The sequence below is a fragment of the Flavobacterium sp. genome (assembly GCF_040402895.1).
In the GTDB taxonomy this organism is placed as follows: domain Bacteria; phylum Bacteroidota; class Bacteroidia; order Flavobacteriales; family Flavobacteriaceae; genus Flavobacterium.
This window is the reverse complement of record NZ_JBBALR010000008.1, coordinates 1-115343: the sequence shown is the minus strand read 5'-3', so window position 1 is coordinate 115343 and position 115343 is coordinate 1. Positions and strand designations below refer to the sequence as shown.

Sequence of the window (115343 nt, the reverse complement as noted above, 5' to 3'; positions counted from 1 at the left end):
GGCGTCAAATTGGGCTGGTATCATTTATATTGTATTAATTGTAAGTAATTGCGTCTTTTGGTATACTTTTTGAAATCTATCTGCAAAAGTAATTATATAAAACAGAATAAAAAAAATGTATTTACTTTTTGTTAGTTAGTTTAAATAACATATTTTTACAATTCTCAAATTAATATAAAAATGAAGAAATTAGTATTTATTTTAGGTTTAATGGTAACCAGTTTATCAACTTATGCACAAAGTGGTGCAAAAATTGAATTTAAAGAAGAAACCATTAATTATGGTGATGTTTATAAAGGAGTAGACTCAGGAAAAAGAACTTTTGAATTTACCAACACGGGTGATAAGCCTTTAATTATTAAAGATGCAAAAAGTAGTTGTGGATGTACGGTTCCGAGTTTTCCTAAAGATCCAATTGCGCCCGGAGCTTCTGAAAAGATTGAAGTGCAATACAACATGAATCCAGGGCCTATTAGCAAAACAATTACGGTTGATACCAATGCGATTAACAAAGAAAACGGAATGGTTGCTTTACGAATTAAAGGAACTGTTTTAGTAAAAGAAGAGAAAAGTATTTTAGAAAAAAAATCTGCAGGACCGCTTTCTAAATAATAATACATTTTAAAATGAAAAAGCCAGAATACTTAAATATTCTGGCTTTTTTTTATTTTTATAGGTTGATAATTACCAAGCTAAATTAACTTTTAATTCAAATTCATCGCTAATTGTTTTGTCTCCTAAATCTGAGAAAAACGAACCAGAACCATATTTGATATCGTATTTAGTTCTGTCAACTTTTAATGTAGTAGTTGCTGTGTTTCCTTTGACTGTAATTTCAAAAGTAATTGGTTTTGTAATTCCTTTGATAGTTAAATCAGCCGTTACACTATACAAACCTTTTCCTTTAGCGCTGATAGTTTTAAATACTAAGTTAGCTGTTTTATGCTTTTCAACACCAAAAAAGTCTTCGGCTTTTAAATGTCCGTCTAAACTTTCTTTTCCTTGACCTGGTTTTAAATCTGTTGTGCTAATTGTAGTCATGTCAACCGTGAACGTACCACCTTTTAAAACCTTTCCAGTAAATACTAAAGCACCACTTTGTATAGCAATAGTTCCTGTGTGTGAACCTGTTACTTTTTTACCCGTCCAAACGATTCCGCTTTTTGCTGCATCGATTTTTTTTGTTTGTTGTGCATTTACTGTAAATGTTACCAACGTTACTAATGCTACTGCAATTGTTTTTAAATTTCTCATGTTTGTTAAATATTTAGTTATTAAATTGTTTCAAATAATTCTGATTTTGGTTTTCTTACTTTTGCATAATATTGCGTGTCATCCTCATCATGTCTGTAACCGATTGTTGCTACTAATGTAGCATATAAACCTTTTTTTGTTAGGCCTAAAATTTCGTTATATTGTTCCGGAAGAAATCCTTCCATTGGTGTCACATCAATTTTTAATTCTGCAGCCGCATTTAATAAATTCCCTAATGCTAAATAAGCTTGCTTTTGCGCCCAAATCAATTGTTTTTCTGGAGTTAAACTGGTAATATTTCCTATCATAAAATCGGCATACCCTTTTACGCTATCAAATGAAATATTTCTTGTCTTCGCCATGTTTTCTGCATATCTAGTAATGTACTCTGCATCTACTTTGGTTTCACTAGCAAAAACAAATAGGTGAGAGGCATCTGTAATTTGACTTTGTCCCCAAGAAGCAGGTTGTAATTGTTTTCTAATTTCTTCGTTCTCAATAATTAAAACTCTATAAGGCTGCAAACCATATGAAGAAGAAGATAATTGAATAGCCTCTTTTAAAATTTCTAAATCTGAATTAGAGATTTTCTTTTCGCTGTTAAATTTTTTGGTAGCGTAACGCCAATTCTGATTTTCAATAAATGTGCTCATAATTAATTTCTGTATTTTTCTAATAAATTATTTAATAATGTTAATTCTTCGGTAGTTAAATTGCTTGCTAAGCTATTTTCATGTGCAATTACTATTGGATCTAATTTTTTTAAAACCTCTATTCCTTTTTCTGTAATTGTTATTTCCATTTTTCTTTTATTGGATGGACAAATATTTCGAATTACCAATTCCTTTATGATTAATTTGTCTACCAATCTCGTAGTATTGCTGTTTTTAGAAATCATACGTTCTTGAATTACAGACATATTGGCTGGTTTTCCTTTCTGACCTCTCAAAATACGTAACACATTATATTGTTCGCTTGATAAATCAAATGGTTTTAATATTTCTAAAAAACGATCCGCAACAATACTTCTTGAAAAATATAAATTCAAAATTACCTTTTTAGCCAAAGATAATTCTACGGTACTTTTTATTTCATCTTCTATTTTCAATATTACTTTATTTGTAGGTACAAATGTATAATAAATATTTTATTTGTATATACAAACGTTATTAAATTAATGTTAAATTTAAAAATTTAAACTAAATTATGATATTTAGAGGTTTGTGCTTGAAAATAAATTTTTATATCTAAATTCTTGTTGTAAATTTGAGAAAAATTATACGTATATGAATTTAGAGCAAAAAGAGTGGTGGGAAGGTTTTTTAACCACTGAAAACGCTGTTATTTTAGATGTTAGAACAGAAGAAGAAGTAGCAAACGGTTACATTCCTGAGTCCATTAATATTGATATTTATAAAGGACAAGGTTTTATTTACCAATTGGAAGAATTAGATAAAGATAAAGTGTATTTTGTATATTGCTTAGCTGGAGGTAGAAGTGCCCAAGCATGTGGTATTATGAAACAATTAGGTTTTGAAAAAGTATATAACCTAGTTGGTGGAATTTCACAATGGGAAGGTCCTGTTGAGAATTAAATTTTGTAACATTTCTAAATGAAGAATTATAAAAACAGCTTCTTTTATTTACTTGTTGTAGGTGTATTTTCGGCTTTAATTTATTGGACAATTAAAAACGGAAAATTATTAGAAAAATCTGATGTATTGAAAGTTGTTACTACTGGAAAATCGGACTATCAGGATTTTCTTACTTCCCTGCATCATAACGTTACACATCCTTTAGCTATTTTGTTGGCGCAAATTGTAACGATAATTTTAGTAGCTAGATTTTTTGGATTGGTTTGTAAAAAAATTGGTCAGCCAGCTGTTATTGGAGAAATAATTGCAGGTATAGTTTTAGGACCCTCTTTTTTTGGAAGTTATTTACCCGAATTTTCAAGTGTGTTATTTCCAAGTTCATCTTTAGACAATTTAAAATTTTTAAGTCAAATTGGCTTGATATTTTTTATGTTCGTTGTAGGAATGGAATTGGATTTAAGAGTATTACGAAATAAAGCCAAAGAAGCCGTAATTATAAGTCATGCCAGTATTATTATACCGTTTACGTTAGGATTGGTTTTAGCCTATACTATTTACACCGATTTTGCGCCAAAAGGAATTGAATTTATATCTTTCGGATTGTTTTTAGGTATTGCAATGAGTATAACTGCTTTTCCAGTTTTAGCTCGAATTGTACAAGAACGCGGGTTGCAAAAAACAAGAATTGGCGCTATGGTAATTACTTGTGCAGCAGCAGATGATATTACCGCTTGGTGTTTATTAGCTGGTGTTATTGCAATTGTTAAAGCAGGATCAATAACAAGTTCGTTATATATTATAGTGCTTTCTTTTATTTATGTTGTAGCTATGATAAAGCTAGTTCGTCCATTTTTAAGACGAATTGGAAACTTGTACGATACCGCTGAAAAAATCACAAAACCTGTTGTAGCTATTTTCTTTTTAACCTTATTGATTTCTTCGTATTTAACCGAAATAATTGGAATTCACGCTTTATTTGGTGCTTTTGTAGCGGGCGTTATTATGCCAGATAATATGAAGTTTAGAAAAATGTTCATTGAAAAAATTGAAGATGTTTCTTTGGTAGTATTATTACCATTATTCTTTGTATTTACAGGTTTAAGAACAGAAATTGGATTGCTAAACAGTCCAGAATTATGGAAAGTTTGTGGGTTAATTATTGTTGTTGCCGTAGTAGGTAAATTTATTGGAAGTGCTTTGGCTGCAAAATTTGTGGGTCAAAATTGGCGCGATAGTTTAACCATAGGAGCATTAATGAATACACGTGGTTTAATGGAACTTGTCGTGCTTAATATTGGGTATGATTTAGGCGTATTAACCAAAGAAGTTTTTGCAATGATGGTGATTATGGCATTGGCAACGACTTTTATGACAGGACCCGCATTAAATTTAATTGACTTAATTTTTAAACCAAGAAAAAATAGTGTTCCGTCAAATTCAGATAATTTAGAATATAAAGTATTGGTATCTTTTGAAAATCCTGAAGATGGAAAACCATTATTAAAAGTAGCAAATAATTTTATTAGTTTAGATAAAGAAAAACAATCGCTTACCGCCATGTACATTTCTTCCACTAATGAGGTAAATCCGTATAAGATTGAAGAATATGAACGTGAAAGTTTTAAACCAATTCTTAAGGAAGCTACCAAACTAAATCGTAAAGTAGAAACACTTTTTAAAGCTTCTCGAGATATAGATTCTGATATTGTAGAAGTCAGTAATAAAGGGGAATTTAATTTATTACTTATTAATATTGGTGCCTCAATTTTTGAAGGGACTCTTTTAGGAAAAGTATTAGGAATTACTTCTAAAATTATAAATCCTGAAAATTTATTAAACACATTTACGGGAAAAGAAAAGTTGTTTGAAATCAATTATTTTGATGACAAAACCCAAGCCATTATTAATAAAACAGAAGTGCCATTAGGAATTTTTGTAGATAAAGATTTGACTAAAACAGAAAATATCTCTGTGATTTTATTTAATAAAGAAGACCAATTTTTATTGGATTATGTAAAATTATTGAAGAAGAATTCTCAAGCTAAGATTTCCATTTTTGATACCTATGATATCGTAAATGATAACAACAAAATTACTCACGAAAATGTAAAAGTGATTCATTCTTCTAAATTAGAGAAAGATTTCTTGAAAGAACAAGATTTATTAATCATGAGTATTGATAGTTGGAAAAAACTAATAGATACAAGAAGTGTGTGGCTTAACAATACGCCATCGCTTTTAATAATAAAATCATAATATGTTACAAATAGGTGTGTATCACACATTAAAAATAGATAGAGAAACAAAAGTTGGTTTGTTCCTTACTAATGGAAAAGACGATGTTTTATTACCAAATAAATATGTTCCAAATGATTTTACTATAGGCGAAGATTTAACGGTTTTTGTATATTTAGATCACGAAGAACGTCCAGTTGCAACGACTTTAAAGCCTTTTATTTCCTTAAATTCGTTCTCTGTTTTAAAAGTAAATTACATAAATAAATTTGGTGCCTTTTTAAATTGGGGAATGGAGAAAGATTTATTTGCTCCGTTTAAAGAACAAGCCCGCCCAATGGAAAAAGACAAGCGTTATATAGTAACGATGTATTTAGACAAACAAACGGGTAGGTTAGCGGCATCAAGTAAAATCAATCAGTTTTTAGATAAAGAACCTTTAGATATTGAGGTAGGACAGGAAGTGGATTTAATGGTTTCTCACATTACAGAAATTGGAATTAATGTAATTATCAACGGGAAATTTAGAGGATTGGCCTATCAAAATGAAGTTTTTGAAACCGTTTCTCCAGGATATAAAACCAAAGGTTACATTAAAACCATTCGCCCGGATGGAAAAATAGACGTTTCCTTCCAAAAACAAGGTTTTGAAGCCATTGACGATTCCGCACAACAAGTGTTAGAAGCTTTAAAACAAAATGATGGTGTTTTACGATTGAATGACAACAGCCATCCAGAAGAAATTAAATCGGTTTTAAAAATGAGTAAAAAAACATTTAAAAAAGCCATTGGAAGTTTATACAAACAAAAATTGATTGATATCAATAACGAAGGCATTCAGTTGTTTTAATAATTCGTTAAATCTAAATTCGTAAAACGTAAATTTAAACTATTTTCCCCATTCACTCGGATTACTATTCCAAGATTTAAGCGTTTCTAATTCTTCTTCCGAAACATACTTTTTCTCAACGGCTTTTTTAATTAAGTTTTCGTAATTACTTAAGGTATAAACGTCTAATTTTGCTGCTGCAATTTTTTCTTCAGAAATAGGAAATCCGTAGGTAAAAATAGCGGCCATTCCTTTAACATTAGCGCCTTCATTACGTAATGCTTCAACTGCCATCAAACTACTTCCGCCAGTTGAAATTAAATCTTCAACTACAATTACAGTCTGACCTTTTTGTAAAAAACCTTCCACTTGATTTTGTCTTCCGTGCTTTTTTGCTTCCGGTCTAACGTATACAAAAGGCAATCCCATAGCTTCTGCTACCAAGATTCCGATACCAATTGCACCAGTTGCTACACCTGCAATGACATCTGGACGACCAAATTTGGCTTCAATTTGCTTTACAAATTCCTCTTTAATATAATTTCTAACCGCTGGAAATGAAAGAATTACGCGGTTATCGCAATAAATTGGACTTTTCCAGCCAGAAGCCCATGTAAAATGATTTTTTGTTTCTAATTTAATTGCGTTTATTTGTAAAAGCAATTCGGCTGTTTGTTGTGCTGTGTTGTTATTAAATATCATATTGCAAATGTATAAAGTTTTTGTAAACGAGAAACCACTTTTTTTAACAAATAAAATTGAAAAGGAAACAAATTTCAAAATTTACCTGTTAGAAACAGTAAATATTCCAAAAGTAATCTCAGAATTATTTTTGAATAAAATACAAAGTGCCTACTTATATCACTCAGATGAAAAGTTAATTATGAAGACTTTGAAATCTAAAATCCCTGTAGCTAAAGCGGGTGGTGGTTTAGTTTTTAATGCCAAAGGCGAGGTGTTGTTTATTTTTAGAAACGGAAAATGGGACTTACCAAAAGGCGGAATTGAAAAAGAAGAAACCATAGAAGACGCTGCCATGCGTGAAGTAGAGGAAGAAACCGGTGTTTCAGGTTTAAAAATTACAGAAAAATTACAAAAAACCTATCACGTATTTAAACGTAACGGCGTTTTTAAATTGAAAATTACGTATTGGTTTAAAATGCAGACCAATTTTACTGGAGCAACTTGCCCACAAGAAAAAGAAGGCATCTCCAAAGCCGTTTGGATAAAACCTTCAGAAATTGAAGCTGCTTTAGGAAATTCCTATGAAAATATTAAATTGTTGTTTGAATCTGAGAAGGTGGTATAGTTTTTTTTTATTATTCCAAAACTCTAAAAACAGGGTAACGCATAAACTCTTTTTCAAAGTATTTCGAATGCTTGTATACCCAATATAATTGATCTCCGCCATTTTCTGCGAAAGCTTTGTCGGTTTGTTTTTTAGTTTCGAATTCTTTTTTTAATGTTGGATGTTCCTCTAAAATTTGTTTCGCTACATCTTCAAAAACATAACTGGAATAGCCTTCTTTTTGTTGTAAAATTGTATCGAAAAAATTCCAATTAAAATACGAATCTACGGCTTCTGGTTCTAAGGTTTCTAATAAATATTTCACCCCAAACTGATTCGTTGAAATTATATAATCACCGGCTCTAAATTCTATTTTCTCTACATTTTTTGTTACGGTAGTATTGTAATGTCCGTAATGCCCTTCATAAGCATTTTTCCCAGTTTGATAGGTGTCAATCTTATAAATTTCTACCTCTATAGTTTCATTTTGAGAAATTTGTGTCATTTCTATGTTATTCAATTTCAGTAATTCTATAATTTGCCACTGACTTTGAGGCACTACATAATACTTCGGAATGGTAACAAATTTAGTTGGTTTGTAATTTCCGTAAAAAGGTATTTTTTTTGTAAAAGGTTTACTTTTATCATAAAATAATCTGTCTTTTCCAGAGATTTCACTTGGTTTGTAGCCGCCTTCATATCCTTTAAAATCCATATAAGATACTTTTGCAGAATCAATTACCCAACTTATTGGATATGGTTTTCCAGCTTTAAAATCTTCCAAATTGGCTCTTCTTACTTGTTTGATTTTTTCCCAATTCGTATCAGTATAATTAATTGCTGTCACCATAAATTCATACGTTGTTTTTACACGGTCTTTGTAGGGTTTCAACATATGCGTTTCAGGCACAAATCCTAATGTATTAAATAACGTAGTGTAACCAGTTGCATAACGTGGCGTATCGGTAAATTGTTCGTAACCTAAATCAGGTTTTGCACCGTGAATATTCACATACGGAATTACGTCAATTTTCTTTTTTTGCATATCGTTTACCATTTCAGGATACATTTCATTTTTGAAAAAGTTACCCAATTTCTCCCCTAAACGTTCGTGTTGTGTGGCAATGCAAGTAAATGTGTATTGATAATCGGCGCCATTTGAAACGTGATTATCTAAAAAAACATCCGGATGTACCATATGAAAAAGTTCTTGAAAACTTCTTGAATTTCGAGTATCCGATTTTATAAAATCTCTATTTAAATCGTAATTTCTACCATTTCCTCTAAAGCCGTAAGCTTCAGGTCCGTTTTGATTGGCTCGAGAAAAGGAATTTCTATTCAACATACCATCAATATTATACACTGGAATAGCAACGACTATCGTATTTTTTGGAACTTTTATTTTTGCATTTGCCAAATCTCGCAACAACATCATGGTTGCATCAATTCCGTCTGGTTCGCCAGGGTGAATTCCGTTATTGATTAATAAAACGGCTTTGCTTTGGTTAAAACTAAAATTTTTATTTTCAGAAAATACTAAAATATGCAAAGGTTTTCCACTATCTGTTAAACCCATGGTTTTCATTTCAATTTTATCTGAATTGGCAGCTAACAATTGATAAAAAGTAATACACTCTTCATACGTGGTAGATTGGTTTTTATTTCCTTTTTCGTAAGGAGTTAACAAGTTATTTTGAGCAGTTACTGATAAGCAAGTAAATAATAACAGTAGAATAAATCGCATAATTGAATTTTTGAATTTCAAAAGTAAGAATTATTAATGGCAATTTCAATAGTCCTTACATCGTATAATTGAATATTGGCAAATTAAAAACTATCTTTGTAGTATGAATAAAAATTTACATTCCAACAATATACTTTTGAATTTAGGTATCGAAAGTTTAAATAAAATGCAGGTAGCTGCAGAAACATCAATTTTAATTGATTCTGATGTGGTGCTGCTTTCACCAACAGGTTCAGGTAAAACGTTAGCTTTTTTATTGCCGATTTTTCAACTTTTAGAAGAAGACAACAATAAAGTACAATGTATGATTATTGTGCCTTCTCGCGAATTAGGATTACAAATTGAACAAGTTTGGAAAAAAATGGCGACTACATTTAAAGTCAATATTTGTTACGGTGGGCATTCTATTGAAACCGAAATTAAAAATTTGAGTAACCCGCCAGCCCTTTTAATTGGTACGCCAGGTAGATTAGCAGACCATTTAGAACGAGAAACCTTTGATCCAAAATACATAAAAACCTTAGTTTTAGATGAATTTGATAAATCATTACAATTAGGGTTTCACGAAGAAATGCGATTCATCATTGGAAAATTAAATAATTTAGAAAAGCGAATTTTAGTTTCGGCCACAGATGGAGTAGAAGTGCCAAAATATACCAGAATTGAAAGTCCAAACGTTTTAAATTATATTGATAAGAAAAAAACAGAAACTAATTTAGATTTTAAATTGGTGATTTCTAAAGAGAAAGATAAGGTTAATTCTTTATTTCATTTAATATGTTCGTTGAAATCTCAGAATGCTATTATCTTTTGTAATCATAGAGAAGCAGTAGAGCGAATTAGCGATTATTTAAATGACAAAGGCATTTTCTCTGTATTTTATCATGGTGGATTAGAACAAGAAGAACGTGAAAGAGCGTTAATTCAGTTTAGAAATGGAAGTATTTCGTATTTAATTACAACCGATTTAGGAGCTCGTGGATTGGATATTCCAGAAATGAAAAATGTAATTCATTATCATTTGCCTTCAAAAGTGGATGAGTTTACCCATAGAAATGGGCGTACTGCACGTATGATGGCATCTGGAACCGCATACATTATTATTCACGAAAGTGAGAAAAAAGTAGATTACATTGATTATGACATGAATAAAATTGAAGTATCTAATTACAGTGTTATTCCGAAACCACCAGAGTTTAAAACCATTTACATTAGTGGAGGCAAGAAAAACAAATTAAATAAAGTGGATATTTTAGGTTTCTTTTCTCAAAAAGGAAAGCTGGAAAAAGGCGATTTAGGTTTAATTGAAGTCAAAGATTTTGTATCATTTGCTGCAGTAAAATATGCTAAAGTGTTGCCATTACTACAAAATATTAAGGATGAAAAAATGAAAGGCAAAAAATATAAAATTGAAGTAGCCCGAGACGTTGTTAAAAACGCATTAGAGAATCAATAAAAATATAAAAACCTTCAAGAAAAGAAACTGGAAGGTTTTTTTATGCTTTATATTTAAAAAATTACCGAATCGGGAACAAAAGCCGAAACATCGCCACCATTTCGTAACACATCACGCACAATACTCGACGAAATATAAGACGTTTTAGCAGCAGTTAATAAAAACACTGTTTCTATTTTAGACAATCGTCTGTTGGTATGTGCAATGGCTTTTTCAAATTCAAAATCAGCTGGATTACGTAAACCACGTAAAATAAATTCCGCTTTTTCTTCTTTGCACAAATCGATAGTTAAACCAGAATACGTGATAACTTTTACTTTTGGTTGGTCTTTAAAAGCGTCTTCAATAAAACGTTTTCTATCTTCTAAAGAAAACATATACTTTTTGTCTGCGTTTATACCAATGGCGACAATAACTTCGTCAAATAAAGAAATGCCTCGTTTAATTATATCATAATGTCCGTTTGTAATTGGGTCAAACGAACCTGGGAATATTGCTTTTTTCATTAGTAAATAATTTAAAAATATTTGATTTCGATAAAATCTGATATTGTTAATTTTCTATTTTCTTTATTCTATTCTCTATATTCTAAACTTTATTTTTTCCAAATTGGTTTTCTTTCCAAAGCCAGTTTGATTTCGTTTTCTAATAAATCTGAAAAATTTAAATTAGCATAGGCTGCTTGTTGCGGAAATATACTTTGTGGACTCAATCCGGGATTGGTATTAATTTCAATAAAATATGGAATGTCGTTCATAACAATAAAATCGATACGAGAAAATCCTTGCATTCCAAGTACTTCGTAAATTTTTGCTGCAGATTGTTCTACTAATTCTGAAACTTCTTGAGACAATCGGGCAGGAGTAATTTCTTCTGATTTTCCTAAATATTTGGCTTCATAATCGAAAAAATCATTTCCTGAAACAATTTCGGTGATCCCTAATACTTTTGTATTTCCGTTTAATTTCATTACACCAACCGAAATTTCAACGCCTTTTAACTGAGATTCAATTAAAATATCTTTGTCTTCTGCAAAGGCAAATGCTAAGGCTTTGTCTAATTCTGAAAGTTCTTTTACCATTGAAACTCCTAAACTACTACCAGATTGATTGGGTTTTACAAAAAAAGGAAATCCTAATGTTTTAGCAATTTTTTCTCCATCAATTTCTTGACCTTTAGTAACATAAACTGAATTTGCTTTTGGAATATCAAATTTTCCTAAAACGGAAAGTGTATCTCGCTTACTAAAAGTAAGTGCACTTTGGTAAAATCCGCAACCGGTGTAAGGCAAATCAAGTAACTCCCAATACGATTGCAAATGACCGTCTTCACCTGGCGTTCCGTGAATGGTATTCACAGCCACATCAAATTTTACAGAATTTCCATTATGTTCAAATGAAAAATCAGCTCGGTTTATGGGTAATTTTTTGTCTTCAACTTTCACATACCAACCTTCATTTAAGATGTGAACTTCAAAAACTTGATATTTATCTTTGTTTAAATGGGTTAAAATAAGTTGTCCGCTTCGTAAAGAAATTACAGACTCGTCTGAATATCCGCCCATTACAACTGCTATGTTCATAAAAAAATATTTATTTCTGTTTTATACAAAAATATCATAAAATGTTTTACTTTTCTTATATTTGCGAAAATATATTTCAATGAGTTTAAGAAAGTTTTTAACGAGTTCTACATTTTTCAAAAATTTATTTTTTGCATTAGTGATTGTTATCCTATTTTTAGTAGCATTTGTGAAGTTTTTAGATTTCAGTACCAATCACGGCGAAGAAATTAAGGTACCCAATTTATCTAAAATGAAATTAGAAATTGCGGAAGAGAAACTAGATGAGGAAGGTTTAGAAGTATTTTTATTAGATACAGTAGAATTTCGTCCAGAATTTCCACCATATAGTATTGTCGAGCAAGATCCGATAGCGGGTTCTAAAGTAAAAGATGGCCGAAAAATATATGTAAAGCTTAATGCTGGTGGTTATACTATGGTTACTTTTCCAGATTTAAAAAACAAAACATTTCGTCAAGCTACAAACGCTTTAAGAGCATTAGGTTTAGTAGAAGGCAAATTAAAATATGTGCCAGATTTAGCAAAAGATATTGTTTTAGAAGTTTCTTATAACGGAAAACCAGTAAAAGCTGGAGATAAGCTAATGAAAAATTCTAAAATTGATTTTGTTTTAGGTGATGGAAAAGATATGTTTACAGATGAAGATTTGGATTCATTACAAGATGGCGAACAAAATATAGAAATAGATACTACAAGATAATGCAAGAATTTATAGATGAGAATGAAACGGCTGATGAAGATTTATTTGAACATCATCGGTTTGAGATAGCAAAAGGACAACAACCTTTGCGAATTGATAAATTTTTGATAAACAGCATTGAAAATACCACAAGAAGTAAAATTCAAAAAGCAGCTGATGCGGGAACTATTTTAGTAAATGATGTAGCTGTAAAATCTAATTATAAAGTAAAACCAGACGATGTAATTCGAGTGATGTTGGAACACCCGCCGTATGAACACTTATTAAAAGGGGAAAATATTCCAATTGATATTGTTTATGAAGACAATCAAGTTATTGTTGTAAACAAACCTGCAGGAATGGTAGTGCATCCAGGACACGGAAATTATTCGGGAACGTTAGTTAATGCATTGGCCTATCATTTTGATAATTTACCAATGAATAGCAGCGAAAGACCTGGGTTGGTTCATCGAATTGACAAAGATACTTCAGGACTTTTAGTAGTAGCTAAAACCGAAGAAGCTATGTTGCATTTGACCAAACAATTTGCTGCAAAAACGTCAGAACGTGAATACTTTGCTATAGTTTGGGGAAATATTGAAGAAGATGAAGGTACTATTGAAGGAAATATAGACCGTCATCCAATCAATAGAATGCAAATGCACGTTTATCCTGAAGGTGAGCAAGGAAAACCAGCGATTACTCATTTTAAAGTTTTAGAGCGTTTCGGTTATGTTACTGTGGTTTCTTGCCAATTAGAAACAGGAAGAACGCATCAAATCCGTGTACATATGAAATATATTGGACACACGCTTTTTAATGATGAACGTTATGGAGGAGATAAAATTTTAAAAGGAACTACGTTTACGAAATACAAACAATTTATTGATAATTGTTTTAAAACATTACCTAGACAGGCACTTCACGCACGAACTTTAGGTTTTGAACATCCTACAACTGGTGAATTTTTACGTTTTACAAGTGAAATCCCTGAAGAAATTATGTCATGTATTGAAAAATGGCGCGTGTACAGTAAAGCAGTACAAGTAGAAGAAGATTAATTTAATCGAAATTATCAGGTATAAAAAAAGCAATTAGATGTCTAATTGCTTTTTTTATGAGTATTTAAGTAAATTATACTTTAACCGTCCAACCAAACGTGTCGTCTGCTAATTTGTATTGTATATTATTTAATTTTTCTTTTAAACTTAATGCAAATGAATTTTCTAATTTAGGCAATTCAAAATATTCTTCTTTATATGAGAAACCTACAATTGGATTAATAACAGCAGCGGTTCCTGCGCCGAAAATTTCTTTCAACGTACCATTTTTTGCAGCAGCAACTAATTCTTCTACTAAAACAGGGCGAACTTCTGTAGTAATATTATCTCTTTTTGCAATATCTAAAACAGATTTTCTGGTTACACCATCTAAAATTCTTTCAGAAGTAGGTGCTGTTAATAAGGTATCTCCAATTCTGAAGAATACATTCATCGTTCCTGCTTCTTCTAATTTTGTATGTGTAGCGTCGTCCGTCCAAATAATTTGTTGATAGCCTAAATCATTGGCTAATTTTGTTGGATAAAATTGTGCGGAATAATTTCCAGCGGCTTTTGCAGCACCAATCCCTCCGTTAGCAGCACGACTAAAGTGTTCTGCAATAATTACTTTAACTTCACCAGAATAATATGATTTAGCAGGTGATAAAATTATCATAAAACGATATTGAGATGACGGTTGCGCAATTACACCGCTACCAATAGCTATCATAAATGGTCTAATGTATAAGGAATTCCCATTTCCAAACTTCACCCAATCTCTTTCTAAATTCAATAACGATTTTAATCCGTCAATAAAAATTTCTTCAGGAACTTCAGGCATTGCCATACGAATAGCACTTTTATTAAATCGCACATGATTTTCATCAGGACGAAACATCCATACATCGTCATTAGCATCTTTATAAGCCTTCATACCTTCAAAAATAGCTTGTCCATAATGAAAAACTTTTGCTGACGGATCTATTGTAAATGGTTCGTATGCCTTAATAATTGGTTGTCCCCAAGCTCCATTTCTAAAATCACAAATTAACATATGATCTGTAAATGTGTTTCCGAACGTTAAGTTTTCAAAGTCAACTTCATTAATTTTTGAAGTTTCATTTTTAATGATTTTAATATCGTTTGTAATGCTACTCATTATATTTACTATATGTGTTGGTTTCCCAAATTTTTTACAAATTTATTAAATTAATTATTGTTGAAGATTCATTATTTGAATAATTATTAACAAAGTTTCATATTATTGATTAATTTTGTTTTTTATTTCACCTAATAAATCTATAATTATGAAGCATATACTATTAATTTTACCATTATTTATACTAGCAATTTCCTGTACTAAAAAGGAAACAAAAATAGAATCTAAGCCTACATATGCATCTTTTGGTGAAAAAATTACCGAAGAAAATGCCGTTTCGAAAGAGGTCTTATTAGAAAAATATAAAACGTTAAAAATAGGAGATACTTTAGCCATTAAAGTCACTTCAAAAATTAATGAAATTTGCCAAAACAAAGGATGTTGGATGACCTTAGATTTAGGAAATAATGAAACTGCCTTTGTGAAATTTAAAGAGTATGGATTTTTTGTACCTATGAACGCACAAAAAAGAAATACAATTATTGAAGGAAAAGCCTTTATTGAAGTAACTTCTGTAGCAGAATTAAAACATTATGCTGAAGACGAAGGAAAATCGGAAAAGGAAATAGCTGAAATTACAGCACCTAAAACAGAATACAAATTCTTAGCCCATGGCGTTTTAATTTCTAAATAATGAAGTATTTTTTTGCTATATTTTCCGTTTTATTTTTGAGTTGTAATCAAAATAAATCAGAAGAAGAAAATTCCACTATTGAAAAACCAAAGGAAGAATTAAAAATGTACGAAGCTTCTGAAATGGCTGTATTAATGGAACAAATGTATGTGCATAACAAACAACTTCGTGAAAAAATAATCAAAAAAGATGCATTAGGTGAATTGCCAAAATATTTTCTGAATATTTCAGAAGCTACAATGACTAAAGGCAAAGAAAGAGACAACTTTTTTAATAATAAAGCTGGGTTTTTCTTAAAAACACAGTCGGAAATTTATGGTTCTAAAAACACAAAAGAAAGTTTTAATACTATGGTAGATGCTTGTATCAGTTGTCATGAAGTGAAATGCGGCGGACCTATTGAAAGAATAAAAACATTATACATAAAGTAAAATCTAATCAAAATCTAAAACCAGAATACAGTTCTGGTTTTTTTATCTCTTAGAATCTGCATTTAGATTGACAAAAGTTATAAATTCCTTAAATTTTATTATTTTTAAATCTCGAGTATAACTTTTTTGTAATTTTATAAAAATATAAAAATCATGAAAAATATATTTATTATTTTAATGACATTCAGTTTTATTTCTTGTAATAGTCAAACTAAGAATGCTGAAGTTAAAAAAGAAGTTACAAAACAAACGCAAACTAAAAAAGACACCATGGATTTTAAAATTGTAAAAACTGATGCAGAATGGAAAGCGCAACTTACGCCAGAAGAATATGCAGTTTTAAGAGAAAAAGGAACCGAAAGACCTTACACAGGTGAATACGACAAACATTTTGAAAAAGGAATGTATGTATGTGCAGCCTGTGAAAATCCGTTATTTACATCAGATACTAAATTTGATTCGCATTGTGGATGGCCTTCTTTTGATGAAGCGATAAAAGGTGCGACTATTTACCATAAAGATACCTCATATGGTATGATTCGTACAGAAGTCATGTGTGCTAAATGTGGTGGACATTTAGGTCATGTTTTTGATGATGGTCCTAAAGAAACCACAGGTCAGCGTTATTGTACTAATTCGGTTTCAATAAAGTTTTTACCCGCTAAATAAGTCTTTAGATAATTAGGCAAAAACAAATAAAACTAAATTTTCTCATTCAAATTTATAATTTTATCTTCGCATCTGCGTTATTACAGAATAACAGAAACATGCTAAGAAAACTTTTACCGATATTTATTGCCTTTGTTTCGCCTATTTATGCGCAAGTAGGAGGTCAGTCGGTATATCAGTTTTTAAATTTAGTCCAATCACCAAGACAAGCGTCATTAGGTGGAAAAACAGTAACTATTGTAGATTACGACGTAAACCAAGCCATTTTCAACCCAGCTACAATTAACCCAAAAATGCACAATCAATTAGCTACTAGTTATAGTAATTATTTTGGTGAAGTTACCTATGGTACTGCAAACTACGCATATACATGGGACAGACACGTGCAAACTTTTCATATTGGTGCGAATTATGTTAATTACGGAAATTTTGATGGATATGATGAACTTGGTAATTCTACAAATAGTTTTACCGGTTCAGAAGGCGCTTTATCATTTGGGTATTCTTATAATTTACCATGGACAAATTTTTATGCAGGAACTAATGTTAAATTAATTACATCAGCATTAGAATCATACAATTCATTTGGAGTAGCCACAGATATTGGATTTTTATATATTGACGACAAAAACGATATTAATTACGGAATATCTTTTAGAAATATTGGTTATCAAATTACGCCATACGAAACTACAAGAGAAAAATTACCCTTTGAAATTACAGCTGGAATTTCTCAATTAGTTGAGAATGTTCCAATCAGATGGCACCTAACTTTTGAGAATTTACAACAATGGAATATTGCAATTTCAAATCCGAATAGAGCAAAAAATGGTTTGGATGGTTCTTCGGAAGCAGAGAAAATATCTTTTTTTAATAATGCTTTGCGACATGTAATTATGGGTGCAGAGTTGTTTCCAGAAAAAGCATTTAACATTCGTTTGGGATATAATTTTAGAAGAGGACAAGAATTAAATATTATCGATCAAAGAAATTTTTCTGGAATTTCAGCTGGTTTTAGCTTACGATTTAATAAAGTACGATTTGATTTTTCACATTCTCGCTATACAATTGCAGCCAATTCAAGTATTTTTGGATTAATTATTAATTTAGATTAATAGGTTTAAAGGTTTTGGGTAAAAGTTAAAGGGAAAATCAAATGTTTAAAATATGAATAAAATCACCATAGCCATAGACGGATTTTCGTCCACAGGTAAAAGTACATTAGCCAAACAGATTGCTAATCAATTGGGCTATATTTATGTTGATACTGGTGCTATGTATCGGGCTGTAACGTATTTTGCTATGCAGCATAATTTTGTTTCTGAAACGCATTTAGATACTGAAGGATTAATAGAGAATTTATCTAATGTTTCATTACAATTTCGTTTTAACGAAACATTAGGCTTTGCAGAAATGTATTTAAATAATGAAAACATCGAACAAGCCATTCGTACCATTGTAGTGTCACGTTTAGTAAGTAAAATTGCGGAAATATCCGAGGTTCGAGCTAAATTAGTGGAGCAACAACAACAAATGGGACAAAATAAAGGCATAGTTATGGATGGTCGTGATATTGGAACCGTGGTTTTCCCTAATGCGGATTTAAAATTATTTATGACTGCAAGTCCACAAACCAAAGCCCAACGCCGCTTCGATGAACTACTTGAAAAAGGGCAACGTGTTACTTTTGAAGAAGTGCTACAAAACGTACAAGAACGTGATTATATTGATACCCACAGAGAAGATTCTCCTCTTCTTAAAGCTGATGACGCTATTGAAATTGACAATTCTAATTTATCTAAAAAAGAACAATTTGAATTAGTAATGGAGTTGGTGAATGAGAAATTGAAATAATATATTTAATTTTCTAATAACTAACCTCTATTTTCTTTACTATTTATTTGTATTTATCAAAAAAGTACTATCTTTGCACACCTTTTGGCAGAGTAGAGTTTTCAATTGGTAATCAAATATTTATGTAAATCACTGTTGTTGTTTTAACCTGCGCAATAAAACTCAAAACAAACACAACATACAAATTAAACACGCATGTCTGAATTAAACAAAGACCAAGAGTCGTTTTTAGTAGATTTCAACTGGCATAATTATGCTGAAGGAATTGACCCTATTGACGCAAGTAACCTTCAAGAATTTGAAGATTTAGTATCAAAAACATTCATCTCAACTTCTGACGAAGAAGTAGTAGAAGGAGTAGTTGTAAGAATCACTGACAGAGATGTTATTGTGGATATCAACGCTAAATCTGAGGGCGTTATCTCTTTAAACGAATTCCGTTACAATCCATCTTTAAAAGTGGGTGACAAAGTAGAAGTATTAATTGATATCCGTGAGGATAAAACAGGTCAATTAGTATTATCTCACAAAAAAGCAAGAACAATCAAAGCATGGGATAGAGTTATTTCTGCTAACGAAACTGGAGAAATTGTTAACGGTTTTGTGAAATGTAGAACTAAAGGTGGAATGATTGTTGACGTATTTGGTATTGAAGCTTTCTTACCAGGTTCTCAAATTGATGTGAAACCAATCCGTGATTACGATCAATACGTAAATAAAACTATGGAATTTAAAGTTGTGAAAATTAATCACGAATTTAAAAACGTAGTAGTTTCTCATAAAGCGCTTATCGAAGCAGATATTGAAGTTCAGAAAAAAGAAATCATCGGTCAATTAGAAAAAGGACAAGTATTAGAAGGTGTGGTTAAAAACATTACTTCTTATGGTGTGTTTATCGACTTAGGTGGTGTAGATGGATTAATTCATATTACAGATTTATCTTGGTCTCGTATCAATCATCCAAGCGAAGTATTAGAATTAGATCAAAAATTAAATGTTGTAATTTTAGATTTCGATGACGAGAAAACAAGAATTCAATTAGGTTTAAAACAATTAAATGCTCATCCATGGGATGCTTTATCAGCTGAATTAAATGTTGGTGATAAAGTAAAAGGTAAAGTAGTTGTTTTAGCTGATTATGGTGCTTTCATTGAAGTAGCTGAAGGAGTTGAAGGATTAATTCACGTTTCTGAAATGTCTTGGTCTACACATTTACGTTCAGCTCAAGATTTCGTTAAAGTGGGTGATACTGTAGATGCAGTGATCTTAACTTTAGATAGAGATGATAGAAAAATGTCATTAGGTATTAAACAAATGACGCAAGATCCATGGACAGGAATTACTGATAAATATCCATTAGGTTCTAAACATACAGGAATTGTAAGAAACTTTACTAACTTCGGAATTTTCGTAGAATTAGAAGAAGGAATTGACGGTTTAGTTTACATTTCTGATTTATCTTGGACTAAAAAAATCAAACATCCATCAGAATTTGTTAACGTTGGTGACAAATTAGAGGTTGTAGTTTTAGAATTAGATGTTGAAGCTCGTAAATTATCTTTAGGTCACAAACAAACTTTAGATAATCCTTGGGACAAACATGAAGCTTCTTATGCAGTAGGTACAGTTCACACGGGTACTGTTTCTGAAATTGTTGACAAAGGTGCTACTGTAGAATTTTCTGAAGACGTTCAAGGATTTGTTCCAACTCGTCACTTAGAAAAAGAAGATGGTAAAAAATTGAAAAAAGGGGATTCAATTGAATTTAAAGTTATCGAATTTAACAAAGAATTCAAAAGAATCGTTGCTTCACATACTGCTACTTTCAGAGAAGAAGAAGAGAAAAACTTCAAAGCGGCTTCTAACGAATCTAGCAATAATAATGTAGCTTCATCTTCAAACAATGCTGAAAAATCTACTTTAGGAGATATCGATGCATTAATGGAATTGAAAGCAAAAATGGAAAAATCAGAGAAAAAATAATTTTCTCATTTTATACTAAAAGTAATCCCAATCAGAAATGGTTGGGATTTTTTTATAAATACAAACAAACATTATGTTTAAAGATATTGATTTCAAAATAGCACTCCAAGAATTACCAGAAAAAGAGAAAGACAAACTTATTTTAAGATTGTTACGAAGAGATTTGGATTTAGCAGAAAAATTATATTTTGAATTAGTTGACACCGATACTGTAGAGGACAAACGAAGAGTAATGGAAATAAATATTTCTAAACAAATTCATCGATTTTCTGAAAATTTTCATTCATTAGATTATATCGCAATTGAAATGCGAAGTATCAGCGGAAAAATTTCGCATCACGTGAAAATTACAAAAGATAAGTTTGGAGAAATTAGCTTGAATTTGCTAATGCTAAATGAAGTTATTGAGCAAAATGCCTTTTCTTTAACACATTCTAAACCTCAAAAGTCAACAAAATTTTATAATTATGTAATCATACGTACTTTTAAAATTTTACTTTTAATTCAGGTACTTCACGAAGATTTTTTGTTAGATTTCAAAGAAGATTTAAATAGGCTAGGAGCCAATATTTCTAAGAATACGATGCTTTTGAAAACTGCAAACTATAACAGTTTAGATATCAACTGGATTTTAGATGCTGAAATACCAGAAAATATTCTTCAAATTCATAAAGAAATAAAAGCAGCAGGATTTTTAAAATAAGATTAGATAAACAAAAAAATCCTTTTAAGTTTTATATTAAAAGGATTCATTTATTTTATTATAATTTATCTTAAAACCGCTTCAAATTTAGTTTCGAAATTGCTTTGTAATTTATTCATAATTTTATCAATTTGAACATCTGTTAGTGTGTTTGAAGTATCTTGAAGAACAAAACTTAAGGCATACGATTTTTTTCCTTCAGGTAAGTTTTTCCCTTGGTACACATCAAATAAGTTAATATTTTTTAATAAAGATTTTTCTGTTTGTTTTGCTTCAAGATATAATGCTTCAAAAGTTACAGATTGATTTACTAATAAAGCTAAATCTCTTCTTACTTCTGGAAATTTAGGAATATCAACTAATTTTATTTTATTTGAAACATATTTTTGAATGGCATCCCAATTGATATCTCCATAAAACACCTCTTGTTTGATGTCAAATTGTTTTAAAACAGATTTTTTTATGGTTCCAAATTCAGCAATGACTTCATTACCAATTGAGAACCCAATTCCTTCAGCAAAAATATCCTGCGTTACTGGAACTGTTTTAACTTTTGTATCAATATTTAATTTCGATAAAACACCTGTAATATATCCTTTAAATAAAAAGAAATCGGTAGGTTTTTGAGCTAAATTCCAACTTTCAGATGAAGCATTACCTGACATAGTTATTGTTAGATGCTTTTTTTCTATATAATTTTTTTTAATGGAATGATATGTTTTTCCAAATTCAAATAATTTTAAATCTGAATTTCTTCTGTTAATATTATAAGAAACGGCTTCTAAAGCAGAAAACAACATGGATTGGCGCATTACAGATAAATCATTACTTAATGGATTTAACATGGTAACCGTTTCTTCTGAAAGTATTTGTTCAGAATACGCTAGGTAATTTGAAGTCGTTAAGGAATTCGCCATCATTTCATTAAATCCCAATGCGCACAATTGATTAGCTATTATATTTTGTACTTTAAATTCTTCTGTTCTTGAAGAATTTGAAACGGAGGCGTTAATTTTATTAGGAATTTTAATGTTATTGTAACCGTAAACTCTTAAAATTTCTTCAATAACATCTACTTCTCTTTGCACATCTACACGATATGGCGGAATATTTAAACCTAATCCAGAATCAGAAATACTAATAATTTTAATGTCTAAAGAAGCTAAAATATTTTTTATAGTTTCTTTTTTTAATTCTTCCCCAATTAATTTATTAACTTTTTCAAAAGACAAGAATACATTAAAATCTTCTATCTTTTTAGGATAGTTATCAATTAAATCAGAAGTAATTTCACCGCCTGCAACTTCTTGAATCAACAAAGCAGCACGTTTTAAGGCATAAGCCGTAATTTCAGGATCAATACCTCTTTCAAATCGGAATGATGCATCTGTTGATAAAGTATGTCGCTTTGCTGTTTTTCTAATAGAAACAGGATTAAAATAAGCGCTTTCCAAGAAAATATTTGTGGTGGTTTCCGTTACTCCAGAAGTAGCACCACCAAAAACACCTGCCATACATATTGGTCCAGTTTCGTCACAAATCATTAAATCTTCTTCATGTAATGTACGTTCAATAGCATCTAATGTTGTAAATTTTGTGCCAGCTGCAACGGTTTTAACAATTATTTTATTTCCATTTATTTTATTAGCATCAAAAGCATGTAATGGTTGACCCAGTTCATGTAATACATAATTTGTAACGTCAACAATATTGTTTTTTGGAGTTAGTCCAATTGCTTTTAGTCTATTTTGTAACCAACTTGGTGAAGGTTTTACAGTAATTCCAGAAATCGTAATACCAGCATATCTTGGTGCTAATTTAGTATCTTCAACTTTTACATCTATTTTTAAAGTTCTTTTATCGACTTTAAATTTACTAACAGATGGCGTAATAAATTCAGTAGTTACATTTGATTGAAGTAAACCAGCTTTTAAATCTCGTGCCACTCCCATATGGCTCATGGCGTCTGCACGATTTGGTGTTAAACCAATTTCAAAAACTTCATCGACTTCTATGTTAAAAACTTTACTGGCTGGTGTACCTGGAATTAAATCATCAGCTAGTATCAAAATTCCATCATGACTATTTCCTAAACCAATTTCATCTTCGGCACAAATCATTCCATGGCTTTCTTGACCTCTAATTTTTCCTTTTTTAATTTCAAAAGCGTTTCCGTCTTTGTCATATAATTTTGTTCCAATTGTAGCCACAGGAACTTTTTGTCCAGCGGCAACATTACTGGCCCCACAAACTATTTGTACTGGCGCATTTCCATCACCTAAATCTACAGTTGTAATTTTTAATTTATCGGCATCTGGATGCTTTTCACAAGTCAAAACATGTCCAATAACAATTCCTTTCAGTCCACCAGCAACACTTTCAAAGGCATCAACTACTTCGACTTCTAACCCCAAATCGGTCAGTAAAGCCGCAGTTTCATCTGATTTCCAGTCTATTTTAATAAATTGTTTTAGCCAATTATAAGAAATACGCATAGTATGTTATTTTAATAAGATTGCAAATATAGGTATTTGATTAGAATTTAAAAGTAATTTTTAAAGTTCCTACTTAATTTATTAGTAAAATATTTTTCCATAAAATTCAATTTGAAACATATTGTTTTTGTAATTTTGTATTTCGTTTTATAAAATTCAAAATGGAAAAAGGTCATCATGGCTTGCACAAACTTTCTGCTGCCGGTTTACTAGTTACGCTAGGTATTATTTATGGAGATATTGGAACTTCTCCTTTGTATGTTCTTAATGCAATTATTGGAAAAAATCCTATAGATTCAGATATCATTAAAGGAGCCATTTCTTGTATTTTTTGGACATTAACACTTCAAACTACAGTAAAATACGTTATTCTTACACTTCGAGCGGATAATAATGGGGAAGGTGGAATCTTTTCTTTATACGCTTTAATTAGAAAAGCTAAAATTAAATGGTTATTGTTTCCTGCTATAATTGGAGGTTGTACGTTGTTAGCCGATGGGATCATTACACCACCCATTTCTGTTTCCTCAGCTATAGAAGGTGTGAAAACAATGTATCCAAGTTTTGAGGAAAAATATATTATGTATATTGTAATAATAATCTTAACATTATTATTTGCCATTCAACAATTTGGTACTAAATTTATAGGTAAGTTTTTTGGACCGGTGATGTTCGTATGGTTTGCCATGCTTGGTGGTTTAGGTTTGATCCAAACAATCAATAATGTTGATATTCTTTCTTCGTTAAATCCTTATTATGCTTACAAACTTTTATCTATACATGGGGGCTATTTATATTTAGGTGCTGTATTTTTATGTACAACAGGAGCAGAGGCATTATATTCTGACTTAGGACATTGCGGAAAAGAAAATATTCGAATAAGTTGGATTTTTGTAAAAGCAACTTTGATATTAAACTATTTGGGTCAAGGCGCTTGGCTATTACAACATGATGGTCAAACCTTAACACAAGCAGGAATTACAAATCCTTTTTATGGCGTAATGCCCGCCTGGTTTTTACCTTTCGGAATTGGGATAGCTACATTAGCTGCAATAGTAGCTTCTCAAGCATTAATTAGTGGTTCTTTTACTTTAATTAATGAAGCTATACGTTTGAATTTTTGGCCAAAAGTTAAAATCAAATATCCAACGGAATTACGAGGACAATTATATATTCCGTCTTTAAATTGGTTGCTTTGGGTCGGTTGTATTTTTATTGTTCTATATTTTGAAAAAGCAGCTGCAATGGAAGCAGCATACGGTTTGGCAATTGTTTTAACAATGCTAATGACAACCACATTGCTGAATTTTTATATGATAATTAAAAGATATAACAGAACCTTTATTTGGGTAATCGTAATCACGTATTTAATTATTGAATTGGCCTTTTTATATGCTTGTATGCACAAATTTGGTGAAGGAGGATACATTACTTTAATCATTGCATTTGTATTATTTGTAGTAATGACTTGTTGGTATTTTGCTAGAAAAATTAGAAACAGATTCATTGAATTTGTAAAATTAGACAACTACTTACCTGTTTTAGAAGATTTAAGTAGAGATGAATCTATTGCTAAATATGCCACAAATTTAGTCTATTTAACAAGTGCGGATAATCGATACGAAATTGAATCGAAAATTATTTATTCTATTATTAATAACAATCCTAAACGTGCTGATATTTATTGGTTTGCCCACGTTCATGTTGTTGATGAGCCCTATACGATGGAATATCGTGTTTGCGAATTTATTCATGATGATGTCATTCGCGTTGATTTTAGATTAGGATTTAGAGTAGCTCCGAAATTTAATAAAATGTTTGCTCAAGTAGTAAAAGACATGCAAGAAAGAGGTGAAATAGATTTAATAAGTAGATATACTTCTTTACATAAACATAAAATTATTAGCGATTTTAGATTTGTACTAATTGAAAAATTTATGTCTTATGACAATGCTTTGCCGTTTTATGAAAAACTTATTTTAGATGGTTATAATGTTTTAAAGAAATTGGGCTTGTCCGAAGAAAGAGCCTTTGGTTTAGACCCAGGTTCGGTTACAATAGAAAAGTTTCCATTAAAAATTTCGGAGACAAAAGAGGTGCAGTTAACTAGAATAGATTAATAAAAAAAACCAGAAAGTAAATTTCTGGTTTTTTTATTTTTTTAAATCACTTTCTTAATCACTCGTAGTTTATGAGTATGCCTTCCGGTATCTACATTATAAATACCTAAATGGTCAATTCTGTCAATTCTGACTTTTCCTGAAGCGTGAATGATGTAATTATTTTCCATCATAATTCCAACATGAATAATATTTCCTTCATCGTTATCAAAAAATGCTAAATCTCCTGGTTCACTTTCTTCAATAAAGCTTAGTGCATCCCCTTGAATAGCTTGTTGAGAAGCGTCTCTTGATAATTTATATCCATTTAATTTATAAACCATTTGAGTGAAACCGGAACAATCAATTCCAAAAGGCGATTTTCCACCCCATAAATAAGGTGCATTTAAATATAAGTAAGCTGTTTTTAAAATATTTTCTTTCGGTTTTATACCACATTCTTTTCGTCCTTCAAATTGATAATTAGAAGTATTAATTTCATTAATATCTAAAAAATTTAAGGTACTACCCAATGGAATAGGCATTAATTGGTTGATTTCGTATGAAATGAAATCAATTAATTCACCATTTAAAATAAACTCTGATTTTTCTAATAAAAGAAATTGATTTTCTGTAATTTTTTGAAATTGTTTTGTGTCAATCCATCCTTCATAATCATCGAATGAAGTTTGTATTTTCGTCCACTTAAGTGTAGATTCCATAATCTTGAATGTATCGCCAAATAGCAATTGTGAAACCATTTCGCTTTTATCGCTGGCTTCACTACGTATGGGTACAATTCCTAAATTACAAATTCCAAACATGTAGTCATAATTGATAATCAACTATTGATTATAATGCAATAGTTAATTTTTTAATTATTATTTTATTTATACTCTTTCAATCACAATTGCAGAAGCGCCACCACCACCATTACAAATAGCAGCTGCACCAATTTTTGCATTGTTTTGAGCAAGTACATTAATTAAAGTTACAATAATTCTAGCTCCAGAACAACCCAGTGGATGTCCTAATGAAACTGCGCCACCATTAACATTAACTTTATCATTATCTAAACCTAAAATTTTAGCGTTAGCCAAACCTACTACTGAAAAAGCTTCATTAAACTCAAAATAGTCGACATCTGAAATTGATATTCCAGCTTTGTCTAACGCTTTTGGTAACGCTTTAGCCGGAGCAGTTGTAAACCATTTAGGTTCTTGCGCAGCATCCGCGTATGATTTAATATATGCTAAAGGTTTTAAGCCCAATTCATTTGCTTTTTCTTCACTCATTAATACTAATGCAGCAGCACCATCATTAATTGTGGAAGCATTAGCAGCAGTAACCGTTCCATCTTTAGTGAAAACGGCAGCTAGAGTAGGTATACGATCTAATTTTACATTTGTGTATTCTTCGTCTTTAGAAACGATAATTGGATCTCCTTTTCTTTGTGGCACTTCTACTGAAACAATTTCGGCATCAAATTTACCAGCATCCCAAGCATTTGCGGAACGTGAATAAGATTGTATGGCAAAATTATCTTGTTCTTCACGAGAAATATTATGTTCTGTAGCGCATAAATCTGCAGATACACCCATAGCATTTCCATCGTAAGCATCAATAAGTCCATCTTTTTGCATGCCATCAACAAAAGTTGTTGGTCCAAATTTTACACCATTTCTTAAATGCGCATAATGAGGAATTAAACTCATGTTTTCCATTCCACCAGCTACAATAATTTGTGCATCTCCAGCTATTATAGCTTGAGCGCCTTGCATTACCGCTTTCATTCCAGAAGCACAAACTTTATTTATAGTGGTACATATTACATCATTAGTTAATCCAGCATATAATGCAGCTTGACGCGCTGGTGCTTGTCCATTACCAGCTTGAACTACATTCCCCATTATTACTTCATCAACTAAAGAAGGGTTTAAATGTATTTTATTTAAAGCACCTTTAATTGCTGCTGCTCCTAATTTAGTTGCAGGTACACTTGATAATGCGCCCATGAAACTTCCAATTGGAGTTCTTACAGCGGATACGATAACTACTTTTTTGCTCATTTTTAATCAATTTAGAATTGCGAAAGTAACAAATTTTTGCTAAATTTTTAACTATTTACTGCTTTTTTATGCAGATATAGTTGACTAAATTTGAAATTTTAAAATTTAGATATTGCTATTTTTTTATGTATAATGTTGATATTTAGCAGGTTTGTTTTTAATTTAAAAATTATACGCCTTTTAATTGGAAATAAAAGAATGATATCCTATATTTGCAACCGCAAAAAAGCATAATTCTTTTGCAGAATTAATAGGAGAGGTGCCGGAGTGGTAACGGAGCAGATTGCTAATCTGTCGACGGGTGACTGTCGCCAGGGTTCGAGTCCCTGTCTCTCCGCTTTTTTCGGGGTGTAGCGTAGCCCGGTTATCGCGCCTGCTTTGGGAGCAGGAGGCCGCAGGTTCGAATCCTGCCACCCCGACAACATTTGGTTGTCAAACGAATAAAATTTAGGTTGCGTAGCTCAGCTGGATAGAGCAACTCACTTCTAATGAGTAGGTCCCAGGTTCGAATCCTGGCGCGATCACAAAAAAACCTCGATAGTTATATCGAGGTTTTTTTTATTCAACTTCCGGAAAATCTCTATAGGCATAATAGTGTACTACTTCTTCTAAAGCCATTTGTAACGCTTTGTTTATATGCACATAGACATTTCCAAGACGGAAATCTATTTGAGATAAATTCATATAATAATCTGTAAAAATTGGAACAGGCAATCCATTATTTATAGCTTCGTTTGCAGCATTATAATTTTCAGTTTGTTGCTCTTTTATAATGGAACAAGTTGCCAAACGTAATTGTGTAAATTTATCTTTGGTGGCACCATATCCAAATAACCTGCAAACTAAACCTCGGTATTTATAGGTTGTACAACTTCCTAAATGTAAATTTATTTCTGAAGTTGGATTATAATTAAAACAAATAGGGTTGGAGTGTTTTGCTAATTTTTCAAGTGTGTTTTCTGCTTCGCCAATTTTAAACAAGTGAAACGCCCAAGGTAAAAACTCAAGTGGTGACGCTTCCATCGTAGGATTGGTGCAACATTTTCCACAACCCGCGTTGCAGAATAAATGAGTTTTAGATATAAAAGTTGCTAATTCGGTTTCTATTTTATCGAATAACAATTCAATCTCTTGCACTTTTCTTTCAATTGACATTTTTTTTTCGGCCAATTTACGGTTTAAAATAGAATTGTCAAATGAATATATAGCAATATTAAATTGAATACTAAGCAATATTCTTAAAACCATTTGGCAAAGGGCGATAGGCATAATACTGCAATACTTCCTCAATGGCATATTTTAAAGCTTGATTGATTGGTAAAATAATATTCCCTAAATGAAAATCTATTTGGGATAAATTCATGAAATAGTCCGTAAATATTGGAACTTGAAGTCCTTTATTTATTGATTCTGTTGAATTGTTGAAGTTTTCTACTTGCTCGCTTTTTATTATTTTGCAAGTAGCCAATCGCAATTGTCCATATTTGTCTTTTGTAGCACCATAACCGAATAATCTGCAAATTAATCCACGATAAGGATAATTACTACAACTTCCGTTTACTTTATCTAATAAGGTTAATGGATTGTATATATGGCAAATTGAAGAAGTTTTTAGTTCTAATTCGTCTAAGATTTTTTCTGCATCACCATTTAAAAAAATATGAAATGCCCAAGGTAAAAATTCTAATGGAGAGGCTTCAATGTCTAATTTAGTACAACATTTACCACAACCCAAATTACAATGCAACTTGGTTTCTTTTTGAAAGGTATTTATTTCAACATCTAACTTACTAAACAAATGTTCAACGGCTACAACCTTTATTTCAATGGACATATTTTTTTACGAATGTACGCTTTAATATGACTAAACTTGGTTTATGTAGTATTTATTTCAAAAAACAAAAAATCTCTAACTATAAAATAAGTAGAGATTTAGAATATAATTTTAAAAACTAGATTAGTTAACTATGATTTTTTTAGTTAAACTTCCGTTTTCCGCAGAAATTTGTAAGAAATAAAATCCTTGTGGTAAATTATTTAATTTATAGGTATTTTGATTAAAAATAGGGTTAAAAATTTCTTTAATAATTTGACCATTAATATTTACTAAAGTTAATTTAGTGATTATTTCTTCTGTAGTTATTTCTATTTCATTAGAATTCGTTGGGTTTGGATATAATTGAACTGCTGCATCTGTCAAGAAACTTTGAGAAGATAAAAACACCGTAGGCCATCTGTTTTCTGCCACAGGTCCGCCCCAAATAACGGTAGCTAAGTAAGGATTATCAATAAATGGATTTCTATTTCCTTGCGCATAAGCATTAGCCGTATTTCCGTGGTAGGTATTCCGATTATCTTCATAAAGGGATACAGGATCTTCTGCATTCCATTGCAAAAATAATTGAATCATATTTGTATCTGTAGAAACAGTTGCACCCGTACCAACATTAATTGGTAAACATTGAGTTGGATATCTTAAATACATATACATCATCATTCTAGCTACATCACCTTTCCATTCATCTCCTGGATACCAGCCACCTGAAACTGTTGAAGAATTACCAGAACCTGTGGCGAATTTTGAATTTCCTCTATTTCCATTTCTATCCACATCACAAGATCTCAAATGGTGTGCATCCTCACCAGCATCACTATCAGCCGAAAATATTGCACCGTCAACTAATTGAGGGGTTCCTAATGATTTTGCATAAACATGTTCACGATTCCATTCACAAGAATTTCCACCACCATTACTTAAACTATTTCGCTCTCTATGATCATTATCATCAGAAGATGAAGTTGGACATGTTGTAACGCTGTATCCATATAATAACAAAACATTATTTGAATTTTCAGGGTTGACATCAGTAGCCTGAGTTGCCCCCCAATCTTGTGCATAAGTTAGAAAAATAGTATGTGTAGATGTAATTTTACTAGCTAAAGCATTTTTCAAACTCATACCTGTTAACGTCCAATTCATATCATTATAGTATGGATTTGCTGGATAACCAGCTTGACTAAAACAATTATAAGAAATTAATATTATTAACAGATATTTTTTCATTATTTAGGATTATTTATTTCGGGTTAATAAAGCCATATAAAATCCATCATAGCCAGATTGGTGTGCTAATACTTTTTTGTCTTGAACGAAAGTGAAGTTTTTACCAATAGCAGTAGTTAAGAATTTTTCTACTTGTTCTTGGTTTTCAGAAGGTAAGACACTACATGTAGCATATACTAATTTTCCTCCTGGTTTTACGATAGGAGCATAGCTTTCCAAAACTTCTGCTTGCACTTTACGAATGTTATCTATAAATTCTGGTTTTAATTTCCATTTAGCATCTGGATTTCTTTTTAATACTCCAAGTCCACTACATGGAGCATCAATAAGAACTCTATCTGCTTGACCGTGAAGTTTTTTTATCACCTTAGTAGTATCTATTACGCGGTATTCGATGTTATGAATCCCATTTCGTTTGGCACGTATTTTCAATTGTTTTAATTTGCTTTCATACAAATCCATAGCAATAATTTGCCCTTTGTTTTGCATTAAACAAGCCATATGTAATGTTTTTCCACCGGCACCTGCGCAAGTATCAACTACTCGCATTCCTGGTTGAATATCTAACATATGAGCTACCATTTGAGAAGAGGCATCTTGTACTTCGAACAAACCATTTTTAAATATATCTGTCATAAAAACATTAGCTCTTTCCTCTAACTCTAATGCCTCAGGATAATCAGGAAGTACTTTTGTATGAATATCTAATTGAAGCAATTCTTGTTTTAAAGCTTCTTTAGTTGTTTTAATGGTATTTGTTCGTAAAATAACTTTTGCGGGTTCATTTTGAGCTGTAATTTCTTTAGACCAAATTGTTTCACCTAACTCTTTTACACCCATTTCATCCATCCAATCAGGAATAGATTCTTTAAACTTTCTATCTTTTGATAATTCATCAAATTTTCCTTTAATTCTTCTTACAGGTGTACCTTCAAAATATTTCCAATCTGGTAATGTATATCCTTTTAAAGTAGCCCAAACTGCAAACATTCTCCAAATACTATCTCTATCGAATGGTTCTTTTTTAATTTCAGCTATTTCAGCATAAAGTCGTTTCCATCTAACAATATCATAAATAGTTTCTGCCACAAATTTTCTATCGCTGCTTCCCCATCTTTTATCTAATTTTAAAGCCCTAGCTACAACTTTATCGGCATATTCTCCTTCGTTAAAAATTGCCATTAAGGCATCTATTACTGCAAAACTAATGTTTCTGTGAAATCTCATCTATTATATATAAAAATGCCTACAAATATAGTAATTAAAATCAAAAAAACCTTTGATTTATGGGTTAAATAGCACGTTTTAAAGTAATGAATTTCTAAAAATATGTATTTAAAAAGCGGTTCGTTTTTTGAATAATTGTATTTTAGCCTAAAATAAGTAGCTTATGAGAATTATATCAATGTTGGTTTTTTGTGTTTTTTTATCTTGTAAATCAACATATAAAGTTTCAGAAAGAAAGGATATTTTATTAGATTCTCTCTCTATTCGAGCTATTTACCCAACAATAAACGGCGTTTGGTTTGGAGGCACAAATAGTAAAGCAGGGTTTATAAGTTTTGAAAACGAAACGGAAACTAAAATCGTAAAATTACAGAAAGAAAATACTGATTTTAGAAGTATAGCGTATTCAATTGGCGAAATATATGTTTTAAATGCTGGAACTCCTGCGAATATGTATGAACTAAATACATTTGGTTATAGTTGCACATCAAAATTAATTTATACTGAAATGGGAGAAAAAGTATTTTATGACAGTATGTTTATTAATATAAAAACAGGCTTCGGAGTAGTTGTCGGAGATCCTACAGAAGATTGTTTATCTGTACTTTTAACGGAGAATTCAGGAAAAAACTGGAAAAAAATATCCTGTGATATATTACCAAAAACAGCTGAAGGCGAAGCGGCTTTTGCTGCAAGTAATACGAATGTGAAAATTATTGATGGCGTTATTTATATTATTTCTGGAGGAATGAAATCTAGATTATTTAAAAGTGATGACAAAGGAATTACATGGCATGTTTTTGAAACACCAATTATACAAGGTGAAGCAATGACAGGTGCATTTTCTATGGATTTTTACAATAAAAGAAAAGGAATTATTGTTGGGGGAAATTACGAAAATCAAAAAGACAATTCTGTAAATAAAGCCATTACAAAAAATGGAGGAAAAACGTGGAAAATTGTATCAAAAGACCTTACTTTTGGATATGCATCCTGCGTACAATTTATGCCAAAAAGTCGTGGTAAAGTATTATATACATGTGGTACATCAGGTGTTTATTATTCTACTAATTTTGGGCAAAAGTGGACAAAAATATTAGACGACACAGATTTTTATACGTTACGATTTAGTGAAAAAAACAACATTTATTTAGCTGGAAAAAATAAAGTAACCAAAATAAAAATAAGCCACTGAAAATGGCTTATTAATTATTGATTTATCTTTTAGGTGGAGGCGGTGGTCGATTGCCTTTGCGACTTTTTAATTTCTCTAAAATTTTTCTATGAAATTCATGTTCTAGTCGCTCTAAAGTAACTACTTTTTCAGCAGTGATTATTGGAATTAATTCTGCACGCATTTTCTTTTTTAAAAGCATTACCTCAGATTCTATTGCTTCTGCTTCCTCAATTTTCTTTAAAGCATCTTCATCAGTACCATTTTTCTTACCAACTCGAAGTTTCATTTGCGCTTCTTTTAAAGCCATTATTTTGTCATCATACTTATTGTAAACTGGCCAAAATTTTTCAGCTTCTACTGAAGTAAGTGCTAATTTTTGTGAAATGAAAGCAATTTTTAACGATTTTATTTTATCCTTTCTTTCTTGAATAATTTCTTTTCTTGCAGCAATTAATTCTTCTCTTTTTTCGATTAAATGCGCTCTTCGTTTTTCTATTTCTACTTTTTTTACCTCTAAGTTTTCTTGTGCATGATTGCTCAAGCTGAAAATAAAAGCCACAAGTATTACTAATTTTTTCATTTTACTTTTTATTTAATTAATATTATTTAAATTATTATAAATCAATTCGTTTTCTAACTCAATTATTTCTTTTTCTTCTAACATCGAACCTACTTCATAAACACTTAATTCTTCAGAATGCAATTGTAAATAACTCATCTCAACGAACTCATTATCTTTTGTTTCCGCAGAAAGGTATAATAATGGAGAAACAATAGTAAGTAATAAAACTGCTGCAATTCCGCTTACTTTGTATAAAGTGTATTTTATGCTAACGACTTTAGTTTTTGAATAATTAATTTTTGTTATCAATTTATCTTCATTTTTAACAAAAAAGTTTTCCGGAACAATAAAACCTGATGTTTTAGGAATTAAATCAGTAGCGGCTTCTCCGGTTATTTTCTCAGCTATTTTATCTGATAAATCATCAAAATAATCTAAAGGAGTAGTAAAACCACTTGTAATTATAGTATTTTTTAATTCTGTTTTCATTTTATATTAGACCTAATTTATGGTAAATGGTTTAATTGTTTTTTAAATATTCTTCAATTTTTTTTACTGCATGGTGATAGTTTGCTTTTAAACCTCCAACAGAGGTGTCTAAAATTTCACTCATGCTTTCATATTTCATTTCTTCAAAATATTTCAATTTAAAAACTAATTGTTGTTTTTCAGGCAAAGTAGCAATAGCTTTTTGAAGTTTCAATTGAATTTCATTTCCTTCAAAATAAACATCTGATTCTAAATTTAATATTGCCTTTTGCTGTACTTCTATATTAGAAATTCCTTGTTTTTTGGCTCGCTGCTCAATAAAAGTAAGCGATTCATTTGTTGCGATTCGAAACATCCAAGAATATAATTTACTATCCCCTTTAAATTTTCCGATATTTGAAAACACCTTTATAAATGTATTTTGAAGTACGTCATCCGCATCATCATGATTTAAAACAATATTTCTAATATGAAAATATAATGGCTTTTGAAAGCGTTGCACCAATTGTTTAAACGCTTTATTTTGCGTTTTCGGATTTATTAGAGTTTCAATAAATAATTTTTCTTCTAGCAAAATTAACAATTCGTTTATTATTTGACTAAAGTTACATAAAAAGGTTTAATTACCATTTAATTTTTTAATTTCGCAAGAAAAAAGGATGTTACAAACTGTAATTTTTGATATGGATGGTGTGATTGTGGACACAGAACCCGTACACAATTATGCGTATTATGAGCATTTTAAAGAATTAGAAATAGAAGTTTCTGCAGAAATGTTTGCTACTTTTACAGGAAATTCTACAAAAAATGTGTTTGAAAAAATTAAAAATCATTTCGGAATAGAGGATGATATTGACAGTTTAGTTCAAAAAAAAAGAAGCTTGTTTAATGATGCTTTCGATACTAAAGAAGACTTGTTTTTATTAGAAGGGGTGGAGGAATTAATACAACAATTACATCAAAATGGCATTCAATTAATTTTGGCGTCTTCTTCGTCTAAAGTAACTATAAATCGCGTTTTTAACCGTTTTAAATTGCATACTTATTTTTCGCACATTGTTTCTGGTGAGGATTTTCCGCAATCGAAACCCAATCCGGATATTTTTTTAGAAGCGGTTAGATTATCAAATTCTAACAAAGAAAATTGTATTGTTATTGAAGACAGTACCAATGGAATAAAGGCCGCCCACGCAGCTGGTATTTTTTGTGTAGGATATAGAAGTATAAATTCTAAAAAACAAGATTACAGCTTGGCTAATTTAGTAATAGACAGGTTTGAAGAATTAGATATTAAAACCATTTTAAAATAAATTATCCAACGGCTTCTTTATACACGCGTAAACATTTTTCTCTTGCTTCTTTATGATCAACAATTGGTTTTGGATATTCTAGCGTTTCCAATTCAGGAACCCATTTTTTTATGTATTTTAATTCTTTATCAAATTTTTTAATTTGCTCTGATGGATTAAATATTCTAAAATATGGTGAAGCATCAACACCAGAACCTGCTGCCCATTGCCAATTTCCAACATTGCTAGATTGCTCATAATCTAATAATTTAGAGGCAAAATAAGTTTCGCCCCAACGCCAATCAATTAATAAATGTTTGCATAAAAAACTAGCTACCACCATTCGTACGCGATTGTGCATATGACCAGTAGTATTTAATTCTCTCATACCAGCGTCAACCATTGGATATCCGGTTTTGCCATCACACCAATTTTTAAATAGTTTTTCATTATTTACCCACTTTATTTCATCATATTTAGGTTTGAAACTTTTGGTTTGTGTATGAGGGTAATGCCATAAAATTTGCATGAAAAATTCGCGCCAAATTAATTCTTTTAAAAAAGTATCCTTCTCAAATTTTAAAGCATGTTGTACTAATTTTCTGATACTAATAGTTCCAAATCGTAAATGAATCCCTAATAATGAAGTTCCGTTTTTTATTGCAGGAAAATTTCTTGTAGCTTCGTACTCAGAAATTAATTTTTCAGTAATAGTGTATTCAGGAAGTGAAATTTTAGTTATTTCAAATCCAACATCTTGTAACGATAAAAAAGGGTAGGAATGCGAGGCTAAATTGGCAAGTAAATTTTCGGAAGGATAATTTACAAGTTTAGTTTCTTTTACTTTTGCTTTCCATTTATTAGAATAGGGAGTGTAAACTACATAAGGCAAACCGTCATCTTTAGTAATTTCTGACTTTTCAAAAATTACTTGATCTTTACACGTTTTAAAATCAATTTTATTTTCTTTAAAAAGTTCATATAATGCTAAGTCTCTTTTTCGAGCATATGGTTCATAATCATGATTAGTATAAACTGTTTTAACTTTATTATCCTTAATAAGTTTTTTAAATATTTTAATTGGTTGGCCATGAAAAACAGCTAAAGACTTGTTGGTTTTTGCAAGTTCAATATTCATTTTTTCAAGCCGATTATGAATAAACGTTACACGTGCATCATTTTTTTCTAAATGTTGCAAAATGGTTTCGTCAAAAATAAAAATTGGCAACACATTTTCATTATCATGTAAAGCATGAAATAAAGCGGTATTATCTTCTAAACGTAAATCCCTTCTAAACCAAAAAATTGTCATATTATTTAAATTCTCCAAAAAGTTCAATTAATTTTTTTCTTCTATATTCAAAAATCTCATCTAATTTTGGTTTTACCAAAAAAGGATGTACCAATTGTCCTAAAATTCCCATTGGGACTTTATAATCAATAATATCTTCCATTTCCACGCCACCTGTTATTTCTTTGATAAAATGTTTATGATGCCATAAAGCATAAGGCCCAAATAGTTGTACATCAACAAAATATTCTCCTTCTACCATATGGGTAATCTCGCTAACCCATTTGGTTTTTATTCCTAAAACAGGAGTAACAATATATTGAATAATTTGACCAGCAAACATAGGTCTATCTGCACCGCTCAATATTTCAAAACTCATGTATTCCGGTGTAATTGCTTTTAAATTTTTTGGGCTTGATAAAAAATCCCAAGCTTCTTTTTTTGAAATGGGTAAGTTTTGTTTGGATGCTAATCTGAATATTTTCATTTTTTAAAATTTAATAGTGCAAATATACGTTTGTTTAAGCACACAAATAAAGTAGTTTACAAAATTATTATACTTTTTTATTTTAATTTTTCTTTAACTTTAAAACACAAAATAAAATACTATTTTAGCAAAAAAATAATAACGTTATGAAAAAATACACATTCCTTTATATGCTCTTAATTTCAGGAGTATTAAATGCACAAATTGCTACCCCACAAGCAAGTCCAATATCAAAAGTGGATCAAACTGTTGGTTTGACGCAAATTAGTTTGGAATATCATAGACCAAGTGCAAAAGGCAGAGCGGTTTATGGCGAATTAGTTCCTTATGGAAAAAATTGGCGAACAGGTGCAAACGAAAATACGACTATTACTTTTTCGCAAGATGTGATAATAAATGGAAAATCGTTAGCAAAAGGTAAATACGCATTATATACTACTCCAAAAGCAGATTCGTGGGATATTATTTTTTATAAAGATACTGACAATTGGGGATTACCAGAAAACTGGATTGAGGAAAACGTTGCTTTAAAAACATCTGCAAAGCCTGAAAGTTTAAACCGATTAGTAGAAACATTTACTATTTCTTTTAACAATGTTACAATAGATGCAGCAAATTTAGAATTATCGTGGGAAAAAACACTTGTATCTGTTAAAATTGAAGTGCCAACACAAGAAACCGTTTTAAAATCTATTGAAAATGTTATGAATGGTCCTTCTGCAAAAGACTATTACGCTAGTGCACAATATTTTTATCAATCAAATACAGATTTGAATAAAGCATTACTTTGGATAAATCAATCTATATCTTTATCTGGAGAGAAAGTGCCGTTTTGGTATTACAGATTAAAATCATTAATTCAATTTAAATTAGGTGATAAAAAAGGAGCAATTGAAACCGCAAAATTATCTTTAGCAGGCGCTACTGCCGAAAAAAACGAAGATTATATTAAACAAAATAAAGACAGTATTGAATTATGGTCTAAATAATTTGGACTAAACTATATAAAAAAATACCATTCAATTTGAATGGTATTTTTTTATATAGTTTTTAAACTCTCAATAAGCAAATCAATTTCTTCTTTTGTGTTATAATGACTAAATGAAATTCGCAATGAAGGTTTTTTGATATTTTCTGAAGATAAAAATTCAGCTAACACATGTGAGGGTTTTACGCTACCACTCTGGCAAGCGCTTCCTCTAGATACTGCAATGCCTTTCATATCTAAATTAAATAAAATTAACGCTGTTTTTTCTTCTGAAAAAGGCAATAATACGTTTAAAATATTATAAAAAGTATTTTCGCCATTAACAATAATTCCATCAAAATTTGCTTGTAATTTTTCAATACAATATGATTTTAATTCAGTTATATAATTCGTTTCATCAACTAATTGTTCATTTGCAATCTCAAATGCTTTTGCTAAACCTGCAATTTGATGAACGGCTTCTGTACCAGCTCGTAATCCCTTTTCTTGTTCGCCACCATATAACATAGGTTGTATTGGCGTGTTTTTTCTAATAAAAGCAAAACCAATTCCTTTTGGCCCGTGGAATTTATGAGCGCTCGCTACTAAAAAATCTAATGGAATTTTCTGTAAATCAATAGTAACTTTACCGATTGATTGAACCGTATCACAGTGAAAAATAACGTTATATTTTTGACAAATAGCAGCAACTGAATCTAAATTTATTAGCGTTCCAATTTCGTTATTAACATGCATTAAAGTTACTAAAGTTGGAATTTTGTCATCTAATTTTCGTTCGAAATCAAATAAATCTAAATTTCCGTTAGGCAAAACAGAAATATATTCCACCTCAATACCAAATTCTTTTTGTAAATTTAATACGGTATATAATGTGGCGTGGTGTTCTATTTTACTAGTAATAATTTTTTTAATACCATTACTTTTAACCATTTCTCTTAAAATCCAATTTGTTCCTTCTGTAGCATTTGATGTAAAAATGATTTCTTGAGCAGAACAGTTTAAATATTTTGCAATTGTTTTTCTTGAGGTTTCAATTATGGATTTTGCACTTCTTCCAAAACTATGTGTAGATGATGGATTTCCAAAATCGTTTTGCAAAACGGCTATCATTGTTTGTATAACTTCTTCTCTTAATGGGGTAGTGGCTGCGTTATCTAAATATATTTTTTTCATCAAATTAATTTTGCTTAATGTAAATTTCCATAGCACCTAATCCGTATTTTCCATAATTAGCTTCTTGAATTACTATGTTTTCATATCTTCTCAATAAATATTCTAACTCGCTTTTTAAAACGCCATCACCAACTCCGTGGATTAAAACTACGCGATTGTAACGTTTAGAAATGGCAAAATCCATTGCTCGTTTGGCTTCTTCAAGTTGAATATTTAATTTATCGAAGTTAGTTAAATTTTGGTTTTTTCCCGTAATTATTTTTTCTAAATGTAAATCCACTTCAAAAACCATTGGGTCCTTTTTGCTGAATTTGGTTAAAACCGAACCTGATTTTTTTGGAATTTCTTTTTCTGCTAAAACTTTAGAAAGATTGCCGTCAAAATTAATTTTAGGCGCATCACTTGCGATTTTTATGACTTCTTTTTGATTGTATATTAACTCAAACCCATCTTTAGTTTCAATGACAATTGAATTGTCCGATTGAAATCGTAAAATCACACCTTCTAAATTATCATCTAAAACCTGAACAACATCTCCAATTTTCATTGCGTTTTCCATAAAATAGTATATTTTTACAAAAGTAAAATAATAACTTTAAAAACCATTTAATTTTGAAAATAGTTGTCATAGATAATTACGATAGTTTTACCTACAATTTAGTCCACTATTTGGAAGATTTAGGCGCAACAGTTACCGTTTTTAGAAATGATGAGTTTGAAATAAAAGAGTTAGAAATTTTTGATAAAATAGTTTTGTCTCCAGGTCCCGGTATTCCTAACGAAGCAGGTTTGTTAAAAGAAGTCATACAAACGTACGCCAAAACCAAAAGTATATTAGGAATTTGTCTGGGTTTACAGGCCATTGGTGAAGTATTTGGTGGCACATTAATAAATTTAAAAAAAGTATATCACGGCGTAGCTTCAAAAATTACGATTGTTGAAAATGATACTATTTTTACTAATTTACCAAATGAAATAGAAGTGGGAAGGTATCATTCTTGGGTGATTTCAAATGACAATTTTCCACAAAATTTGATTATAACTTCAGTTGACGAAAACAAACAAATTATGTCAGTTAAGCATAGTGTTTACGATATTCGAGGTGTGCAATTTCACCCAGAAAGTATTCTAACGCCAGACGGAAAAAAAATATTAGAAAATTGGTTGAATAATTAATTATCTCGTAAAAACCAATTTATTTCCTTCCGATAAATTACTATCAAATACATACCCTTCATAGTTGAAACCTTTTAAATCATCTACTGTTTCAGCATTTGTATCTATAATGTATCGAACCATTAAACCTCTGGCTTTTTTCGCAAAAAAAGAAATCATTTTAAGTTTTCCGTCTTTATAATCTTTAAATTCTGGAGTAATTACAGCTGCTTTTAATTTTTTAGCATCAACAGCAGAAAAATATTCATTGCTGGCTAAATTTACAAATAATTCGTCTTTATGTAATTCGTCATTTAAATAATCCGTAACTGATTTTTTCCAAAATTCGTATAGATTTTTTTTAGCACCTATATTTATTGAAGTTCCCATTTCTAAACGGTAGGCTTGTATTAAATCTAAAGGTTTCAATATGCCATATAATCCTGATAAAATGCGTAATTTATCTTGTAAAACGGTTACTTTCTCAACAGCTAACGAATACACATCTAAGCCCGTGTATACTTCACCATCAAAAGTATAAATTGCTGGTCGTGCATTATTTGCAGTAAATGGAAGTTGCCAATCTTGATTTCTTTGCCAATTTAAATCTGCTAATTTCTCAGAAATGTCCATCAATTCCATAAGCTGTTTTGGCTTTTTCTTTTTTAACGTTTTCTGAATGGTTTCAGCTTGTTTTAAAAAAGATGCTTCCGTAACTAATGAAGTAGGAAGTTCTTTATCTAAATTTAAAGATTTTGCTGGAGAAATAACAATTTTCATTTTACAGATTTTTTTCAAAATTAGGCAATAGGATTATTTTTTACAACACAGATTTGAGAAAATATATTAATTTTTTAAAATCGGTACCAAACTAAGTTTTAATTATATTGACTATTTGCAATCAGATTTTAAAATTATAAACTGTAAAATTTCTTAAATCTGTGTTGTAAAAAATTGAAATTTGATATTGTTATTGTGATTGTTTATCTTCGCCACATGATACAAGTAATTCTTTTAGGTTCAGGAAACGTGGCTACTCATTTATTTCAAGCTTTTTCGAAAGTTGATGAAATAGAAGTGGTTCAGGTTTTTTCAAGAACGGTATCAAACGATTTTCCTGAAACACTTCAAACAACTGATTATTCTAAAATTAAAGAAGCGGATGTTTATATTATTTGTGTTTCAGATAGCGCTATTTCAAGCGTATCGTCTCTATTACAATTTGAAAATAGGCTAGTGGTTCATACTTCAGGAAGTTCTGATTTAAATGTACTGGATAGTAAAAACAATAAAGGTGTTTTTTATCCGTTACAAACCTTTACCAAAAACAAAGCTGTTGATTTTTCTGAAATTCCAATTTGTTTAGAAGCAGAAAATGTTTCAGATTATACTGTATTAGAAAAAGTTGCAAAATCAATATCAAAAAATACACATGCCATATCTGGTGAACAACGAAAAGCACTTCATGTCGCTGCCGTTTTTGTTTGTAATTTTACTAATCATTTGTATCAAATTGGAAATGAAATTTGCTGTAAGAATTCTATTCCTTTTGAAATTTTACAACCCTTAATAAAAGAAACGGTTGAAAAGATACAATCACTTTCACCAAGTAAAGCACAAACAGGACCAGCTGTAAGAAATGACCAAAAAACCTTAGAAAAACATATCGATTTTCTTACTAACGAAAATCAAAAAGAAATTTATAAAATTCTGACAAAATCTATACAAAATGGCGAAAAGTTATAAAGAAATAATGAATGATATTAAAGCGTTTATCTTTGATATCGATGGTGTATTAACGGATGGTACGGTACATATTTCAGAAGAGGGACAATTGCTTCGTCAAATGAACATTAAAGATGGTTATGCCATGAAAGCTGCTGTAGATAAAGGTTACCCAGTTTGTATCATCTCAGGTGGAAGTAACGAAGGTGTTCGTATTAGGTTGCAGAAATTAGGAATAAAAGACATCTACTTAGCAGCACCAGATAAAGTAGAAAAATTTCATGAAATTTGTGATGCCTATCAATTAAAACCTGAAGAAATACTATATATGGGCGATGATATCCCAGATTATTTAGTGATGCAAAAAGTAGGTTTACCAACGTGTCCGCAAGATGCTGTTCAGGAAATAAAAGGCGTGAGCAAATATATTTCACACGCAAATGGTGGAAAAGGTGCTGTAAGAGATGTAATTGAACAAGTTTTAAAAGTTCAAGGAAAATGGATGGACGATTTTGACGCTAAGTTTTTTTAATACTATCAATAAATTTATAATGAAACATTTTTTAAAATTAATTCGAATAGAAAGTTTAATACTGGTTGCTTTTATGCAACTCATTATTAAATACGGATTCTTAAATCATATTCATTTTAAAGATGCTTTAGGTGCGCCTCAGTCTTTAGTGCTTTGGCAATCTTTAACTGATTTTCAGTATGTGTTGTTGGTTTTTTCCACGCTGTTTATTTTAGCTGGTGGCTACATAATTAACGCTGTTTTTGATGTAGATACCGACAACATCAACAAAGCCAACCAAGTAGTTATAGGCACTCATATTAATGAAAAAACAGCCTATAATTTGTATTTTATATTTACATGCTTAGGTGTTGGAATAGGGTTTTATTTGAGTCGTATTATTAATAAACCCGCTTTTGCTACGATATTTGTCATTTGTGCGGCTTTATTATATATCTATTCAAATGGATTAAAACAAATTCCAATTTTAGGAAATGCAATTGTAGCGCTTGTAGTCGCGTTATCTATAGTAAATATAAGTTTTTTTAATATTTTACCTGCAATTTATGGTGGTAATGAATTTTTCATGAAAACGTTGGTTTCCATTCTTACAGATTATGCGATTTTTATTTTTCTTTTGCAATTTACTATAGAAATTATCAATACAATTGTAAATGAAAAAGGGGATGCGGCCTATGGAATTTCAACTGTTGCGACATCTTTTGGTATTAAAAACGCCAAAATCATTGGTGCATCTTCGTTAGTACTTTTTATTACTTATCTAACTTATTATTTGGTTGAAAATTTAGCACATAATTTGTATGCTTTAGGATATTTTATTCTATTTATTATTGCGCCTTTGTTATTTGTTGCAATCAAATTATTTCAATACAAATTAAATAATGAGTACCTTTTGGTAATTAGAATATTGAAAATAGTTCAAATTACTACGATTTTGTCTTTGCTAATTATCTTACTATCTATGCAATATGCTTAACGAGAAATTCAAAAATCATAAAATTATTTTAGCTTCGGGTTCGCCAAGAAGACAGCAATTTTTAAAAGAATTAGATATAGATTTCGAAATTAGATTAAAAGAAATTGAAGAAATTTATCCTGATCATTTACAAGCGGAAGAAATAACTAATTTTTTAGCTAAATTAAAAGCCAGTGCTTTTGAAAACGATCTACAAGATAGCGAAGTTTTAATTACTTCAGACACTATTGTTTGGTTGGAAAACCAAGCTTTAGGAAAACCTAACGACGCTTCTCATGCCATAAGAATGCTAACTGAAATGTCAGGAAAAACACATAAAGTGATTACTTCTGTTTGTATAAAAACGACACAAAAAGAACTTGTTTTTCATGATGAAACATTGGTAACTTTTTCCTCATTAAGTTTAGAAGAAATAGAGTATTATTTAAAAAATTATCAGCCATTTGACAAAGCGGGTTCGTATGGCATTCAAGAATGGATTGGGTTGGTAGCTATTGAAAAGATTGAAGGAAGTTATGCTAATGTAGTGGGCTTGCCGACACATAAATTGTATAAAGAATTAATGAATTTTTAATTTTTTAACTATATTTTATTTTTATACACAGATTTTGAAAATTATATAAATTTTTAAAATCTGTGTTTAAAAAAAATGATTTTTGCAATTGCTTTTGATAATGTAATTGAAATATCTTACATTTGTAGCCACAACTTACAAAATATGAGTCAAAAAATATTGCTCAACTCAAAAGAAGTCAACATCATTCTACATCGATTGGCCTGTCAATTAATCGAAAAGCATCTCGATTTCTCCAATACTATTCTTATCGGAATTCAACCAAGAGGCACTTTTTTAGCCAATAGATTGTCACAAATTTTAAAAGACGATTATCAAGTTTCCGATTTAAAATTAGGGTTTTTAGACATTACTTTCTTCAGAGACGATTTTAGAAGAAACGAAAAACCTTTTGAAGCCAATCAAACGCAAATTGATTTTTTAGTAGAAGACAAAAATGTAGTTTTTATAGACGATGTATTGTATACTGGAAGAAGTATTCGTGCCGCATTAACAGCAATACAGTCTTTTGGAAGACCCAAATCAATAGAACTTTTAACCTTAATTGACAGACGCTTTAGTCGTGATTTACCTATTCAACCGGATTATAGAGGTCGACAAGTAGATGCTATCAACAACGAAAGAGTGTTAGTAAAGTGGGCTGAAAATGACAGTGAGGACGCCGTTTATATAGAGGTAAAGGGATAAAGAATAATTAAAGAAAAACAACACATTTAAAATGAAAGAATTAAGCGTCAATCATTTATTAGGAATAAAGTACATCAATACCAATGATATTAATTTAATTCTTGAAACCGCTGATCAGTTTAAAGAAGTAATCAACCGTCCTATAAAAAAAGTACCTTCTTTGCGAGATATTACTATCGCAAATATCTTTTTTGAAAACAGTACTCGTACCAAATTATCTTTCGAATTGGCTCAAAAACGACTTTCAGCTGACGTAATGAGTTTTTCTTCTGCGCAGTCATCAGTTAAAAAAGGGGAAACCTTAATTGATACTGTAAATAATATTTTAGCCATGAAAGTGGATATGGTGGTTATGCGACATAGTTCGCCTGGAGCCGCGCATTTTTTATCGCAACATGTAAAAGCAAGTATAGTAAATGCTGGTGATGGCGCACACGAACACCCAACGCAAGCATTATTAGATAGTTATACCATAAGAGAGAAATTAGGTGAAGTTGCGGGTAAAAAAATAGTTATTGTTGGTGATATTTTACACAGTAGAGTAGCGCTTTCCAATATTTTTGCCTTACAAATGCAAGGGGCTGAAGTAAAAGTATGCGGACCAAAAACATTGATTCCTCAATACATCAATTCTTTAGGAGTAACTTACGAACCAAATTTAATCAAAGCATTAGAATGGTGTGATGTAGCGAATATGTTACGCGTACAGAATGAAAGACTTGACGTGAGTTATTTTCCAAATACACGTGAATACACACAGCAATTTGGACTGACAAATGAAATACTAAATAACCTGAACAAAGAAATTGTAGTGATGCATCCAGGACCTATAAATCGTGGGGTAGAAATTACTTCTGATGTAGCAGATGGAAATCATTCTGTTATTTTAGATCAGGTAGAAAATGGGGTAGCGGTACGAATGGCAGTTATTTATTTATTAGCGAGTAAGATTAAAAATTAGTTCAAATGAAAGTAGAACAGAAAGGAAATACAGTTACTATTAAAGATACTGAAAGTAGTTTCGACGTGTTTTTACAAAAATTAACTGAACAATACAACTCGTTTAAATCAGTTAATTTAATAATTGATATCACACACGATAAATCATTTGAAATAAGTAACTTAAAGCAATTTTCTGATTTAGCAAAAACATATAAAAAAAATAAAAAATCTTTTGTAGTTGTTGCTACTGCTATTGATTTTAATAAAGTTCCAACCTCAATCACTACCGTTCCTTCTTTACTAGAAGCACATGATATTATTGAAATGGAAGAAATTGAACGTGACTTAGGATTTTAATTATGAAACTTTCCAATCAAAACATAATTTATATTTTAACTGGCTTATTATTTGTATTCACATTCTTAAGTACAAAATTTATTATTTCCGAATTGAAATCCATTCCAACAAATTCCTTTTTTGGTGCTTTTTCAATAGGTATATCTATAATTTTAATCATTTTAATTATCAAACTAAGCAAAATAGAAAATAATAAATAATGACAACTAGAGCTAAATTCAACTTGTTTTTTCTACTATTAGCTATTATTTTATTGGTGCTAAATATAATTATTTCATACCAAGAAAATAAAGTAGAGTGGTTTAGGTTAATTTCAAATGTGTTGTTAATTTTCCTTTTTTCTATGAATATTTACAACGAGAATAAGAAACAAAAACAACACTAATTTCATCTTGAAAATTAAAATATTAGGCTGTTACGCCGCCACACCAAGAACAATTAGCAATCCTACATCGCAAGTTTTAGAGATTAAAAGCCATATGTTCTTAATAGATTGTGGGGAAGGTACACAAGTACAATTACGCAAACACAAAATTAAGTTTTCGCAAATTGAGCATATTTTTATTTCCCATTTACACGGTGATCATTTTTTTGGGTTAATTGGCTTAATTTCTACTTTTATGTTATTGGGTAGAGAAAAAGATTTGAATATTTACGGCCCAAAAGGCATTAAAGAAGTCATTTTATTGCTTTTGAAATTAGGAAACGCATACACTTCTTACAATTTATTTTTTCACGAATTAACTTCCATGGAAAGCGAACTTATATACGAAGATGAAAAAGTAAAAGTTACTACCATACCTCTAAAACATAGAGTCTATACCAATGGCTATTTATTTGAAGAAAAAAATACTGAAAGAAAATTGAATATTGATGCCATATTAAATCATAATATTGAAAAACTATATTACAATAAAATAAAGTTAGGCGGTGATATTACTTTAGAGGATGGAAGTATCCTAACCAATTCCGAATTATCTTTTGATCCTGAAGAAGCTAAAAGTTATGCGTTTTGTTCAGATACAGTTTATAATGAAGAAATAATTCCTATAATTAAAAACGCTACTGTTTTATATCACGAAAGCACGTTTTTAGAAAGCGAAAGTCATTTAGCGGAAAAAACTATGCACACTACTGCGAAACAAGCCGCAAAAATTGCTAAATTAGCAGACGTAAAACATTTATTATTAGGACATTATTCCACTCGATACGGAAATATTGAGTTATTTAAAACAGAAGCTCAAGAAATATTTGAAAACGTCTTGCTAGCAGATGATGGATTAGAATTTGAATTTTAAATTTATTACACAGAGATACACAAAGATTGACAGATAAACCTAACACCATTCACCCTTAACCCAAAAAAATGAAAGATTTATCCGATTATAGAAAATCATACGACAAAAGCGAATTGTTAGAGAACACCATTCCTGATGATGCGATTCAATTGTTTCATAATTGGTTTTATGAGGCGGAAGAACAAGAAAATGGAGAAGTTAATGCTATGACGGTTTCTTCTATAGGTTTGGATGGATTTCCAAAAAGTAGGGTAGTGTTGCTTAAAAAATTCAATGAAGAAGGTTTTATATTTTACACCAATTATAATTCAGAAAAAGGAAAAGCCATTTTACAACATCCAAATGTTTGTATTTCTTTCTTTTGGCCAATTTTAGAACGCCAAGTAATAATAAAAGGAATAGCTGAAAAAACAACGGCACAAGTTTCAGATACTTATTTTGATTCTCGTCCAGAAGGCAGTAAATTGGGAGCAATTGTTTCGAATCAAAGTGAAGTAATTCCATCAAGAGCATTTTTAGATGAAAAATTAAAAAACTTAGAAACAGAAATTTCAGGTTCTGAAATTAAACGACCAGAAAATTGGGGTGGCTTTTTGGTTAAACCTGTTGAAGTAGAATTTTGGCAAGGAAGAGCTAATCGTTTACACGATAGAATTCGTTATACATTAGCCGCTGATTTAAGTTGGAAAATAGACCGTTTATCGCCTTAATAACTTTTATTCTGATTCCTCGTTATCCTCATCTTCGTCATCTTCCGTAACAGCATCTAATTCGTCTTCATCACTAATTAGTTCGAAAAAAGTAAATGTAGTTCCTCCGTAGGTTCTAGCAAATGAAAAATTATCTAAATGTTCTAATTTTGTATCTTTAGAATGTTCAATAATTAACATGCCTTCTTCGTCTAAAATATTGTTTTCAAAAATCAAAACCGGAATTTTTTCAAAATCTTTTTGATCAATATGATACGGTGGGTCTGCAAAAATTATATCATAACTTCCTTTGTGTTTTTGTAAAAATGCAAAAACATCACTTTTTATTGGTGTGATATCAAAGTCAAATTCGGTGGCAATTTTTCGTATGTAATTCACACAACCCATATCGGCATCAACCGCTACTAATGGTGTGGCACCACGAGAGGCAAATTCATAAGCAATATTTCCAGTACCAGAAAACAGATCTAATATTTTTAATTCGCCAAAATTAAAATGATTATTTAAAATATTAAATAAGGCCTCTTTGGCCATATCTGTAGTTGGTCGAACCGGTAAGTTTTTAGGGGCTTGTAATCTTCTACCTTTATATTTTCCTGAAATTATTCTCATGAGTGAAATAAAATAAAGTGCTTTAATAGGTCTTTAGTATCCACATCTAAAACAGCTTTTAAATTAGAAACATCTAACAAACTACAGTTTCTTATATATTTATATGCAAGTTTAAACGCAGCACTTTCTTCTGAAATATCGCCTAAAAACTGCACAGGAATTATTTCTGGATTCAGCTGTAATTGCTCGTAAGTAAACAATAAAAAATAGATAAAATCTTCTAAAGAATTATAAATAAACGTATTAAATAATAACAAATTTGTGTTTTTGGTAACCGTAATTTCAAATCTATCGTGTTGAAAATGTACCCAAACTTGCTTTGTATCCTTGTTTTTAGAAAAATCTAAAGCTTTCTTAACAAATATAGAATTGCAATTTTTATAATCAAACGTTTCGTAATGATCTAATAAATAGTTATTTATACTGGTGTACGGAATAAAAACATTATTTAAATCGTACGTATCTAAATAATCGAAAGCAAAATAATCGGTTTCAAATACTTTAGAATTGTATTGTAAATAACTTCCTAAATAATTCGGATCAAATAAAGAAGAAGGTACAAATGTATTTAAATTTGAATTGTGCAATACCACCACATCATCATACTGGGCTTCAAGAATTGGATTTTCAACAAAAACTTTCCATAACTCTTCCTCTAAAACATTTTTTGGGTTTATTGCGTATGATTTATAAGTAACTATTTTGTTTGAAATCATATCAATAACACAAAAAGAAAGATTACTATTCGCAACCTCAAAGCATAATTTTTTATATGTTTTTTGTGTAATATCTTGATTCATATTTTTTATTTGATTTACAAATTTACATTTTTTAAGAGAATTAAAAACCTTCAAATGAAATTATATTTAAAATCCTTGTTATATTTGAAGTTCTTAATTCAAAATTAATGTCGCCAACGCAATTTTATAGTATTTTAATGAATAATTTTCCTTTTCAGCCTACTGCTAATCAGGATATTTTCTTTCAAAAAATTGCTACCTATATCTTACAACCTAAAGATGAACTATTTGTATTAAAAGGATACGCTGGAACAGGTAAAACTACTGTGATTTCCACCTTAGTAAATCAATTAAGCGTTGCTAATAAAAAATCGGTAATGTTGGCACCTACGGGTAGGGCTGCTAAAGTAATGTCAGCTTATTCAGAAAAACCTGCTTTTACTATACACAAACGTATTTATTTTCCTAAAAAAAATAAAAATGGTGGCGTTGGTTTTGTTTTGCAAGCCAATAAATTTAAAGATACAATTTTTATTGTAGATGAATCGTCCATGATTTCTGATCAATCTAATGAAACAAGTTTGTACGAAAACGGTTCTTTATTAGATGATTTGTTGTTTTATGTTGATGCTGGGCAAAATTGCAAACTAATTTTAGTAGGTGATACGGCTCAGTTGCCTCCTTTGAATTCGGATATTAGTCCTGCTTTGGATATTCAATCTTTACACGTAAATTACGATAAAGAAATAGTTCATATTGAATTAGATGAAGTGATGCGACAAGCTGAAAATTCTGGAATATTAAGCAATGCTACTGAATTACGAGCACTTTTAAAATCGCATTTTATTGAAGAATATAAATTTAATTTAAAATCGTTTAAAGACATTATTCGATTAGAAGACGGATTTGATATTGAAGATGCTATTCATCAATCGTATCGAAATTATAGTACGGAAGACACTGCATTCATAGTACGTTCCAATAAAAGAGCCAATCAGTACAACCAACAAATTAGACAACGGATTTTAGAAAAAGAAAGTGATTTGTCGGCTGGCGATTTATTAATGGTAGTAAAAAACAACTATTTTTGGCTTAACGAAACTTCACAAGCTGGCTTTATTGCCAATGGCGATATTATTGAAGTCTTAAAAATTAGAAATATTCAGGAATTATACGGTTTTAAATTTGCCAATGTTACCATCAGAATGGTGGATTATCCTAATGAAGCTTCTTTTGAAACGGTTTTACTTTTAAATACGATTGAAAGTGAAGCGGCATCATTAACATATGAAGAATCGAACCTATTGTATCAAGAAGTTTCTAAAGATTATGAAGACGAAATTCATAAATACAAGAAACTTTTAAAAGTAAAAAACAATCCATATTTTAATGCCTTGCAGGTAAAGTTTTCTTATGCGATTACGTGTCATAAATCGCAAGGAGGACAGTGGAGTAGTGTGTTTGTAGAAAAACCCTACTTGCCCAATGGCGTAGATAGAGATTATATTAGATGGTTGTACACGGCAATTACAAGAGCTAAAGAAAAGTTATATTTAATTGGGTTTAAAGATGAAAATTTTGAGTAGATTTGAAAACACATAGAAATATAGAAAATTATTTATGTATAATTTAGTGCTTAAAGTTAATTTTAGAAATAAAACCAAACCTTTTACCTTTGACCCAAAACCTTTAACCCATTTACAATGAAAATAATTGCTGTCATCCCTGCGCGCTATGCCTCTACACGATTTCCTGCTAAATTAATGCAAGATTTAGGTGGAAAAACAGTTATTTTACGAACGTATGAAGCGGCTGTATCCACTAATTTATTTGATGATGTATTTGTGGTAACCGATTCAGATTTAATTTATAACGAAATTATTTCGCATAATGGAAAGGCAATAATGAGTATCAACGAGCACGAAAGTGGTAGCGACAGAATTGCTGAAGCCGTTGAAAAAATTGATGCTGATATTATAATAAATGTGCAAGGCGACGAACCATTTATTAATAAAACGCCATTAGAACAAATTATTATGGCATTTCAAAATGATACAGAAAAGAAAATTGATTTGGCTTCTTTAATGTTTGAAATTAAAGATAATACTGAAATTGAAAATCCAAATAATGTAAAAGTTATAACAGATCAAGAAGGGTTTGCTTTATATTTTTCTCGTTCGGTAATTCCGTTTTCCCGTGAGGAAAATGTGGGTGTACGATATATGAAGCACATTGGTATTTATGCCTTTAGAAAACAAGCCTTATTGGATTTTGCTAAATTACCGATGCTTTCGCTGGAAGCCTCAGAAAAACTAGAACAATTGCGTTATTTGGAATACGGAAAACGCATTAAAATGATTGAAACGTCGCACGCAAGTATAGGAATTGATACACCAGAAGATTTAGAAAAAGCGAGACGTTTAGTATAATATTCCGATAGTTTCAAAAAAATTCAATACAGATTACACAAATTTAATCGGTGCTAATCCTAAAATCCGTGGCTAAGAATTTCAACACAGATTGCACAAATTTTCACCAATTTATTCGTACTAATTTGTGAAATTTGTGTTTAATAAATTATAATTATTTCACAATAATTTCAGATTCTTTTTTAACTATAATTTCTGGTTTTCCTTTATATAATATAACGGTTCCGGTGATGCAAATGGTTTTTGTATCTAACGTTAGTGGATCGTAGGAAAATGCCTCTCGGTCAAGTTTAAAAATAACTACAGAAAACGCATTGTCTGGATAGGGTTTTCCGAAATTTAATAGTGCATTTCCGCCTTTTGTTTCATAAATTCCGGTTACTTTTTCGCAAATAGTAATAGTTTTTCCTTCAAAAGAAGCAATGTTTTCCAATGTTGGAGTAATTTCTTGTGCAGAGACTAATAGTGTTCCTAATAAAAACAGAACTAAAAATACTTTTTTCATATGCAAATTAATTACCTTTAGTAGCTAATTTATAATTCGCACTTACTTCGTCCCAATTGATGATATTCCAAATAGACGCTAAATAATCGGCACGTTTGTTTTGGTATTTTAAATAATACGCGTGTTCCCAAACATCAATTCCTAAGATAGGGGTTCCTTTGGTTTCTGCAACATCCATTAACGGATTGTCTTGATTAGGCGTAGAAGACACTACCAATTTATTGTTTTTATCAACAGAAAGCCAAGCCCATCCTGAACCAAATCGGGTAGTGGCAGCTGTATTAATTTTTTCTTTTAACGCATCCATATTTCCAAACGTATCCATAATTGCTTTTTCTAAATCTGCAGAGGGTTGGGTGTTTTTGGTTGGTGTTAGTATGGACCAAAATAACTCGTGATTATAATGCCCGCCTGCATTGTTTCTAATGGCTGGACTCAATTTTGAGACATTCGATAAAATTTCTTTTATTGACATTTTAGCAGCATCAGTTCCTACAACAGCAGCATTTAAATTTTTAATATACGCCGCGTGGTGCTTGCTGTAATGAATTTCCATAGTTTGTGCATCTATAAAAGGTTCTAAATCTGTGTATGCATAAGGTAATGGCTTTTGAGCAAACTGCGCCGAAACCGAAACAGCCAAGAAAAGAAAAACAGCTAGTAATTGAAATTTTTTCATAATGATAATTTTGAGTTGTAAAACTTGTTGTAGCAAAGTTAATTGTTTTTTGTAAAGTATATTAGAATTTAACAGGAAGTTGTTAATTATGTAATTCAACTATAAATCGAATGAATTAGCACCTTAGCGCGAATGAGTAAAAAAAGATATTTCATATAGAACCTATATGTTTTAATATCATAATCATCAAAAAGGAGTTTTACTATTACTAAATTTTGTTTAAAAATTTGTTAAATTTTTTAAACAAAATATTTTTTTTTATATTTGCAACTATTATTATAATATTAAACAACTTTATTATGAAAAACATTAAATTTTTACTGCTATTTCTAAGTATTTTGGTCAGTGTTTTTGTATCCTGTTCATCTGGTGATGAAACAACTATCGAAACACAAAAAAGTAGTGCTCTTCGAATTTATCTAAATGAATTTAAAGGAGTAAATAACATTTCTGGAAGAAGTATGTCTACTGATTCTAATTTTTGTTATGAATTTGTTTATCCGATAACGCTTGCTTACAATAACGGAACAGTAGTTAATGTAGCTAATGAAACAGAATTAATTGCAATACTTGAAAGCGAAACAAGTGAATTGTACATTAATGGAATTGCATTCCCGTTTAATTTAATTGCTCCTGGAAGTACCACTCCGATTACTATTTCAAATGAATCAGAATTTTGGAGTGTAATAAACGCATGCGAAATGGATACCTACGACGATTATATTGCTTCAGGATCTTGTTATTCATTTGTTTATCCGTTTTCATTATTAATGAGTAACAATCAGACGGTTACTTTAAATAATGATCAAGATTTATTAAATTTAGTAGCACAACAAGGAAATAGTGATAATTATATTGTCAATTTGGTATATCCTTTTTCTGTAATTAGCAACAATACGATTACTCAAATAGATAATGAGTATGAATTTGCTCAATTAAATAATGATTGTGATGATAATAATTGCAATTGTCCTACTGATGTAAATCCGGTTTGTGTTAATGTGGGTGGAGTAATTATATCATTTCCAAATGCTTGCTTAGCAGAATGTGCAGGATATACATCATCAGATTTTGTAAATTGTAATTAATAAAAATATATTTTACTTATAAACTTCAGCAGTAATGTTGGAGTTTTTTTTGTTTATTAAATTAATTTTTACTTATTTGAATTGAAAAAATTATCAAAAAAAACTACATTAAATCTAGTCCAACAAGTTTAATAATACAATCTAAAATCTAATACTTTACAAAGGGCATAATGGTTTTCAAAAAGCGTTTCAACCACTTCATCTATGTTTTCGTTGTCTTGAAACAGTTTAAAAAATTCTTGGTCTAATGCATAGCTTTTTAAATTATCAAATTTTGCACCATAACCCGAAATGGCTTTCGCACCCGTTACATCTAAAAAAAACTGAGCTTCATCGTTGGTTAATTCCAAGGTTTTGGAATTGGCAAAATGAATAATTTTTCCTTTCATTTTTCCTTCAAAAAGTTCGGCAATTTCATCTAAACTATAATAATAGTCGTAAATACAAATGGTATTGTCTTCGCCTTCCATAACTAAATAAATAATTTCATAATTCTTAAAATTATGATCATCGTAGAGTAGTGCCGACAAACTTTCTTCTACACCTTCAATGGTATCGCACGTTTTATAAATTGTAGAAATACCGTGTTGTAACGCCAAGTTTTCTAATTGCTTTTCTACTTCAGTTGTTGAAAACACTTCAACATCCGAAACGGCTTCTAAACAGAAAATAAATTGGCTATCCATGATATTAATTTAGAGTTTTATACTCGCTTAATTATTATAACATCATTATATTTTTCTACATTCTTAAGCACTTTTTTGCTGTAGCTATTTGAATCAAAATGCATCAAATACTGATCAATAGTATTTTTACTATTTCTATTTAAATGCATTGTATTAAATAAGATATACCCGTTTTTATTAAGTAATTGTTTACTATTACTAATAAAGCTATCTTGAAATAAAAACTCAGGCATTTCGGTATCTTTAAAGATATCAATAATTATCAAATCGTATTGACTTGCATCTGATTGAACAAATTTTTCGGCATCAGCAATAACACATTTAAAGTTAGGGATTTTATCTAAATTAAAATACGAATTTGCAATATGAATAATCTCTGCGTCAAGTTCTACGCCTAAAATATTTTTTGAAAACGAAAAGTCATTAACTAATGTTTGTACTACACTACCGCCTGCCACACCTAATATTAATACCGATTCCATTCTGTTGATTTCAGCAGAACCAATATATAAAAGTCCTTTTTTTAATATTGACTGCAAACTTCCGAAAGAATAATTCGTGTTTTTGGTGTTTAGCAGCATTTTCCCATTGTATAAAGTCACTTCAATTGTCTTGCTAATTGTTGAGGTTTCTTTATAAATTGTGATAGGATAGAAGTAGCTGAGTATTTTTTTAAACATCATCATATATATTAGGTAAATATACTTTATTTTTGCTTTTTCTCAAAATGTAATAGAATGAAACATTCTCTATATAGACTACTGTTTTTTAAATTAATGGGCTGGAAAGTCAAGGGTGATTTTGATTCCTCCATTAAAAAATGTGTACTAATTGTAGTACCTCACACCAGTTGGTTTGATTTTTTTATTGGGGTGTTTTTTAGAGGAACCTATCCTATAGAAATTAATTTTTTAGCTAAACAAGAATTATTTCGTTTTCCGTTGGGTGCCTATTTAAAATGGATGGGAGGCATTCCTTTAAATAGAAATAAAACCGAAAATAAGGTAGAAGCTATTGCTAAGATATTTGAATCAAAAGAAGTAATGCGCTTATCATTATCTCCAGAAGGCACAAGAAAAAAAGTAACACAATGGAAATCAGGTTATTATTATATTGCTCAAAAAGCAAATGTGCCTATAATTCCTATTGGTTTTGATTACGAAAACAAACAAGTAGTTATTTTTGATACCTTTATCGTAACTAACGATTTTGAGAAAGATTCTGCTTACTTGGAATCTTTATTTATAACTATTAAAGGCAAAGTCCCTGCTTTTAGTTATACCCGTTAAGGATTATAATTCTTAAACGTACCGTCAGTATAAAATACCACAATTCGTTCTATTTTAGAATCTGAATGCACTAATTTTTCTTCGGTTTGAATATTCGGTATAGTCGTGCTAATTTCGACATTTGTTGTTGATGGTATAATTTCTTGAGAAAACAGGTTGTTTTCTTGAACTGCTTTTTCATTGGAAGAAATAGCTGTTTTTTCTTCAGAACCATTTTCTCCTTTTGGAAAACTTCCTTTTCCGTTTAGTAACCATAATAATTCTACTTCAGGAAAACATTCTATCACTTTTAATGTAAAATCTAAACTCGGTTTGTTTCTTCCAGAAAGTAGGTGAGAAATACTTGATCGTTGTACATTAATTTTATCCGCAAAAAGAGAAGCCGTTAAACCATAATAATCAAAAATAGTTTCTAATCGTTTTACGAAGTGGTCGGTATTTATCATCCTAATTAAAAATAAAAATGTTGTTTACAAATGTAACAAATTTTTATTAATATACAGAAATAAAACATCTATTTATATATTTATTGTAACTAATTATACAAATTTATAGTTTATATAAAATTATATAAATAACTGAAATTTAATAAGTTAATATAATATATTAAAACATGTTTACACTTGTAAAATTCAACACTCCAATTGTTGCTATTTTTGATTTCATTTGATTGTTTTAGTTGTTTACAAATGTAAAATTAAATATATTTACATTTGTAATATGAAAGATAATTTACAATTAGCAACCAAATATCTGTACGAATCGATTCAAGGAAGATACGTTACAGCTTTTCATTTAGATTCTTTTTTAGAAACATTACCTTCTGCTTTTAAGATTTCTACCGTCGGGTTTTCTGTTAATCAACAACCTATAAAAGCTATTGAATTTGGAGAAGGAAAGGTTAAGATTTTAGTTTGGTCCCAAATGCATGGTAATGAAAGTACCACAACAAAAGGTCTGATTGATTATTTAAACTATTTACAACAAAATGAAAATGAATTTGAGAGACTTTCAAAATTAGTAACCTTTTATATTATACCGATTTTAAATCCAGATGGTGCTGCGGCTTATGCAAGAGAAAATGCTAATAGAGTAGATTTAAACAGAGATGCTTTTGCATGTACGCAACCAGAAAGTAAGATATTACGTACAGTTTTAGAAAATTTCTCTCCTAACTTTTGTTTTAATTTGCATGATCAACGTACTATTTTTGGTTTGTTAGAAAGTCAGCAAACTGCAACGATGTCGTTTTTAACAGCATCCTATAACGAGGAACGAACATTTAATTCGGTTAGAAAACAAGCAGCTGCCGTAATTGTTGGAATTAATAACGAGTTACAGAAATTTATTCCAAATCAAGTGGGGCGATTTGATGATTCTTTTAATATCAATTGTACGGGAGATTATTTTACAAGTAGGGGATATCCCACTATTTTATTTGAAGCCGGACATTTTGCTAATGACTATACTAGAGACGAGGTTAGAAAATTTGTTTTTATCGCTTTAAAAGCTGCAATTTCATTTATTAACGAAAACGATATAGTTAGCAATGATTTGGGAAATTATTTGAATATTTATCAAAATAATAAATGTTTTTATGATTTTATTTTCAAAAATGTAAGAATAAATGATAATAATGTAGAAAAAAATATTAAATTTGCAGTTCAATATAAGGAAGTTTTATTGGATGGAAAAATAGCTTTTATTCCTGAAATTATTCAGATTGATAATTTAGACTCTTTTTTCGCACATCAAACCATTGATTTTGAAAATAAATTATATGCTTTTGAAAATCGAAACTTTCCTAAAATTGGCGACATTATAAAATTTAGTAAATAATACATAAAACAGATTGATTATGAGTAAGTTTAGATTAGATGAAGTAGATCACCAGATTTTAGATATGTTAATTGATAATACTAGAATCCCTTTTACAGATATTGCTAAAAAGTTATTGATTTCTGCTGGCACAGTTCATGTTAGAGTTAAGAAGATGGAAGATGCGGGTATTATTCAAGGCTCTTCTTTATCATTAGATTATGAAAAATTAGGATATTCATTCATAGCTTATGTAGGTATCTTTTTAAATAGTACTTCGCAAACGAAATTTGTTTTGGAACGTATTAATGAAATACCATTTGTAACAGTAGCTTCAGTAACTACCGGGAAATTTAATATTTTCTGTAAAATTAGAGCAAAAGATACTGCAAATGCTAAAGACATTATCTTTCAAATAGATGATATTGATGGGGTTTACAGAACCGAAACCATGATTTCATTAGAAGAAAGTATTAACGACAAAAAACGATTGATGCACACCATTTTTAAAGAATTGTAATAGTTATCATTAAAAAAAATCCCGTTTAGTAATTAAACGGGATTTTTTTATGCTTGTATTTATCTAATCTTCCTCATCATCTTCTTCAAAATCGGATTTAATTTTATTTCCGTCGGCATCTTCTTCATCATCTAATTCAATTTTTTCTTCCTCTTCTTCTTCATCCTCTTCTTCAATCCCAATTTCTTTAATCGCGTCTATACTAACTTCTGGCGCAATAAAGTCTTCATCTTCATCAAAATTTTCAATTCTGTCTGCCAATTTCATGCTTACTTTTACTAAATAAATAGTATCTTCTGTTTTTACTTCAACTGCCTCAATGGTCTCATTTTTAGCATTTTTGAAACGAATAATATCCGAATCATCATATCCATCAGGAAATTTCTCAACCAATAAGTTTAAAATTTCGTTAGTTAATTTTGCATACTCTACAATTACTCTCTTCATTTCTTGTTTGCCTTAATCAATTTTAATTGTCAAATTTAGTATTCTAATTTTAAAATTTAAATTTTTTTAAAACTTTTTTTTTCTTATTACCAACCTAAGATATAAGCAAAGATTAGAGGTGTCACTATAGTTGCGTCTGATTCTACAATAAATTTTGGGGTGTCTACATCTAATTTTCCCCAAGTAATTTTTTCATTTGGAACCGCTCCAGAATACGATCCATAACTTGTAGTTGAGTCTGAAATCTGACAGAAATAACTCCAAAATGGTACGTCATGCATTTCCATATCTTGGTATAACATGGGTACCACACAAATTGGGAAATCTCCTGCAATTCCACCTCCAACTTGGAAAAATCCAATTCCTTTTCCTGAGCAGTTTTTTGAATACCAATTAGCCAACCACATCATGTATTCAATTCCGCTTTTTGTAGTTGCTGCTTTAAAATCACCTTTAATACAATAAGATGCGAAAATATTACCCATCGTACTGTCTTCCCAACCTGGAACAACAATAGGTAAATTCTTTTCTGCTGCGGCAACCATCCAAGAATCTTTAGGATCAATCTCGTAATATTGCTCTAATACTCCTGAATTAATCATTTGATACATAAATTCATGCGGAAAATATCTTTCGTTATTTTTGTCTGCTTTATTCCAAATATCATATAAATGTTGTTGCAAACGACGAAATGCTTCTTCTTCAGGGATACAGGTATCGGTTACTCTATTGAAATGATTATCTAACAACTCTCTTTCATCTTCAGGAGATAAATCTCTGTAATTTGGGACTCTTTTATATGAATTGTGTGCCACTAAATTCATAATATCTTCTTCTAAATTGGCACCTGTACAAGAAATAATATGAATTTTATCCTGACGAATCATTTCTGCTAATGATTTTCCTAACTCAGCCGTACTCATAGCACCCGCTAAGGTTACCATCATTTTTCCGTTCTCTAATAAATGGGTTTCATATCCTTTTGCTGCATCAACTAAAGCAGCTGCGTTAAAATGTAAATAATGTTTTTGTATAAACTGACTAATTGGTCCTTTACTCATGGGGTTATTTATTTTCGTTCTTGTTTTTGTTATATCCTAAAATTTCTAAGACTTGTTCAGCATTTTGTTGTTCAGAAAAGACTTCGGTTGCAAAAATTCCGTTTTTGTCTTTATCAATTAATATGTGTTTGGGTTGTGGTAAAATACAGTGACTTAATCCGCCATAACCACCAATCGTTTCTTGGTAAGCACCTGTATTAAAAAAGCCAATATACAATGGTTTTTCTTTATTGTATTTAGGTAAATATACGGCGTTCATGTGTTGTTCTGAATTGTAATAATCATCACCATCACAAGTTAAACCACCTAAAAGCACCCGCTCATAAATATCATTCCAACGATTGACAGCTAACATTACAAATCGTTTATTTATAGCCCAAGTATCCGGTAAAGTTGTAATAAAAGATGAGTCAATCATGTTCCAATTCTCTCTATCATTTTGTTTCTTTTGATATAAAACTTGGTATAATACGCCACCAGCTTCGCCAACTGTGAAAGAACCAAATTCCGTAAAAATATGAGGAACATCAATTTCCGCGTCATCACAAGCAATTTTTATTTGATTCAATATTTCATCAACCATATATTGATAATCATATTCAAAAGCAAGTGAATTTTTGATAGGAAAACCACCTCCAATATTTAAACTATCCAAAGAAGGACATTCTTTTTTTAGCGCAATATATACTTTTAAACACTTTACCAATTCGTTCCAATAATAGGCTGTATCATTAATACCGGCATTAATGAAAAAGTGAAGCATTTTAAGTTCTACCTTTTTATTATCTGCAATTTGCTTTCTATAAAATGGTAAAATATCTTTGTATCCAATTCCTAAACGTGAAGTATAAAATTCGAATTTTGGTTCTTCCTCGGCAGCAATTCTAATTCCGATTTTAAATTTTCCTTCTATTTGTTCTTGAAGTAAATCTAACTCTTCAAAGTTGTCAATAACAGGAATGGTGTTTTTATGACCATTGTTAATTAAACGAGCAATATTTGTTACATATTGGTCGCGTTTAAAACCATTACAAACTATAAACGAATTTTTGTTTATTTTACCCTGTTCCATTAGGTTCTCAACGATATTAATATCAAAAGCAGAAGACGTTTCAATATGAATATTGTTTTTTAGAGCTTCATTTAAAATGAATTCAAAATGAGAACTTTTAGTACAATAGCAATAAAAATATTTGGCTTCATATCCATGCTTTTCCATAGCATTTCTGAACCACATTTTAGCTCTATTAATGTTTTGAGAAATTTTTGGTAAATACGTAAATTTCAATGGCGTACCATATTGTTCTACTAATTTCATCAAATCAATACCATGAAAATGCAAATTATCTTTATTCAAAGTAAATTCTTCCTGTGGAAAATAGAAAGTTTGATTGATAAGGTCGGAATATTTTGTATTCATTTGACTACTACTAAATTAATTAATTGAAATATGTGCCATTTTTGTTGAGCAAAAGTAAAAATAATATTACTAAAAAAAGAAGTAAATGAAAAAAAAATTAATTCTTCAAATAATCTTCAAAGGCTAATAAAATAAGTGATTCATCAACTATTTGATTGATTTTACTTTCACCAATTTTATTTAACAAAGTATATTGTACGTTTCCAAACTCATTTTTTTTGTCGAAAATCAACAAATTCATAATATTTTGGATGTCGGCTTCATCAAAAACAATTTTTTCAAAAACATCTGTAATAATGTATTTTATCTCTGCGTAACTTTCTTTAGAAATAAAATCTAACTTATAAGATATGAAACTTTCTAAAATCATACCAACAGCAATAGCTTCGCCATGAAGTAATTGTTTTTTATTATCGGATTCTAAGCAATAACTTTCAATAGCATGTCCTAAAGTATGTCCAAAATTCAATGCTTTTCTTATCCCGTTTTCTTTTAAATCTTGAGAAACAATTTCGTTTTTTATTTCAATTGATTGTTTTATTAAAATATCTAAATCATCTGTATTTAAGTCATTTAAGTTTTTTAATTTATTCCAATATAACTTATCGTAAATTAAACCATGCTTTAGCATTTCAGCCAATCCAGAACGCATTTGATTTGACGGCAACGTTTCTAAAAACTTTGAAAGAATCACAACAGATTTAGGTTCGTTTATTACACCAATTTGATTTTTAAGATTTCCTAAATCTACTCCATTTTTTCCACCAATCGAGGCATCTACCATTGCCAAAAGTGTCGTAGGAATATTAATAAAATCAATACCTCTTTTAAACGTGCTGGCCACAAAGCCACCAATATCTGTAATCACGCCACCACCTAAATTTAATAGTATGCTTTTTCTATCCGCATCTAAATCTATTAACGTGTGCCATAAATCTATACAGGTGTACATGTTTTTGTTTTCTTCACCGTCTTCAATTTCAATAATTTCAATCTCAATTTCTGTAGGTAAATTAGACAAAAAGTAAGGCAAACAATGTTCATTTGTATTTTCATCTACTAAAACAAAAATTTTAGAATATACATCGGGTTGCAACAGATTTTCTAAATACAAAAAACTGGTTTCGTTAAAATAAATGGTATATGTATTAGATTGAATAGGTGTCATTGATTTTTTTATAAATTCGTTACAAAATAAATTAAAAAATATGAGAAATCATTCGTTCAATAAGTATATTTGCATTCCTTAATATGTATTTAATAATAATGGATAAAATATTTAACAATACAGAAAAAGCATTTTCGCTTAAATCTAACTCTGAATTAAACAGAGCGCACTTTTTATTTCAAATGATTGGGAAACCAGCATTGGTAAAAATAGGGACTTCCTTAACTAATTTTGCTTTGAAATTTCATTTACCAGTTGAAGGCATCATAAGAAAAACCGTATTTGATCATTTTTGTGGTGGCGTTAGCGAACAAGATTGTTTACAAGTGGTGGCAAAAATGCATACTAAAGGCGTTTCCTCTGTTTTAGATTATTCCGTAGAAGGTAAAGAAGAAGAGGCGCAATTTGACGCCTGTTTAAAAATGACAATAAAAACCATTGATTTTGCTAAAGAAAACAAAGCCATTCCGTTCGCTGTTTTTAAACCTACCGGTTTGGGAAGAATTGATTTGTACGAAAAAGTAGGCGTAAAAGCAACATTAAGTACTAAAGAACAAGAAGAATGGAATAGAGTAGTGGCACGATTTGAAAAAATTTGTCAATACGCCTTTGATAATGACGTTCAACTATTAATAGACGGTGAGGAATCTTGGATGCAAGATGCTGCAGATGAAGTAGTGGAACGCATGATGGAAAAATTCAACACCAAAAAAGCAATTATTTTCAACACCTTACAATTATACCGATGGGACAGGGTGCCCTATTTAAAAGCACTTCATCAAAGAGCAAAAGAAAAAGGGTATCATATTGGCATGAAATTAGTTCGTGGTGCTTACATGGAAAAAGAAGCCAACCGTGCGTTAGAAAAAGGGTATAAAAATCCAATTTGCGAATCGAAACAAGCTACTGACATTAATTTTAATGATGGATTAAACTATATGTTGGATAATATTACTGAAATGGCTGTTTTTTCGGGCACTCACAATGAAGAAAGTTCGTATTTACTAATAAATTTAATGAAAGAAAAAGGCATTTCAAATAACGATTCTCGAATTTGGTTTGGCCAATTATATGGCATGAGCGATAATATTAGTTATAATTTAGCAGCCAATAATTATAATGTTGCTAAATACTTACCCTTTGGACCTGTTAGAGATGTAATGCCATATTTAATAAGACGGGCACAAGAAAACACATCTGTTGCGGGTCAAACAGGTAGAGAACTAACTTTGATAATTTCGGAACGAAATAGAAGAAAATTGAAATAAAAAAGTTAAAAATTTTCTTTTTTATAAAAGAATTCCTAGATTTGAATGAATTTTAAAAATTATTTATATGAAAAAATCTTTACTATTATTATTAATTCCTTTTTTATCAACTGCTCAGATTTTTCAATCTGGATTTGAAACTGTAAATGGTCCACTTTCACAATGGACTCTTTATAATGAGGATAATTTAACTCCAAATGCAGCCGTTAGTTTTGTAAACGGGGCATGGGTTCAATCGTTATCAGAATTTGACAACAATGTAGCGTTAAGTACATCTTGGTATACACCTGCCGGCGCTTCTAATGATTGGATGGTAAGTCCAGCTATCACTTTGCCTTCTGGAAGTTCAACTTTATATTGGCAAGCTAGAGCATATGATGTAACCTACCCTGATTCGTACAAAGTTTATGTTTCTACTACAGGAAATAATCCATCAAATTTTACTACACCATTAGTTACTGTAGGAGATGGTACAATTACTGGAGAATCTATTACTTGGCAAAATAAAAGTTTGGACTTATCGTCATTTGCGGGACAAACCATTTATATTGCTTTTCAAAATTTCTCTAATGACATGTTTTTACTAGAGGTTGATAATGTGTATGTAGTAAGCGGAACTTGCCCTGCACCTGCTAGGTTGATGACAAATTCAAATATTGGATTAACTAGCGGAACTTTTAATTGGACTGCAGCGACTGGTGGAATTACTGAATATGATTATTCTTGGGGTTCACCTGGTCACACACCAACAGTAACAAATACAGTTGCTGCTAACTCTGTTACAATGAGTTCATTAACTGCTAATACACGTTACCAATATTTTGTAAGAAGTAAATCTGGAACAAATAGAAGTGGTTGGATTGGACCATATTCGTTATTTACTGCTGTTGCTGGTGCACCATCATATAATTATGGTTTTGACAATACAAATGGATATTCAACTGATGGTTGGTCTGGTGGATGGTCATCAAATAATACTGCTGGAAATCCTCAAGCTGGAACTCAAATGGTATTCTCAAATTCTAGTACTACAGTTGGCACAGCTACAAATAGATGGCTTTTTTCTAGACCAATATATTTAGAAGCAAATTCAAATAATGTAATTAAATTCTATTTGAGAAGGTTTACAGCAACCACAAACGCTCAAAGTATTAAAATGACAGTTGGAAATCAACCAGTTGTTGCAAGTCAAACTAATACATTATGGTCATCATCAACTTTTGCAAATGCAGCTTGGACTGAATATACCGTTAATTATACACCTACTTCTTCAGGTACTTATTATTTCGGTTTTCATCATTTTACTCCAGGAGTAGCTGGGGCTGTTTCATTAGGTTTAGATACATTTAGTTTAACTTCACTTCTTTCAAATGAAAGTTTTACTATGAATAATTTTGATATCTATCCAAATCCTGCATCTAGCGTATTAAACATTTCAAATACTAATAATATTGAAATCAATAACATTTCTATTACTGATCTTAATGGTCGAGTTATTAAAAATGTAAATGGTAATACTACTATAAATGTTTCAGATTTGAATGCAGGTGTCTATTTTGTTACAATAGAATCAACTGAAGGTAAATCAACTAAGAAATTTGTTAAAGAATAATATTTCATTTATAAGTAAAAAATTAAACGACCAGATTATACTGGTCGTTTTTTTATTTTAAAAAAAAACTGCATGCTTTTTATTTAATTTTAAATACTACTTTAAAAATTTAAAATTTATAGCTTCAGAGGGCAGTAAACAACTCTCTTTTTTTCCATACCATTTATATCTGTTTTTGGCAATGTAATCATAAAGCAGATTCTTAACACCTAACGGAATAAAATTAAAAACCAATAACAATTTAATTGGAAATGATAGACTCTTAACAATCCTAAAAACGGCTTCTGATTTTATAAAATACGCATAACCAGGTTCATAAAGAATGATACTATCCAATGCAGGATCAATACCTAAATAAGTAATTATTTTTTGTCCGGTTTCACTTTGTATGGCCACAAATCTAAAAGTATCGTTTGTATCGTATTTTATTATAAAATTGACCTTGTCGTTACAATAATTACAAACACCATCAAAAAGTATGATTTTTTTATCTTGAGGTAGGTGATTGATGAAATCCATTACTCGTCAACTAGTAATTGAATTTGACTTCTATATCTTTCGATTAATAATGTCATCATCCGTTTATTTAAATTAGAAGAATTTTTTATATATAAAGCGTAATCTTCAATTGTAAATAAACCAATTATTATACCTTTCAAAGCGTTTCTAAATTTTATATCTTTTTGAATTACATTTTCTATGTATTTTTCCTTTTTGTCTGGAGAAAGTGTAAAGAATATTCCTTTTTGTTTGACGGCATAATTAATAAAGACTTGCAAAAGCAACTCGTTTTGAAATTTTAAAATAGGCCGTAAGGTATTGTTCTGAAATGCTTCTTCAGTTAAAGTATCTAAAAAATCAACACCTAATTTTTCGGATTTAATAGCGGATAATAGTTCGTTTCTAGTCGACATTTGAATTGTTTTTAAATTACTTATTAATCTATATTTAATAAATTTAATTTTTCAGATTTAACATGTTGTACTTCAAATAATTCTAAATCAAAATAAGGAATAGAAGCGATAATGTGATCAAAAATATCTGCCATAATATATTCATAATTTTCCCATTTTTTATCTTTACTAAAACAATAAATTTCTAATGGGATACCTTTATCTGTTGGCTGTAAATGTCTGACCAACAAATGCATATCTTTATTAATTCCTGGATGTGTTTCAATATATTTTTGAATGTATTTTCGAAACAAACCTAAGTTTGTCATATTTCTACCATTTACATTTAATGTTTTGTCGATATTATTCGCTAGATTAAATTTATTAATATCTAATTTTTTTTTATCAATATAATTGGTAACAAACTGGATTCTTTTAAACGATTCTAATTCTTCATCTTTAACAAAACGAACAGTAGCGCCTTTAATTAAAATATGTCGTTTAATTCTTCTACCATCAGAATTAATCATACCACGCCAATTTCTAAAACTGTCTGAAATTAAACTATAGGTTGGAATAGTGGAAGTGGTATTGTCAAAATTTCTGACTTTAACCGTTGCTAAATTAATTTCTTCTACTTCGCCATCTGCACCGAATTTATCAACAGTTATCCAATCTCCGATGCGAACCATATCATTAACTGTAACTTGAATACTGGCTACAAAACCTAAAATAGTATCTCTGAAAACTAAAATTATTAACGCCGAAATGGAACCAAAAGCAGTTAATAACGAACTTTTTTTAGTATCAAAAAGCAATAAAATTATAGATAATAAAGCATAAATCCATAATACAATCATAATTACTTGAATGTAGCTATCTATTGGTTTATCATTATATTTTGGTAATGTTTTTAAATAATCTTTCAACGAATTAAAGACACTTCGAACAATGAAAAGCGATAAAATAATAATGAATATTTTCACACTTTTTCCAAATAAATTTTCCCAATACACAAAATCATCTAAAACTATTGGAATTTTTATACTTATAAAATATAGTGGTACTAAGTGGGCAATATATTTAGCTGTTTTATTGGCTACTAAAAAATCATCAAATGTAGATTTTGTGTAGGTTGCCACAATAGCCAAACCAATTATTAATATTTTTTTTGCTAAAAAATCAATAGCATAAGCCAAAATCATTAAAACTAACAAATTGACGAACAAATTTCCATATAAGGTAAAATCTGCACCAAAATCTAGTTGCTTTAAGAATGGCTTTATAAGGTCGAAAACTTTCATAAATGAAAAAAATTATTTTTTATTTTAGAATATGCGAATTTTAAGCGTTTTAATTTAAATATTTTTTATCTACCCAAAATGTTCCAAACGGAATAAAAGAGGCAAGTATAATGATACTAAAATCTTTTAATTTCCAGTTTTTCTCAGCTTTCAATAAAAATGCTAGTATAATGTACAAAATAAATAAAATACCATGAAGCATTCCGAATGGTTTTAAAATCAATTTATATGTATCAAAATAATTTGGTTTTAAAACCAACATATTAAAAATTAAAACTAAAAAAGAAATTCCTTCAAGTAGTGCTATTTTTTTAAACCAGTTTAACATAGTTGCGTTTATTTAATATTTGCTACAAAACTAAATAATGTTTACCAATAAACATCCAATTTAAGATATTTTTAAATATTATTTAATGAATTATAATATACATTATGTAAAATAGAATATTTTAAAAAGGAGAACTAATAATAGAATAATTTGTTTAAATTTGAAATGTATTTACTACTCCAACTCATGAAGAATACTTTTGCAGAAAATATTGTAGATTTTTTAAAACTTTATGAGCCATTTAAAAATGTGGCTTACGAAGACTTATATACTATTGCTTCACAAAGTGAAATTATTTATTTGGAAAAATCCAAACGATTATTTAAAATAAATGATGAATTGCATCCTAATTTTTACATAGTACATTCTGGAATAATTCATTTAACAAAAATTATTGATGCTCAAGAAACTTTAGTATCTAAATGTTATGTGGGATCTATTTTTGGATTAAGACCATTTTTTGCTAAAAATAATTATTCTTTAAATTCTATAGCAAATGAAGATGCTGTAGTTTATGCTATTCCTATTATTTTATTTAAACCACTTTTGGCAAAATACACCAGCGTAATGGATTACTTTTTGGAGAGTTTCTCCGAACAAACCAAATCAAACGGTGAAAATTATCAAAATCTTAAAGCTATTTCTGAAGCCAGTTCTGATAAAGAGTTGACTGATTTTTCTTATTTTCAGGAACTAGATTTTGACAAAAATCCACTTGTAACTCCAACGCATACCAGTATTTCTAATGTGGCGAAGAAAATGATTGACACCAATAAATCCTACGCAATTGTTACAAATAATGCACGAATAATTGGTTTAATTACAGATGCTGATTTTAGAAAAAAAATAGCGTTTGGAAATATAAATTTAGATGCTGATTGCACCACATTAATGCAACAAAACGTTTCGATTGTCGAAGAAACTATATCTGTTGCAGAAGCACAATTATTACTTTTGAAAAATGAAACCAATTATTTGTGTGTTACCGAAGATGGTACAGAAAACACTCGTATAAAAGGTATTATTTCGGAACGAGATATTATAAAATCGCAATCAAACAATCCAGGCGTTTTACTTGATGAAATTAGAAATTCTAAAAATTTTGAGGAATTAAAATATGTGCATTCCAAGTATTTATTTGTAATTCAGAATTCGTTTACCAAAAGCATCCCTATTTTTCATATAAACAACACCGTTGGAGGGGTTTTACATGCCATTATTCAACAATGTATAAAATTATCTATTGAAAAAATGGGCTCACCTCCTGCTCGTTTTGTTTGGCTTTCTCTAGGAAGTCAAGCTCGAAAAGAACAATTAGTTTTAAGTGATCAAGACAATCTAATTGTTTTTGAAAATGTGGCTGCTGAAAAACATCGTGATGTAAAATTTTACTTTGTGCAATTAGCAAAATTAGTCATTTCAAACATGGAAATCTTAGGTTATAAACCTTGCCCTCATGAACATTTAGCTAGTAATATAAATTGGTGCAAATCGTTATCAGATTTTACAACTATTTATACCAATTGTATAAAATCGCCAGGGGAAAACATGTCGAATTTTAATGGGATTTTCTTTGATTTCGAATATATTTATGGTGAAACAAAAATTAAAGATTCGTTAGAAATAGCGATTCATCAGAGTTTATCCAACAATACTTTGTTTTTTGATTACATTGGTAATCAATTACTTAGGCTTCCTCCTGCTTTAACTTTTTTCAAGAAATTTGCTGTTGAAGAAAACGGAAAACATAAAGAACTATTTAATTTAAAAGAAAAAGGGTTGCAATTTTACATTGATGCGGCACGAATTTTTGCATTAAGTCACAACTTAAAGGGTATAAATAATACTTTTTTACGATTTAAGCAAATGGCGATAATTGATACAAAAAACGCTGAAAAGTACCTAGATTTTGCTGAAAACTACATAAAACTGCAAGAATTAAGAGCAAATGAAGGTATAATTAATGATAATGATGGTGCTTTTATTGATCCAAAAAAACTATCTAAAATTGATAAAGAGGAAATGAAAAAAGCCTTACTAGAAATTGAAGATGTTATAGATTTAATTAAGGCAAAATATAAATTAACCCAATTTTCATAAAACATATGTTATCAAAATTATTTCATAAAGAATATCCTGAATTTTGGAAAAAATATTCTGAATCTTTTAAAAATCCAGCTACTAAATACGTTGTTATTAGTATAGAAACATCTGGTTTAGATACAGAAAAAGATGTGATAATGTCTATTGCAGCCACATCTGTAGTTGAAAATAGAATTTTATTAAAAGATTCATTTGAAATATTTGTTCAACATAACAAACCACTAGATTCAAGTTTAGACAATGAATTTATTACGGTTAGTAAAGTGGAAAAAGTAGCTGAAGATATTGCAATTGAAACACTTATTAATTACATTGGAAACTCGATTTTAATTGGACATAGAATAGATTTTGATATCGAAATGCTAAATTATGCTTTAAGTCGTTTGAAATTAGGGAAAGTAAAAAATGAGGTCTATGATATTGAAGCAATGTTTAATAAAATTGCAGATACAAACGAAAAAAAATACGCATTAGAAGAGATGAGCAAATCTTTAAATATGGCTATAAGTAATAGAAATTCTGTAGCCGATGATGCTTATTCAATTGCTATATTATTTTTAAAACTTAAAAGTAAATTAGGAATTAAATAGATTCAATAAAAAAAAAGAGGCACTAACTAGTACCTCTTTTATATTACTTTATGTTAACTATATTTTTTCGTTTTTAATTTCTTCAACGATTTCAGGGTTTAATAACGTAGAAATGTCTCCAAAATTAGAGAAATCACCTTCAGCAATTTTTCTTAAAATACGTCTCATAATTTTTCCAGAACGTGTTTTTGGCAAACCCGAAACAAATTGAATTTTATCTAATTTAGCAATCGGTCCTACTTGGTCTGAAATTAATTGGTTGATTTCTTTTCTTAAGTTATCCTGATTTCTGGTTTCTCCTGTTTCTTTCAAAATTACAAAACCATATAACGCATTTCCTTTAATATCGTGAGGGAATCCTACAATAGCACTTTCTGCCACTGCTGGATGCTCATTAATAGCATCTTCAATTGGTGCTGTACCTAAATTATGTCCTGAAACAATAATTACATCATCTACTCTACCCGTTATTCTGTAATATCCAACTTCATCACGTAAAGCACCGTCTCCAGTGAAATATTTACCTGGGAAGGCTGTAAAATAGGTTTCTTTATAACGTTGGTGATCGCCCCAAATAGTTCTTGCCATTGACGGCCAAGGAAATTTAATACATAAGCTACCTGTTACTTGATTTCCTTCAATTTCGTTTCTTAATTCGTCCATTAAAACCGGTTGAATTCCTGGTAATGGTAAAGACGCATAGGTTGGTTTTGTTGGTGTTACGAAAGGTATTGGCGATATCATAATTCCACCTGTTTCAGTTTGCCACCAAGTGTCTACTAATGGGCAACGCTTCCCTCCTACGTGGTCGTTATACCAATGCCAAGCTTCTTCATTAATTGGTTCTCCAACAGATCCAATCACTTTTAAAGAACGTAATGGAAATTTTTGAACATAGTTTAAATTCTCTTTGGCTAAAGCACGAATGGCAGTTGGTGCCGTGTAAAATTGATTGACTTGATGTTTTTCAATTACTTCCCAAAAGCGACTAAAATCTGGATAAGAAGGTACCCCTTCGAAAAGTACTGTTGTAGCTCCATTTAATAACGGACCATATAATATATAGGAATGCCCTGTAATCCAACCAATATCAGCGGTACACCAAAACACGTCATTTTCTTCATAATTGAAAACATTTTTAAACGTATAAGCGGTGTAAACCATATAACCTGCTGTTGTATGTAACATTCCTTTTGGTTTTCCGGTAGAACCTGAGGTATATAGGATGAATAAAGGATCTTCGGCATCCATAATCTCAGCTACATTATTTCCTAAAGCAGCATCTAAAAGTGGTTGTAACCAAACGTCACGACCTTCTTTCATGTTTACAGAAGTATGTGTTCTTTTTACTACTAAAACAGTTTCAACACATGGACATTTTTCTAATGCTTCATCTACGATTCCTTTTAAATCAATTGATTTATTACCTCTAAATCCACCATCAGCAGTTATTACCATTTTACATTCCGAATCGTTAATTCTTGCCGCTACAGCTGAAGCTGAAAATCCAGCAAATACTACCGAGTGAATGGCTCCAATTCGCGCACAAGCTAAAACAGCAACAGCTAATTCTGGAATCATTGGTAAATATATACAAACTCTATCGCCTTTATTTATGCCTTGTTCCCGTAATACATTTGCCATTTTAGAAACGCGCTCATATAATTCTTTATAAGTTATATGTAATGCAGCTTCTTTTGGATCGTTTGGTTCAAAAATAATGGCTGTTTTATCGCCACGTTTGGCTAAATGTCTGTCGATACAATTTTTAGTAATGTTTACTTTTGCATTTAAAAACCATTTAAAATTGGCTTCTTGCATGTCTACATCAAAAACTTTATCCCATTTTTGATACCAAGTAAAGTTTTCATCAGCAATACGATCCCAAAATTTTCTTGGTTCGCGTACTGATTTTTTGTACATTTTAAAGTAATTTTCTAAATCCGTAATTTTATAATAACTCATAATTTGTTTGTTATTTGGTTTCAACAGCCAAAGTTTAGTATTAAAAAGCTATCAATTCTTTTAAAGTTATTTCAAAACGTGCTTTTGGCAAATATTGATCTTCAATAGCTTTTACAAATGGAATTGGTGTTTCTAAACTTCCAACTCGTCTTACGGGAGCATCTAAATATTCGAAACAATTTTCCATAATTAAAGCTGAAATATCACTTGAAATTCCCCCAAATAAAGTATCTTCTTGCAAAATGATGCATTTACCTGTTTTCTTAACTGAGGCAAAAATAGTATCTATATCCAAAGGTTGTAAGGTTCGTAAATCTAAAACATCTGCAGAAATTTCAGGATTTTTAGCCAATGTTTCTAACGCCCAATGCACGCCTGCTCCAAACGAAATAACAGTAACGTCATTACCTTCTCTTAACAAAGCAGCCTTTCCAAAAGGAATCGTATAATAATCGGTAGGAACATCCTGATTAATAGTTCTATACAATTGTTTGTGTTCAAAAAACAAAACTGGATTTGGATCGTTAATGGCTGTATTTAATAAACCTTTTACATCATACGGAAAAGCCGGATACACCACTTTTAAACCAGGTGTTTTAGTAAACCACGCTTCATTGGTTTGCGAATGAAAAGGACCTGCTTGAGTGCCTCCACCGCAAGGCATTCGTACCACCACATCGGCTTTTTCATTCCAACGGTAATGCTGTTTAGCTAATAAATTTACTATCGGATTAAATCCTGTTGAAACAAAATCTGCAAATTGCATTTCTACAATAGCTTTACACCCGTTTATGGACAATCCCATTCCGGTTGATACTACGGCACTTTCACAAATAGGTGTATTTCGCACACGTTCTTTACCAAATTCAGCTACAAAACCGTCTGTAATTTTAAATGCACCGCCATATTCTGCAATATCTTGACCCATTATTACTAAATCTGGGTGACGTTGCATTGATTCTCGTAACGAATGAGAAATTGCATCTATAAATCGTATATTTTCTGATGCTTCCGATGGGTTTATTTCTTCATGAGTATAAGGCGCGTAGACATCATTTAATTCTTCTGCAAGATTAGCTACCACTTCTTCTGCTGCTTGAGTAATTGCCCAATGTTCCTCTATTTCTGCTTTAATAGCTTCTCGAATTTGAGTATCTTCTGTTTCAGACAAAACATCGGTGGCGATTAAATATTTTCTGTAATTTTCAATTGGATCTTTTTCTGCCCAAATATCCATTAATTCTTGTGGGACATATTTTGTGCCACTCGCCTCTTCGTGTCCTCGCATTCTGAAAGTTAAAAACTCTAACAAAACAGGACGAGGATTGGCAATCATTGATGATTTTAATTCTGAAATTTTATGGTAAACTTCTAAAATATTATTCCCGTCAATAATATGACTTTCCATACCGTAACCGATACCTTTATCCGCTAAGTTTTCACAACGATACTGTTCGTTTGTTGGTGTAGAAAGTCCGTATCCGTTATTTTCAATAACAAACAATACTGGTAAATCCCAAACTGCGGCAATATTTAATGCTTCATGAAAATCACCTTCAGAAGTAGCGCCTTCACCAGTAAAAACAGCAGTTACTTTACCATTTTGTTTTAATTTATTTGCCAAAGCAATTCCGTCTGCCACACCCAATTGCGGACCCAAATGGGAAATCATTCCAATAATTTTATATTCTTGAGTACCGAAATGAAAACTTCTGTCTCTACCTTTTGTAAAACCCGTTTTTTTTCCTTGCCACTGAGAAAATAATCGATGTAAAGGAATGTCACGCGAGGTAAATACACCTAAATTTCTATGCATTGGCAAAATGTACTCATCTGCATCTAAAGCACAAGTAATTCCAACAGAAATGGCTTCTTGTCCGATACCTGAAAACCATTTGGATACTTTTCCTTGACGTAATAAAATTAGCATTTTCTCCTCGATTAATCTCGGTTTAACTAATTTTTTATATAATTGAAGTAGTGTTTCGTTGGATATTTTTTGTCTATCAAAAATCATAATATATTTGAAATGAAATTTTCTTCAAAAGTAACAAAAATAACATTTCAAAAGAATTATGTTAGAATAATAATTTGTGAAAAATTATTTTATTTAATGTGATATCTTACAAACAAAATAAGAAAAAATAGTTTTTTGACAATCCTTTTTATAGTACTATCTTTGCCGTATTAAAATTTAGTATAATGTCTTTACGATACAGATTAGCTTTTTATTTATTCGGATTATTAATTGGGTTTTATTTTGTTGGAGAATTTTTATCTGCAAAAGCAACTTCAAGAGGCGTAGCTTTTTGTTATTTTCCAAATTGTCGTGTGATTAAAGATATTAGAAGTAAGCCCTTTAAAACTTCAGCGGCAGTTGATAGTATCTTTGCTAAAAAAACAACTACTATGAAAGCCATTGATGAAGCAATTTCTAACGGAGATGTAGATTTTTCAAAAAGTAACATTCCCTATAAAAATGGAAAAAAATACATCATTGAATCTCAATTGGCTGAAAATAAAAAAGTTACACTCACTATTATAAACGAAACAAATAAAGTCATTTTAGAGGATATAAAATTTAATTAATTATTTTTTATTTTAACTTGGATATCTATATTTAGAGTGTATATTTGCAGACGCATTGATTAATTATTGCATTTTATTGGGGCAATTAGCTCAGCTGGTTCAGAGCACCTCGTTTACACCGAGGGGGTCGGGGGTTCGAACCCCTCATTGCCCACCATCCCGGACAGATTCAATTTTTTTTGAATCTGTCTTTTTTTTATCCTTTGCGAAGCACTGTTAATACTGGATATTTTTAAAAACAAAGGGTTAATATCTGCGGTTCGAACTTTTTTATTTTCAAATTGGAATTTTTTTGGAAATATCGAACCAATTAGTTTTCGCTTCTCTACTTAAATAATTAATTTTTATTTCTTTTATTTTTAATAAGTTGCGTCAAATCATCTGCATAATCTGTGGCGCTTACCACTAATTTTTCAACATCGGCATCTTTGGCTTCAGGATATAAATTTTTAATTTGAGAAATCGTATTTTGAATTTCTACTAATGCTTTTTGGTTGTCTTTTGCAGCAAATGCTTCAGACATTACTTTTAAAGATTGGTTCAATATCGCAATGGCATACAACTTTTTATGTTGCGATTCCAATAGAATTTCAAAGTTTTGTGTAGCGGGAACCCATTTTAAATAGGCTTTTTCTTCTGTAAACACGCGTTTTTGTTTTCTATAATCAAAATAATTCATTTTCATTATAACGGGTTCTTTTTGTTTTAATATATATAAAACGTCATGCTAGTAAGATTATTGTTAAAAAGTTAGTGATGTGTCAACTAATCTATATAAAAAAATACCTGCAATTACTTACAGGTATTTAAATTATATCTAATGTTTTTTATTTCATTTGTTTTGCAAATACTTTTAATGTATTGAGCAAGACTGGAATGTCATCTACTTTTGATTCTGTCCAAAATTCGATTTGATCACCACCCGGCTTATCACCCAACGGTCCATAATCTGCAATATGAATTGTAATTCTTAAATCCTTTTCATCAATTAAAAAAGAAAAAAACATTTCATTTGATTTAAAAACATATTCCTTTGACTGTTTTTTATATGTTGTCTTCAAGTTTGGCACAATATCTCTTTCTATATAAGCTATCATTCCAATAACATCATCTTTATCAATAAAAATAGTTCTTTTTAGCATTCCTTTTGTAACAGTTGGAGTTGTAGTTATGCTTGACTCCTGAGGTTTAACTTCGGCATCTAATTGCAACCCTTGCAGTACAATTTTTTTATCTGGTGTAGAAAAAACTATTGGATACAATTTAACGGTTTCACCTAAACCCGATTTAAAGGAAGCAATATTAGTCCAATCTCTAAAAAAATTAAATTCTTGATTAACTAAAATATTTTTTCTAATTACCGAACTACCTTCAATAGCCCTCTGAATTTGAGCATTTACCGAAAATGATATAAAGAATGCTATTATATAAATATATTTTTTCATGTTTTTTTTATTTACCACCATCCGTAAACATTATACTGAAGTACATTGGCTTTTGGTCCGTTACCATATGCAACTCCAATATCCCTAATTGCTTTTATTGATGCTTTTTCAATATCAACATTATCTTGTTGTTGTTTCATTTTAAAACTCCACTCACGTTGATCAATTTCTTTAATTCTTTTTGCAATTGCATTTGAAAAATTTTGAGCTTCAGCAAAACAAGATGCATTTGGATCAATTTGCCCTAAATAGTTAGCTGCAGTACTGGCGCCAGAAGCATCTTGACTTTGGTTCCAAGCATTTTTAGCTTCCATTAAATTAGCTTTACATTGACGATCTATTTGTTTTTGATAAATAGGTGCAACAGCAGTCATTGCTTTATCGTAACAAACTTTACAAACTTCTGGAATAGATGTTAAAGTTGCAATTGCAGCATCAAATTCATTTTTACTTGTAAGCATTTCAGCTTCTTTTAAAATAAAGTCGCATTTACTATTGTAATATTCAATAATTTTTGTTTTACCTTTTTCAATAAATGATTGGTATTTTGGATCAGTTGTTTTTAAATTCTTAAGCGCAGATATATAGGCTTTAGTTTCAGATTCTCCAATTCCTTTCACCTCAGTTGAAACACTAGCAAATTTAGTTCCACTTATACCATCTCCAATATACAAAGTAACATCTAAAACATAGGCCTGTAATGGTGGAGCAGTAGCTGTTAATTCTTTAGAGATAATATTAATATTTGCTGTAATTATGAATCTTTCATTAGAAGATTTTCCTCCTAATCCATTTTGTGTAACAATTTGGCTTAATTTATTGGCTAAACTACTACGAGCCGCCTCAGGCATTTGTTCAATTTGATTAGGAACAAAAGTTGCCAAAGTAATTCTGGCAGCGTCGTCGCTTTTACCTAAAGTGTTTTGAGCAAATAAGTTACAATTAATTGCAACTATAAGACTTAAAGTTAGTATTGATTTCATTTTTTTGAAAATTAAAAATTAATATTATTGACTTTTTCCTCCAATAACTACAACCGTTTTACCGGTACCAACTGGATAAGAAGCACAAGGCAACTGATAGGTTTTACGTAGATATTTTCTCAATTTTGTACCGAAACCATCTGCATTAAATGAACTACCATCTTCTCCTCTTAAAGGTATTCTTACCCCGGTAAATCTCATAAGAGTTGATGATTTTGTTTGTAAGGTTGCAGCGCCATTTACTGTATTAGCTTTAACCCATTTTTGAATATCATCTGACAATTCATCTCCGTCATCATTGATTTCTGTATTCATTTTTTTAGGCGAATTTTCAAATACTTGAATTTCAACTGAAATTTCTCTACCTTTATTTACCATCTCGTCAAAATAAGTCATTAACTGAGCGTTAAAATTATCAATGTGCGATAAAACTGCAGTTTCTAACATAACACCTAAAGTAGCACCAATTAATTCGTTTCCTGTTCCATCTGCAGCACCAGCTGGTTTATTTGTACCCGCATCCATTGCTTTCATTGAAAAATAAACTGATTTTTTAGGTCCTACGGTATTAACTGTCCAACTAACATACAAAATTAAATCTGGTCTTGCAGCGTTAAGTAATTTATCTTTAAGACTTACTTGAACATTATTTCCTTCCTCACTAGTTTCCATACTTTTAATAGCTTCTGCATCCTGTATGGATTTTAGTGTTTGAGAAAGATTTTCCAAAGGATAACCTCTGTCCAACATTATTTTTTCAATTTTAGTTATTACCTGACTTAACTCGACGTTCAACAATGCCTTTGAATAATTAGGTACATCAACTTTTACACCTTGATTATCTATTTCAGTTAAAAAACCATTTGTCTTTAACCATACATCATCTGGAAAAACCATGATGGATGGTTTGTTAACAGCTTGAGAAAAAGCTGAAAAGCATATCCCATTTAAAGATATAGCTAAAATTATTATCTTAATTAATTTAGTTTTCATTTTTTAATATTAGTTATTTAAAATTTTGTCTTTAATCATTTGTTTTTTTAATTCTGATCTTAATACACGAATAATAATTCTATATGATTTTTGCGAACCTGATTTACCCCTGTTATTAATTACCTCAAAATGATAATCTGATCCATCTCTAGCAGAAATAAATTTTTGATATTCTCCTCCATCTTCAAAAAATTTATTGAAGTAGTCTTCATTCTTTCTCAAAACATTTACTTCTAGTAATACCGGAGCAGGATTACATTCTAATTTTCCATTTAAAATTCCGTTAAAAAGTACATCTCTAACTCCATTTTTTTTGGCTTGTTCAATAGCGTCTGCTCTATTTCTGCCTACACCACCAACTCTTAATGTTTGAGACCCATCACCTTCAACACCCAAACACTCTGTTTTAAATGTATAATTTGCTGTGATATCAGTACCTGTTTTACAACTTAATAAAAACAAACTACTTAATATTGTAAAAAAAACAATTCGTAACATATAATATAATTATTAGTTAAAACCAGCTCCTAAAGCTTTTATAATTCCCGCTTCTTCTAAGTCTTTTCTTAATGCAGTAACATTAACAACTACCACTACACCAACTTTATATTCCTTACCAATTTTCATTCTATCTTCTGCTGCAACAGCACCATCATTAGTAATGGAAACAAACTTCATGTATTTACCACCATCAGCGAAAAATGGTTTGAAAAAATCTGCTTTTTCTTCTTCCAAATTAACATTATTAGTTAAAGGCTTTTGACCTGATACTGTTGATGTTCCAGTAAAGCCTTTGAAAATAACACCATGAACAGCATTCTTTTTCGCTTGTTCAATTGCAACATCAGGTTTTTTGGAGTAAGACCATACTTTAACTAAATAAGTACCTTGAGTACCAGTTTGTACAACTTCTATTTCATATCGCCAAGCTTCTGTATCTTTATCTGCTTTTCTTTTGGCTTGTGCATTAACACCAATTGAGTAAAACAATATTGATATAAATAGAAAACTAATTTTCTTAAAACTATTATTTATTTTCATAAGTATTTTATTTTAATAAGATTTTTGTTAATTTATTGGTTTAAACTAATATTATATTATATTATATTATTTTATTTGTCTAATTAATAAACCAGAATAAAATTTCTTTCCACCATCAAATGTAGTGCGGTCTATTACTTGCTTTTTATCTTTTCCTTCTTCTGAAGCAGTTTCAACTTGACCTAAACCATCGTTATACGAATTATCCCAAATTAAATCTTTATCAACCTTAATAGTTCCAATATTCTTATAAGTAGCTACTCCTGTTTTCTCGTCAATATTTTGTTCAAGGACTTCAAATTTCTCTCCTCCTTCTAACCCTTCTTTTGTTCCAATTTTGGCTGTTATTGGATAACCTGTGTAAAGTGGAGTTTTGGTTTTAAAAACATCATATTTTTTTTGAAGTTTAGCATAAACATTATCAATAATTCTTTTTGTAGACAATGTAATTACTTGTTCTTCAGTTCTCTTTTCTTTAAAAGAAAAAGTAACTAAACCAGAAGCACTTTCATCTCCTACAAACTCTAATTTAAACAAATCTGTTTTATCAAACGCTTCTTTTTTCTTAGGATCTAAATTATCTTTTTCCATATACATTTCAGTAAAGAAAGTATTTGAAATCGTATCGTTCCAAACCAATTTATAAAGAAATGACGTTGCGAAAATTGAATAACCTTCTTTTGTTTTTTCATAAACTGCATCTAAACCTTTATTTGCTTTATCAATTAAAAATTGAGGTGAACCCGCCATATTGCTGATAATTTGTGCCTTTGCAACATCTCTAATAGCGGCAGCAACTGGCTCATTTGCATAAAATTTAAATTTATTTATAACGATAAAAGTATTACCAATTAATTCAAATCCTGCAGTCTTTAATAATGCCTCACCATCACTAGATTTTTGAGCATTTTTAGTTTCTAAAAATGAGGCATTAAAAACCCCTCTATCTGCAACTAAATTCCAATCAAAACTTCCATCAGATTGTCTATTAAACCATTTAGCAACAAGCTTATTAGCGATTCTTTCTTTAGTTAAATATTTCTGAATTCTTAATGGTAATTCTTTGTTAACTGAATCTATAGAAATTTCAGCAGCAGCAGACAATAATTTTCCCATTTTTGAAGGCTTATAAATTGAAGCTTTCTCTTCAGCTGTTAATGTATATTTTGCAGGGTCAAATGATTTTTCACCAATAGTATGTTCATTGTATTTTTCAGGAAATGGTGATTCGTTAAATGCTTTTAAAACAACCTCCTTTTTTGGAAAATTATCTGATTCAACTACCATTGTATGTAAAGAACTTCTTCGATACTTTACATCCACTGGGGTTTCTTGTGCTTGTGAAAACGATACAGTTCCTAACATCACAAAGCAAATTTGCATAATTTTTTTTCTCATTTTTTTTTTACTATAAAATCCGTTTTTTTTTAAATGGTATCTGACTCCATTGAAACATTTTGGAAATTAAATAAGTATATAATTTTTAGTTGATTTGGGGTATCAATAACGCTAAAAATATTATTTTAAATTTGAAACTGAGAAAATAGAGTAATAAATTAATAACTTTTTCATTCTTATTATTAATCCATTAGTTCATAAACCATTTCACCATCAGAAGCTACAATTACAATTTTATTTCTGTAGGCAAAAATTTTACCAACTCCGCTTCCAGATTCTGGATTCATACAATTAGTAAAAACTGCATAACGATTATCTGAAGATTTTTGTGTAGAGCAATTCATAAAATAGTGTTTGTCACCATATGAGTTTATAAACGTAATTCCGTTAGTGTTGAGTTGGGATATATATCCATATTTCACGACTAAACCTGTTTGCTCATTTTTAAAACTCCTACCCTCTAAGTAATCTGTAATGTCCGTCTGAGAAAAAACAGAAAAAGTGGAAGAAATTACAAACAATATTGACAATAAATTTTTCATTTTTGTATTTTATTTATACAATTTTACGAAAAAAAAAATTACAAAAAACATATTTGCAATCATTAATGTCAATATTTGTCGTTTTATATACTGTGAATTTTAAAAAAAATCAAATAATTTACAATATAAATCAGTAAAATATAGCCCTAAATCAAATATTAAATAATTGTTAATTTTTTAATATTTTTTAAAGTTTTGAGGAAAATAAAAAAGAAAACACAATAATTATAAGAAAAAACTAATCAGTTATCTAAAAATATTTAAAAAAAAGTCATTATTTTTTTGATAAGATTATTTTAACTTTATTAAATTTAGTTCACTTTTTTAAGATTTGTAGGCTTTCCTAAACTCATTTGGCGTTTTTCCTGTGAGCTTTTTAAATATAGTACAAAAATTTCCATGACTCAAAAAACCCAATTGATAACTAATTTGTCGAGTTGGAATAGCGGTTTCAATCAGTAAAGTTTTACATTTTTCAATCTTTCTTTGGTTAATAAATTTTAATGGCGTTTGTCCAACATACTTTGTAAATACCCGCTGAAAATGCTGAGACCCCCATTGTGTTTGCGAAGCTAAAATTTTAATATTTATATGATTGTCAATATTATCATTAATATAATCGATGGATTTCTTTAAAAAAAACGGTACTTCATTAGTAGTATTTTCTAATAAGTAGGGTTCTTCATTTATTCTTTTATAATAATTATGTAGTACTATAGACACATTAATTTTAATGTCAATGGCTTTAAACGGTTTTACTAAATACCCCTGGGGCCTTGTTTTATATGCCCTATCTAAGGTGATTTTATCAGAATATGAAGTAATATAAATAAAAGGAATGATCGTTTTGGCTATTATATAATTTCCTAGATCAATTCCATCTTTGTCTTTTTTGAGATTAATATCAATTATTACTAAACTTATTTTTTTAGTGTTAAGTACTTCTATCGCATGTTCAACACTTTCAACATTATCAATTACATCATAATCTTCTTCTAGTAAAATATTTCTTATGTTTCTTGATATCAGAAATTCGTCTTCAACAATTAAAATAGTATGTTTCATAAAAATTTTCTTATTTTTTGACTAATTCTTTAATGACTAACTAATACTTTTAAGCTAAATATTTCTGAAAACCAAAGTGTATTTAGTGCCTTTTGACCGAACTTTAACAAAATTTCCCTTTAATTGTTTGGCTAACATTTTTACCAAATTCATTCCAAATGATTGAGTAGTTTCTTGATTTTCATGAAAACCAATACCATTGTCAAAATAAGTTAATTTAAACTCGTATTCTGACATTTGCTCAATTGCTATTATTACTTTTCCTTTTTCTTGGTTAGGATATGCATATTTAAATGTATTTGTTAATAATTCATTGACAATAAGAGCCATTGGAATTGCCGTTTCAATATTCAAAAAAATATTTTCTACTTCAATTTGAATAGTAATATTATCCATTTCCGAGCTCAATGCAGCTTTTAAAAAACTTACTAATTGTTCGAGATAAAGATTGAAATTAATTCTATTCAATTGGTCATTCTCATATAAACTTTGATGTATCAAAGCTATTGTTTGAATTCGAGTTTCCGAAACTTCTAAAAACTCAGTAATGTTTTTGGTTTTACCTTCTTTTGCTTCTAGACCTAGCAAACTAATAATAATTTGCAAATTATTTTTAACACGGTGATGAATTTCTTTTAACAATAAACTTTTCTCTATCAATGATTCTTTAATCTGTTCAGAAAATTTTTCAAGTTCGCTATTTTGAAATGTAATAAGCTTGCTTTTAATTTTGTTGCGTCTATAAAAATAAACTAAAATTATTAAAATAATAAGTGTTAGTAATAAAATGGAGGATGTAAAAATCAAATAATTTTGTTGAATATTATAAGCTAATTCTTTATTCTTTTTCTGTAAGGTTAATTCTTTCAATCTCAAATTTTTCTCTTTGCTATCAAATTTAAGTAGTAATGCATTTATATCATTCTTTTTTTCATTCTTAATTACTTTAGTATTTAAGTCTGTATACTTTGAAAGATTTTTGTAGGCATTAGAATAGTCACCAAGCAAATACTGGATAGTTGCTAAATCTTTATAAAAATTTCTGTAAATTTCACTTGAACTTTTATCTGATTTTATTTAATGTATTTACAATATCAACACTTTTGGTTTGATAATACAAAGCTGACTTGTAATTCTCCCTAATTTGATAATTTTTTGCTAACAAATTATAAGCTTCTACTTTATATTTATCTGAAACGGGATATTCTATTATTTTTTTGCAGTATTTAATTGCCAAATCTGTTTCATTTAAAGAAGTATAAATTTCAGTTAAAACATTTAAATTATTAACAATGATTTCAAGGTTGCCTATTTCATAATTAATCTTATTTGCTTTTAAAGCATAATTTAATCCTTTAGTATACAATTTAGCACCATTATATGCAGAAGCTACAGTTGTAAATAATAATGACTTTGTTTGAATATCTAAATTTTCGGTTTTATCTGCTAGTTGTAATATCAAATCAGAATATTCGGAAGCTTTATCCCAATTTTCATTATATATGTACAAAGTAATCAGCTCGTTGTAGCAATTGATTACTCCCAAATTATTTTTTATTTTTCCATAGTAAAAAGCAGCGGTATTTTGAGCTTGTAAAGCTTTATCTAACTGATTTTTTCTAGCATAACTGCAACCGATAAAATACTGTAATGCTGCAATTTGGTCATAAAATTTATATTTTTTTGCAATTACAAGAGCATTTTCTGCCTTTTTCTCAGCAGAAGTAACATTACCAAGGTAGTAATTAGCAATCACGTTATAATATGTTGCATCTAAATATTTCTGCTTATTATTATTCTTTGTAAAAAGTATTGAAGCTCTATTAGAATATACAACAGAACCTTTAAAATCTCCTAAAGCAATCAAATATGAAGCATTTAATAAAGAATATAAGCCTAAGCCATTATTTTTGTTTTTCTTTTGAGCATCTGTTTTTAAAATCTGAACATAGTGTTTGTATTTGGCTATATCCTTTGAAAGGTAAATAACACACAAATCAAACATATGCTCACACCTTAGTGAGTCGTTTTGCTCTTTTTCTATTTTTTTTAAAATTCTATTTATTCTCTTTTCATCTTGAGCGTAAATACAATTACAAGTAAATAAAACAAGGAACAAAAAAAAAATTACTTTTTTCAAAATCTATTCTAAATTTTAGTTAATAATAAAAAAAATGACGCCTTTTTCATTTTTTTTAATTTAAGTGGTTAATTTAATTTGACTTATGTAGTATTAATAAAAGCAAGCGAATTTAGAATTTTTCAATAAAATAAGTGTTCTGAAAAAAGTAATATGTACTTATTTTAGATATTGTTTTACATAATTGAAAAATAATTAATTTAAATGTAACACAATTTTTGTACATTCATAATCTATTAAACATCTTCAAAAATAAAAAAAATAACAAACAAAAAAAATAATAAAACAGCCAAAAACATAATTAACTCAAATAAGACTAATTAACAAAAACATTTTCTGTAATTATTAACTTTAGAAATGAAAATCTAACAAAAGTTAATTTTATAAAACATTTTAACTAGGATTACCACAAAAGATTATTGCAAAAAAATAAATAAGAATACGCTTATAAACTTCTATTTTACATGCTGTATCGGAAACTTAATTTAAATATAATAATAATTAGTATGAATTTGTTAATTTTAAATATACCATGTTAATTATCAATACCATACATTGCTTTTTATATAATAGATTTGTAGAAAGATTACAAGGAGATATTCCAAGTAATAAAATCATCCTTGCTAAGTTTATATATATGATTATTCCTCAGTATTAGAAATTATGAAATAATAAAATAAAACAAATAAATCTGTTGGTTTTGACTTTGTCAGGTTGTTATAAAGTAATTAAAAAAAACATTACAATTATTAGATGTAAAGTATTTGACTAATTTTTCTAAGATAAAAGCAAATTAATAATGAAAAAAAAAATATTAATTATTGAAGATGAGCTAATAATTGCTAATCATTTGCGTATAATTCTTGAAAGCAACGGTTATAATTGTTTAATCGGAATTACTTCCGTTGAAGAGGCAAGAACAGAAATAAATCGAAATGACTTTAGTCTTATATTAATTGATGTGAATTTAAAAAGCGGCTTAGACGGAACTAATTTGGGTAAAGATTTATTAAAGAATGATACTGTTCCGTATATATATATCACAGGTAGTAATGATTTAACTACAATTTATAAGATCAAAGAAACTAGACCTCATGGAATAATAATTAAACCTTTTAAAAATATTGATATTATTTCTACAGTTGAAATTGTATTAAATAATTTTAAATATAAAAAAATTGATATTACAAGAAGTTCAGCGAATCCATTTCTTGATGAAAACCCATATATAATTAAAAGAGTAATAGAATATATATCTGAAAACATTTCAGAGAAAATAGAAATTTCAACTTTGGCAAAAATAGCAAATTGGACGGAGCAACATTTTATAAGAGTATTTACAAAACATTTAAAACATACGCCTTACCAATATGTTTTACAACAGAAAATTGAAAAATCAAAAATATTATTAAAAGAAACAAATATCTCAATAGGTAATATTGCTTTTGATTTAGGATTTAATAGTTACAGTAATTTTTCTGTTGCCTTTAAAAAAGAAACTGGAAAAACACCAAACACATATAGAAATGAAATGAAAGCCAAAAAGTTTTCAAAAATAAAATAATGTCATAATAAAATTTTTATAAATAGTATTATAATTTGTTGCTATTTTTCTAAAGGTATTTAATTAATGTTTTAATTTTCTACAACTTCAATAAACCATATTTAACAATACAATATAGCGCTCTAAATCCATCTTTCCAACCAATTTTTTTTCCTTCTTCATACGTTCTACCATAATAAGATATACCTACTTCATAAATTCTTATTTTTGGTATTCTAGAAATTTTGGCGGTAATTTCAGGTTCAAATCCAAATCTTTTTTCTTTTAAAACAATATTTTGAATACTCTCGGTGCGAAACATTTTATAACAAGTCTCCATATCCGTTAAGTTCAAATTTGTAAAGATATTAGATAGCGAAGTTAAAAATTTATTCCCAAGCGTATGCCAGAAGAATAGAATTCTATGTGGATTACCGCCCATAAATCTAGAGCCGTACACAACATCTGCATAGCCATCAACAATAGGCTTTAATAATAAGTTATACTCATTCGGATCATATTCTAAATCCGCGTCTTGAATTATGGTAAAATCTCCCGTTGCTTCTTTTATACCTGTATGCAGTGCCGCACCCTTCCCTTGATTGAAACTGTGCTTGAAATATTGAATTAGAATGTTTGGATTTTGCTCAATATAATTATATATAGCTTCTTCAGTATTATCATTAGAAAAATCATTAACGATAATAATTTCTTTTTCAATATCTTGTAGTAAATTAACTTGTTTGATTTTATCCAAAATCAAATGGATGGTTTTTCCTTCATTATAAGCAGGAATAATTATGGATAATTTTTTCACAATTATGTTCTTTTTTTTAATTGAATTAAATAAAAATATTTTAAAGATTTTGGTCGTTTATGCTCTAATAAAAAAGATAATTTCAGTCGCGTTATTGGATAGTCTGAAAATTTTATTTTCTTCTCAATACGATATTTTTGTTCTAACATTTGTAGTTTTTCTTCATTTATATAAAACCAACTGAATTGATTAACAGATTCAACTGCATCAATACTTATGGTTTGATTTTTTGTGTTTTTGGTATAAAAATTAAAGGCGTGTGATTTTTCATCAATTAAATAAACTAAAGCTGTTGGATTATTTTTTATTAACCATTTACCAGCCATAGAATCTGCTTGAAACGTTAGTAATTTTGGATAAAAAACAAAACTTAAAAACAAATTCAAAACAATAACATAACTTAATAATTTTATCATTCCATGCCATTTTATTTTATTTCTAAAATAGAGTAATACCAGTTGTATTACTATTAAAAATAAAATAATAATATTAAATTCTTTGAAAAATAATAGTGGATAAATAATTAAAACAACTAATATCAAACAACCAAAAGCAAAATATATTTTGTCCCAAATTTTAAAATGTATGCTAGTAAATTTATCAAAATAACTAGCACAAATTATACTAGCAAATGGCAGTGTAACAAAAATATAATGTGGGAGTTTGTATTTTGATAAGGACAACATAAAAAATAAAAGAATAAAACCACTAACTGTAATTATTTCTGATAATTTTTCAGATTTTTTATTTAGTAAATCTCTAATTTTTACAAATAGGCCAACATACAATACAAAAATCCAAGGGAAAAAATCCCAATTTATAGAACCTATAAAAAAATGCCATGGTAAGCCATTATCCCATACACTTTCACCTGTTATGCGACCAAAACTTTGTAACCAATAATAAAAATACAAACCACTTTGATTTTGTTTTCCATTAATTATTTTTTCTGGATGTAAATCAAATTGAACATACAACCCATAAGACATTGGAAATAATAACAAAGCAATAAACAGTAAAAATAGTATCCATTTAAAATTGAAAATATGTTTCCAATCTTTTTTATAAAGTAGTTGCAACCCAATAGGCATTAAAACAGCAATTAGTCCAATTGGCCCTTTAGACATCATCGCAAATGCTGTAAATAAAGCACCGAGAAATAAATATATTATTTTATTTGTAAAAAAATATTCTACCAAAAACCAAATAGAAATTATGACACTAGATGTTAATAATCCATCTGTTCTAACATCATTTGTCATTTGAAAAAAAGCTTGACACGTTCCAAAAATAAGTGTTGCATTTTTTGCAGTTTCCTGATTATAATATCGGATAGAAATTTTGTAAATAGCAATTAAGGAAAGTAAAAGCATCAAAAATGTTCCAATTTTGTATGCAAAATTACATACTCCAAAAAGCCCCATACTTACACTAGAAATCCAAAATAAAAGCGGTGGTTTGTCTAAATAATCCGCCTGCATGTCTGTGATTTGTAAAAACGAATTATTTGTTAACATTTCAAACGCAATTGAAGCATATTGAGCTGCATCAATTTTCATTATATCAATAAAAAGATTATTGATGTAAATAACTACGATTGTTATAAATAGTAGCTTTTCAATATTAGAAAATTGTTTCAATATGTTTCGCACAAAAAAAAGTTGTTTTTTAATAAATAAATCCAAAAAATTTAATGATTTTTTAGAATTATATTTAAGAATTTTGGCTAAACTAATTAATACTATTGATAATAAATTTACAATTACAAAACATAACAATTTAGTAAAGATTCAAAAACAATAACTTTTCATTAGATGAATAGTTTAAATAATTAATTAAGTAGCAATAACAGTCACTCTTATATTGATGTTTTTTTTCTTGAAATTTTATTCAAACCAAATAAGATAATTTTACTTAAAGTATACTGCATAGGATTTTCAGAAGAAGTGGAAAGACCTTTTTTAATAAAAAAACTAGTAACTAAATTTAAAATATGTAAAAAAAGGTAATGCTCTTGGAAGTACACGAACAAATTAGCAACCTCAAAACTTGTTAGTCTATAAGTTGCCTTGTTACAAAGTCAGGATACTTTGCGTAGCGAAAATGGAAGAATGAAATAAAAATTATTTTTTCTTATTGTTCTTCTCGTCTTTTAGAGTGGGATAATTTTCTTCTCTTTGTTTTTTACCAGAATAAAAAATATTCCACATGGTAAAAAAAACATAAACTATAAAAATGATTCCACCTGTTATAAAAAATCCTATACTCATGATGATCTTCTTTGTCGAATTACTAATGCAAATAATAATATAGTACCTGGCCAATGCGCAGAATATAGGGCTTCATCATGTCTACCTAACAAACCTAATGTAATTGAATATAACATACAAATAAATGCTAATATTACCGGATACCATTTTAGAACAAATTCCTTCATTTTTTTTGATTTAATTTATTTTATAAAATTAATATTTTATTTTGATATTTATGTTAAAAAATTGTGATTCTTTAATAAAAAAAACAAAATCAGTCTTTTTAAGTAAAATCTAAGATGATTTATTTAACAAAGTAAAATCAGCCAATACCATAGCAGCTAAAGCTTCTACAATAGGCACTGCTCTAGGTACTACACAAGCATCATGTCGGCCTTTACCTTGTTGGTCTAAAAGTTTTCCATCTTGGGTTAACACTTCTTGTTGTTGTAAAAGCGTAGCAACAGGTTTAAAAGCTACACGAAAATAAATATCCATACCGTTACTTATACCGCCTTGTATGCCCCCCGATAAATTGGTTTTGGTACTTCCATCTTCATTAAATAAATCATTGTGGGAGCTGCCTTTCATTTCAGCAGCACAAAATCCAGCACCATATTCAAAACCTTTTACAGCATTTATAGACAACATGGCTTTACCCAATTGGGCTTGTAATTTATCAAAAACCGGTTCACCCAAACCAATGGGTACATTTTGTATTACACAAGTAATGGTGCCTCCAACAGTATCGCCTTGTTTTTTTATTTCGGTGATGTAGTTTTCCATTTTAGCAGCTGTGGCTTCATCCGGACAGCGAACGGCATTGCTTTCAATTTTAGTAAAATCTAAATCTTGGTAAGGTTTGTCTATATAAATGGTTCCAACAGATGAAACAAAGGCGTTAATTTTAATCTCCGGTATAATTTGTTTCGCAATAGCGCCAGCCACTACCCAATTTACTGTTTCTCTTGCCGAACTTCTCCCGCCACCTCTGTAATCTCTATTTCCGTATTTTTTATCGTATGTAAAATCAGCATGACTGGGACGGTATGTATCTTTTAACTGATCATAATCTTGCGATTTCTGATTTTCGTTTGCAATCAAAAATCCAATTGGTGTCCCTGTGGTTTTTCCTTCAAATATTCCAGATAAAAATTGTACGGTATCGCTTTCCTTTCTTTGAGAAACCAGTTTAGATTGCCCAGGTTTTCTTCGATCTAATTCTGATTGAACAAAAGCTAAATCAATAGTAATATTAGAAGGGCAGCCATCTATAATTCCTCCATAAGCCAAGCCGTGCGACTCGCCAAAGGTTGTTAATATAAAACGTGTTCCTATTGAATTTGCCATTTCAGATTTTTTAAGCAATTATTAATTTATACAAAAATATTGAATGTTTTTTTTATATTAGCAAAAAATTTATAAAATGAAAAAAATATTATTTGCAATTTTAAGTTTAAGTATAGTGTCTTGTGCTGTAGAAGGTTTAGAAAGTACTATTGACGACAACTCAAATAACCCAAACAACCCAAACAACCCTAATAATACGGCTACTTTTACAGATGCTATACCATTAAATACTGGAAACTACTGGACATATGATGTAGTTGGACTAACGAATACAAGAGATTCTTTATATATTTTTGGTGATGAAACAGTTGGGGTACACACCTATAAAAAATTTAAAAACAGAAATAATATCGCAACTGGCTTTTATTGTTCATCATTAAACAACAATAATGTAAGAAAAGAAGCTGGAAAATTACTTTTAACTGGAAATTTAAGTGTATTACAAGGTATAACATTACCAACTGGAGTTGATTTAAGTGTAACTGATTTTATTATTTTTAAAGAAAATGCTACAAATGGCGAAATTTTATCTGAAAAAACAGGCACGTTTCAGCAAACCATAAGCAATTTACCAATTACAGTTGAATACCGATTAAGATCAATTGGTGGAGAAAGTTTCGCGTCTTATACCTCTCCAAATAATGATGTATATCCGAATGTAAAATCTACTAAAATTGTGGTGAATTTAAAAATAACATCAACACAAACTATTGCAGGATTTCCTATAACTGTGAATATTTTACCGCAACAAGATGTGGTTGTAAGCACACAGTATCTGTCTAAAAACATTGGTGTTGTATACACAAAAACAAATACCAATTTTAGCTTAAACGCTACCATAGCAGCTCAAATTGGATTGCCAGTGACTACTACACAAGTTCAAGAAGAATTTTTAGATACCTATAACGTTAATTAACTAAAATTGTTTTGTTTTTAGGTACTAATACAAAAAGATAAGGTGAAGTAAATGCATTGGTTACGTTTTCATTTTTTTCGGGAGTAATTTCTTTTAAGATAATTTGTGCAGTAGTGTCTGTAAAAAGCACATCTGCAATTTCAATATCATACCCTCCCGTGCTTTTTTCTCCTAAAAAACAAGCCACGAGATCGTGCTTTTCTAAATCAATTGCTAACAACTTACCAAAAGATTCTTCGCCAATATTTAAAGCGGTAATTAATGCATTAAATTCTTCATAATTTTTAATTACTTGTGTAGACTTTTCTTTCTTTCCCCCAATTTGACTTTTAAACACCACTTCATAATGATCTTTTTCTATCACAACAACTTGCTGAGCGGGTTTACAAAACAGAAACAACATACAAATACTAAATAAAGAAATCATTTTTTTAAACTTATTCATAATAATTAAGAATCTAAATTAATAGCTTTGTAATACAAATCTTCATATAAAGGAAGAATATTTTTAATATCGAATTTTTTGGCTACTTCAAAAGCCGCTTTCTTAAACTGAAGTAATTTAGCATCCGATTTTAAAATAGAAATTGCGTTTCTACTCATGCTTTCTACATCGCCAACAGCACTTAAATAACCTGAAACACCTTCTTCGTTTACTTCCGGAATTCCACCAGAATTACTAGATATTACTGGCACACTAAATGCCATGGCTTCTAACGCTGCCAAACCAAAACTTTCGGTTTCAGAAGGCAATAAAAACAAATCGGAATATTTTAAAATTTGATTAATATCGTTACTATTTCCAAAGAAAATTACTTTATCCGAAATGCCTAAATCTTCACATAATTTCTCAGCAATTATCTTCTCAGGTCCTTCTCCAACCATCATTAATTTGGATGGGATTTCTTTCTGAATGTTGAAAAAAACCTTCACAACATCAGGAATATTTTTTACTTTTCTGAAGTTAGATATATGTGTGATTATTTTTTCATTCGTCGAAGCCAAAACAGAACGCTGACAAATCGATTTTTCATCTAAATGTGTTTCTTCAATTTCAATAAAATTGGGTATGACATGAATTTCTTTATTAATATCAAACAAACGATACGTAGCTTCTCGTAAACTATTAGAAACACTAGTTACAAAGTCGGATTTATTAATACTAAAAGTAACCGCACTTTTATAAAACGGATGATTTCCAACCAACGTAATATCAGTACCATGAAGCGTTGTAATCATGGGAAGGAAAATACCCTCTTCGGCTAACATTTGCTTTGCCATATATCCTGCATACGCATGCGGAATGGCGTAATGTACGTGCAATACATCAATCTTATATAATTTTACCATATCTACTAATTTACTAGATAAGGCCAATTCATAAGGCTGATAATGAAATAATGGATAGTTAGGAACATTTACTTCATGAAAATAAATGTTTGGATTTAATAATGATAATCGCACAGGCTGCTTATAGGTAATGAAATGAATTTCATGTCCTTTTTTTGCTAGTTCTAAGCCTAACTCTGTAGCCACTACGCCACTCCCACCAAAGGTAGGATAACAAACCATTGCTATTTTCATTTATTTTTATATTGAAACACCAAATCCATTTTGTATAGAATTGATATTTATTATACTATTATTTTTTGTTAACAAATGCCGATTCATAAATAGCAATCCATTCTGCCACAGAAATTTTTGTAACCAATTCACCCAATAATTCAAACGGAATTTCATCGAATTTATTAAATCGGATACAACTTTTTCCCATATCTAATTTGCGTGTGCTATGTTTTGGATATTCCGCCACAAACCAATCATAAAGATCTTTATTAGCATATATTCCCATATGGTAAAAATTGATGCTGTTTTTTTGGGATGCAAATGTGATGAAAGGTAGTGGATCAGCAGGTTTACAATGATACCCTTTCGGATAAATTGTATGCGGAACATAATACCCAATCATACCATAATTCATTCCCTCTTCAAAACCATTAGGTATGTTTTTAACTAGGGTATTTCGTAGCAATTGCATTGGTTTTTTTCTATCTTCTAGAAGATTATTCATATATTCTTCCACAGTTTTTGCAGCTGAAGTCATAATTAATCCGTTATCGATTCGTAAATTACTTTCTGTATATTTTCTCTTATATTTAATTTTGAGAGTTTATTAATATTTCCATCTGGATAACTCCTATTTGATAGAAAGATATAAATTAAGTCTTTTTCAGGGTCTGCCCAAACCATGGTTCCAGTAAAACCTGTATGCCCAAAACTAGATTTTGAAGTACATCCACATGTAGGACCTTCGCCACTTATTTGAGGCTTATCAAAACCGGCGCCACGCCTATTTCCAGTTGAACAAAAGTAACAAGTATTAAATGCATCAAACGTATCTTTTGAAAAATAAGAATGGCCGCCATACGTTCCTTTTTGTAAATACATTTGCATAATTTTAGCCACATCTAGCGAATTAGAAAACAATCCTGCATGCCCACCAACGCCGCCTTGCATAGCAGCAGCCATGTCATGTACATAACCCTGAATGGTATCGTATCTAAAATACGTATCAATTTCTGAAGGCATTATAGTTGATAATTCAAACTTATCTAACGGATTATATGACGTATTATTGGCGCCCAACATCTTATAAAAATTATCATCGGAGAGTTTATCCAAGCTTTTATGATGAAGTTTCTCTAAATATTCTTTAAATAAAATAAAAGCATAATCGCTGTATTTATATTGTTTAGAAGGCAATAACGGCGATTCTTTAATGATATTTATTATTGTATCATTATAATCTTTTCGTAAAAATAAATTAGTAGTCACCTTAAACGGATAGTCATCAGAAGGTGTAGTTTGATAATATTTTTGACTTGGTTTTTTTAATGAATCTAACGTTTTTATATAAAATGGTGTCCAAGCTGGTAGTTTGGCTTGATGCGTTAACATATCTAAAACCGAAATATCTGCTTTGTTAGAATTTTTAAAATTAGGAAGTAATTGAGATAACGTACTGTTGAATGAAAAATTCCCTTTTTCATAATCTTTCATTAAATTTGGAAGCGTACTCAATACTTTAGTTAGCGAAGCTAAATCATATAAATCCGTATTTTTTACTTGCTTAGTGGTATCATAAGTTGGAGAACCAAACGCTTTTCTATATACCACTTTTCCTTTACGAGCCACCAATATTTGCATCCCTGGTGCTACTTTATTTTTGATAGCAGTTGTGGCAATAGTGTCAATTTTAGCCAATATCTCCGAATTCATATTCACTTGTTCCGGAAAAGCAAAACCTAATCGATTAAGGTTTTTAGTTTTCAATCCATCTGATTCACAAAAGTTTTTCTTAATAGATACAGGTAAAATACCTTTAGCTTCTTTGGCACCAAATAAAATTTCTGCAGCTACAAGTTGAGAAATTGCATTGTTTTGATAGGCTTCAATTAAGCCTTCCGTTTCTTCAAAAGTCGGAATTCTTAATAAAGAGTAGGGTTTTGTGAAAAACGTAACAATGGTTTTACTATGTTTTGAAATTTTATCAATCCAATTGATTTCATTAAAAGTCATTTCATTTTTCTTCCAAATACCTTCTGGTTTGTGATAACCTACGATTACTTTAGAATACGCATCAATTTCCACTAAAAGTGAATCTAAATTTTTAGTTTCAATAACATCAATTTGAGCGTATTCTTTAAGTTTTTCTATGTATGTTGTGGCATCTCCGTCACCAATTTTTACATAGGCTATTTTTTCTTTATCAAGTCTTTTGATTGGAATAATTTCGTCCTCATTTTTTAAAACCGTAATAGCACTTTCAAACATTTCTAAATTTAATGCTTTGTATTCCTTTTTATTTAAATCAGTATATAAATTTTCAAATTCTACGGGACAATAATTATTTAATCCGGCTTTGTATTTATATTTTAATATTTTCTTTACAGAATGTGCCAATCGATCTTCGGTAAATAAATTATCTGCAAACGCTTTTTTGAATTTTTCAATCGCAACAGGAACATTTTCTGCAAATAACAACACATCGTTACCGGCTAAAAAAGCAGCTACATCTATATCACCAGGTTGTTTAAAATTACTAGCACCTTTCATATTTAAGGCATCTGTAAAAATTAAACCTTCAAATTTTAATTGATTTTTTAAAATATCCGTTACTACTTTTTCCGATAATGAGGATGGGAAATTTTCGCGAGACTCTATACTTGGTACGTTTAAATGGGCTACCATAACACTAGCCAATCCATTTTTAATAAGTTCTTTATACGGATATAATTCCACTTCCTCAATTCTATCTCTTGAAAAATCTACGGTAGGCAAAGCATGATGCGAATCGGTAGCCGTATCACCATGACCAGGAAAATGTTTAGCCGTAGCAAAAACGCCATAAGATTGCAAACCACGGACATAAGCTACTGCTTTTTCAGCTACATTTTCTTTGGTTTCTCCAAAAGAACGATTTCCGATAATTGGGTTTTTGGGATTGGTATTGATGTCTACTACGGGACCAAAAGTAAAATGAATACCCAAGCGTTTCGATTGGTCCGCCATTTGCATTCCCATTTTTTCAAGTAGCGAATTATCTTTAATTGCGCCCAAAGTCATATTCCATGGATAAGTATGTGTAGAATCTATTCGCATACTCAAACCCCATTCAGCATCTATACCAATAAGCATTGGAATTTTTGATTGTGCTTGAAAACGATTGGTTAATTTGGCTTGACGATTAGGACCGCCTTGAAAAAATATCAATCCACCCACTTTATATTTGGTAATCAATTTATCTAAATCTTGAGCGTGAGCTTCGTTTTTATTAGAGTAGGCTGCAATCATAAACAATTGCCCTACTTTTTCTTCAAAAGAAAGAGAATTATAGGTGCTATCCACCCAAACTTGTTGGGATTGCGTGTTGATTTTATTTTGGGAAAAACCTAAAGTGGTTAAGAATAATGTAATGTATATATAGTATTTCATGAAATCTAAATAAATAAAAAAACCATCAAAATTTCTATTTTCTGATGATTTTCAAAGTTAGTTATTTTTTTTAGAAAAATCTACTGTGCCAACTTTCTTCAGCTGGAACTTCCCAAAATTCTTCAAATTCACCTTTTGTATTTATTAAATTATTAAAAACTATAGTTTTTGAAGTTACGGCTTTTTCCTTTGCCATTTTTTTGAAATCTATAAGTGTTTTATGTGCAATATGTTCTCCCATTTTGTAGGTAACATTCATTTTGTCAAGTAATTCTATTTGATATTCTTGTTCCAATTGTTGAATAAAATGTACGGAAGCATCTATAGAACAACCCGTTGCATTTTGTACTGCTTGATTGACTGCAAAAATAATAAATCGGTTATATTTTAAAAGAAAAGAAGCTTCTAAGCTTGTACCATGTGCAGCCCAGTTTTCAACAAATTCTTGGCATTTTTTGGTAATTGCAGTTACTTCATCGTCAGTTAATTTTCTGTTCGATTGGTAAATCCAAATCTTAGAATCTTCTGGTAAATTTTCGAATGGTGTGTACATAATTATAAATCTTGCGCATTTGCAATTAATTCTGCAATATCCATTACCTGAACAGCACCTTCTTTTTCTTTATTTTTGATACCATCTGTTAACATAGTGTTGCAAAATGGACAACCTGCAGCAATAATTTCTGGTTTCGTTTCTAAAGCCTCTTCGGTTCTTTCGATATTGATGTCTTTATTTCCTTTTTCTGGTTCTTTAAACATTTGAGCGCCGCCTGCTCCACAACATAATCCGTTAGCGCGAGAACGTTTCATTTCAACTAACTCTGCGTCTAATTTCTGTATTAAATCTCTTGGCGCTTCGTAGATAGTATTGGCACGACCTAAATAACAAGGATCATGAAACGTAATGCGCTTTCCTTTAAATTGTCCGCCTTCAATAGTTAATCGTCCGGAATCTAATAATGATTTTAAAAATTCTGTATGATGTACCACTTCGTATTTACCACCCAATTCTGGATACTCATTTTTAATGGTATTGAAACAATGTGGACAAGCTGTAACGATTTTTTTTACTTCATAAGCATTCATAACTTCAATATTCATCATGGCTTGCATTTGAAATAAAAATTCATTTCCAGCACGTTTTGCAGGGTCACCAGTACAACTTTCTTCTGTACCTAAAACCGCAAAAGGAACGTTGGCTTTGTTTAAAATCTTAACAAACGCTTTGGTTATTTTTTTGGCTCTATCATCAAAACTTCCTGAACAACCTACCCAAAACAAAACTTCAGGAGTTTGTCCTTGTGCCATCATTTCGGCCATTGTAGGTACTACTAAATTTTCAGACATACTATTTATAGTTTATGCTATTTTCTATCAAAATTATTATATAAAAAGCAAATTAATTACTTAATTCATCATCAAAAACTTGGATGGTTACATCTTTTTCAATTAAATCTGTAAACTTTCCATTGTATCGTGTTGCTTTTACTAAATGATTATCAATCCAGTGGTAATTTCCACCTCGTGGTTTACCCATAACCATTCCGTGATATTTAAAGCCATGTTGTTGTAACCAAGCCTCTGTAACAGCTCTATGCTCTTCGGTACGAGACGTGAAAAAGAAAATAACATGACCTTCATCATACCATTTATTTAGTGTTTCTAAAGCATCTGGATAAACGTTTGCCGTCGCCATTCTTTCTGGTTCTTCGTTAGGAATATCATCGCAAATGGTTCCATCAATATCAATAAGATAGTTTTTAATTCCTTCAGGTAAAACGGGACTTAAATGTTCTCCATTTACTGTTAATTCTTTTAATTTCGCGTCAATTTCTTCTTTCTTCATGCTTTTGTTGTAATTGTTTTGTTTATTACTATTTATAATTGATATTGATATTAATATTGAAATTTCCTACGCTTCGTTTCTCCAGTTTACTCTATCTTGTTGGTTATACTGCCATGGCGCACCGTTATTTTCAATATTTGTCATTACGGCATTTAATTCCATTGGTGCTGCACTTTGCTCCATAACTAAATAACGTCTCATATCCATAATAATTGATAATGGACTAATATTGATTGGACATTCTTCCACACATGCATTACATGATGTACATGCCCAAAGTTCTTCTGGCGTAATGTAATCGTTTAATAAGGATTTATTATCTGGAATAAAAACTCCTTTATTCGCATCGATATTTTTTCCAACTTCTTCTAATCTGTCACGCGTATCCATCATGATTTTACGGGGCGATAATTTCTTACCCGTAATATTTGCTGGACAAGAAGAAGTGCATCGGCCACATTCTGTACAAGTGTACGCATTTAACAATTGCACCCAATTTAAATCTTGAACATCAGATGCCCCAAATTTTGCTGGAACCGCATCTGGATTTGCAGGTGCAGCAAACGGATCGGCATTTGGATCCATCATTAATTTAACCTCGTTTGTTACACTTTCTAAGTTATCAAATTTTCCTTTTGCATTTAAATCAGCAAAATAAGTATTGGGAAACGCTAATAAAATATGCAAATGTTTAGAAAAATATAAATAATTTAAGAAAGCAAGTACCATTAAAAAATGTCCCCACCATCCTACTCGCTCTAAAATATGCAAGGTACTTTCACTCATTCCCCCGAATATAGCGGGTCCTAAATGTTTAGAAATGGCAAAATTAAAAGAACCTGTTCCTTCATAATGAGATTTACCCAATGAAAATAATACTTCATCTGTTCCATTCATTGTAAAAATACAAGTTACCAAAACGATTTCCATTATTAATATTAAGTTGGCGTCTTTGGTTGGCCAACCTAACATTTCTGCTTTATTGAATCGAGGTAATTTTAATAAATTTCTTCTGGATAAAAAGGCCAAAGTAGCTACTAAAGCTAATAAGGTAAGGATTTCAATGAAGCTAATTAAAAACGTGTAGAATCCACCTAAACCAGTTTTAAAAAAACGATGCGTACCAAAAAGTCCGTCCACAATAATTTCTAACAACTCAATTTGGGTGATAATAAAAGCTGCGTACAAGGTAAAATGCAATAAAGCAGGGATTGGTCTGGTAAACATTTTTTTTTGTCCCATGGCAATTAATGCCATATTTTTCCATCGTGCTGAAGCATTATCGCTTCGGTTTACATTTTGTCCTAATTTAATATTTCGTATTATTTTATTAACATTTTTTACAAAAAAGCCAACACCTATTATAAGGGAAACTGCAAAAATACTATTTGATAAAAAACTCATAAATTTAGTTTTTAGGTTGTTCTATATTTTGTTCTGTCGCAGGCGCTACATAGGGTTTGTTTTTCTTTCCGAAAACACTCACATTTACATATCGAGTTGGATTTAAGCGTAAATCTTGCAAAAGTAATTCCAATTCTTTTGATGTTTTAGCAAGGTTGGTGTATATAGCATCATCATTTAATAATTTTCCCATTGAACCTTTTCCTTGTTCTAAATTAGCCATAATCCCGTTAACATTGGTTAAGGTAGCTTCTAGTTTTTTGACTGTTGCTCCTAAATTGGCTTTTTCTAAAGAAGTGGTCATTGAATTTAAATTACTAGATGTTTTTTCAAAATTAGATAATGTTGTATTTAGTTTCGATTTATTTTCTGATAAAATTTCATTTGCATTTTTTGAAATTTGACTAAATTCGGACATAGTTTTTTCTAAAGAAGCGATGGAAGCTTTTAATTTTTGTTGTGTTGAAGCGTCTAAAGTAGTATTTAAATTTTCGATTAACTTATTAGCATTTTCTAATAAAACTTCAACTTTATCTTTTACAGGTCCTATTTGATTGGCTAATTCAGCAGTTAACCCTAATTTATTAGATGTTTTTAGTACATCACCAGATTGTGTATAATTGGTGTCTGAAAAGTTATTTAAAATTGCAATTTCTCTACCTCCAATCAAACCAGAATCCATAATTTGTGCTTCGCTTGATTTGGCAATTTTTATTTGTTCGTTGGTAATTACTAATTCTACTTTCATTTTACCATCTGGTAACATTTCAATAGTATTTACTTTTCCTATAATCAATCCGTTTAAAGTTACGGGTGCTGCTTCAACTAAACCCGCCACATTATCATAAACAGCATATAATTTTGTGCTAGTATCAAATAAATTTTTACCTTTAAGAAAAGTAAAACCCCAGTAAAATAATACTATAGATAAAATAACTAATACAGCGACTTTAATTTCTTTTGTGATTTTCATAAGGGCTCATATCTTTTAACTAGTGCTTTTAAAAAAATGCAATAGGTCTTTTAATGATACAAAAATAACATTATTTATTTGATTGCCTCGCTTAATTTTATTTTTTTACCATTTTTTATAGGCACAATAAATGATGAGGTGTAACCTTTTGCTTTTGCTTCTTCTAACAATTGCTTTGCCTTTGCATACGATGTTGTATTACCGTAAAAGTATTTGTAAATGGTATTTTCTTTTTCTACAGAAATAGTACTTAATCCTTTGAAGTTTTTGGGTAAGGTTTCTAAATTTTTAGCACTTGCAGAAATTTGAATTTTAAAAGTAACACCTTCTAAAGCCGATTTATTTTCTGATGTTGTTTTTAAGTCTGTCTTTTTGGAATCTTCTTTTTTTTCAATTGGTTTTTTAGTTTCTTCCTTTTTAACAGAAGTAGCCGTTTCTGTTTTAAAAAAATCATCTCTGTATTCTAAAATTGCTTTTGATATTGCTTCTGCCAATTTATTTTGTCCGTCTTCTGAATTTAAAAAAGCACCTTCTGGTTTGTTGGATACAAATCCCATTTCAATAAGTACACGAGGCATAATAATTTTTCTTAACACCAGAAAACCGGCCTGTTTAACGCCTCTATTTTTACTTGTTGTGAATTTCGTGAAGGCTTGCTGTACTTTTCCGGCAATATCAATACTTTGCTGAATATTTTCTTCTTGCATGATAGAAATTCCCATTACCGATTCGGGAGATTTTGGATCAAAACCATCATATTTAATTTTATAATCGCTTTCTAAGGTTACTACGGCATTTTCCTTTTTTGCTACTTCTAAATTGGCCGCATTTCGTGTAACTCCCATAACATAGGTTTCATTTCCTGAAGCAGCTTGATTATCATTTGCATTACAATGCATAGAGACAAACAAATGCCCTTTTGATTTATTTGCAATGGAAGCACGTTCATTTAATTCTACAAAAACATCTGTTTTTCTGGTGTAAACGACTTCAATGTTTGCTTCTTTTGATAAAATCTCTCCTACTTTAAGAACGGTATTAAGTGAAATTTTCTTTTCAATATTACCATGATATGTTGCGCCATAGTCTTTACCTCCATGTCCTGCATCTAAAACTACTTTGAATTTTTTAGTTTGTGCATGAAATGATAAAGAAAATAAGCATAAAAATAAAAGTACTAACGATTTTTTCATAGGGTTAATTTGGTGCAACAATAAAAGCTGATTTAAATCCTTTTAACTTGGCTTCTGCTACTAATTTTTTACAAAATTCTAAGCTTCCTTGTCCGTAAAAATATTTATATCCTCCATCAACTTCAACTACAGTAATATTAGTTAATCCGTTAAAATTTTCAGGTATCAAATCTATTTTTTTGGTACTAAAACTAATTTGTACTTTATATACTGAATCAGCTGCCAAAATAGGTTCAGGACCAACATCAACTAATGAAGAAGAATCAACATCTGTTTCAATAACTGGTATCTCTTCAATAATTAATGGTTCTTTTATTTGTAAAACGTTTGGAGGCGTATTTGTACCCTTAAGATTATTTTTATATTCAATAATAGCACGTGCAATAATTTGAGAATAATTAGATTTACCTTCTTCAGATTTCATGTATTTTGATTCTTGCACGTTACTTAAAAAACCTAATTCTATTAATACACCTGGCATCACTGTTGCATCTAACACCCAAAGTGGTTGCTGATGCATTCCCAAATCTTTTCTGTTTAATGAATTTTTAAAATAACTTTGAACAGAACTTGCGAAATTTATACTTTGCATTAATGTTTCCTCTTGCATGATTCGTAAGCCAATTTGTGTATTTGGATTATTTGGATCAAAACCTTCATATTTTTCTTTAAAATTATCTTCTAATGAAATTACAGCATTTTCTGCTTTTGCAATTTCAAAATTCATGCCTGCGCGGGACAAACCCATAACTAAAGTCATTGCACCATATGGTTTTGGGGAAACTGATGAATTACAATGTACAGACACAAATAAATCAGCCTCAAAATCATTAGCAATTTTTGCTCTATCTTTTAAAGGAATAAAAACATCTGTTGATCGGGTATATTTTATATTAAAATCAGGATAAGTTTCTAAAATTTTACCAATTCTTAAAACCACATCCAAGGCAATTAGTTTTTCAATGCATCCATTTTTTGCAGCTCCTGGATCTTTTCCTCCATGCCCTGCATCTAAAACCACTTTAAATTTTTTCTCTTGCGCTATAGAAAAAACTGATAAGCAGATGAATATAGCTACTAGTATTTTTTTCATATGTGATTAATTATTTTCAGTTGTTTCAAATACGTTATAATTTTATTAAATAATTAATTTTAACAAAAAATATACGTAAGTTTGACCCTTCAAAAACCGAACCATTTTTTACAAAAATAGTATTTATAGATTTGAGTACAAAGATTAATCATATCGTTTTTTTATTTTTTTTTCTAATTGTTAGTAATTTAGAAATTTACTGTCAAAACAGTTCTCAAAAAGATAGCGTACAACTGAATGTAAATGAATTAGTTGCAACAAAAACAACAATTAAAAAAGACACAACAAAAAAACCTTTATTAGAAGGCATAGTCAACCGTAAAGCAAAAGATTATGAACGATTGGATCAAAGAAAAAAAAGGTTGACACTTTATAATGAGGCAGAACTACATTATCAAGATTTTATTCTAAAATCTGGAATTATTGTTTTAGACTATGAGAAAAACGAAGTGTATGCGGGAAGATTAAAAGATAGCGCTGGCGTATATTCTCAATTTCCATATTTCAAACAAGGTGAAAATATTATTGAACCCGATTCTATTCGATTTAATACAAAAACTGGAAAAGCTCAAATTTGGAATACAAGAAGTAAACAAGGAGAAATGTTTCTTAAATCTGAAATTTCAAAAAGAGAAAATGATTCGGTTATTTTTTTTAAAAAAGCTCGGTTTACTACTTCTGAAAACATTGAAAAACCTGAATATTATTTTTTAGCATACAAAGCCAAATTGGTTCCGAAAAAGAAATTTGTAACCGGTTTAACCCACATGTATATTGCAGATGTACCTACTCCTATTGGCGTGCCTTTTTCATTTTTCCCAATGACTAATAAAAATACCTCTGGAGTAATTATGCCAGCACCTGGTCAAAACAATGACCGAGGTTATTTTTTACAAAACGGAGGGTATTATTTTGCACTGAGTGACTATTATGATTTGGCCCTTTTAGGAGATTATTACACCAATGGAAGTTATGCGCTTCGTTCTGAGACATCTTACGCCAAAAAATACAAATTTAGTGGAAATTTTCAAGTAAGATATGAAAATCTGGTTTTGGGTGAAAAAGGTTTTCCCGGGTATGCTCGAACCAATCAGTATAATATTCAATGGTCGCATAGTCAAGATGCAAAGGCATCAGCAAATTCTAGATTTTCATCTTCAGTGAATTTTGGAAGTAGTAAATATTTTCGTCAATCCTTAAATATTGTAAATGTTGGCTCTAATTTAAATAACACATTAAGTTCCTCAATTAGTTATTCTAAAACTGTTCCTATTATACCTTTAGTAAATTTTGCTTTTGCTGTAACTCATAATCAAAACACCAATACTGAAGTTGTAAATTTAACACTACCCTCATTCAATGCTAGTGTGGACAGAATTTTTCCTTTTGCTAAACAAGATGGAATTAAAAAAGGAATTTTTCAAAATATTAATTTTCAATATGGACTAAGAGGAGAAAACAGAATTTCTACAAAAGAAGAATTTCTATTTAAATCCCAAATGTTTGATACTGCTATAGCTGGAATAGCAAATACTATTCCCATTACTACAAATTTTAAAATTTTTAAACATTTTAGTGTTTCAGTTGGTACCGCATTTGCAGAAAATTGGGTATTTAATACCAATGAAAAAATATTTAATACTACTACTAATAAAGTTGAAATAGTTAGAAAAAATGGTTTTGATTCGTATCGAACTTATAATTTTTCTTCTAGTATTGGAACCACAATTTACGGAACGTATACGTTTAAAGAAACCAACAAAATTCAAGCGCTTAGACATTTAATTCGACCAAGTATTTCATATGGTTATACGCCAAGCTTTGAGCGATATTATGACCAATATCAAGATAATTTAGGAAATTACATAAGTTATAGTAGGTTTGAAAATACTTTGTTGGGTGCGCCTGGATTGGGTGTAGCAAATTCAATTGGTATTGGAATTTCTAATTCCTTGGAAGCAAAAGTATTGGATGCAGCAAGTAAAAAAGGAGCTACCAAAAAGATATCTTTGCTAAATCAATTTAATTTTTCTACAAGTTATAATTTGACCGCTGAAGAATTTAAATTAGAGCCCATTAATTTTATTGGAGGAACTACTTTATTTGATAATAAATTAGGCGTAAATTTTGGTGCCCGATTCGATCCATATGATTTAGATACTAATAACCAAAGAATTAATGAATTTAGTATAAACAATGGAAACGGTTTAGCTAGAATGACTAGTTCTAATATTACCTTAAATTATACTGTTAGCAGTAATGAAATTGGCGGAAAAAAAGAATCTAAACAAACGGTTCAAAATGGTGGTCGTAAAGATGATTTATTTGGTGCTGCTGTTGATTTAAGTAACCAAGATGAAAGTTTATTTAAAAAGGATGATGCAAAAAATCAGCAAGCAGAGCTATTTAATTACAAATTTCCTTGGGATTTACAAATTGCTTATTCTTTAACGTATAGTAATAATGCAAGTCAACGAGAAATAACTACAAATTCTGTAATGGTATCGGGTAATATTGATATGGCTGTAAAATGGAAAATGGGATTCTCTTCAGGTTATGATTTTGCACAAAAAGGAATTTCATTTACGCAACTTCGATTTGAAAGAGATTTAGAAAGCTGGCGAATGAGTTTTAGTATTGTTCCAATTGGTTTATATCAATCATGGAATTTCTTTATCGGAATAAAATCTTCAATGTTAAGTGATATTAAATGGGATAAAAGAAATTTACCTGATCCTAGATTGAGATAAATGGACTTAAGTATAATGTATAAATTGAAAAAATGAAAAAAATAATATTTACAGAAAAAGCTCCTGCACCAATTGGACCATATAATCAAGCTGTTTTGGTTGGAAATATATTGTATACTTCTGGTCAAATTGCTATAAATCCATTAAATAACAAACTGGTTTTAGAAAATATTGAATCCGAAACCAAACAAGTTATGGAAAATCTTAAAGCCGTTTTAGAAGCTGCTGAAATGACTTTTGAAAACGTAATAAAAGTATCTATTTTTATTAGCGACATGAATAATTTTTCAAAAATAAACTCCATTTATAGCGCTTATTTTAATGAATCAAATGCGCCTGCTAGAGAAACTGTTCAGGTGGCTGGTTTACCAAAAAATGTGAATGTTGAAATTTCTGTTATTGCGATTAGATAATTTCATTATTAAACCAATAAAAAAACGCAAACCTTTGATAATTAAGGGTTTGCGTTTTTATTTTGTGACCTCGTCTGAATGTTGTTCTTAGAAGGTTTTTTATGATTTTATTGGCTTTGTAGCGGTTTTATTGGTGCTTTGAAAAAGTTGTTTTTCAAAAAAGTGGACACAAATTGCCAAAATAGGACCTAAATGGACACAAAAATGGTCACACGAATTGGATAAAAAACAACTCATTTATAACTTTAAAAAAAAAAACAATTTAATTTTTTAAAGTATGAAAACGAAATTTTATCTTCGTAAAGGTAGTGAAAAAAGTACTATCCAATTTGAATTTAGACACGGAAAAAATTCAAGATTTAGAGCATCAACCAATTTTGTAATTAATTCTGATAAAGATTGGGATAGTAACAAACAAAAAATGAAGTTACCCTCTTCAACATTCAATGCAAAACTTATTAATAGTAAGTTATCGGAATTTGAAAATTTGTTAAACGATTTACTATACAAAGAAAATGAAAAGGAAATAGAAATTGATTCTATTAAAAGTATGTTTGCAAAAGTATTTGACATATTTGAAAAACCAATTTCAAAATTTCAAAGTAATCCTTTTAGCGAAAATCAAAAATATTTAGATGCCAACAAAGATTTCATTAAATATTATGAATGGTTTTTAGAATTTTACTCAAAAAACAATTCACCATTTTCAAAAAAAATACTTACTAAAGGAACATTAAATACTCTAAAAAGTTCTTTAAATGTTGTTAAAAAGTTCTTGATTTATAAGAAAATAAAAAACTTAAATTTTGACGATATTAATAGGGGTTTTTACAATGAATTTATTGACTATTTAACCAATGAAAAAAAATATACCAAAAACTATATTGGGACAGTGATTCAAAAACTAAAAACAGTTATGGGATATGCATATGATGAAGATAAACATACTAATCTAGAATTTAAGAAAAATTATTTCTCAAAGGTAACTGAGGTTATAAATCACCCCTATTTAAATCAAGATGAATTATTGAGAATTGAAAATTTAGTTTTAAATGATGAAGAACTAAATATCGCTAGAGATATCTTCCTAATAGGATGTAATACAGGATTGCGTATTGGCGATTTATTAAACTTCTTGAAAAAACCTGAAATAATTACACAAGATGAAACTCAATTTATTCGTATTAAACAATCTAAAACTTTAAATTTTGTTGTTATACCAATCAATTCTGTTATTAAAAGAATTTTAGATAAAAGAGAAGGTAAATTGCCTAAATATATTCATCAAAATACAATAAACGAACATATAAAATCAATTTGTAAAAGAGCTGATATTAAAGAAAATTACAAATTTATTAGAACAGAGGGCGGTACTCAAGTGGAACGTTTAGAACCAAAATATAAATTTATATGTACACACACCGCTAGAAGGTCATTTTGTACTAATGCCTATTATTCTGGTATTCCACCACACGATATTATGGCGATTTCTGGACATAAAACTGAAAAAATATTTTTTAATTATATCAAAGTTGAAAAAGAAGTAAATGCTTTAAGGATATCAAAATATGCTTTTCTACAATAATTTTCTTGCGATAAAATATAAAAGGGCTTAATAGCCCTTTAAAATTCAATTAGTAAAAAAATTGTGGCAGAAATAGCTATTTTTGAGATTAGAATACTAAATAAAAAATTAAAAATTTGATTTATTGAATTAAAAATAAAATTATCTACAGCACTATAGCCACTAAATAGCATACAAAAAACTTTAACAAGAAAGTGAAAAACACCTTTTGTTGATTAAATATGTTTTTAGGAATTATGTTCAATGTGTGTTTTCATAATAATTTGGGATAACGTGTTGCGGCTTCATGAAGTGGCGATGAACCAAGACCAAGCTTTTACAAATATAACAAAAACTTTCAATTAATTACCGTTCCAATTTCTGATAAATCCCGTGCCTCGCCATTTCTTGAAACTGCTGTTTTGCGTTCGTTTTTTTTAATTTTTTAATCCATTATTGAAAAAATCTCCCAATGCTCCAATACTAAAAAATATGAACCATAAAAATCTTGTCATTAAGAATAAAAAAAATATTTTACCAAACTGTATAAATAATAATTGTAAGAAAAGTGAAAACGATTCCTCATTATATCTGACAAATTTATATTCCCAAATGTTTGTATTCAAAACAGGTGATGGGCAAGACTTGTATAACAATATAATAACAATTATAAATATTGCAATTAAAACTGTTTCTAATGCGGTAAAAACAAATCTACTAGTAAAGTTTTTAAAAATTTCTTCTCTCTTTTTTGCCCCTTCACTTTTTTGTTGAATATCAGTTAAGTTTTTTATTGGATTTTGTATGTATTTATCATAAACCATTATTATTACTGGTATGATTAGGGAAGAATATATTGAAGCAAAAGTTAAAATTGCATTTAATACAGTATCATTTATGTTCAAACTGACTAAAGAAATAAAAGTAGAAACCAACAAAACATAAAGATTTGTAGAACTGAAAAAAGTAAATTTCACATTTGATCCATCTGAAGATAAATCAGAATTTCTCCATCTATAACTTTCGTTAAAAATAATTTTTAAATTCTCATATGTTTTTGGTTTACTCATATATTTCAGTTTCTAAATCTGGTAATAGACTTTCAGAACAATATTTTTTTAAAGATTCCCAATCAGGTGTTCCATTTTCTTCAAGAATTACATCATCTACTTTTTCTAAATAAAGTGTAGGTTTAATTTTTATTGATTCAGCATCAATTTCAAATCTAGCAGGATTTTTCAGTGTTTTACTTTTTATATAACCTGTTTTGGAATTAAAATTATCTAAAGTCATTTCATTACCTGGTAACTTAAGTAAAGATTTCCCAATCATTTGGCGCCATCTATCTAAAGTAGGTAAAGGAATACTTCCATCTACAGGTGTGAGAGTAATTTTAAGATTAAATTTACCTTCTAGTTTATCTTTTTTATTTTCTGAAAGTTGATTAATCCTAATGTTTTTCGTTTGATAATTTAACTCACTAACCAAAGCAGTTGTTTTCGCCATTTCTTCAATACTTTTTGGAATAAAAGGTGCAATTATAGCATTATAAGAAAGTCCTGCTTTTTGGAAAATTTTTTTTATAAAAGGTTTAAAAATATCATCTATATTTTCTTGACCATAAGTTTGTATAATTAAAATACCAATATTTTTATCTAATTTAGTTTGTAATAAAAAGTAAAAATCATCTTGGATTATGACATCTTTATGAAACTTTCTACTTTCTCTTTTTGTTCTTCTATTTCCAGCAGTTTTTCCAACATCGTATGCTCCACCTTCCATTACTCCATGAATATAAAAATCTGTCACATTTTTTGTGATATCACTGCTTAATCGAAATGCTTTTCTTAATTTATTATTTTCATTATAATCTGAAGTTTTAAAAATATCTTCATAAAAAGCATTGTAAACCTTTTTATCTGATACTTTATCTTCTAAATCATATTTTGAAATAAATAATTCTCTAAATGAGAATACATCCTTATTCTTTTCATTAGTTGGACTTAAAATAACTTTATAAACTTCAATTTTAGGATTTTTCATATATAGTTTCTTGTTTCAGTTTCTGTTCGGCTAAAATGACGCACAACTTGTATATACGCTCAGTTTTTTTAAGTTTAGTTGAGCAAAGCTATATTTATTTTGATATATATGCTCAAAATTAACCGATTGAATTTTTAAAACATTGAGCATTTTTACGCATCAAGTATAAAAATAAACACTCTGATTATTATTTAGCTACCGAAAATCAATATTACCTATCGAAAATTCACATTATTTTCAAATTAAAAATTTTCAATTAGAAAATACTGTTTTTTTTTCTACAAAGACTTGAGTATATTTAATAGCCATTTACAAAGCTTGAATAAACTTTTTAAATTCCTTATCATCCAAAGCACCCATAGCTAATTGACCTGCTGTATTCATTGCATATATGTTTTGTTTTGAAAAATCGATGTAGGAATTTGTATGTAATGGTTTGAAAACATCAAAATCTTTTGTTGGAACATCAATTCTATAATAATTTACAGTTTGGTTTGGAAAAAAACGTTGCTCAACAAATTGAGTTGCACAATCTTTTGCAATTATTTTTATTGTATTATTCGTAGACTGTATTGTATTACTCCCCGCTCCTATTGAAAGAATATTTATCACCTCATATTCGGAAAATGCTTTTTTAAATATTTCATCTTCTAAACAGTATTTTGGATTTGCAGACACATGTTCTCCACTACAAAACACGGTGTCATTTATCTTGGTTGTTTTGAAAAAAGGTGAAGTTGCAAGTGAGGCATTTAGCAAATCTTCTGCTGTTAAATCACTCGTAACCGCATTTACGATTTCAATTTCTCCTTTTGTTAAATTATATAAGGGTATAATATTGTTTTTACTGTTTTTTACATTTTCTAGATTACTGAACAAAATATTAACACTCTGTATCAATTGCTGTTGACTACAAATTGTATTGGAAAGTTTCAAATACGAAGTCCATTTTTGTTTGTATATCTTAGCGGCAATAGCCTTATAATGTTCCGTGACTTGTTGAGCAGAAAAATAATCACCTTGGTAGTCTGGAATTTGATAGAGATAACTTAAAAGCGAGCTAGAACCAACTGATACAAACGTATCAAAAATGTCTACAATCTTTAACTGTGAGTTATTTTGCGTTTTTTGAAGTTCGTCTTCTATTTTTTGTAAGATGTATGCTGAAATTAAATTTCTCACACCTCCTGAATCTACAGATAAAATATTTATTTTTGTTTTCATACCAAATAAAAAAACAAAGTTATTAGGTCTGAATATTTATATATTGCGTAATATTACGCAATATATAAATAGTTTAAACTAGTATTTTTACGACTTAATTTTTAATTTATACTATAATGGAAATCAACAAAAACACAGGAGAACAAATTACATTATCTCAAGCTCAAGAAATGGTAAATGAATTTAGAAAACGTTATCCAGATTCAAAAAAAGGGTATTTTGCAGGTGCGAATCATTTTGACAAAATATTACAACAAGAAGATTGCATCGGTTTAAGAATATATAACGGTTATGATAAAGAAACTGACAGCACTAATTTAGTTATTGTAGGTGTAAATAGTAATAACGAAGATATGACAAAAGGGTATATTTTAGACAGAACAGCACCTTGTCCTGCTGTATGTCCTAGTAATACTGATTTAAAATAATGCTCTACAGCCTTATAATACTTTTAAATATTTTTTCATTATTACTTTTAGTATTTTATGTCAAACTAAAAAGTAATAATAATTTATTGCATTTAGTTATTTTATTCTCTTTTGGAGCATTGTATGAATTAATATTTACAATATATTTTAAGGTCAATTCAGAAATTTGGTTTAAAATTTATCCTTTTTTAGAGTTTATCGGATTATTATATTTCTTCAGAAAACTGATTGGGCTTTCCCAATCAGTTTTTTATATTATTATTGGAATTTATAGCGTATTGTTTATTTATATGTACTATTTATATCATTTTAAAATTAGCAGTACCGCATTAGAGTTATTCATTCCAATCACTCATTGCCTGTTAGTATTTACTGGTTCTACTAAATGGACTATTCAACAGTTTGAAAAACTAGAAACTAGTAGTTTACTTCATTTTCCAGTGTTTTATATTCTTTCGGGTATGATTTTGTATTATTCAGGTACGTTTTTTATTTTTGGATTAGAAACTATTTTCAGATATACTAAAAGTCCTGTTTTATTATACTATTGGTACATCAATTTACTATTACTTTTTATCTACAGATTGTCATTTTACATTGCCATATGGAAAGCCAAGAAAGTTTAAATAATGTCATAATCATTTCTAGTTTAGTAATTTTTATTTTTGGTATGTTCCAAATTGGTGTGGCAGTTTTTTATCATAAATACTATATCAATTCCAAACGTTTAGATACCGAAAAAAACTTTAGAGAAAAACTTGATTTAGAAAGAAATGAAAGAGCTAGAATAGCACATGACTTGCATGATGGCTTACAAAATGATTTTGTGGCAATTAAAAACTAGGTCAACCTATTGTCATTTGATGAACAAAACCAAGAAAAAATTAACTACATCAAACATTTAGAGCAATCTATTGATTTAGCAACAAAAAGCATTAAAGATATTAGCTATTCTCTTATGCCTTCTAAATTAAAGTTGGAAGGATTAATTCCTGCTGTTAGTGAACGATTTGCTACTTTATCAAAGGGAAGTCAAACCTACTTTGAACTAGAATATGAAGATGAAGAATTGGTTATTGATGAAAATATTGCGTACCAAGTTTATCGTATCATTCAAGAAATTACAAATAATCTCATTAAACACAACCGAGCTAGTTATTGCAAACTCTCTATTATCGTTAATAAAAATACGCTAAAATTAACTTTTGAAGATGACGGCGAGCATTTTAATTACAAAATGGCATTGAACAATTCTGGTGGAATGGGACTGCTTGGATTAAACGAACGATTGAAGTCTACTAATGCAAAACTTAAACATATTGTTTCTGAAAACTTAAATATTTTTAAAATCACAATTGAATTATGATAAAAATCGCTATAGTTGAAGACCACCATTTGGTGAGACATGGTTTTATAGAAACATTCAAAAAAATTGAAGATGTTCGAGTGGTGTATGACACAGATGATGGAAATAGCCTTTTTGATTATCTAAAAAACTATCCAATTGATTTGTTAATTTTAGATTTACAAATGAACAAAATGGGTGGCCTAGAAATATGCAAACATATTAAATTGCACTTCCAAAAAATTAAAATTTTGGTACTCACACAATTGATTAGTGAATTATCTGTTTCTAATTTAATTAAAGCTGGAGCGAATGGGTATTGTAGTAAGTTAATTAATTCTTCCGAAATAGAAATTGCTATCAGAAAAATTATGGATAATCAAACGTATTTTGATTCCTCTACAAGAGCTATTTTACCTGAATTATTAGAATACAAATCAATTATAAAACCTAGTACTTTAAATCAATTTAAACTCACAGATAGAGAAATTGATATCATTCGTTTAATTTCCCAACAAAAAGACAATCAATATATCGCAAAAATACTTAATATTAGTCCTAGAACTGTTGAAAATCATAGAAGACGAATCATACAAAAAACCAATCAAAAAAACATTACTGATGTGGTTACCTTAACTTTAAAAAATCGAATTATAAAACTAGAAGAATTATAAATTTCTTAAAAATCACAATTAGCGATTTGAAAGTAAATCAATATGTTTGCTACTCCTATTTAACTACTTAATTAGCGCTATATTACTTACACACACCACAGCTGCCTCCAACTTTAGCAAAGTATTTACAATACTTGCAATTTTTACAAGCAGTACATTTACTAGTACCTGTGCATTTACGAACAGAGTTAAATTATATAACACAAAAAGGAGCACAATATTGCACTCCTAATTACTATTTATTTATAATTTTATATTGATTTTCAACACTTTAATTACCAAAAATAAAAGCATCACTAAATCTGATACATTACCCACATCTGGTAAATTACCTAACCAACTTGTCTGGTTATAATACTATAACTAAAATCTTTAAAATTATAAGATTTTAATTCTTTTATATATTTTTCGAGCTTTTTAAAATCATTTTCTTTAATTTCATATCCATTACAATATTCAACATCAAATTCTTCATATGGAGGACAAATTTCATTAATTTTAATTAAATCATAATGATTAATATTAATTTCTTTAAAAAACTCTTCTTCTTTAATTTTATATATTTCAATCAATAATTCAGTCTTCATATTTCTTTTTTAAAATCCAATTGGAATCAATAATATTATAACAACAATAAGTAAAGCAGAGCCAAGTGTTACTGTTTGTGGACTTGTTTTTGGAGGACTTATTCTTATTGGTGACGGTGTTTTTACAAGAACTGTATTATTTACCTCAAATTTTGCTCTTGTTGCTATCCTCCCCGGGTCTCCATTCTTGTTTTTTTCTCCAGTTTCTGGATTGTACCCACCTTTATGCTTTTTACCTGTTTTATCATATACTTCTAATTCACCATGTTGTGAATCCCATTCACCTAATCCTCCATTCGGAAGTGTCCATCCTGGTCTTTTTCCTTCTTTATTAGGCAGTCTTTTTGCTCCAGGAAAGCCAGGTAATTCTTTGGGGGCAGGTATATAAACTGGTTGTCCGTGTTTTGCTTTTCCTTCTTTTTTTGCTTCAGTTTTTTTCTCTTCCTCATTTTCTCCTCCTAAATAACTATTATCTTCTCCTGATTCTCCAAGAGTGTTTCTAGTATTATTCTCTTCTTTCCAATCTATAAATTCTTCATCTCCAAAAGATTTTGAAAGCATTCCATCTGGGTCAATAAATATAATTGGGTTATTATAACAGTAATTATATGGTGTCCATCTTCTAGACATTTCAGCCAGCGGGTCAATATTCATCCATCTACCAATTGCAGGATCGTATTCACGCCATCCATATGAATAAGTATTGAACCC

124 protein-coding genes and 4 tRNA genes (1 of these 128 running past the window's edge) are annotated in these 115343 nt (G+C 29.8%); 54 read left to right on the top strand and 74 right to left on the bottom strand.

Going from position 1 to position 115343, the window contains the following annotated elements:
- Positions 1-24, bottom strand: partial view of a valine--tRNA ligase gene (locus ABWP60_RS08515; RefSeq protein WP_353151285.1) — the start only. 2640 nt of this gene lie to the left of the window's left edge; 24 of the gene's 2664 nt are visible here — the first part of the coding sequence; its start codon is at positions 22-24; its stop codon lies off the left edge, out of view.
- Positions 25-180: 156 nt separating this feature from the next.
- On the opposite strand from ABWP60_RS08515, the gene ABWP60_RS08510 reads away from it, so the two are divergent.
- On the top strand, positions 181-612 hold the full coding sequence (locus ABWP60_RS08510; protein ID WP_353151282.1) for a DUF1573 domain-containing protein: 432 nt from the start codon (positions 181-183) through the stop codon (positions 610-612).
- 72 nt (positions 613-684) lie between these two features.
- Here ABWP60_RS08510 and ABWP60_RS08505 read toward each other — a convergent pair whose 3' ends face one another.
- Genes ABWP60_RS08505 through ABWP60_RS08495 form a run of 3 tightly spaced genes read right to left on the bottom strand, consistent with a single transcriptional unit; the run spans position 685 to position 2362 of the window.
- Complete coding sequence (locus ABWP60_RS08505) at positions 685-1254, bottom strand: YceI family protein (RefSeq protein ID WP_353151280.1); 570 nt, start codon at positions 1252-1254, stop codon at positions 685-687.
- Between the two features lie 20 nt (positions 1255-1274).
- Positions 1275-1907, bottom strand: a complete 633-nt coding sequence (locus ABWP60_RS08500; RefSeq protein WP_353151277.1) for an NAD(P)H-dependent oxidoreductase — start codon at positions 1905-1907, stop codon at positions 1275-1277.
- Positions 1908-1909: 2 nt separating this feature from the next.
- Complete coding sequence (locus ABWP60_RS08495) at positions 1910-2362, bottom strand: MarR family winged helix-turn-helix transcriptional regulator (protein ID WP_353151275.1); 453 nt, start codon at positions 2360-2362, stop codon at positions 1910-1912.
- A 178-nt stretch (positions 2363-2540) separates the two neighbouring features.
- Here ABWP60_RS08495 and ABWP60_RS08490 point away from each other — a divergent pair, with 178 nt between their 5' ends.
- The 3 genes from ABWP60_RS08490 to ABWP60_RS08480 are packed head-to-tail and all read left to right on the top strand — an operon-like array spanning position 2541 to position 5934.
- A complete protein-coding gene (locus tag ABWP60_RS08490; RefSeq protein WP_353151272.1) occupies positions 2541-2849 on the top strand; it encodes a rhodanese-like domain-containing protein in 309 nt (102 codons plus the stop codon).
- 18 nt (positions 2850-2867) lie between these two features.
- Positions 2868-5105, top strand: a complete 2238-nt coding sequence (locus ABWP60_RS08485) for a cation:proton antiporter (protein ID WP_353151269.1) — start codon at positions 2868-2870, stop codon at positions 5103-5105.
- 1 nt (position 5106) lies between these two features.
- Entirely contained in the window at positions 5107-5934 is an 828-nt protein-coding gene (locus tag ABWP60_RS08480; RefSeq protein WP_353151266.1) for a CvfB family protein, read from the top strand.
- A gap of 39 nt (positions 5935-5973) precedes the next feature.
- Here ABWP60_RS08480 and pyrE read toward each other — a convergent pair whose 3' ends face one another.
- A complete protein-coding gene (gene pyrE, locus ABWP60_RS08475; RefSeq protein ID WP_353151263.1) occupies positions 5974-6615 on the bottom strand; it encodes an orotate phosphoribosyltransferase in 642 nt (213 codons plus the stop codon).
- 7 nt (positions 6616-6622) lie between these two features.
- Here pyrE and ABWP60_RS08470 point away from each other — a divergent pair, with 7 nt between their 5' ends.
- A complete protein-coding gene (locus tag ABWP60_RS08470; RefSeq protein ID WP_353151261.1) occupies positions 6623-7222 on the top strand; it encodes an NUDIX hydrolase in 600 nt (199 codons plus the stop codon).
- A gap of 10 nt (positions 7223-7232) precedes the next feature.
- On the opposite strand, the gene ABWP60_RS08465 is transcribed toward ABWP60_RS08470, so the two are convergent.
- Positions 7233-8945, bottom strand: coding sequence for a M14 family zinc carboxypeptidase (locus ABWP60_RS08465; protein WP_353151258.1), 1713 nt, complete (start codon positions 8943-8945; stop codon positions 7233-7235).
- A gap of 103 nt (positions 8946-9048) precedes the next feature.
- On the opposite strand from ABWP60_RS08465, the gene ABWP60_RS08460 reads away from it, so the two are divergent.
- Positions 9049-10401 carry a DEAD/DEAH box helicase gene (locus ABWP60_RS08460; protein WP_353151255.1) on the top strand — a complete coding sequence of 451 codons (1353 nt, stop codon included), beginning with the start codon at positions 9049-9051 and terminating at the stop codon, positions 10399-10401.
- A gap of 53 nt (positions 10402-10454) precedes the next feature.
- Here the strand turns inward: ABWP60_RS08460 and coaD are convergent, their stop codons facing one another.
- Entirely contained in the window at positions 10455-10907 is a 453-nt protein-coding gene (gene coaD / locus ABWP60_RS08455; RefSeq protein ID WP_353151252.1) for a pantetheine-phosphate adenylyltransferase, read from the bottom strand.
- Between the two features lie 89 nt (positions 10908-10996).
- Positions 10997-11983, bottom strand: coding sequence for a D-alanine--D-alanine ligase (locus ABWP60_RS08450; RefSeq protein WP_353151249.1), 987 nt, complete (start codon positions 11981-11983; stop codon positions 10997-10999).
- A gap of 79 nt (positions 11984-12062) precedes the next feature.
- Here ABWP60_RS08450 and ABWP60_RS08445 point away from each other — a divergent pair, with 79 nt between their 5' ends.
- Entirely contained in the window at positions 12063-12683 is a 621-nt protein-coding gene (locus ABWP60_RS08445; protein ID WP_353151246.1) for a PASTA domain-containing protein, read from the top strand.
- Positions 12683-13723, top strand: coding sequence for an RluA family pseudouridine synthase (locus tag ABWP60_RS08440; RefSeq protein WP_353151244.1), 1041 nt, complete (start codon positions 12683-12685; stop codon positions 13721-13723). The genes ABWP60_RS08445 and ABWP60_RS08440 overlap by 1 nt, the downstream gene beginning before the upstream one ends.
- Positions 13724-13796: 73 nt before the next feature.
- On the opposite strand, the gene ABWP60_RS08435 is transcribed toward ABWP60_RS08440, so the two are convergent.
- Positions 13797-14861, bottom strand: coding sequence for a branched-chain amino acid aminotransferase (locus ABWP60_RS08435; protein WP_502904817.1), 1065 nt, complete (start codon positions 14859-14861; stop codon positions 13797-13799).
- 148 nt (positions 14862-15009) lie between these two features.
- On the opposite strand from ABWP60_RS08435, the gene ABWP60_RS08430 reads away from it, so the two are divergent.
- From ABWP60_RS08430 to ABWP60_RS08400, 7 genes are all read left to right on the top strand, one after another.
- Positions 15010-15495 carry a DUF4920 domain-containing protein gene (locus ABWP60_RS08430; protein ID WP_353151241.1) on the top strand — a complete coding sequence of 162 codons (486 nt, stop codon included), beginning with the start codon at positions 15010-15012 and terminating at the stop codon, positions 15493-15495.
- Positions 15495-15926 carry a hypothetical protein gene (locus ABWP60_RS08425; protein WP_353151238.1) on the top strand — a complete coding sequence of 144 codons (432 nt, stop codon included), beginning with the start codon at positions 15495-15497 and terminating at the stop codon, positions 15924-15926. Before ABWP60_RS08430 ends, ABWP60_RS08425 begins: the two co-directional genes overlap by 1 nt.
- 153 nt (positions 15927-16079) lie before the next feature.
- Positions 16080-16595, top strand: coding sequence for a peptide-methionine (R)-S-oxide reductase MsrB (gene msrB, locus ABWP60_RS08420; protein WP_353151235.1), 516 nt, complete (start codon positions 16080-16082; stop codon positions 16593-16595).
- A 98-nt stretch (positions 16596-16693) separates the two neighbouring features.
- Positions 16694-17710: a type IX secretion system protein PorQ gene (gene porQ, locus ABWP60_RS08415; protein WP_353151232.1), complete on the top strand. Its 1017-nt coding sequence runs from the start codon at positions 16694-16696 to the stop codon at positions 17708-17710.
- Between the two features lie 52 nt (positions 17711-17762).
- Positions 17763-18449, top strand: a complete 687-nt coding sequence (cmk, locus tag ABWP60_RS08410; RefSeq protein ID WP_353151229.1) for a (d)CMP kinase — start codon at positions 17763-17765, stop codon at positions 18447-18449.
- Positions 18450-18644: 195 nt separating this feature from the next.
- Positions 18645-20432, top strand: coding sequence for a 30S ribosomal protein S1 (rpsA, locus tag ABWP60_RS08405; protein WP_353151226.1), 1788 nt, complete (start codon positions 18645-18647; stop codon positions 20430-20432).
- A 73-nt stretch (positions 20433-20505) separates the two neighbouring features.
- Positions 20506-21135 carry a hypothetical protein gene (locus tag ABWP60_RS08400; RefSeq protein WP_353151223.1) on the top strand — a complete coding sequence of 210 codons (630 nt, stop codon included), beginning with the start codon at positions 20506-20508 and terminating at the stop codon, positions 21133-21135.
- A gap of 65 nt (positions 21136-21200) precedes the next feature.
- Here ABWP60_RS08400 and pheT read toward each other — a convergent pair whose 3' ends face one another.
- On the bottom strand, positions 21201-23630 hold the full coding sequence (pheT, locus tag ABWP60_RS08395; protein ID WP_353151220.1) for a phenylalanine--tRNA ligase subunit beta: 2430 nt from the start codon (positions 23628-23630) through the stop codon (positions 21201-21203).
- Between the two features lie 161 nt (positions 23631-23791).
- On the opposite strand from pheT, the gene ABWP60_RS08390 reads away from it, so the two are divergent.
- Positions 23792-25750 carry a KUP/HAK/KT family potassium transporter gene (locus ABWP60_RS08390; RefSeq protein ID WP_353151217.1) on the top strand — a complete coding sequence of 653 codons (1959 nt, stop codon included), beginning with the start codon at positions 23792-23794 and terminating at the stop codon, positions 25748-25750.
- 41 nt (positions 25751-25791) lie between these two features.
- On the opposite strand, the gene ABWP60_RS08385 is transcribed toward ABWP60_RS08390, so the two are convergent.
- Both ABWP60_RS08385 and ABWP60_RS08380 read right to left on the bottom strand, forming a co-directional pair.
- Positions 25792-26553: a C40 family peptidase gene (locus tag ABWP60_RS08385; RefSeq protein ID WP_353151214.1), complete on the bottom strand. Its 762-nt coding sequence runs from the start codon at positions 26551-26553 to the stop codon at positions 25792-25794.
- Between the two features lie 66 nt (positions 26554-26619).
- Positions 26620-27798 carry an acetyl-CoA C-acyltransferase gene (locus ABWP60_RS08380; protein ID WP_353151211.1) on the bottom strand — a complete coding sequence of 393 codons (1179 nt, stop codon included), beginning with the start codon at positions 27796-27798 and terminating at the stop codon, positions 26620-26622.
- A 253-nt stretch (positions 27799-28051) separates the two neighbouring features.
- Here ABWP60_RS08380 and ABWP60_RS08375 point away from each other — a divergent pair.
- From ABWP60_RS08375 to ABWP60_RS08365, 3 genes are all read left to right on the top strand, one after another.
- Positions 28052-28135: transfer RNA gene (locus tag ABWP60_RS08375), tRNA-Ser, on the top strand.
- Between the two features lie 7 nt (positions 28136-28142).
- Positions 28143-28217: transfer RNA gene (locus ABWP60_RS08370), tRNA-Pro, on the top strand.
- A 31-nt stretch (positions 28218-28248) separates the two neighbouring features.
- Positions 28249-28322, top strand: a tRNA-Arg gene (locus ABWP60_RS08365).
- 34 nt (positions 28323-28356) lie between these two features.
- Here the strand turns inward: ABWP60_RS08365 and ABWP60_RS08360 are convergent.
- The 4 genes from ABWP60_RS08360 to ABWP60_RS08345 all read right to left on the bottom strand — a co-directional run bounded on the left by ABWP60_RS08360 (position 28357) and on the right by ABWP60_RS08345 (position 32089).
- Positions 28357-28953 (bottom strand): YkgJ family cysteine cluster protein, encoded by a 597-nt coding sequence (locus ABWP60_RS08360; protein WP_353151208.1) that lies wholly within the window; start codon positions 28951-28953, stop codon positions 28357-28359.
- 70 nt (positions 28954-29023) lie between these two features.
- A complete protein-coding gene (locus ABWP60_RS08355) occupies positions 29024-29632 on the bottom strand; it encodes a YkgJ family cysteine cluster protein (RefSeq protein WP_353151205.1) in 609 nt (202 codons plus the stop codon).
- A gap of 123 nt (positions 29633-29755) precedes the next feature.
- The gene (locus ABWP60_RS08350) at positions 29756-30862 is read right to left on the bottom strand and encodes an endonuclease (RefSeq protein WP_353151203.1); all 1107 of its coding nucleotides are present in this window, start codon (positions 30860-30862) and stop codon (positions 29756-29758) included.
- Between the two features lie 9 nt (positions 30863-30871).
- A complete protein-coding gene (locus tag ABWP60_RS08345) occupies positions 30872-32089 on the bottom strand; it encodes an RsmB/NOP family class I SAM-dependent RNA methyltransferase (RefSeq protein WP_353151200.1) in 1218 nt (405 codons plus the stop codon).
- A gap of 163 nt (positions 32090-32252) precedes the next feature.
- Here ABWP60_RS08345 and ABWP60_RS08340 point away from each other — a divergent pair, with 163 nt between their 5' ends.
- Positions 32253-33284 carry a WD40/YVTN/BNR-like repeat-containing protein gene (locus tag ABWP60_RS08340; protein WP_353151197.1) on the top strand — a complete coding sequence of 344 codons (1032 nt, stop codon included), beginning with the start codon at positions 32253-32255 and terminating at the stop codon, positions 33282-33284.
- Positions 33285-33306: 22 nt separating this feature from the next.
- Here the strand turns inward: ABWP60_RS08340 and ABWP60_RS08335 are convergent, their stop codons facing one another.
- The 3 genes from ABWP60_RS08335 to ABWP60_RS08325 are packed head-to-tail and all read right to left on the bottom strand — an operon-like array spanning position 33307 to position 34891.
- Positions 33307-33846: a hypothetical protein gene (locus ABWP60_RS08335; RefSeq protein WP_353151194.1), complete on the bottom strand. Its 540-nt coding sequence runs from the start codon at positions 33844-33846 to the stop codon at positions 33307-33309.
- Positions 33847-33858: 12 nt separating this feature from the next.
- Positions 33859-34317: a hypothetical protein gene (locus tag ABWP60_RS08330; RefSeq protein WP_353151191.1), complete on the bottom strand. Its 459-nt coding sequence runs from the start codon at positions 34315-34317 to the stop codon at positions 33859-33861.
- Positions 34318-34348: 31 nt separating this feature from the next.
- Entirely contained in the window at positions 34349-34891 is a 543-nt protein-coding gene (locus tag ABWP60_RS08325; RefSeq protein WP_353151188.1) for an RNA polymerase sigma factor, read from the bottom strand.
- Positions 34892-34976: 85 nt separating this feature from the next.
- Here ABWP60_RS08325 and ABWP60_RS08320 point away from each other — a divergent pair, with 85 nt between their 5' ends.
- A complete protein-coding gene (locus tag ABWP60_RS08320) occupies positions 34977-35627 on the top strand; it encodes an HAD family hydrolase (protein ID WP_353151185.1) in 651 nt (216 codons plus the stop codon).
- Position 35628: 1 nt separating this feature from the next.
- On the opposite strand, the gene ABWP60_RS08315 is transcribed toward ABWP60_RS08320, so the two are convergent.
- Positions 35629-36918, bottom strand: a complete 1290-nt coding sequence (locus ABWP60_RS08315) for a cryptochrome/photolyase family protein (RefSeq protein ID WP_353151182.1) — start codon at positions 36916-36918, stop codon at positions 35629-35631.
- Position 36919: 1 nt separating this feature from the next.
- The gene (locus ABWP60_RS08310) at positions 36920-37384 is read right to left on the bottom strand and encodes an SRPBCC family protein (protein ID WP_353151180.1); all 465 of its coding nucleotides are present in this window, start codon (positions 37382-37384) and stop codon (positions 36920-36922) included.
- A gap of 146 nt (positions 37385-37530) precedes the next feature.
- Between ABWP60_RS08310 and ABWP60_RS08305 the strand changes: the two genes are divergently transcribed.
- Entirely contained in the window at positions 37531-38373 is an 843-nt protein-coding gene (locus ABWP60_RS08305) for a DUF2911 domain-containing protein (RefSeq protein WP_353151177.1), read from the top strand.
- A 50-nt stretch (positions 38374-38423) separates the two neighbouring features.
- Here ABWP60_RS08305 and ABWP60_RS08300 read toward each other — a convergent pair whose 3' ends face one another.
- Positions 38424-39545, bottom strand: a complete 1122-nt coding sequence (locus ABWP60_RS08300) for a cysteine desulfurase family protein (RefSeq protein WP_353151174.1) — start codon at positions 39543-39545, stop codon at positions 38424-38426.
- Positions 39546-39549: 4 nt separating this feature from the next.
- Positions 39550-40104: a DUF8465 domain-containing protein gene (locus ABWP60_RS08295; protein WP_353151171.1), complete on the bottom strand. Its 555-nt coding sequence runs from the start codon at positions 40102-40104 to the stop codon at positions 39550-39552.
- A gap of 50 nt (positions 40105-40154) precedes the next feature.
- On the opposite strand from ABWP60_RS08295, the gene ABWP60_RS08290 reads away from it, so the two are divergent.
- Complete coding sequence (locus ABWP60_RS08290; protein WP_353151343.1) at positions 40155-40721, top strand: anthranilate synthase component II; 567 nt, start codon at positions 40155-40157, stop codon at positions 40719-40721.
- Here the strand turns inward: ABWP60_RS08290 and yaaA are convergent, their stop codons facing one another.
- A complete protein-coding gene (yaaA, locus tag ABWP60_RS08285) occupies positions 40722-41480 on the bottom strand; it encodes a peroxide stress protein YaaA (protein ID WP_353151168.1) in 759 nt (252 codons plus the stop codon). It abuts the gene before it with no gap.
- A 216-nt stretch (positions 41481-41696) separates the two neighbouring features.
- Here yaaA and ABWP60_RS08280 point away from each other — a divergent pair, with 216 nt between their 5' ends.
- From ABWP60_RS08280 to ABWP60_RS08250, 7 genes are all read left to right on the top strand, one after another.
- A complete protein-coding gene (locus tag ABWP60_RS08280; RefSeq protein ID WP_353151165.1) occupies positions 41697-42446 on the top strand; it encodes a Rossmann-like and DUF2520 domain-containing protein in 750 nt (249 codons plus the stop codon).
- The gene (locus ABWP60_RS08275; protein WP_353151162.1) at positions 42430-42957 is read left to right on the top strand and encodes a KdsC family phosphatase; all 528 of its coding nucleotides are present in this window, start codon (positions 42430-42432) and stop codon (positions 42955-42957) included. Before ABWP60_RS08280 ends, ABWP60_RS08275 begins: the two co-directional genes overlap by 17 nt.
- Positions 42958-42976: 19 nt before the next feature.
- A complete protein-coding gene (locus ABWP60_RS08270; RefSeq protein WP_353151160.1) occupies positions 42977-43933 on the top strand; it encodes a UbiA family prenyltransferase in 957 nt (318 codons plus the stop codon).
- Positions 43926-44507: a Maf-like protein gene (locus ABWP60_RS08265; RefSeq protein ID WP_353151157.1), complete on the top strand. Its 582-nt coding sequence runs from the start codon at positions 43926-43928 to the stop codon at positions 44505-44507. Before ABWP60_RS08270 ends, ABWP60_RS08265 begins: the two co-directional genes overlap by 8 nt.
- A 144-nt stretch (positions 44508-44651) precedes the next feature.
- Entirely contained in the window at positions 44652-45194 is a 543-nt protein-coding gene (pyrR, locus tag ABWP60_RS08260) for a bifunctional pyr operon transcriptional regulator/uracil phosphoribosyltransferase PyrR (protein WP_353151155.1), read from the top strand.
- Between the two features lie 31 nt (positions 45195-45225).
- Positions 45226-46155 (top strand): aspartate carbamoyltransferase catalytic subunit, encoded by a 930-nt coding sequence (locus ABWP60_RS08255; RefSeq protein ID WP_353151152.1) that lies wholly within the window; start codon positions 45226-45228, stop codon positions 46153-46155.
- 5 nt (positions 46156-46160) lie between these two features.
- Complete coding sequence (locus ABWP60_RS08250; RefSeq protein WP_353151149.1) at positions 46161-46493, top strand: ribonuclease Z; 333 nt, start codon at positions 46161-46163, stop codon at positions 46491-46493.
- Positions 46494-46521: 28 nt separating this feature from the next.
- On the opposite strand, the gene ABWP60_RS08245 is transcribed toward ABWP60_RS08250, so the two are convergent.
- Positions 46522-46653 carry a hypothetical protein gene (locus ABWP60_RS08245; RefSeq protein ID WP_353151146.1) on the bottom strand — a complete coding sequence of 44 codons (132 nt, stop codon included), beginning with the start codon at positions 46651-46653 and terminating at the stop codon, positions 46522-46524.
- A gap of 232 nt (positions 46654-46885) precedes the next feature.
- On the opposite strand from ABWP60_RS08245, the gene ABWP60_RS08240 reads away from it, so the two are divergent.
- Entirely contained in the window at positions 46886-47791 is a 906-nt protein-coding gene (locus tag ABWP60_RS08240) for a ribonuclease Z (protein ID WP_353151143.1), read from the top strand.
- A 68-nt stretch (positions 47792-47859) separates the two neighbouring features.
- On the top strand, positions 47860-48501 hold the full coding sequence (gene pdxH / locus ABWP60_RS08235; protein WP_353151140.1) for a pyridoxamine 5'-phosphate oxidase: 642 nt from the start codon (positions 47860-47862) through the stop codon (positions 48499-48501).
- 6 nt (positions 48502-48507) lie between these two features.
- Here pdxH and rsmD read toward each other — a convergent pair whose 3' ends face one another.
- Together rsmD and ABWP60_RS08225 are read right to left on the bottom strand one after the other, a co-directional pair.
- Positions 48508-49113: a 16S rRNA (guanine(966)-N(2))-methyltransferase RsmD gene (gene rsmD, locus ABWP60_RS08230; RefSeq protein ID WP_353151137.1), complete on the bottom strand. Its 606-nt coding sequence runs from the start codon at positions 49111-49113 to the stop codon at positions 48508-48510.
- Entirely contained in the window at positions 49110-49913 is an 804-nt protein-coding gene (locus ABWP60_RS08225; RefSeq protein ID WP_353151135.1) for a DUF3822 family protein, read from the bottom strand. Before ABWP60_RS08225 ends, rsmD begins: the two co-directional genes overlap by 4 nt.
- Before the next feature lie 107 nt (positions 49914-50020).
- Here ABWP60_RS08225 and ABWP60_RS08220 point away from each other — a divergent pair, with 107 nt between their 5' ends.
- Both ABWP60_RS08220 and kdsB read left to right on the top strand, forming a co-directional pair.
- Positions 50021-51439 carry an ATP-dependent DNA helicase gene (locus ABWP60_RS08220; RefSeq protein ID WP_353151132.1) on the top strand — a complete coding sequence of 473 codons (1419 nt, stop codon included), beginning with the start codon at positions 50021-50023 and terminating at the stop codon, positions 51437-51439.
- A gap of 117 nt (positions 51440-51556) precedes the next feature.
- Positions 51557-52282, top strand: a complete 726-nt coding sequence (gene kdsB, locus ABWP60_RS08215) for a 3-deoxy-manno-octulosonate cytidylyltransferase (protein ID WP_353151129.1) — start codon at positions 51557-51559, stop codon at positions 52280-52282.
- Positions 52283-52436: 154 nt separating this feature from the next.
- Here kdsB and ABWP60_RS08210 read toward each other — a convergent pair whose 3' ends face one another.
- Together ABWP60_RS08210 and ABWP60_RS08205 are read right to left on the bottom strand one after the other, a co-directional pair.
- Positions 52437-52787: a hypothetical protein gene (locus ABWP60_RS08210; protein ID WP_353151126.1), complete on the bottom strand. Its 351-nt coding sequence runs from the start codon at positions 52785-52787 to the stop codon at positions 52437-52439.
- Between the two features lie 7 nt (positions 52788-52794).
- Positions 52795-53466: a superoxide dismutase gene (locus ABWP60_RS08205; protein ID WP_353151123.1), complete on the bottom strand. Its 672-nt coding sequence runs from the start codon at positions 53464-53466 to the stop codon at positions 52795-52797.
- Between the two features lie 299 nt (positions 53467-53765).
- Here ABWP60_RS08205 and ABWP60_RS08200 point away from each other — a divergent pair, with 299 nt between their 5' ends.
- Positions 53766-54554, top strand: coding sequence for a hypothetical protein (locus ABWP60_RS08200; protein ID WP_353151120.1), 789 nt, complete (start codon positions 53766-53768; stop codon positions 54552-54554).
- 128 nt (positions 54555-54682) lie between these two features.
- Here ABWP60_RS08200 and ABWP60_RS08195 read toward each other — a convergent pair whose 3' ends face one another.
- Together ABWP60_RS08195 and ABWP60_RS08190 are read right to left on the bottom strand one after the other, a co-directional pair.
- Positions 54683-55240 (bottom strand): DUF6642 family protein, encoded by a 558-nt coding sequence (locus ABWP60_RS08195; protein ID WP_353151117.1) that lies wholly within the window; start codon positions 55238-55240, stop codon positions 54683-54685.
- 17 nt (positions 55241-55257) lie between these two features.
- Positions 55258-55926, bottom strand: coding sequence for a spermidine synthase (locus ABWP60_RS08190; protein ID WP_353151114.1), 669 nt, complete (start codon positions 55924-55926; stop codon positions 55258-55260).
- A gap of 51 nt (positions 55927-55977) precedes the next feature.
- Here ABWP60_RS08190 and ABWP60_RS08185 point away from each other — a divergent pair, with 51 nt between their 5' ends.
- On the top strand, positions 55978-56529 hold the full coding sequence (locus tag ABWP60_RS08185) for a 1-acyl-sn-glycerol-3-phosphate acyltransferase (protein ID WP_353151111.1): 552 nt from the start codon (positions 55978-55980) through the stop codon (positions 56527-56529).
- Here the strand turns inward: ABWP60_RS08185 and ABWP60_RS08180 are convergent.
- A complete protein-coding gene (locus ABWP60_RS08180; protein ID WP_353151108.1) occupies positions 56526-56975 on the bottom strand; it encodes a helix-turn-helix domain-containing protein in 450 nt (149 codons plus the stop codon). The genes ABWP60_RS08185 and ABWP60_RS08180 overlap by 4 nt on opposite strands.
- 274 nt (positions 56976-57249) lie before the next feature.
- Here ABWP60_RS08180 and ABWP60_RS08175 point away from each other — a divergent pair, with 274 nt between their 5' ends.
- Together ABWP60_RS08175 and ABWP60_RS08170 are read left to right on the top strand one after the other, a co-directional pair.
- Complete coding sequence (locus ABWP60_RS08175; RefSeq protein ID WP_353151105.1) at positions 57250-58368, top strand: M14 family zinc carboxypeptidase; 1119 nt, start codon at positions 57250-57252, stop codon at positions 58366-58368.
- A gap of 19 nt (positions 58369-58387) precedes the next feature.
- Entirely contained in the window at positions 58388-58867 is a 480-nt protein-coding gene (locus tag ABWP60_RS08170; protein ID WP_353151102.1) for an Lrp/AsnC family transcriptional regulator, read from the top strand.
- A 63-nt stretch (positions 58868-58930) separates the two neighbouring features.
- Here ABWP60_RS08170 and ABWP60_RS08165 read toward each other — a convergent pair whose 3' ends face one another.
- The 4 genes from ABWP60_RS08165 to aroB all read right to left on the bottom strand — a co-directional run bounded on the left by ABWP60_RS08165 (position 58931) and on the right by aroB (position 62963).
- The gene (locus ABWP60_RS08165; protein ID WP_353151100.1) at positions 58931-59314 is read right to left on the bottom strand and encodes a DNA primase; all 384 of its coding nucleotides are present in this window, start codon (positions 59312-59314) and stop codon (positions 58931-58933) included.
- A gap of 86 nt (positions 59315-59400) precedes the next feature.
- Positions 59401-60375: a deoxyhypusine synthase family protein gene (locus ABWP60_RS08160; protein ID WP_353151097.1), complete on the bottom strand. Its 975-nt coding sequence runs from the start codon at positions 60373-60375 to the stop codon at positions 59401-59403.
- A 4-nt stretch (positions 60376-60379) separates the two neighbouring features.
- Positions 60380-61795, bottom strand: a complete 1416-nt coding sequence (locus ABWP60_RS08155) for a type III PLP-dependent enzyme domain-containing protein (protein ID WP_353151095.1) — start codon at positions 61793-61795, stop codon at positions 60380-60382.
- Between the two features lie 97 nt (positions 61796-61892).
- Complete coding sequence (aroB, locus tag ABWP60_RS08150) at positions 61893-62963, bottom strand: 3-dehydroquinate synthase (protein WP_353151093.1); 1071 nt, start codon at positions 62961-62963, stop codon at positions 61893-61895.
- Between the two features lie 98 nt (positions 62964-63061).
- Here aroB and ABWP60_RS08145 point away from each other — a divergent pair, with 98 nt between their 5' ends.
- Positions 63062-64231 (top strand): proline dehydrogenase family protein, encoded by a 1170-nt coding sequence (locus ABWP60_RS08145; RefSeq protein WP_353151090.1) that lies wholly within the window; start codon positions 63062-63064, stop codon positions 64229-64231.
- Between the two features lie 67 nt (positions 64232-64298).
- On the top strand, positions 64299-65843 hold the full coding sequence (locus ABWP60_RS08140) for a T9SS-dependent choice-of-anchor J family protein (RefSeq protein ID WP_353151087.1): 1545 nt from the start codon (positions 64299-64301) through the stop codon (positions 65841-65843).
- 96 nt (positions 65844-65939) lie between these two features.
- On the opposite strand, the gene ABWP60_RS08135 is transcribed toward ABWP60_RS08140, so the two are convergent.
- Genes ABWP60_RS08135 through ABWP60_RS08120 form a run of 4 tightly spaced genes read right to left on the bottom strand, consistent with a single transcriptional unit; the run spans position 65940 to position 68368 of the window.
- Positions 65940-66353 carry a thiol-disulfide oxidoreductase DCC family protein gene (locus ABWP60_RS08135; protein WP_353151340.1) on the bottom strand — a complete coding sequence of 138 codons (414 nt, stop codon included), beginning with the start codon at positions 66351-66353 and terminating at the stop codon, positions 65940-65942.
- Positions 66354-66361: 8 nt separating this feature from the next.
- On the bottom strand, positions 66362-66757 hold the full coding sequence (locus tag ABWP60_RS08130) for a glyoxalase (RefSeq protein ID WP_353151084.1): 396 nt from the start codon (positions 66755-66757) through the stop codon (positions 66362-66364).
- Between the two features lie 23 nt (positions 66758-66780).
- The gene (locus ABWP60_RS08125; RefSeq protein WP_353151081.1) at positions 66781-68040 is read right to left on the bottom strand and encodes a mechanosensitive ion channel family protein; all 1260 of its coding nucleotides are present in this window, start codon (positions 68038-68040) and stop codon (positions 66781-66783) included.
- Positions 68041-68089: 49 nt separating this feature from the next.
- Complete coding sequence (locus ABWP60_RS08120; RefSeq protein ID WP_353151079.1) at positions 68090-68368, bottom strand: DUF3817 domain-containing protein; 279 nt, start codon at positions 68366-68368, stop codon at positions 68090-68092.
- Positions 68369-68554: 186 nt separating this feature from the next.
- Between ABWP60_RS08120 and ABWP60_RS08115 the strand changes: the two genes are divergently transcribed.
- A complete protein-coding gene (locus ABWP60_RS08115; protein WP_353151076.1) occupies positions 68555-70468 on the top strand; it encodes a DUF294 nucleotidyltransferase-like domain-containing protein in 1914 nt (637 codons plus the stop codon).
- A 5-nt stretch (positions 70469-70473) separates the two neighbouring features.
- Positions 70474-71061, top strand: a complete 588-nt coding sequence (locus ABWP60_RS08110) for a 3'-5' exonuclease (protein WP_353151073.1) — start codon at positions 70474-70476, stop codon at positions 71059-71061.
- Between the two features lie 57 nt (positions 71062-71118).
- On the opposite strand, the gene acs is transcribed toward ABWP60_RS08110, so the two are convergent.
- A complete protein-coding gene (gene acs, locus ABWP60_RS08105; protein WP_353151070.1) occupies positions 71119-73026 on the bottom strand; it encodes an acetate--CoA ligase in 1908 nt (635 codons plus the stop codon).
- A gap of 40 nt (positions 73027-73066) precedes the next feature.
- The gene (locus ABWP60_RS08100) at positions 73067-75043 is read right to left on the bottom strand and encodes an alpha-ketoacid dehydrogenase subunit alpha/beta (protein WP_353151067.1); all 1977 of its coding nucleotides are present in this window, start codon (positions 75041-75043) and stop codon (positions 73067-73069) included.
- Between the two features lie 185 nt (positions 75044-75228).
- On the opposite strand from ABWP60_RS08100, the gene ABWP60_RS08095 reads away from it, so the two are divergent.
- Positions 75229-75615: a DUF4258 domain-containing protein gene (locus ABWP60_RS08095; RefSeq protein ID WP_353151065.1), complete on the top strand. Its 387-nt coding sequence runs from the start codon at positions 75229-75231 to the stop codon at positions 75613-75615.
- A 79-nt stretch (positions 75616-75694) separates the two neighbouring features.
- Positions 75695-75772: transfer RNA gene (locus tag ABWP60_RS08090), tRNA-Val, on the top strand.
- Between the two features lie 180 nt (positions 75773-75952).
- Here ABWP60_RS08090 and ABWP60_RS08085 read toward each other — a convergent pair.
- From ABWP60_RS08085 to ABWP60_RS08035, 11 genes are all read right to left on the bottom strand, one after another.
- Complete coding sequence (locus tag ABWP60_RS08085; protein ID WP_353151062.1) at positions 75953-76300, bottom strand: hypothetical protein; 348 nt, start codon at positions 76298-76300, stop codon at positions 75953-75955.
- A 142-nt stretch (positions 76301-76442) separates the two neighbouring features.
- The gene (locus tag ABWP60_RS08080; RefSeq protein ID WP_353151059.1) at positions 76443-77060 is read right to left on the bottom strand and encodes a hypothetical protein; all 618 of its coding nucleotides are present in this window, start codon (positions 77058-77060) and stop codon (positions 76443-76445) included.
- 11 nt (positions 77061-77071) lie between these two features.
- Positions 77072-78043 (bottom strand): hypothetical protein, encoded by a 972-nt coding sequence (locus ABWP60_RS08075; protein WP_353151056.1) that lies wholly within the window; start codon positions 78041-78043, stop codon positions 77072-77074.
- Between the two features lie 24 nt (positions 78044-78067).
- The gene (locus ABWP60_RS08070) at positions 78068-79036 is read right to left on the bottom strand and encodes a DUF6175 family protein (protein ID WP_353151052.1); all 969 of its coding nucleotides are present in this window, start codon (positions 79034-79036) and stop codon (positions 78068-78070) included.
- Positions 79037-79045: 9 nt separating this feature from the next.
- Positions 79046-79534: a hypothetical protein gene (locus ABWP60_RS08065; RefSeq protein ID WP_353151049.1), complete on the bottom strand. Its 489-nt coding sequence runs from the start codon at positions 79532-79534 to the stop codon at positions 79046-79048.
- A 12-nt stretch (positions 79535-79546) separates the two neighbouring features.
- Positions 79547-80026, bottom strand: a complete 480-nt coding sequence (locus tag ABWP60_RS08060; RefSeq protein WP_353151046.1) for a hypothetical protein — start codon at positions 80024-80026, stop codon at positions 79547-79549.
- A gap of 117 nt (positions 80027-80143) precedes the next feature.
- Positions 80144-81475 (bottom strand): hypothetical protein, encoded by a 1332-nt coding sequence (locus ABWP60_RS08055; RefSeq protein ID WP_353151043.1) that lies wholly within the window; start codon positions 81473-81475, stop codon positions 80144-80146.
- 182 nt (positions 81476-81657) lie between these two features.
- Positions 81658-82017, bottom strand: coding sequence for a hypothetical protein (locus ABWP60_RS08050; RefSeq protein WP_353151040.1), 360 nt, complete (start codon positions 82015-82017; stop codon positions 81658-81660).
- A 324-nt stretch (positions 82018-82341) separates the two neighbouring features.
- Positions 82342-83082 (bottom strand): response regulator transcription factor, encoded by a 741-nt coding sequence (locus ABWP60_RS08045; protein ID WP_353151038.1) that lies wholly within the window; start codon positions 83080-83082, stop codon positions 82342-82344.
- A 54-nt stretch (positions 83083-83136) separates the two neighbouring features.
- A complete protein-coding gene (locus ABWP60_RS08040) occupies positions 83137-83952 on the bottom strand; it encodes a sensor histidine kinase (protein WP_353151035.1) in 816 nt (271 codons plus the stop codon).
- A gap of 193 nt (positions 83953-84145) precedes the next feature.
- Complete coding sequence (locus ABWP60_RS08035) at positions 84146-85222, bottom strand: tetratricopeptide repeat protein (protein WP_353151032.1); 1077 nt, start codon at positions 85220-85222, stop codon at positions 84146-84148.
- A gap of 799 nt (positions 85223-86021) precedes the next feature.
- Between ABWP60_RS08035 and ABWP60_RS08030 the strand changes: the two genes are divergently transcribed.
- Entirely contained in the window at positions 86022-86786 is a 765-nt protein-coding gene (locus ABWP60_RS08030) for a response regulator transcription factor (protein WP_353151027.1), read from the top strand.
- A 79-nt stretch (positions 86787-86865) separates the two neighbouring features.
- Here the strand turns inward: ABWP60_RS08030 and ABWP60_RS08025 are convergent, their stop codons facing one another.
- From ABWP60_RS08025 to aroC, 5 genes are all read right to left on the bottom strand, one after another.
- A complete protein-coding gene (locus ABWP60_RS08025) occupies positions 86866-87585 on the bottom strand; it encodes a glycosyltransferase family 2 protein (RefSeq protein WP_353151337.1) in 720 nt (239 codons plus the stop codon).
- Entirely contained in the window at positions 87585-89141 is a 1557-nt protein-coding gene (locus ABWP60_RS08020; protein ID WP_353151024.1) for an ArnT family glycosyltransferase, read from the bottom strand. Before ABWP60_RS08020 ends, ABWP60_RS08025 begins: the two co-directional genes overlap by 1 nt.
- Before the next feature lie 564 nt (positions 89142-89705).
- The gene (locus tag ABWP60_RS08015; RefSeq protein ID WP_353151021.1) at positions 89706-89852 is read right to left on the bottom strand and encodes a hypothetical protein; all 147 of its coding nucleotides are present in this window, start codon (positions 89850-89852) and stop codon (positions 89706-89708) included.
- The gene (locus ABWP60_RS08010) at positions 89849-90019 is read right to left on the bottom strand and encodes a hypothetical protein (RefSeq protein WP_353151019.1); all 171 of its coding nucleotides are present in this window, start codon (positions 90017-90019) and stop codon (positions 89849-89851) included. The genes ABWP60_RS08015 and ABWP60_RS08010 overlap by 4 nt, the downstream gene beginning before the upstream one ends.
- A gap of 109 nt (positions 90020-90128) precedes the next feature.
- Positions 90129-91184 carry a chorismate synthase gene (gene aroC, locus ABWP60_RS08005; protein ID WP_353151016.1) on the bottom strand — a complete coding sequence of 352 codons (1056 nt, stop codon included), beginning with the start codon at positions 91182-91184 and terminating at the stop codon, positions 90129-90131.
- A 76-nt stretch (positions 91185-91260) separates the two neighbouring features.
- Here aroC and ABWP60_RS08000 point away from each other — a divergent pair, with 76 nt between their 5' ends.
- Positions 91261-92100, top strand: a complete 840-nt coding sequence (locus tag ABWP60_RS08000) for a hypothetical protein (protein ID WP_353151014.1) — start codon at positions 91261-91263, stop codon at positions 92098-92100.
- On the opposite strand, the gene ABWP60_RS07995 is transcribed toward ABWP60_RS08000, so the two are convergent.
- From ABWP60_RS07995 to ABWP60_RS07945, 11 genes are all read right to left on the bottom strand, one after another.
- Positions 92093-92545: a protease complex subunit PrcB family protein gene (locus ABWP60_RS07995; protein WP_353151011.1), complete on the bottom strand. Its 453-nt coding sequence runs from the start codon at positions 92543-92545 to the stop codon at positions 92093-92095. The genes ABWP60_RS08000 and ABWP60_RS07995 overlap by 8 nt on opposite strands.
- Positions 92546-92550: 5 nt before the next feature.
- The gene (bshA, locus tag ABWP60_RS07990; protein ID WP_353151008.1) at positions 92551-93684 is read right to left on the bottom strand and encodes an N-acetyl-alpha-D-glucosaminyl L-malate synthase BshA; all 1134 of its coding nucleotides are present in this window, start codon (positions 93682-93684) and stop codon (positions 92551-92553) included.
- 58 nt (positions 93685-93742) lie between these two features.
- Positions 93743-94204, bottom strand: a complete 462-nt coding sequence (locus tag ABWP60_RS07985) for a DUF1801 domain-containing protein (protein WP_353151005.1) — start codon at positions 94202-94204, stop codon at positions 93743-93745.
- A gap of 2 nt (positions 94205-94206) precedes the next feature.
- Positions 94207-97095, bottom strand: a complete 2889-nt coding sequence (locus ABWP60_RS07980; RefSeq protein ID WP_353151002.1) for a serine hydrolase domain-containing protein — start codon at positions 97093-97095, stop codon at positions 94207-94209.
- Between the two features lie 70 nt (positions 97096-97165).
- Complete coding sequence (locus ABWP60_RS07975; RefSeq protein ID WP_353150999.1) at positions 97166-97648, bottom strand: ABC transporter ATPase; 483 nt, start codon at positions 97646-97648, stop codon at positions 97166-97168.
- 2 nt (positions 97649-97650) lie between these two features.
- The gene (locus tag ABWP60_RS07970; RefSeq protein ID WP_353150996.1) at positions 97651-98442 is read right to left on the bottom strand and encodes a (Fe-S)-binding protein; all 792 of its coding nucleotides are present in this window, start codon (positions 98440-98442) and stop codon (positions 97651-97653) included.
- Between the two features lie 52 nt (positions 98443-98494).
- Positions 98495-98941: an LNS2 domain-containing protein gene (locus tag ABWP60_RS07965; RefSeq protein ID WP_353150993.1), complete on the bottom strand. Its 447-nt coding sequence runs from the start codon at positions 98939-98941 to the stop codon at positions 98495-98497.
- A 66-nt stretch (positions 98942-99007) separates the two neighbouring features.
- Complete coding sequence (locus tag ABWP60_RS07960; protein ID WP_353150990.1) at positions 99008-100345, bottom strand: 4Fe-4S dicluster domain-containing protein; 1338 nt, start codon at positions 100343-100345, stop codon at positions 99008-99010.
- 4 nt (positions 100346-100349) lie between these two features.
- On the bottom strand, positions 100350-101318 hold the full coding sequence (locus ABWP60_RS07955; RefSeq protein ID WP_353150987.1) for an MlaD family protein: 969 nt from the start codon (positions 101316-101318) through the stop codon (positions 100350-100352).
- Positions 101319-101392: 74 nt separating this feature from the next.
- Positions 101393-102511, bottom strand: a complete 1119-nt coding sequence (locus tag ABWP60_RS07950; RefSeq protein ID WP_353150984.1) for an N-acetylmuramoyl-L-alanine amidase family protein — start codon at positions 102509-102511, stop codon at positions 101393-101395.
- 4 nt (positions 102512-102515) lie between these two features.
- A complete protein-coding gene (locus ABWP60_RS07945; RefSeq protein ID WP_353150981.1) occupies positions 102516-103604 on the bottom strand; it encodes an N-acetylmuramoyl-L-alanine amidase family protein in 1089 nt (362 codons plus the stop codon).
- 131 nt (positions 103605-103735) lie between these two features.
- On the opposite strand from ABWP60_RS07945, the gene ABWP60_RS07940 reads away from it, so the two are divergent.
- The 3 genes from ABWP60_RS07940 to ABWP60_RS07930 all read left to right on the top strand — a co-directional run bounded on the left by ABWP60_RS07940 (position 103736) and on the right by ABWP60_RS07930 (position 108352).
- A complete protein-coding gene (locus tag ABWP60_RS07940) occupies positions 103736-106354 on the top strand; it encodes a putative LPS assembly protein LptD (RefSeq protein ID WP_353150978.1) in 2619 nt (872 codons plus the stop codon).
- Positions 106355-106386: 32 nt separating this feature from the next.
- Positions 106387-106767, top strand: coding sequence for a RidA family protein (locus tag ABWP60_RS07935; RefSeq protein ID WP_353150975.1), 381 nt, complete (start codon positions 106387-106389; stop codon positions 106765-106767).
- Between the two features lie 487 nt (positions 106768-107254).
- On the top strand, positions 107255-108352 hold the full coding sequence (locus ABWP60_RS07930; RefSeq protein WP_353150972.1) for a tyrosine-type recombinase/integrase: 1098 nt from the start codon (positions 107255-107257) through the stop codon (positions 108350-108352).
- A 416-nt stretch (positions 108353-108768) separates the two neighbouring features.
- On the opposite strand, the gene ABWP60_RS07925 is transcribed toward ABWP60_RS07930, so the two are convergent.
- From ABWP60_RS07925 to ABWP60_RS07915, 3 genes are all read right to left on the bottom strand, one after another.
- A complete protein-coding gene (locus tag ABWP60_RS07925) occupies positions 108769-109401 on the bottom strand; it encodes a hypothetical protein (protein ID WP_353150969.1) in 633 nt (210 codons plus the stop codon).
- The gene (locus ABWP60_RS07920; protein ID WP_353150966.1) at positions 109394-110374 is read right to left on the bottom strand and encodes a hypothetical protein; all 981 of its coding nucleotides are present in this window, start codon (positions 110372-110374) and stop codon (positions 109394-109396) included. Before ABWP60_RS07920 ends, ABWP60_RS07925 begins: the two co-directional genes overlap by 8 nt.
- A gap of 309 nt (positions 110375-110683) precedes the next feature.
- Positions 110684-111598, bottom strand: a complete 915-nt coding sequence (locus ABWP60_RS07915; RefSeq protein ID WP_353150963.1) for a patatin-like phospholipase domain-containing protein — start codon at positions 111596-111598, stop codon at positions 110684-110686.
- A gap of 116 nt (positions 111599-111714) precedes the next feature.
- Between ABWP60_RS07915 and ABWP60_RS07910 the strand changes: the two genes are divergently transcribed.
- From ABWP60_RS07910 to ABWP60_RS07890, 5 genes are read left to right on the top strand one after another with little or no spacing between them, the layout of a single operon-like run.
- A complete protein-coding gene (locus ABWP60_RS07910; protein ID WP_353150960.1) occupies positions 111715-112026 on the top strand; it encodes a hypothetical protein in 312 nt (103 codons plus the stop codon).
- Positions 112026-112652: a hypothetical protein gene (locus tag ABWP60_RS07905; protein WP_353150957.1), complete on the top strand. Its 627-nt coding sequence runs from the start codon at positions 112026-112028 to the stop codon at positions 112650-112652. Before ABWP60_RS07910 ends, ABWP60_RS07905 begins: the two co-directional genes overlap by 1 nt.
- Positions 112631-112870, top strand: a complete 240-nt coding sequence (locus ABWP60_RS07900; RefSeq protein ID WP_353150954.1) for a sensor histidine kinase — start codon at positions 112631-112633, stop codon at positions 112868-112870. Before ABWP60_RS07905 ends, ABWP60_RS07900 begins: the two co-directional genes overlap by 22 nt.
- Positions 112871-112879: 9 nt before the next feature.
- The gene (locus ABWP60_RS07895; protein WP_353150951.1) at positions 112880-113392 is read left to right on the top strand and encodes a sensor histidine kinase; all 513 of its coding nucleotides are present in this window, start codon (positions 112880-112882) and stop codon (positions 113390-113392) included.
- On the top strand, positions 113389-114045 hold the full coding sequence (locus tag ABWP60_RS07890; protein ID WP_353150948.1) for a response regulator: 657 nt from the start codon (positions 113389-113391) through the stop codon (positions 114043-114045). Before ABWP60_RS07895 ends, ABWP60_RS07890 begins: the two co-directional genes overlap by 4 nt.
- A gap of 332 nt (positions 114046-114377) precedes the next feature.
- Here the strand turns inward: ABWP60_RS07890 and ABWP60_RS07885 are convergent, their stop codons facing one another.
- Positions 114378-114632, bottom strand: coding sequence for a DUF7683 domain-containing protein (locus ABWP60_RS07885; RefSeq protein WP_353150946.1), 255 nt, complete (start codon positions 114630-114632; stop codon positions 114378-114380).
- 9 nt (positions 114633-114641) lie between these two features.
- Positions 114642-115343: colicin E3/pyocin S6 family cytotoxin (locus ABWP60_RS07880; RefSeq protein WP_353150944.1), on the bottom strand; the 702-nt coding region annotated here is incomplete at its 5' end.

Excerpts from the sequence above, each read along its gene's own strand:
- ABWP60_RS08050 (WP_353151040.1), bottom strand. The coding sequence starts at position 82,017 with ATGAAAAATTTATTGTCAATATTGTTTGTAATTTCTTCCACTTTTTCT.
- ABWP60_RS08400 (WP_353151223.1), top strand. The coding sequence starts at position 20,506 with ATGTTTAAAGATATTGATTTCAAAATAGCACTCCAAGAATTACCAGAA.
- ABWP60_RS08360 (WP_353151208.1), bottom strand. The coding sequence starts at position 28,953 with ATGTCAATTGAAAGAAAAGTGCAAGAGATTGAATTGTTATTCGATAAA.
- ABWP60_RS08205 (WP_353151123.1), bottom strand. The coding sequence starts at position 53,466 with ATGAAAAAATTTCAATTACTAGCTGTTTTTCTTTTCTTGGCTGTTTCG.
- ABWP60_RS08095 (WP_353151065.1), top strand. The coding sequence starts at position 75,229 with ATGTCTTTACGATACAGATTAGCTTTTTATTTATTCGGATTATTAATT.
- ABWP60_RS07905 (WP_353150957.1), top strand. The coding sequence starts at position 112,026 with ATGCTCTACAGCCTTATAATACTTTTAAATATTTTTTCATTATTACTT.
- ABWP60_RS08490 (WP_353151272.1), top strand. The coding sequence starts at position 2,541 with ATGAATTTAGAGCAAAAAGAGTGGTGGGAAGGTTTTTTAACCACTGAA.
- ABWP60_RS08470 (WP_353151261.1), top strand. The coding sequence starts at position 6,623 with ATGTATAAAGTTTTTGTAAACGAGAAACCACTTTTTTTAACAAATAAA.
- ABWP60_RS07960 (WP_353150990.1), bottom strand. The coding sequence starts at position 100,345 with ATGAGTTTTTTATCAAATAGTATTTTTGCAGTTTCCCTTATAATAGGT.
- ABWP60_RS08075 (WP_353151056.1), bottom strand. The coding sequence starts at position 78,043 with ATGAAATCAATACTAACTTTAAGTCTTATAGTTGCAATTAATTGTAAC.
- ABWP60_RS08275 (WP_353151162.1), top strand. The coding sequence starts at position 42,430 with ATGGCGAAAAGTTATAAAGAAATAATGAATGATATTAAAGCGTTTATC.
- ABWP60_RS08080 (WP_353151059.1), bottom strand. The coding sequence starts at position 77,060 with ATGAAAAAATATATTTATATAATAGCATTCTTTATATCATTTTCGGTA.
- ABWP60_RS08485 (WP_353151269.1), top strand. The coding sequence starts at position 2,868 with ATGAAGAATTATAAAAACAGCTTCTTTTATTTACTTGTTGTAGGTGTA.
- ABWP60_RS07925 (WP_353150969.1), bottom strand. The coding sequence starts at position 109,401 with ATGAGTAAACCAAAAACATATGAGAATTTAAAAATTATTTTTAACGAA.
- ABWP60_RS08180 (WP_353151108.1), bottom strand. The coding sequence starts at position 56,975 with ATGATAAATACCGACCACTTCGTAAAACGATTAGAAACTATTTTTGAT.
- ABWP60_RS08045 (WP_353151038.1), bottom strand. The coding sequence starts at position 83,082 with ATGAAACATACTATTTTAATTGTTGAAGACGAATTTCTGATATCAAGA.
- ABWP60_RS08165 (WP_353151100.1), bottom strand. The coding sequence starts at position 59,314 with ATGAAGAGAGTAATTGTAGAGTATGCAAAATTAACTAACGAAATTTTA.
- ABWP60_RS08510 (WP_353151282.1), top strand. The coding sequence starts at position 181 with ATGAAGAAATTAGTATTTATTTTAGGTTTAATGGTAACCAGTTTATCA.
- ABWP60_RS08185 (WP_353151111.1), top strand. The coding sequence starts at position 55,978 with ATGAAACATTCTCTATATAGACTACTGTTTTTTAAATTAATGGGCTGG.
- ABWP60_RS08435 (WP_502904817.1), bottom strand. The coding sequence starts at position 14,861 with ATGAGTAGCATTACAAACGATATTAAAATCATTAAAAATGAAACTTCA.
- ABWP60_RS08100 (WP_353151067.1), bottom strand. The coding sequence starts at position 75,043 with ATGATTTTTGATAGACAAAAAATATCCAACGAAACACTACTTCAATTA.
- ABWP60_RS07915 (WP_353150963.1), bottom strand. The coding sequence starts at position 111,598 with ATGAAAACAAAAATAAATATTTTATCTGTAGATTCAGGAGGTGTGAGA.
- ABWP60_RS08055 (WP_353151043.1), bottom strand. The coding sequence starts at position 81,475 with ATGAGAAAAAAAATTATGCAAATTTGCTTTGTGATGTTAGGAACTGTA.
- pyrE (WP_353151263.1), bottom strand. The coding sequence starts at position 6,615 with ATGATATTTAATAACAACACAGCACAACAAACAGCCGAATTGCTTTTA.
- ABWP60_RS08265 (WP_353151157.1), top strand. The coding sequence starts at position 43,926 with ATGCTTAACGAGAAATTCAAAAATCATAAAATTATTTTAGCTTCGGGT.
- bshA (WP_353151008.1), bottom strand. The coding sequence starts at position 93,684 with ATGAAAATAGCAATGGTTTGTTATCCTACCTTTGGTGGGAGTGGCGTA.
- ABWP60_RS08245 (WP_353151146.1), bottom strand. The coding sequence starts at position 46,653 with ATGATTAAAATTATAGATATACCTATTGAAAAAGCACCAAAAAAGGAA.
- rpsA (WP_353151226.1), top strand. The coding sequence starts at position 18,645 with ATGTCTGAATTAAACAAAGACCAAGAGTCGTTTTTAGTAGATTTCAAC.
- ABWP60_RS08440 (WP_353151244.1), top strand. The coding sequence starts at position 12,683 with ATGCAAGAATTTATAGATGAGAATGAAACGGCTGATGAAGATTTATTT.
- ABWP60_RS08480 (WP_353151266.1), top strand. The coding sequence starts at position 5,107 with ATGTTACAAATAGGTGTGTATCACACATTAAAAATAGATAGAGAAACA.
- ABWP60_RS08385 (WP_353151214.1), bottom strand. The coding sequence starts at position 26,553 with ATGTTTGGAATTTGTAATTTAGGAATTGTACCCATACGTAGTGAAGCC.
- ABWP60_RS08170 (WP_353151102.1), top strand. The coding sequence starts at position 58,388 with ATGAGTAAGTTTAGATTAGATGAAGTAGATCACCAGATTTTAGATATG.
- porQ (WP_353151232.1), top strand. The coding sequence starts at position 16,694 with ATGCTAAGAAAACTTTTACCGATATTTATTGCCTTTGTTTCGCCTATT.
- yaaA (WP_353151168.1), bottom strand. The coding sequence starts at position 41,480 with ATGAAAATTGTTATTTCTCCAGCAAAATCTTTAAATTTAGATAAAGAA.
- ABWP60_RS08315 (WP_353151182.1), bottom strand. The coding sequence starts at position 36,918 with ATGACAATTTTTTGGTTTAGAAGGGATTTACGTTTAGAAGATAATACC.
- ABWP60_RS08015 (WP_353151021.1), bottom strand. The coding sequence starts at position 89,852 with ATGAGTATAGGATTTTTTATAACAGGTGGAATCATTTTTATAGTTTAT.
- ABWP60_RS08070 (WP_353151052.1), bottom strand. The coding sequence starts at position 79,036 with ATGAAAACTAAATTAATTAAGATAATAATTTTAGCTATATCTTTAAAT.
- ABWP60_RS08255 (WP_353151152.1), top strand. The coding sequence starts at position 45,226 with ATGAAAGAATTAAGCGTCAATCATTTATTAGGAATAAAGTACATCAAT.
- ABWP60_RS07970 (WP_353150996.1), bottom strand. The coding sequence starts at position 98,442 with ATGTCTGAAAATTTAGTAGTACCTACAATGGCCGAAATGATGGCACAA.
- ABWP60_RS08330 (WP_353151191.1), bottom strand. The coding sequence starts at position 34,317 with ATGAAAACAGAATTAAAAAATACTATAATTACAAGTGGTTTTACTACT.
- ABWP60_RS08500 (WP_353151277.1), bottom strand. The coding sequence starts at position 1,907 with ATGAGCACATTTATTGAAAATCAGAATTGGCGTTACGCTACCAAAAAA.
- ABWP60_RS08300 (WP_353151174.1), bottom strand. The coding sequence starts at position 39,545 with ATGAAAAAAATATATTTAGATAACGCAGCCACTACCCCATTAAGAGAA.
- ABWP60_RS07890 (WP_353150948.1), top strand. The coding sequence starts at position 113,389 with ATGATAAAAATCGCTATAGTTGAAGACCACCATTTGGTGAGACATGGT.
- ABWP60_RS08345 (WP_353151200.1), bottom strand. The coding sequence starts at position 32,089 with ATGAGATTTCACAGAAACATTAGTTTTGCAGTAATAGATGCCTTAATG.
- ABWP60_RS08295 (WP_353151171.1), bottom strand. The coding sequence starts at position 40,104 with ATGGAAAACGCAATGAAAATTGGAGATGTTGTTCAGGTTTTAGATGAT.
- ABWP60_RS08280 (WP_353151165.1), top strand. The coding sequence starts at position 41,697 with ATGATACAAGTAATTCTTTTAGGTTCAGGAAACGTGGCTACTCATTTA.
- acs (WP_353151070.1), bottom strand. The coding sequence starts at position 73,026 with ATGAGTTATTATAAAATTACGGATTTAGAAAATTACTTTAAAATGTAC.
- ABWP60_RS08110 (WP_353151073.1), top strand. The coding sequence starts at position 70,474 with ATGTTATCAAAATTATTTCATAAAGAATATCCTGAATTTTGGAAAAAA.
- ABWP60_RS08190 (WP_353151114.1), bottom strand. The coding sequence starts at position 55,926 with ATGATGATGTTTAAAAAAATACTCAGCTACTTCTATCCTATCACAATT.
- ABWP60_RS07950 (WP_353150984.1), bottom strand. The coding sequence starts at position 102,511 with ATGAAAAAATCGTTAGTACTTTTATTTTTATGCTTATTTTCTTTATCA.
- ABWP60_RS08460 (WP_353151255.1), top strand. The coding sequence starts at position 9,049 with ATGAATAAAAATTTACATTCCAACAATATACTTTTGAATTTAGGTATC.
- rsmD (WP_353151137.1), bottom strand. The coding sequence starts at position 49,113 with ATGAGAATAATTTCAGGAAAATATAAAGGTAGAAGATTACAAGCCCCT.
- ABWP60_RS08010 (WP_353151019.1), bottom strand. The coding sequence starts at position 90,019 with ATGAAGGAATTTGTTCTAAAATGGTATCCGGTAATATTAGCATTTATT.
- ABWP60_RS07955 (WP_353150987.1), bottom strand. The coding sequence starts at position 101,318 with ATGAAAATCACAAAAGAAATTAAAGTCGCTGTATTAGTTATTTTATCT.
- ABWP60_RS08155 (WP_353151095.1), bottom strand. The coding sequence starts at position 61,795 with ATGAATACAAAATATTCCGACCTTATCAATCAAACTTTCTATTTTCCA.
- ABWP60_RS08320 (WP_353151185.1), top strand. The coding sequence starts at position 34,977 with ATGTTACAAACTGTAATTTTTGATATGGATGGTGTGATTGTGGACACA.
- ABWP60_RS08380 (WP_353151211.1), bottom strand. The coding sequence starts at position 27,798 with ATGAGCAAAAAAGTAGTTATCGTATCCGCTGTAAGAACTCCAATTGGA.
- ABWP60_RS08425 (WP_353151238.1), top strand. The coding sequence starts at position 15,495 with ATGAAGTATTTTTTTGCTATATTTTCCGTTTTATTTTTGAGTTGTAAT.
- pyrR (WP_353151155.1), top strand. The coding sequence starts at position 44,652 with ATGAGTCAAAAAATATTGCTCAACTCAAAAGAAGTCAACATCATTCTA.
- msrB (WP_353151235.1), top strand. The coding sequence starts at position 16,080 with ATGAAAAATATATTTATTATTTTAATGACATTCAGTTTTATTTCTTGT.
- ABWP60_RS08000 (WP_353151014.1), top strand. The coding sequence starts at position 91,261 with ATGAAAAAAATATTATTTGCAATTTTAAGTTTAAGTATAGTGTCTTGT.
- ABWP60_RS08390 (WP_353151217.1), top strand. The coding sequence starts at position 23,792 with ATGGAAAAAGGTCATCATGGCTTGCACAAACTTTCTGCTGCCGGTTTA.
- ABWP60_RS07920 (WP_353150966.1), bottom strand. The coding sequence starts at position 110,374 with ATGAAAAATCCTAAAATTGAAGTTTATAAAGTTATTTTAAGTCCAACT.
- ABWP60_RS07935 (WP_353150975.1), top strand. The coding sequence starts at position 106,387 with ATGAAAAAAATAATATTTACAGAAAAAGCTCCTGCACCAATTGGACCA.
- ABWP60_RS07900 (WP_353150954.1), top strand. The coding sequence starts at position 112,631 with ATGGAAAGCCAAGAAAGTTTAAATAATGTCATAATCATTTCTAGTTTA.
- ABWP60_RS08125 (WP_353151081.1), bottom strand. The coding sequence starts at position 68,040 with ATGAAAGTTTTCGACCTTATAAAGCCATTCTTAAAGCAACTAGATTTT.
- ABWP60_RS08465 (WP_353151258.1), bottom strand. The coding sequence starts at position 8,945 with ATGCGATTTATTCTACTGTTATTATTTACTTGCTTATCAGTAACTGCT.
- pdxH (WP_353151140.1), top strand. The coding sequence starts at position 47,860 with ATGAAAGATTTATCCGATTATAGAAAATCATACGACAAAAGCGAATTG.
- ABWP60_RS08505 (WP_353151280.1), bottom strand. The coding sequence starts at position 1,254 with ATGAGAAATTTAAAAACAATTGCAGTAGCATTAGTAACGTTGGTAACA.
- pheT (WP_353151220.1), bottom strand. The coding sequence starts at position 23,630 with ATGCGTATTTCTTATAATTGGCTAAAACAATTTATTAAAATAGACTGG.
- ABWP60_RS08160 (WP_353151097.1), bottom strand. The coding sequence starts at position 60,375 with ATGAGTAAAGGACCAATTAGTCAGTTTATACAAAAACATTATTTACAT.
- ABWP60_RS07985 (WP_353151005.1), bottom strand. The coding sequence starts at position 94,204 with ATGACTTCAGCTGCAAAAACTGTGGAAGAATATATGAATAATCTTCTA.
- ABWP60_RS08175 (WP_353151105.1), top strand. The coding sequence starts at position 57,250 with ATGAAAGATAATTTACAATTAGCAACCAAATATCTGTACGAATCGATT.
- ABWP60_RS08305 (WP_353151177.1), top strand. The coding sequence starts at position 37,531 with ATGAAAAAATACACATTCCTTTATATGCTCTTAATTTCAGGAGTATTA.
- ABWP60_RS08130 (WP_353151084.1), bottom strand. The coding sequence starts at position 66,757 with ATGTCGACTAGAAACGAACTATTATCCGCTATTAAATCCGAAAAATTA.
- ABWP60_RS08120 (WP_353151079.1), bottom strand. The coding sequence starts at position 68,368 with ATGTTAAACTGGTTTAAAAAAATAGCACTACTTGAAGGAATTTCTTTT.
- ABWP60_RS07965 (WP_353150993.1), bottom strand. The coding sequence starts at position 98,941 with ATGAAGAAAGAAGAAATTGACGCGAAATTAAAAGAATTAACAGTAAAT.
- ABWP60_RS08085 (WP_353151062.1), bottom strand. The coding sequence starts at position 76,300 with ATGAAAATGAATTATTTTGATTATAGAAAACAAAAACGCGTGTTTACA.
- ABWP60_RS08210 (WP_353151126.1), bottom strand. The coding sequence starts at position 52,787 with ATGAAAAAAGTATTTTTAGTTCTGTTTTTATTAGGAACACTATTAGTC.
- aroB (WP_353151093.1), bottom strand. The coding sequence starts at position 62,963 with ATGACACCTATTCAATCTAATACATATACCATTTATTTTAACGAAACC.
- ABWP60_RS08195 (WP_353151117.1), bottom strand. The coding sequence starts at position 55,240 with ATGGATAGCCAATTTATTTTCTGTTTAGAAGCCGTTTCGGATGTTGAA.
- ABWP60_RS08445 (WP_353151246.1), top strand. The coding sequence starts at position 12,063 with ATGAGTTTAAGAAAGTTTTTAACGAGTTCTACATTTTTCAAAAATTTA.
- ABWP60_RS08335 (WP_353151194.1), bottom strand. The coding sequence starts at position 33,846 with ATGAAAAAATTAGTAATACTTGTGGCTTTTATTTTCAGCTTGAGCAAT.
- ABWP60_RS07910 (WP_353150960.1), top strand. The coding sequence starts at position 111,715 with ATGGAAATCAACAAAAACACAGGAGAACAAATTACATTATCTCAAGCT.
- ABWP60_RS08200 (WP_353151120.1), top strand. The coding sequence starts at position 53,766 with ATGAAAAACATTAAATTTTTACTGCTATTTCTAAGTATTTTGGTCAGT.
- ABWP60_RS07945 (WP_353150981.1), bottom strand. The coding sequence starts at position 103,604 with ATGAAAAAAATACTAGTAGCTATATTCATCTGCTTATCAGTTTTTTCT.
- ABWP60_RS08225 (WP_353151135.1), bottom strand. The coding sequence starts at position 49,913 with ATGAATCAAGATATTACACAAAAAACATATAAAAAATTATGCTTTGAG.
- ABWP60_RS08270 (WP_353151160.1), top strand. The coding sequence starts at position 42,977 with ATGAAACATTTTTTAAAATTAATTCGAATAGAAAGTTTAATACTGGTT.
- ABWP60_RS08115 (WP_353151076.1), top strand. The coding sequence starts at position 68,555 with ATGAAGAATACTTTTGCAGAAAATATTGTAGATTTTTTAAAACTTTAT.
- ABWP60_RS08220 (WP_353151132.1), top strand. The coding sequence starts at position 50,021 with ATGTCGCCAACGCAATTTTATAGTATTTTAATGAATAATTTTCCTTTT.
- ABWP60_RS08030 (WP_353151027.1), top strand. The coding sequence starts at position 86,022 with ATGAAAAAAAAAATATTAATTATTGAAGATGAGCTAATAATTGCTAAT.
- ABWP60_RS07980 (WP_353151002.1), bottom strand. The coding sequence starts at position 97,095 with ATGAAATACTATATATACATTACATTATTCTTAACCACTTTAGGTTTT.
- ABWP60_RS08140 (WP_353151087.1), top strand. The coding sequence starts at position 64,299 with ATGAAAAAATCTTTACTATTATTATTAATTCCTTTTTTATCAACTGCT.
- aroC (WP_353151016.1), bottom strand. The coding sequence starts at position 91,184 with ATGGCAAATTCAATAGGAACACGTTTTATATTAACAACCTTTGGCGAG.
- cmk (WP_353151229.1), top strand. The coding sequence starts at position 17,763 with ATGAATAAAATCACCATAGCCATAGACGGATTTTCGTCCACAGGTAAA.
- ABWP60_RS07995 (WP_353151011.1), bottom strand. The coding sequence starts at position 92,545 with ATGAATAAGTTTAAAAAAATGATTTCTTTATTTAGTATTTGTATGTTG.
- ABWP60_RS08450 (WP_353151249.1), bottom strand. The coding sequence starts at position 11,983 with ATGAACATAGCAGTTGTAATGGGCGGATATTCAGACGAGTCTGTAATT.
- ABWP60_RS08145 (WP_353151090.1), top strand. The coding sequence starts at position 63,062 with ATGGATAAAATATTTAACAATACAGAAAAAGCATTTTCGCTTAAATCT.
- kdsB (WP_353151129.1), top strand. The coding sequence starts at position 51,557 with ATGAAAATAATTGCTGTCATCCCTGCGCGCTATGCCTCTACACGATTT.
- ABWP60_RS08310 (WP_353151180.1), bottom strand. The coding sequence starts at position 37,384 with ATGAAAATATTCAGATTAGCATCCAAACAAAACTTACCCATTTCAAAA.
- ABWP60_RS08350 (WP_353151203.1), bottom strand. The coding sequence starts at position 30,862 with ATGAAAAAATATCTGTTAATAATATTAATTTCTTATAATTGTTTTAGT.
- ABWP60_RS08065 (WP_353151049.1), bottom strand. The coding sequence starts at position 79,534 with ATGTTACGAATTGTTTTTTTTACAATATTAAGTAGTTTGTTTTTATTA.
- ABWP60_RS07975 (WP_353150999.1), bottom strand. The coding sequence starts at position 97,648 with ATGTACACACCATTCGAAAATTTACCAGAAGATTCTAAGATTTGGATT.
- ABWP60_RS07885 (WP_353150946.1), bottom strand. The coding sequence starts at position 114,632 with ATGAAGACTGAATTATTGATTGAAATATATAAAATTAAAGAAGAAGAG.
- ABWP60_RS08340 (WP_353151197.1), top strand. The coding sequence starts at position 32,253 with ATGAGAATTATATCAATGTTGGTTTTTTGTGTTTTTTTATCTTGTAAA.
- ABWP60_RS08355 (WP_353151205.1), bottom strand. The coding sequence starts at position 29,632 with ATGTCCATTGAAATAAAGGTTGTAGCCGTTGAACATTTGTTTAGTAAG.
- ABWP60_RS08430 (WP_353151241.1), top strand. The coding sequence starts at position 15,010 with ATGAAGCATATACTATTAATTTTACCATTATTTATACTAGCAATTTCC.
- ABWP60_RS08250 (WP_353151149.1), top strand. The coding sequence starts at position 46,161 with ATGAAAGTAGAACAGAAAGGAAATACAGTTACTATTAAAGATACTGAA.
- ABWP60_RS08020 (WP_353151024.1), bottom strand. The coding sequence starts at position 89,141 with ATGAAAATTGATGCAGCTCAATATGCTTCAATTGCGTTTGAAATGTTA.
- coaD (WP_353151252.1), bottom strand. The coding sequence starts at position 10,907 with ATGAAAAAAGCAATATTCCCAGGTTCGTTTGACCCAATTACAAACGGA.